We start from the raw sequence: 99,712 nt of genomic DNA, 5'->3' as shown, positions 1-99,712 counted from the left end.
CCTGCCGCGCGTTGCCGCGCAGCTGGACGTCGACCAGATCTCCGAGATCATCTCGGTAGAAAGCGCCGACACCTTCAAGCGTCCGATCTACGCCGGTAACGCCATCGCTACCGTGCAATCGAACGCCGCGGTGAAAGTCATCACCGTGCGCGCCACCGGTTTCGACGCCGTTGCCGCCGAAGGCGGTTCGGCCGCTGTCGAAGCGGTTGCTGCCGCTCACGATGCAGGCAAGTCGAGCTTCGTGGGTGAAGAGCTGGCCAAGTCCGACCGTCCTGAACTGACCGCCGCCAAGATCGTCGTTTCCGGCGGCCGCGGCATGCAGAACGGTGACAACTTCAAACACCTGTACGCCCTGGCCGACAAGCTGGGCGCTGCCGTCGGTGCTTCGCGCGCCGCGGTCGACGCGGGTTTTGTACCGAACGATATGCAGGTCGGTCAGACCGGCAAGATCGTTGCGCCACAGCTGTACATCGCCGTCGGTATCTCCGGCGCGATCCAGCACCTGGCCGGCATGAAAGACTCCAAGGTGATCGTTGCGATCAACAAGGACGAAGAAGCGCCGATCTTCCAGGTGGCCGATTACGGCCTGGTGGCGGACTTGTTCGAAGCCGTACCCGAGCTGGAGAAGCTGGTCTAATCCAGCGGCTTCACTTATAAAGAGCCCGGCCTTTTGGCCGGGCTTTTTTATTGTCTGGGATTTGAACGGGAGAATTTCGCCATGGATCTGCGCCGCCTGGGTGGCCTTTCAGTGCTGCTGGGACTGACGCTAATGCCGTTGCCGGCGATGGCCGCCGGTAAATGCGAGCGCCTGGTGGTGACTGGCAGTCCGGACGCGCCGCCGTATCTGTGGCGCGACCCGCAAGACCCCACGCACCTGATTGGCGCCAGCGCCGAACTGCTGCAGCACGTGGCGCAGGAGCTGGGGATCAAGGTCGAGCTGCTGTATGCCGGCAAACGCTCCGCCGCCCTCGACGAAGTGCGCAGCGGGCGCATGGACATGCTGGCCGACGCGCCGCTGACGGTAAATGAGCTGGAAACGCTGGACTACATCCATCCGCCGCTGCTGGAGAACGATTTCCTGGTCTGGACCCGCAAGGGCTCGACGTTGAGCTACAGCCAGCCGTCGGACCTGCATGGGCATACCGGCGCATTATCGGAGAGGGCGCGCCTGACGCCGTCCTTCGAGGCCTTTGCCAAGGCGCAATTGAGCCTGACCCGCATGCCGAACCTGACCCAGGCATTCCAGAAACTGTTGCTCGGGGAAGTGGAGTACGTGCTGGCCGGACGCTACGCCGGCATGGCCCTGGCCCAGTCGCTGGGCATGGCCAACGATCTGCTGGCCTTTGAGCAACCCGCCGACAAACCCGGCTTGTTCCTGGCCATCTCACACAACTCCGCCTGCAACGACCCATGGTTACGCGGACAGTTGGCGAAAAAGATGACAGAATTGCCCGCGTCCGGTCTGACGGAGGCCGTGCTGCAGCGCAATCTCGAGCGTTGGAAGGCACAGTTGCAGCAACCTGTCAGCACCCCCAAACAGTAGGGATTTCTTGTGAGTATTCGACCTCTTTTCGCTGCCCTGGCCGTCCTGGCTCTGGCGGGTTGCGCAGCCGATCCGGCGCCGAATGAACAAATGCGCCTGACCGAACAAACCCTGGCCCAGGCCAAGGCGGTGGGGGCCACCGCGGAAGAAATACCGGAAATGAAACTGGCTGAAGACAAATTCGCCCGGGCGCAACGCAACATGCAGGAGCAGTCCTTCAAGCACGCGCGCATGCGTGCCGAGCAGGCGGAGCTGGATGCACGCCTGGCCGAAGCACGGGTCCTGACGCAAAAAAGCCAGGAACAATTGAACCAGCTCCAGACCCGCATCACTCGTCTGCGCAAGCAACTGGGAGATGCCCAATGATTCGTATGACCCATGTATTGAGTGGCGTGCTGCTGGTCGCCTGCGCCGGCCTCTACGGCTGTGCCGGGCAACGCAGCGAAGCGGCGCTGGAACAGGCGGGCAATGACTTCCAGAAGGTCAAGGAAGACTCCAACGTGCTGCGCATCGCGCCCAAGGATGTGATCCGTGCCGGTGAGTCCCTGGCCCGCGCCGATCGCCTGTCCAGCTACTGGGGCAGCGGTTCGGATGTGGTGCACTACGCCTACCTCAGCCAGCGCTACAGCGAAATCGCCCGCGAGCACACCAACCAGGCCCTGAACCAGGAGCAGGCGGCCAAGCTCGAGCTGGAACGCCAGCGCCTGCAACTGGCCCTGCGCGAGGCCAAGCTGCTGAGCGTGCAGCAACAGGGCAAGTGGCTGGAAGACCAGATCATCAACCTGGCCACCACCCAGACCGACCGCGGCCTGGTGATGACCCTGGGCGACGTGCTGTTCGACACCGGCGAGGCCGAGCTGAAAAGCTCCGCCAACCGCACGGTGCTGAAGGTCGTGCAATTTCTCCAGCTCAACCCCAAGCGCGTGGTGCGGATCGAGGGCTACACGGACAATACCGGCGACAAGCAGAGCAATCTGAAATTGTCCCGCGACCGGGCGCAGGCCGTGGCCGATATCCTGGTGGACCTGGGGGTCGAAGAAAAGCGCGTCCAGGTTGAAGGTTACGGCGATGAATACCCGGTCGAGGCCAACGCCTCCGAGCGTGGACGGGCGCAGAACCGTCGGGTGGAAATTGTCTTCTCCGACGAGAAGGGCCAGCTAGGCGCCGCCCGCTAAGGCGCGGCTCGCCAAAGAAACCCGGCTTCCCTGTGGAGCCGGGTTTTTTTATGCCTGACGATTGGCACACAAAACAGTACAGTTTTTGCTGACACTGGCCTGTACGGTCGACTATTGTGGCAACTGTCCCAGTACACTTATGAACTGTTCCGGTATCGTCATCCACAAGAATAAAATGCCGGTGAAATCGAGTGCAGCGTCATGACCAATCTCTTGCTTTATCAACGTATCGCTCAGCAGCTGGCTGAAGATATTCGGCGCGGTGTGTACCAGCCCGGGGAACGCGTTCCTTCGGTGCGCAAGATGAGTTCGCAGCTCAACGTCAGCCATGCCACGGTGCTTCAGGCCTACGCCAATCTTGAGGACCAGGGCTTGATCCGCGCCCGTCCGCAGTCGGGTTACTACGTGCACCAGACCCCGGCGCTGACCGCGCCGACGCCGGATATCGCCCGGGTCGAACGCCCGGGCCTGGTGACGCGCAGCAGCATCATTCACCAGGTGCTGGTGGAGTCGCGTCGTGAAGGCGTGTTTCCGCTGGGGGCCGCGGTGCCGAGCGTCGATTACCTGCCGGTGCGGGCGCTGCACCAGCAACTGGCCAAGGTCACCCGTTTCCATAGCCCGCGCGCCTTCAGCTACATGTTCAGCCCGGGTTTCGAGCCGTTGCGCCGGCAGGTGGCGATTCGCATGCGCGACGCCGGCGTGGTGGTCGACCCGTCCGAAGTGGTGATCACCCACGGCTGCGTGGATGCCTTGCAGATGTCATTGCGCGTGCTGACCCGCCCGGGCGACCTGATCGCCGCGGAGTCGCCGACTTACTACGGCCTGCTGCAACTGGCCGACCTGCTGGGGCTCAAGGTCATCGAGATCCCCAGTGACCCCTCCACCGGCATGAGCCTGGAAGCGCTGCAACTGGCGGCCAACCAGTGGTCGATCAAGGCCCTGGTGTTGACCACGCGCTTGAGCAACCCGTTGGGCGGCACCATGCCGGAGGAGCGGCAGAAGCAACTGCTGCGCCTGGCCTCGGATTTCGACATCCAGATCGTCGAGGACGATATCTACGGCGAGCTGATGTTCGAGGTCGGTCGTACCAAGGCGCTGAAGGCCTATGACCGGCTGGACCGGGTGATCTATTGCTCGAGTTTTTCCAAGACCCTGTCGCCCGGCGTGCGCATCGGCTGGATGATTGCCGGCAAGTTCCAGCAGGAAATCCAGCGCTTGCAGACCTTCAGTACCCACTCGGCCTGCAGCGTCACGCAGATGGGGGTCGCAGCCTACCTGGAGAACGGCGGTTACGACCGGCATCTGCGTTTCATCCGCCAGGAATACCGCAAGAACCTCAGCGCCTTTCAGCTGGCGGTGCAGCAGTATTTTCCGGAGGGCACGCAGATTACCCGTCCCAATGGCGGTTTCATCCTCTGGGTCAGCCTGCCGGGGCGGGTCAATACCCAGGAGTTGCACGTGCGGGCATTGCAGCAGGGCATCAGCATCGCGCCGGGGTTGATCTTCAGTAATACCGAGCAGTTCAACCACTGCATTCGCCTCAACTGCGGCACGCCGTGGAATCGTGAGGCCGAGCGGGCATTGATGACCCTGGGCATGTTGGCCAGCCAGCTGTGCCAGGAGGCCGCGGGCGGTTTTTGAAGGATCGGTTGCCGCGCTTGTTTTCGCGCGGTCAACAAGCGAGCATATGGCTCTTCGCCGCCGATCCTGTTGTCTCCCTATGAAAGCGATTTTTCCTGTTGCCTGGGTATTGGTCAGTGTATTGAGTGTTTTCGGCACGACTAGCGTTCTGGCGGCTCCGGCCCAGGAAAAGGTCGCGGCAAGCGCCACCAGCCCATCGCAGAAAACCCCAGCCGCCAAGAAAGCCGCACCGGCAAAGAAGGCGGCAACGACCAGCAAGGCCAAGGCTAAGACCAAGGCCAATGGGCAGAAAAAGCGCGCGCCCATCGCTTCCAAATCCAAGCCAGCCAGTGAGATTGCGAGGACACCCTTGCCTTCGGCCAACGTGGACCTGAGCCTGCCGCCGGAAATGGTCAAGCAATTGCAGCCAATCGGCTCGGTCAACCAACCCAAGCGCACCCCGTTGCTGCCGCCGATGTTCGGCGAAAAACCCAAGGACGACAGTCCGTTCCAGCTCAACGGTCGGCTGCTGAGCAACGAAATGCAGTTGCAGTTGCGCAAGGACGAACGGCACGACGTCGAAGGCGCGGCGCTGGATTTCGAGTTCAAGCAGTAAACCCTTGCCCAGACTGTGACCCGCGGCCCTGACGCTTTGTCGGAGACTGGTCAGTCACGCGAGCCCGAGAGCAAAAACCCGCTTGCGGCCAATTTCAAACGGCTGTTTTAGCGGTTACTCTAGCCCGCGTCATTCCAATACTTTTGCCCGTCGCGAGGAGCTTGTCGTCATGAACTGCCGTGAAGGCTGTGGCGCCTGTTGCATTGCCCCTTCCATCAGTACCCCGATTCCCGGCATGCCCAATGGCAAACCGGCCGGAGAACGTTGCATCCACCTTTCTGTCGAACTGCTGTGCGGTTTGTTCGGCCAGCCCGAACGGCCCGCCGTCTGTGGTGCGTTCCAGGCCGATGTCGAAGTCTGCGGCGGCAGTCGGGAAGAGGCCATCCGCTTGTTGGGCTGGTGGGAGCAAATGACGGCGGCGTGAAATGTCGGAAGTGAACGGAACTTCAACAATAAGGAATAAGACAATGGGTTCGCTGCATCGAATTGCTGTGCTCTGTGGGTTGACCGTTCTGCTGTCGGCAACCGCCCACGCCGAAGATTGGCAAACGGCCAAGGACGAAGACGGCATCAAGGTCTCCTTGAGTGAAGTGGCCGGTTCCAAATACAAGGCTTACCGTGGCGTCGCCACCATGAAAACCAGCGTGGCCAAGCTGCGCGCCCTGCAGGACGATGTGGCGGGCGCCTGTGCCTGGGTTCATGAATGCAAGTCGCAGAAACTGCTCAAGCACGAAGGCAGTCAGAGCTGGACCTACACCCAGTTCAATACGCCGTGGCCGGTCACGCCACGCGATTCGGTATTGCGCGTTACCACCAGCGAAGGAGCCGACGGCAGCCTGACCCGCAAGCTCGAAGGCGTACCCACCTACATTCCCGACGAGAAAGGTTTCGTGCGTGTCGCCCAGGTCGAAGGCTTCTGGAAATTCGTGCCCAAGGGCGCGGACCAGGTCGAAGTGACTTACCAGGTGCACACCGAGCCTGGCGGAAGCGTGCCGTCCTGGCTGGCCAACAAGTTTGTCGTCGATGCGCCGTTCAACACCCTCAAGGCCTTGAAGGCCCGCGCCGAGAAGCCGTAAGCATCCGGTCGCTGCGAAAAAGGCTGCCCCAGGGCAGCCTTTTTCAATGGTGTCGGCGGGGCCCCTGGTTGAACGATTATCGGCTGTTGAGGGTCGACATCTTGTGAGTCCATTCATGGGCTTTATCAAGGAGGCACTGATGCAAAAGTGGCAAATCACTTTCGTCGACGATCATGGTGTCCAGTCAGTCGAGCAATTCGACTGTGAGCAGCAGCCCAGCATGGAGGACGCGGCACAATTGATTCGCGCAAAGCTTTTGCCGGTACCGGCCGAGCTTGACCTCAACGATCTGGAGGGGCGTATCGATGACCCTACCGTCAAGAGCCTGAAAGAGCAGAACAGTATTCAAATCCTCAGCATTACGCCGATTTAATCTTTAATACGCAAAGCCCCACCGAGCTTGAACCCAGACCTTGGCAGCGCCTGCGTCTTGGCGCTACTCTGCATTCAAGATCAGCGAACGAATCGCTAAGGTCTGGTCTTGTCAGCTACATGCTTGTTTCCTGGCGGCGATCCTCTCGCCGCAAGCCTTGCACCGTGCGGTGGCAGGCAGGGAAGTACGGAAAGTCTATCCATCGGTTTGAGGAGGACGTTTCATGAGCACAGCCTATCAAGAAGACATCAGCAGCAGCGTGCTGCGCCGCATGAAAGAAGGCGGTTTCGACTTTTCACAATTCCATCCCATCGAGTTCTACGCCATTTTCCCGGACGAGGAGCGGGCACGCAGGGCGGCAGGGCAGTTTCGCGGTGAATCCTTGAATGCCCAGGTCAGCGTGCGCGATGACGGCGCCTGGTACCTGGAGCTGAGCAAGGTGATGTACGCCACCTACGGCGGCATCGGCGACTTCGAGCAGGATTTTGAAGCGGTGGTCGCGCCCCTGGGCGGAATCATCGAGGGTTGGGGCGTGAAGCAGGAGGTTCGAGGGCGACTCGTTTAGTGCATATGAATAGCGTCGAGACTCAACATCGGCTGACCTTCGGGTCGGCCGATTTCGTTTCTGCCCCGGGCTCTGCGGAGCGCGACTTGCGCGCGATAGGGGGCGCGCTTGTTCGGCCAAACGGCGTCGGCCTGATCGCGGGCAAGCCTCGCTCCTACAAACAAAGCGGACAAAAAAAGGCCACCCGCTGAGGGTGGCCAAAAGGGAAGACCGGTAGGAGAGGAAACCGGTCGGGACATTCCGGACCCGGCTGCCAGTGGCGCCATGAAAGGGTGGGGCATCGACTGCGCGTCTTGGCGATGCGGCAGTCGTTTGCGCGGTTGCAGTGAATTCTGCGCAGTTTTGCCCTGGCGGTGAAATCAAGTCTGGCTATGCCGTCGATAGCCAATACATTACTCGACTGTAGGAGCGAGGCTTGCCCGCGATAGCGTCCGGGAGAACACCGCAAGACCAAGCCTATTGCGCCGCCTGCTTACGTCCCGCCATATGCTTCAGATACCCCACCAGCAACTCCAGCTCGGCGTCCGGCAAGACGTTGCTGGTGAAGGCCGGCATCTTCGCCTGTGGCCAGCGGCGCAGGCTCTGCGGGTCTCGGATATAGCGCTTGAGGAAGTCCGCGCCGAAGTATTCGGTGGGGCTGTAGGGGATATTCAGGTCCGGGCCGAACTGCGAGTCGCCGGCGCCGTTGAGGCGATGGCAGGCCAGGCAGTTTTTCTGGAACAAGGCAAAACCCTGGTTCACCGGGTCGCCGGCCGCGAGCCTGGGGTCCGGGCGCAGGGCTGGAAAACGTTCGGCGACCGGCGCCAGGCGCTTGATGCTCGCCACTTCGAACGGCCACTGTTCGGGGCTGATATGCCCGGCCTGCGGGTTGGTCCACACCAGGTAGAAAGGCCCCGCGCTGTGCTTGCCTTCAGCCAGCGGCGGCCAGGGCCGGGCCGGGTCCTCGATGGCCAGCCAGGCCTGGGCGCCGACCGTATTGAGCAGCGGCGCGGCAGGCAGCTCGGCGGCGAAGCCATCCAGCGCGACGGCCTGCAGATGGTCATCGGCCCGGATGCCGGTGAGCAAGGCGGAGATCGGCACCGCGCGGTAACTCATGTCGCGTTTGTAGGACACGTCATCCTTGACGGTGACGGTTTGCACCTGAGGATGCTTGAGCAGTTCCTCGGTCTGCCAGGTGCGGCTGCCGGCCCCCAGTTCCAGGGTCAGCTGTGCGGCATGCGCCGTGGTGGCAAGGAGCAGGGCGCTGCCGAGCAAGATGAGAGATTTCAATTGATCGCTGTTCCGTCGCTGAGGGGGAGAGCGCCATGGGCTGGCCCGCCTCCGGTTTCTGACAAGGCGCGACGACGCGCTGATTCAGCGTGGCCGCGACGTCAGAAAGAGTGGCACACAAGCGCCGGCCCCGGTAGCGAACCGGAGCACAAAGATGCGACTGCGTGACGGAATGGGCACGCCTCTAGCCGATCACTTTGGTGAGGTTCGGCAAAATCAGAAGCAAGGTGGTTGCGAACAGAATGAGCCCCGCTTGACGGACTTTCGAATGCTTGAGCATGGCTGAATGCCTTTTGTTGTTATTCCTGAACATCAAATGCATGCCTGCCTCTTCACCAGGATCAGGCGATGTGTCCTTTTTTCGGCGTGCACCGGCAAGACCCGGCTGCAACGATTCACTGCCTTACAATTTCTACATTAGGGGCCTTGTAACCCTTGGCTTAGATCCATTTCGTATCAGCTAATAGACTGATGCTTTAAAAATGACATGAGGCTTATTGCCATCTTCTTGCCCGGCCTTTGTCTAGACAGTTCCCTTGTGCGCCACGCGCAATCCATTAGCTCACTACCGTTCGTCTGAGCGTGACCGTCAAGGTCAGTGAGCGCATCGGTCATTGAATCCGGCGCCCTCGGAGCCAAGAGTGGGAGCCCTGTCATCATTCATTTGCACAGCGGTTCGAGGACGTCATGACCCAGGCTTTGATATTCGATGCATTACGCACCCCACGTGGCAAAGGCAAGGCCGACGGCGCCCTGCACAGCGTCAAGCCGGTGAACCTGCTGGCCGGGCTGCTCGATGCCCTGCAGCGGCGTACCGAACTCGACACCAGCCAGGTCGACGACATCGTGCTCGGCTGCGTGACGCCGATCGGCGACCAGGGCGCCGACATCGCCAAGACCGCGGCGTTGGTCGCCGACTGGGATGTCAGCGTGGCCGGGGTGCAGATCAACCGTTTTTGCGCTTCGGGCCTCGAGGCGGTGAACCTGGGCGCGATGAAAGTTCGCTCCGGTTTCGAAGACCTGGTGGTGGTCGGTGGCGTCGAGTCGATGTCGCGGGTACCCATGGGCAGCGACGGCGGCGCCTGGGTGCTCGACCCGCAAACCAATATGCACAGCCATTTCACCCCGCAAGGCATTGGCGCGGACCTGATTGCCACCCTCGAAGGCTTCAGCCGCCAGGATGTCGACACCTTTGCCCTGCAGTCCCAGCAAAAGGCCGCGCGGGCCAGGGCGGCGGGGGCGTTCGCCAAGTCGCTGGTGCCGGTGCAGGACCAGAACGGCATTGTCCTGCTGGACCACGATGAATTCATTCGCGCCGACTCCACCCTCGAAGGCCTGGGCAAGCTCAAGCCCAGCTTCGAAATGATCGGCCAAATGGGCTTCGACGCCACCGCGCTGCGGGTCTACAGCCATGTCGAGCGCATCCACCACGTGCACACCCCGGGCAACAGCTCAGGGATAGTCGACGGCGCGGCGCTGATGCTCATCGGCTCCGAAGCCAAGGGCCAGGCGTTGGGGCTCACGCCACGGGCGCGGATCGTCGCCACGGCGGTCACCAGCACCGATCCGACCATCATGCTCACCGGGCCGGCGCCGGCCACTCGCAAGGCGCTGGCCAAGGCCGGGCTGCGGGTCGAGGACATCGACCTGTTCGAGGTCAACGAGGCTTTCGCCTCGGTGGTGCTCAAATTCATCAAGGACATGGCCATCGACCCGGACAAGGTCAACGTCAATGGCGGCTCCATCGCCATGGGCCACCCGCTGGGCGCCACCGGCTGCGCGATCCTCGGCACCCTGCTCGACGAGCTGGAGGCACGGCGCCTGCGTTACGGCCTGGCGACCCTCTGCGTCGGCGGCGGCATGGGTATCGCCACCATCATCGAACGCCTCTGAGCCCCGACTTCAAGGAAACACTTTCATGACCGAAGCCATCCGTTACGAAAAGGGCCAGGACCAGATCGTCGTTCTGACCATCGACATGCCGGGCCAGAGCGCCAACACCATGAACGCGGTGTACCGCGAGGCCATGGCCGCCTGCGTGGCCCGCCTGCAAGCCGAGCGGGAGTCGATTGCCGGGGTGATCGTCACCTCGGCGAAAAAGACCTTCTTCGCCGGCGGCGACCTCAACGAACTGATCAAGGTCGGCAAAGCCGACGCCCAGACCTTCTATGACTGGGTGCTGACCCTCAAGGGCCAGCTACGGGCCCTGGAGACCCTGGGCAAACCCGTGGTGGCGGCGATCAACGGCGCGGCCCTGGGCGGTGGCTGGGAAATCTGCCTGGCCTGCCATCACCGGGTGGCGCTGGACGATCCGTCGCTGCAGGTCGGCCTGCCGGAAGTGACCCTCGGCCTGCTGCCGGGCGGTGGCGGGGTGGTGCGCATGGTGCGTTTGCTGGGCCTGGAAAAAGCCCTGCCATACCTGCTGGAAGGCAAGAAGGTGCGGCCGCAGCAGGCGCTGCAAGCCGGCCTGGTCGACCAACTGGCCAGCGACCGCCAGGACCTGCTGGCCAAGGCCCGGGCGTGGATTGTCGCCAACCCTGCGGTGACGCAGCGCTGGGACGTGGCCGGCTACCAGATCCCCGGTGGCACGCCGTCGCACCCGAAAGTCGCGCAGATGCTGGCTATCGCGCCGTCGATCCTGCGCAGCAAGACCCAGGGCTGCTTCCCGGCGCCGGAAAAGATCCTCTGCGCGGCAGTGGAGGGCGCCCAGGTCGATTTCGATACCGCGCAGCTTATCGAAGCGCGCTATTTCACCGAGCTGACCACCGGCCAGGTGGCGAAGAACATGATCGGCACCTTCTGGTTCCAGCTCAACGAGATCAAGGCCGGCGGCTCACGCCCGGAGGGCTTTACGCCCTATGTAACGCGCAAAGTCGGGGTGCTCGGGGCCGGGATGATGGGCGCCGGGATTGCCTATGTCAGCGCCGTGGCCGGCATCGAGGTGGTGCTCAAGGACGTCACCCTGGCGGCGGCCGAGAAGGGCAAGGCGCATTCGGCGGCGCTGCTGGACAAGAAGGTTGCCCGTGGCCAATTGAGCATCGAGCAGCGTGACGCCACGCTGGCGCGGATCCGCGCCACCGAGCAGGACGCCGACCTGGCCGGCTGCGACCTGATCATCGAGGCGGTGTTCGAGGATCGCGAGCTCAAGGCCCGGGTCTCGGCGGCGGCGCAGCAGGTGGTGGGGGCGCAGGCGGTGATCGCGTCCAACACCTCGACCCTGCCCATCAGCGGCCTGGCCCGGGCGGTGCCCGACCAGGGCAAGTTCATCGGCCTGCATTTCTTCAGCCCGGTGGAAAAAATGCCCCTGGTGGAAATCATCAGGGGCGAGCAGACCAGCGATGAAACCCTGGCACGCGGCTTCGACTTCGTCCTGCAGATCAAGAAGACCCCGATCGTGGTCAACGACAGCCGCGGCTTTTTCACTTCGCGGGTGTTCGGCACCTTTACCCACGAAGGCATCGCCATGCTGGGCGAGGGCGTCGCCGCGCCGATGATCGAGACCGAGGCGCGCAAGGCGGGCATGCCGATTGGCCCGCTGGCGATCTCCGATGAGGTTTCCCTGAACCTGATGAGCCATATCCGCCAACAGACCGCCAGGGATCTGCAGGCCGAGGGCAAGCCGCTGCCGGAGCATCCGGCCTTTGCCGTGATCGACCTGCTGCTCGATGAATACAAGCGCCCGGGCAAGGCCGCGGGCGGTGGTTTCTACGAATACCCGGTGGGGGCGCAGAAGCATTTGTGGCCGCAGCTCAAAACCCGTTTCGAGAAAGCCGATGGGCAGATCTCGCCGCAGGACGTGCGCGATCGCCTGTTGTTCGTGCAAGCCATCGAAACCGTGCGTTGCGTGGAGGAAGGCGTATTGCGCTCGACGGCCGATGCCAATATCGGCTCGATCTTCGGCATCGGTTTCGCAGCCTGGACCGGCGGGGCCTTGCAGTTCATCAACCAATACGGCCTGAAGGACTTCGTCGCCCGCGCCCAGTACCTGGCCGAGCAATATGGCGAGCGTTTTGCGCCACCGGCGCTGCTGTTGGAGAAGGCCGCCAAGGGCCAGTTGTTCTGAGGCTGAAGGGACTAAAGTGATGCATTGCGGGGCTTGCCTTGGTTGGGCGTTTCAAGGCAGGCTCTGGGGTGTTCATTATTCCCATCATCGTGTCAGGTATTTTTTATGTCGCTACGCATCTGCATTCTGGAAACCGACATCCTGCGTCCGGAATTGGTCGATCAATATCAGGGTTACGGGCAGATGTTTCAGCGCCTGTTTTCACAGCAGCCGATCGCTGCCGAATTTACCGTCTACAACGTGATGCAGGGGCATTACCCGAGCGACAACCTGAGCTTCGACGCCTACCTGGTCACTGGGAGCAAGGCCGATTCCTTCGGCACCGACCCCTGGATCCAGACCCTCAAGACCTACCTGCTGGACCGTTACCAGCGCGGCGACAAGTTGCTGGGCATCTGCTTTGGCCATCAATTGCTGGCGCTGTTGCTGGGCGGCAAGAGCGAGCGCGCGACCCAGGGCTGGGGCGTAGGCACGCACAATTACAAACTGGCGGCCAAGGCGCCGTGGATGAGCCCGGTAGTGGAGGAACTGACGTTGTTGATCAGCCACCAGGACCAGGTGACGGCCTTGCCGGAAAACGCCACGGTCATCGCCTCGAGCGATTTCTGCCCGTTCGCGGCCTATCACATCAACGACCAGGTGCTGTGCTTCCAGGGCCACCCGGAGTTCATCCACGACTACTCGCGGGCCTTGCTGGACCTGCGCCAGCAGCACCTGGGCGAGCAGGTCTATCAAAAGGGCATCGCCAGCCTGGACCGCGACCATCACGGCAGCACTGTTGCCGAGTGGATGATGCGTTTTGTGGCGCACAAGCCGCAGGCCGGCTCGGTTTGAATCTATAAGCGCATCACGAGCCGCTCGCTTCTACAAAGACTTCAAAACCCTTGTAGGCGAGCAGCTGCGTTGCGTGCTGGGAGGTTTTCAATCCTGGGGAGTAAGCCCTCGCAGTTCCGCTAAAACCTCCGAAGAACTGCGCATGATCTCCCTCAGAGCCTCCACCAGGGCGGAAGCGGCCGGGGATAATCCGACGCCGGAAAGTCGAGAGACGCCGATCTGCTCCAATACCAGCGATTCGAAAGCGGGCAGACGAACAATCTCATTGCGGTATGCCGGATCAAACGCCACCGACTGCGGCAAGATGCCAAGAAGATCCGTCTGCCTGAGTAACCAGAGAATATTGAACATGGACACCGTTTCGATGGTGGCATGGGGCGGATCGATATTTTCCCGATAAAAAATATTATCGAATTGCTTGCGCAAGGTTGTTTCCGCATGTGGGAGCAGCCACGCCTCGCGCGCGAGTTGTTCAAGCGTGACGTCCGTTTGCTGAGCAAGTGGGTGATCGCGTCTTGCAACAATAATGGCGTTTTCGCTGAATAGAGCCTCCTGAGCCACAACCGCGCTGGTACTGACGTCGGACAGCCTGCCAATCAGGAAATCAAGTTCGCCTGATATGAGCCGAGGGATGAGCTCGGCACTCACGCCATCAACAATTTTGATCCGGATATCAGGGCGCGATGACCTGAGCCGTGCGATCGCCGCGGGCACGAGGTAACTCGATCCGGTGAGCACACAACCTATCGCGACGCGCCCGGCGTAGCCTCTGCCCAGCGCGTCGATTGCGTGCGAAACATGGTCGATCTGGGCGAGGACCATCCGGCTGCGATCGACAAAGGCTTGCCCGAGCTCCGTAGGCGTCACGCCTCGACGGCCGCGGATAAAGAGCGGGGCACCCACCGCTTCCTCCAGATCCTGCAACAGCTTGGTAGCCGTGGGCTGCGAAAGATGAAGCGCGCGCGCCGCATGCAGGATGCTGCCGTACTCAACCAGTGCAATCGCTAAGCGGAAATGCCTTACCGTCGCCCATCGTTCAAGCCTGTCGAGTTTCATCTGGTATTCCATTTTCTGATATCACACTAAATATAATGTGAATTTACGGATAGCAAAACCCTCCCTAGAATGAATTCGGACCTGACTGTTCTGTCCTGGTTGAAACTTTGATGCGGCGTTGTATGGGTGATTCATATATATGATCGCAAGTACTGCTCGGCACTTTGCTTAACCAGGAAGTATTCAGGCTTTCAACTATGCGAGGAGTTTGCCAAGTGAGCGCCAAGAACCTGGAAGCTGTAAAAAAGTATTTTAAATATTGCGTGGATGGCAAAGATGCTGAACGAGTACATGAGTACTTCGATGCCGATGTCATTGTGCATAGGCCCGACTGCGACGCGCCCATTCGTGGCGTCAGCAACTTCAAGCGGGCCCTGCGTGAACATGTGCTGGAACGATATGAATCAATAACCACCACATTCAGCAAAGAGATTGTTACTGACGATGTGATCGTTGTTCATTTGACCCATCAGGCTCGAGGGTCGAATACATGGCACGGTTTTGATGTACAGGGTAAGGATGTAACCTGGACGGCATTAACTTATTTTCGTTTCAACGATTCGGGCAAGATCGTTGAAGAGATAGTAGAGCGAAACGAATTGTTCATGGCCAGGCAACTTGGAATTGTTGAATATATTTAAGAAATGCAGCAACCAATTCAAAATTGACGGCATGGTGTTTGCTCGCCCTGCAAAAAAGATAACCCGGTTCATCTTCGCCCGATGCTGGGCGTGAGCTGAGCCGGGCTGTTGCGCCCAGCTCCAGCTTGTCGCGCTACCGTCGCTGCTCAAGGCGACTCTTGATTCACAGCCACCCCGAGCGCTTGAAGCTCGCCCACAACCCCGTACAGCCCAGCGCCAGGAACGCCAGTACGCCGAAGTAGCCGTACTGCAGCTTCAGTTCGGGCATGTTGTCGAAGTTCATTCCGTAGATCCCGGCCACCGCCGTCGGGAACGCGAGGATCGCCGCCCAGGCGGCGAACTTGCGTTGCACCACGCTTTGCCGCGAGGCCTCCAGCAACACGCCGATCTCGATGGTCTGGCTGGCGATATCGCGCAAGGTCGCCAGGTCTTCCATCTGCCGGGTGACATGGATCTGCACGTCGCGAAAGTACGGGCGCATGTTCTTGTCGATAAACGGAAAGCTGAGCTTCTGCAGCTCTTCGCTGATCTCCACCATGGGCGCCACATGGCGCCGCAGGCGCAGCACATCGCGGCGCAGGTTGTGCAAGTGCTGGATGTCCCGCTCGCTGAGCGAGCTGCACAGCACGCTGTGCTCCAGCGCGTCGATCTCGGCATGGATCGCTTCGCCGACCGGCTGGTAGTTTTCGGTGACGAAATCCAGCAGCGCGTAGAGCACGAAATCTTCGCCGTGCTCCAGCAATAGCGGCCGTGCCTCGCAGCGCTGGCGCACGAAGGCATAGGATTTGGAGTGGCCTTTGCGGGCGGTAATGATGTAGCCCTTGCCGGCAAAGATGTGGGTCTCGATGAACTCCAGCTTGCCGGCGTCGCGCACCGGCGAATAGGTGACGATAAACAGCGCGTCACCGAAGGTTTCGAGTTTCGGCCGGCTGTGTGTCTCCAGGGCGTCCTCGATGGCCAGTTCGTGCAGGTTGAACTGGCGTTGCAGGTTGAACATCTCCTGGGCGTCGGGCTCTTCGAGGCCGATCCAGACGAAGTGCCCGGGTTTGGCCGCCCAGGCCGCACCTTCGTCCAGGGTGATGTCCGTGACTTTCTTACCCGCGCTGTAGACTGCGGCGGCAACAACTCTACCCATGGTTCCTGTTCGCTTCTTCTTATCGAAATGAGGATTAAGACTCAGCGCAGCTTAGCCTGTATGACTAATCAGAGTCAGCCGGGTGGGCGGAGTTCGTCGACCATGAAAAAGCCCGCACGCGGCGGGCTTTTTTCAGGCGGTCTGCAGTTGGCGGTCCATCGACTCGATGCATTCGCGCATCTGCTCGCGGCACTGTTCGATCAGCCTCGGCATGTCGTCCAGGCTCAGCCCGGCGGTGGGGATCGGCGGCAGCGAACGGATCAGGATCTTGCCGCTGTTCCAGCGGTTCAGGCGCATGTGGCGGATGTAGCTGCTGGCGCACACCGGGACGATCGGTACGCCGGCGGCGATGGCCATCTGGAACGCGCCTTTCTTGAAGGGCAGCAGGTCTTCGCCGAGGTTGCGGGTGCCTTCCGGGAAAACCCAGATCGAGGTGTCCTTGTGTTGCAGGGTGTGGGTGGTGGTCAGCATCGAGCGGCGCGCCTTGTGCGCGTTGCCGCGGTCGATCAGCACGTTGCCCGCCAGCCAGAACAACTGGCCGAACAGCGGTACCCATTTCAGGCTCTTCTTGCCGATGCACACCGTGCGATGGGGCACCACATTACCGAACACGAACAGATCGTAGTTGGACTGGTGATTGGCGATGATCACGCAGCTCTTGGGCTTGTCCATCAGCGGCCCGACTTCGGCCTTGACCCGCAGGCGCAGGATGCACATGGCCGGCAACGCATACAGGCGCGCGCACAGGCGGCTGTTATCCGGGTTGAACGGGCGGCACAGCCCCAGCAGCACGCCGAGAATCCCCGCTGCAATAAAATGCAGGCCCATCAATAACATACGAAACAGATACAGCATCTACGGGCCCACCGGGGACAAAAGGTGGCGCAGTGTACGGATGTGCACTGTTTTCGGCAATTATCTGTATAGAAGAGGGAGATGGCCGATGTTTAAGCGCATGTTTCCGACTCTTTGGTCAGTGGCGGGCTAGAGCGCCGCGCCAGCCTTTCTCGTGGAGCAGGCAAAAAAAGCCCGGCACAGGGGCCGGGCGGGGGGCAGTGCGCCGAAGTATCAGCCCAGGTGTTCCTGATCGAGGATGATCGCGTTGTCCAGGGCTTCGAGCAGCGCCTTGCGCACTTTCAGCTTGGTGTTCTTGTGGGCGGTCATATTGATCTTCTTCAATTGGCGCGCGGCGGCCAGGGCGGCGCCCTGCAACTCTTCGGCGCTCACCACCTTGTCGAGGAAGCCGGCGTCCACCGCGCCTTGCGGGTCGAACATCTCGCCATTGATTACCGAGCGGTGCAGCGCGGATTTGCGCAGGCGGTCACGGGCCAGCTCGATGCCGGCGTGGTGCATGGTCATGCCGATCTGCACTTCGTTCAGGCCAATGCTGAACGGGCCTTCGACACCAATGCGGTAATCCGCGGACAACAGCAGGAACGCACCCTTGGCCACCGCGTGCCCAGGGCAGGCGACGATGACGGGGAAGGGGTGCGACAGCAGGCGGCGGGCCAGGGTCGAACCCGAGGTCACCAGGCTCACGGCTTCCTTGGGGCCGGCGGTCATTACCTTGAGGTCGTAGCCGCCGGACAGAATGCCGGGCTGGCCGGTGATGATCACCACCGCGCGGTCGCTAACGGCCTGGTCCAGCGCAGCGTTGAAAGCGGCAATCACGTCCGGGGAAATGGCATTGACCTTGCCATTGCTCAAGGTCAGGGTCGCGATACCGTCTTCGAGGTGGTAAGAAATCAACTCACTCATGACGCAATTCCTTGTATTGAAGTGGGGCAGACGTTACCCACCGTCACAGGTCAGGTAAAGCGCTGTGACTGACTGGTGAGTCAGCCCTTTGCGGCACGACAAGCGTAGCCGGCCACCTGGCGCGCGCATCGGTCCTTGCATCGAGCCGCCAGCCAGGCCAGAGATTGGCCGGTTTGCCATGACGCTGGAGCCAGCGCGGCAGCGCAATCCGGAGAAATGTCTTAAGCGCATGAAAATTCTGAAAAAAACCTTTGCCATCGGAAAAGCTTTCGACTACATTAGCGCGCCTCGACAGACTGAATCGGTTTGACGAGACACGGTTGGGTGTCCGAGTGGCTTAAGGAGCACGCCTGGAAAGTGTGTATACAGGAAACTGTATCGAGGGTTCGAATCCCTCCTCAACCGCCATATCCTGCTGAAAAAGCCCCGTTCTTACGGGGCTTTTTCGTTTCTGGCTGTTTTATTCCCAAGCGCCTTCCCCTGCGGTTTCTTCACGGTTTGCCCGTTGCGCGAGCAGCCGCCCTGGCGTTGGCGAGCAGCCGGCCTTTGCCATCACCACTTTCCCCGCCTCGACGCGTCTTGCGCTGCCGCGCTGTGCGCGCGCAAAGGGCATCCCTTCGGCGGGCGCGGTAGGGGGCCGCCAGGGGGGCGGGCGGCTTACGCCCAAAGTGTTGCGCCCCGGCCCGGGCCGGTCGCGGGCCGAAATCATCGCGCCCCCCGAGCCGGCCCAAAGCAGTTGCCGTCTTGCTCCAAAGCAGCGTTCAAGGCTGTTGGTCGGCTTTTGATAATCGCCTCCGACATCTCGTCCCCCGTTTTCGGAGCGCGCCATGCACAACAACAATAAGAACCTGCCCCCTCGTTTCCTCGCATTGGCCATCGCCAGCCTTGCGAGCCTTGGCCTGAGCGGTGCCGCCAAGGCCGAGATCATGCTGTACGACAAGGACCAGACGACGTTTTCCACGGACGGCTACATCAATGCCTTTTACGTCAACAGCGATGTCGACCGTGCCGGCGACCAGTACGACCGCCGCCAGTCGCGAGTCAAGATGGGGTTTCTGCCCAACTACCTGGGTTTCAACATGGGCAAGCAGGTCGACGACCTCAAGCTCGGGGCCCGGGCCTCGTTCTGGGTGACCATCAACGACAGCGAGACCAACGGCACAGACACCGCCATCGACGTACGTCAGTTCTACGGCACGGTGGCCAACCCGGAGTGGGGCGAGGTGCTGATCGGCAAGGACTTCGGGCTGTTCGCGCGTTCCAACATTCTGCTCGACGAAATGCTTGCCGGTTATGGCCAGGTCAGCGACAGCCTGGGGCTGGTGGACGGTGGCGGAGTGTCCTTCGGCAACATCGGCAGCGGCTACCCGTATCCGTTCCCCACCTCGCAGATCACCTACCGCACGCCGGTGATGGACGGCCTGCGGGTCGCCGTGGGCATCATGGACCCGGTGGACACCAACGACAGCAGCCCGACCGGCAAGGCCTACCAGGAAAACCCGCGCACCGAGAGCGAAATAACCTACCAGTTCGACCTGGCCGGGGCCAAGGTCTACAGCTGGCTCAACGGCAGCTATCAGAGCTCGGACAACACCGACCCCACGGTCAAGACGGTCACTTCCAAAGGCCTCGGCTACGGCGTGCAGGCCAAGATGGGCGGGCTGTCGCTCACCGGCTCGGGCTTCCAGGCCAAGGGCATCAACCCGTTTTTCACCAACAACGCCGGCGAACCGACCCTGCGCAATGTCGACAGCGACGGCTACCTGCTGCAGGGCTCCTACAAGCTCGGCAAGAACCGCCTGGCGCTGTCCTATGGCAAGACCAAGGACGATGGCAACGGCGTGGTCGGCAGCGGCGCGGATTACCAGACCCGCGGCGTGGCGCTGTTCCATGACGTCAACGACAACCTCAAGCTGGTCGCCGAGTACAACCAGTTCTCTATCGACGGCCATGACACCAGCGAGCAGAACGAAGACACCGACACCTTCGCGGTGGGAGCGGTGCTGACCTGGTGACCCTTTGGCCCCCGCCCCGGCGTGCGCATCGCGTCGGGGCAGGGGCCCCTTGGCCGGGCTTGGCGGACGAACCGCCCCGGCCCATCTACGCCCATGGAACCGCCTACCCGCTACCCAAGTAGCATTCGTCCTGCGGGACGGCCTTCGTACACTCAGTGCTCAGACCACCCGCGCCGGAGGCGAAGATGCAGCAGGCCCAGAACGACGGCGTCGTCAGCGCGATGTCCCAGGCGACGGATGCCCGGCTGGCGGCCCAGGAACTGGCGCGGCAACTGCTGCATCCGCACCTGGGCTTCGTGCTGTTTTTCTGTTCCGCCGAATACGACCTGCGGGCGCTGGGCGAGGCCCTGGAGCAGGGCTTCGGCGGCATTCGCCTGGTGGGCTGTACCAGCGCCGGCGAAATCACCCCGCTGGGCTACGGGCGCAATTGCGTGACGGCGGTGGGTTTCGACCATCGGCACTTTTCCATCGCCACCGAACTGATCGACGAAATGGAGCGTTTCAGCCTGATCGACGCCCAGCAGATGGTCGAGCGCCTGGTCGGTGCCTGTCGCAGCAACAGCCTGGCGCCGATCAAGGGCAACAGCTTCGCCCTGACCCTGCTCGATGGCCTGTCCAGCCGGGAAGAAATGGTCCTCGCCGCCCTGGGCGCGGCGCTGGGCAACATCCCGCATTTCGGCGGTTCGGCCGGCGATGACAACTACCTGACCCACACCCACGTGTATTTCGGCGGCGAGTTCCACAGCGGCGCGGCGGTGGTGGTGCTGGTCAACACCTGGCTGGAATTCGAAGTGTTCACCACCCACCACATCCTGCCCCGCGAGGAAAAGCTGGTGGTGACCGGTGCCGACAGTGCCCAGCGCCGGGTTTTCGAACTCAATGCCGAGCCGGCCGCCGAGGAGTACGCCCGCCACATCGGCGTGCCGGTGGCCGAGCTCGATCACCGGGTCTTCGCCGCCCATCCGCTGGCGGTGCGCATCCACGATCAGTATTACGTGCGGGCGATCCAGCAAGTGCACCCGGACCTGAGCCTGAGTTTCTACTGCGCGGTGGAAAACGGCATCGTGCTCACCGCCATGACCCCCGGGCCCATGCTGCCCAACCTGCAGCACCTGTTCGACGGTTTGCAGGCGCGCCTCGGCCCGTTGCTGCTGACCATCGGTTGCGACTGCTTCCTGCGTCGCCTGGAGCTGGAAGACCGCGACGGCCTGGAGCAGGTCGGCGCCTTCTTGCGCGAGCAGCGGGTGATGGGTTTCAACACCTACGGAGAACAGTTCAATGGCATGCACATCAACCAGACCTTCACCGGGGTCGCCATTGCCCGCAACCGATCTCCACTCAGTCGCTGAGCTGCAGGCGCAGGTTGCCCGCCTGCAGCATGAAAACCACAAGCTGCAGCGGATCAATGGCGCGCTGATCGAGCGCATCGAGTCCGGGGTGACCCGTGGCAACGACCCGTATGCGGCGTTCCAGCATTCGGTGGTGCTGGCCGAACAAGTGCGCGAGCGCACCGACGCGCTGAACCAGGCCATGGCCGAGCTCAAGGCCGGCAATCACTTGCTCAGCGAGGCCCGGCTGCGGGCCGAAACCGCGCACCAGCACCTGATCGACGCCATTGAAAGCATTTCCGACGCGTTTGTGCTGTTCGACCAGAACCAGCGCATCGTGCTGTGCAACAGCCGGTTCAAGGCGTTCTGGGCCAACAGCCGGGTGCGGATCATCGCCGGCATGCGCCTGGCCGAGGTCAAGCGGCTGATGACCACCTCCGGCCTGTTCAACGAAGAGCCGCGCGGGCATGCCGACGAACATTTGCTCTATCGGCTGCACAACGGGCGCTGGCTGCAAGTCAGCGAACGCCAGACCCGCGAGGGCGGGCGGGTGATCCTGTTCACCGACATCACCGAGGTCAAGCTCAGCGAGACCGTGCGCCGCGAGCAGGCGGTGGCGCAGAAATCCCACCTGTTGCAGCGCGCGGTGGACAACCTGTCCCAAGGCGTGGCCATGGTCAATGCCGAGGGCATCCTGGAACTGTGGAACCGGCGTTTCCTCGAGCTCAGCGGCCTGGCGCCGGTGGCCGCCCACCGGCCGTTCGCCGAGGTGATCGGCGACAGCGAACTGAGCCTGCTGACCCCCGACAGCCGCGACGCCAACGGGCGGATCGTCCACGAATGCGAACAACGCCTGTGCGACGGGCGCGTGCTGGAAATCCGTACCCACCCGCTGCCCACCGGCGGTTTCGTCAACACCTTCACCGACATCACCGAGCGCTACCAGCACGCCGAGGCCCTGAGTGAAAGCGAACGCTGGATCCGCCTGATCACCGACCACGTACCGGCGCTGATCGCCTACCTGAATGCCGACCTGGTGTATGAATTCACCAACAAAGTCTATGAGCAGTGGTACTGCTGGCCCCGCGGCGTGATGCTCGGCCAGAGCCTGCGCGAGGCCCATAGCGAGCAGCATTACCAGCGCCTGGAAGCCTATGTGGAGCGGGCCCTGGCGGGAGAGAGCGTGACCTTCGAGTTTGCCGAGACCAACATCAACAATCAGGAGCGCTACATGCTGCGCTCCTACGTGCCGAACCGCCTGGCCAGTGGCGAAGTGGTGGGGATCTTCGTGCTGATCCGCGACATCACCGAGCGCCGCAAGACCGCCGAGGCGCTGCACCAGGCCTATCAAAACCTGGAGTTGCGGGTTCGTGAGCGCACCGCCGAGCTGACCAGCCTCAACCAGCAGTTGCTGCGCGAGATCGACGAGCGCAGCCGGGTCGAGTCGCGCCTGCGCGAGGCCAAGCTCGAGGCCGAGCAGGCCAACCTGTCGAAGACCAAGTTCCTGGCCGCCGTCAGCCATGACCTGCTGCAGCCCTTGAACGCCGCGCGGCTGTTCACCAGCGCGTTGCTGGAACGGCGCGAGCCGCAGGCCTGTACCCAGCTGGTACGCAATGTCAGCCATTCCCTGGAAGACGTGGAAAACCTGCTGGGCACCCTGGTGGATATTTCCAAGCTCGACGCCGGGGTGATCAAGGCCGATATCGCGCCGTTCGCCCTCAGCGAACTGCTCGACAACCTCGCCGCCGAATACGCCCAGGTGGCCCGCAGCGAAGGGCTCGAATTGCGCTTTATCGGCTGTTCGGCGCTGGTGCGCAGCGACATCCAGCTGCTGGCGCGGATCCTGCGCAACCTGCTCAGCAATGCCATTCGCTACACCCGCAGCGGCCGCGTGGTGCTGGGCTGCCGGCGCCAGCGCCAGCGCCTGTCGATCGAAGTCTGGGACAGCGGGATCGGGATCGCCGAAGAGCGCCTGGAAGAGATTTTCCAGGAGTTCAAGCGCGGCGATGTACAGCGCCCGAACCAGGATCGCGGCCTGGGCCTGGGCCTGGCGATCGTGGAGAAAATCGCCGGCATCCTCGGTCACCGCGTTCGCGTGCGCTCATGGCCGGGCAAGGGCTCGATGTTCGCCGTCGAAGTACCGCTGAGCGCCACCGCTCCCAAGGCCACGCCGAGCCTGGCGATGAGCGAGCCGATGCTCGAACGCCTGCGCGGGGCGCGGGTCTGGGTCCTGGATAACGACGCGGCGATTTGCGCCGGCATGCGCACGCTGCTTGAAGGCTGGGGCTGCCAGGTGGTGACCGCGTTGTCGGAACAAGACCTGGCGCGCCAGGTGGACAACTACCATGCCGAGGTCGACCTGCTGATCGCCGACTACCACCTGGACCACGATTGCAATGGCGTCGACGCCGTGGCCCGGATCAACGCCCGTCGTGGCTTGCCGATACCGGCGATGATGATCACCGCCAACTACAGCAATGAACTCAAGCAACAGATCCGCGAGCGGGGCCATACCCTGATGCACAAGCCGGTACGGCCGATGAAGCTCAAGACCGCGATGAGCCATCTGCTGGCCCGGTCTTGAGGCCGGCGTCTCGTCGCCGGCCATGACGTCTGCAGCGGTTGCCTTCAGCGACGCAGGTAGTCGCCGAAATCGATATCCCCGGCACTGAGGATCGCCTGCACCCGGTTGTGCACATTGAGTTTGCGCAAAATCGCCGAGACGTGGGCCTTGACCGTGGTTTCGGCGATATCGAGGGTGTAGGCGATCTGCTTGTTCGACTCGCCCTTGGTCATGCGCTCCAGCACCAGCAGCTGCTTGCGGGTCAGGGCCTGGAGCAGCTCGGGAGGAAAGCTCGGGGTGTCGTTCAGGCGCCGGCCGGTGCTGCTCTTCTGGGCGCGGATGATGTCGGGCGGCAGGTAGACGTTGCCGTTGAGGATCTGCTCGATCGCTTCGATCATCTGCGCGCGCGGCGAGGATTTGGTGATGAAACCCACCGCGCCGTAGGTGATGGCCTGCAGCACGATCTGTTTTTCCTGCTCGGCCGAGACGATCACCACCGGCGTGGTCGGCGCCTCGTTGCGCAGGGTGATCAGGCCATTGAGGCCGTGCATGCCGGGCATGTTCAGGTCGAGCAGGATCAGGTCGAGGTCGTCATGTTCCCGGGTCAGCGCCAGGGCACTGTCCAGGTCGGCAGTCTCCATGACTTCGCTGTCGGGGAAGCCATCGCCGATGACATTGCCGATGGCTTCGCGAAACAGTGGGTGATCGTCGGCAATCAGAATTTTATACATGGCCTTTTCACCTCGTTATTGTGGTTGGGGCGTGCACGCGTTCTCGGGCAAGGGTCAGGGAAAGGGCTCCGGTCGGGCCGGCTGCAGCGGCAGGTTGGCTTGCTCCCAGGCGTCCAGGCCATCGCGATACCAATACAGATTGTTATAGCCCAGGGTCGCCGCGCGTTTTACCGCGTTCCAGCTCAACCAGCAATCGGCGCGGCAGTAAAAGACCAGCGGTTGTTCCCGGTGCCCGGCACTGGCCTTTTCGAGGTTACGGGCGAAGTAATCCTGCCAGGCCGGGCTCAGCTCGCCGTCGCCGGTATTGGCCAGCCACAGGCTGCCGGGGACGTTGGCGTGGGGTGTGTCTTCGATGAAGCGGCCGTGCAGCCATTGCCGGCGATAGACGTCGATCAGCACCGGCCTGGGGTTCTGGTCCAGCAGCCGTTGCAGGGCGGCGGTATCGACGAGGCGGGCACCCTCGGCCTGGCTTGGCGTCGGGCTGCGATAGTGGCCGGTGCGATAGCCCTGGGCGGAAAACAGCGCGCCGTCGGCCAGGGCAATGCCCGGCAACAGGCTCAACGCAAGAACCGTCAAGAAAGGGCGCGGCAGCCAGGGCAGGGCACGGGGCATGGGTTTTATCCTTTTTGTTATAGGCCCATTACATGCCAGCGGCGGTGCTTTGTGAATGCGACGATAGACAGCAAAGCCAGTACTAAAGTAGTAGCCGGCCAGGGCTGGACGGGCGTCGCGGGAGGCGCTTCAGCGGGGTTTGCGCAGGGCCGCGTGCTGCGGGTTGAAGCTGAGGATCGCCAGCAGCGCGAACAGCAGCGTCAGCCCCAGGCACACCGCCAGCGCCAGCGGATTGAAGCGCTGGTACAGGGCAAAGCGCAGCAGTTCCACGGCATGGGTAAAAGGGTTCACCGCGCAGAGCCAATACAGCCACGGGCTGGCCTCGCGCATTTTCCACAGCGGGTACAGCGCCGAAGACAGGAAGAACAGCGGGAAAATCACGAAATTCATCACCCCGGCAAAGTTCTCCAGCTGGCGGATCGCATTCGACAGCAGCAGCCCCAGGGCACTGAGCATCAGGGCCACCAGCAGCAACGCCGGCAGCGCCAGCAGCAGGCCGGTCGGCGGCGGTTGCACGTCGTACAGCCAGGCGACCGCGAGAAACACATAGACCTGCAACAGCGATATCAGCGCAGTGGCCAGCAGCTTGCTGGCGAGCAGGAACGCGCGCGGCAACGGGCTGGTCAGCAGCACGCGCATGCTGCCCATTTCCCGGTCGTAGACCATCGACAGCGAACTCTGCATGCCGTTGAACAGCAGGATCATGCAGGCCAGGCCCGGGACGATGTACACCTCATAGGGAATGTAGGTGTCGTAAGGCTCGATGATCGCGATGCCCAGGGCCGCGCGAAACCCCGCGGCAAACACCAGCAGCCACAGCAGCGGGCGCACCAGGGCGCTGAGAAAACGGCTGCGCTGCAGCACGAAGCGCAGGCATTCGCGCAGCAGGATGCCATGGAAACATTGCCAGTAGGCGTTCATTGGGCGTTGGCTCCCGTGGTCGTGGCGTTACCCGCGCCAGGGCCGGGCGCGGTGGTCAGGCGGGCGAAGGCGGTGTCGAGGTCGCCGCCGTGCTCCAGGCTCAAGGCGTGCGCCGCGCCGCTGGCCACCAGCCGCCCCCGATGCAGGATCAGCAGGTCATCGCTGGGCTGCACTTCATCCAGCAGGTGGGTGGTCCAGAGCACGCTGAGCTGCTGTTCGCGGCACAGCTGGCGAAGGTGCCGGTTGAGGGCCAGGCGGCTGGCCGGGTCGAGGCCGGCGCTGGCTTCGTCGAGCAGCAACAGGCGCGGCCGATGCAGCAGCGCACGGGCGATTTCCACTCGCCGGCGGTGCCCGACATTCAGCTCGCGGACCCGTTCGCGCCGCCGTTCGCTCAGGCCCTGGCGGGCCAGTTCGGCATCGATCCGCTCTGCGCTTTCGCGTCGCGACAGGCCATGCAGGGCGGCGTGGTAGCGCAGGTTCTGCTCGACGCTCAGGTCCAGGTCCAGGGTGCTTTGCTGGAACACCACGCCGAGCTGGCGCAAGGCCGGGCGCGCGGCGTTGCGCAGCGAGCAGCCGCAGACGCGGATGTCGCCGTGCTGCAGGTCGTAAAGCCGGGTGAGCAGGGCGATCAGCGTCGACTTGCCCGCGCCGTTGGGCCCCAGCAATGCCGCGAAGCGCCCGGGCGCCAGGCTGAAACCGACTTGCCGGAGCGCCTCGCGCTGGCCATAGGCGAAGCTCAGGTCACTGACATCGAGGGCGTTCATGGCGTCACCACCACGCCCCAGGGGTAACGTCCGACCTTCACCGACTTGAGCACCTTGAGGCTGTTCACATCGATCACCGAGACGTCGCCGCTGACCCCGTTGGTGGCCAGCAACCGGCTCTGGTCCGGGGTAAACGCCAGCTGCCAGACCCGTCGTCCCACCAGCAGGTAGTCGAGAATCTCGTAGGTCTTCGCATCGACCACCGCCACATGGTTGGCCGGGCCCAGGGCGACGAACGCGTAGCGGCCGTCGGCGCTGAGCTTGATGCCCACCGGCTGGACCTTGTCCGGGTGCACGCCCTTGATCTGGAAGCCAAGGGTCTTGAGCACCTGGCGCGAGGCCGTGTCGAGAATGGTCAGCGTGCCGCCGATTTCCGCCGAGGCCCAGAGCCGCGAGCCATCCCGGCTGAACTCGACGAACCGCGGGCGCTGGTCCACCGGCGTACTCTCGGCCAGGGTCTGGGTGCGGGTGTCGATCCAGTGCAGCATGTTGGTGGTTTCGCTGGTGTTGACCGCCCATTTGCCATCGGGGCTGACCGCCATGCCTTCGGGCTCGACGCCGACGTTGATCTGCCCCAGGACCTTGGCGGTCTCGGTGTCGATCACCGTGACCAGCGCATCGTCCTCGTTGGACACATACAGCCAGCGGTTGTTGGGGTGCAGGGCGAACTGCTCGGGGTCCTTGCCCGAGGGCAGCTCCTTGACGATGTTGCGCGTGGCCACGTCCATCACCTGGACCCGGTCCGAATCGCTGGCGCAGATGTACAGCAGCTTGTTGTCGTGGGACAGCAGCAAGCCGCGCGGGCGCTGGCCCACCGCCAGGGTCTCGGTGACTTCCAGGGTCTGCATGTCGATCAGGCTGAGGCTGTTGTCCTTCTCGTTGGAAACCCAGGCGGTGGCGGCCAGGGCGTGCCCGCCGGCCAGCAGCAGCGCGCCGCACAGCAGGCGGGGAAGAAACGTGGGCCGGCAAAACAAAATGCGGCGCATGGCGGATTCCTTGTTGTTGTGGTTATCGGTCAGGGGTAGCCGCAGCTCACTTCGGGCTTGTCGTAGCCCAGGCTGTCCATTTCGTTGAAAGGGTGCAGGAAACCTTCCTGGGGCGAAGTACTGACCAGGGCCCGGGGCTGGACCAGCGGGATCGGCTGGCGCAGTTCGCCGTTCCAGGGGCGGTAGCTGAGTTTGCGGCCCTTGAAGCCGTCCAGCGGCAGGCGGTCGCTGAGCAGCAGTTGCTGGAGGGCGCGCGGTTCGACCTGGCGCAGTTTGCCCACCGCGCTGGCGATGCTGCGCACGGCCATCCAGGCGGCGAAGTCGCGGTCGTTCATCCAGCGCCCGGCCAGGGCCTCGAAGCGTTTTTGCAGCTGCGCCGCGCCGAAGGTTTCCACCGTCTTGTGCCAGCCGGTGGGGGTCAGGCCCTGGGTCCCGGCCACGGGCCGCGGGTACCAGGTCTGGTAGGGCAGGTATTCGCCGAAGTCGCCGCGCTCGTCGGCCACCAGCACCACGTCGTATTCGGCGGTCTGGGTGAACAGCGGCATGTCGGCCTGGGCGCTGCGGCGCTGGTCGTTATCGAAGCTCCAGGTCTTTTCGGCGACGATCTGCAGGCCGAAGCGCTTCGCCGCTCGGCGCAGGGCCGCGGCGTAGGCCCGGTCGTCCTCGGTCTGGCCGACCACCAGCAGGGCCCGCGGCCATTTGCGCAGCACCAGGAACTGCCCCAGGGCATCGGCCAGCATGGCGCGGCCGGGCAGGCTGTGCAGCACGTTGCCCAGGCACTGGCTGCTGCGCAGGCTGTCGTCGGGGCTGCCGGCGTTGAACAGCAGGCTGTCGGGCAGGGCCGCGGACAGCTGGCGCAGGCTGGCGGCCGGGGCGTTCACCACGAACAGCCGCAGGCCCTGTTGATGCTGGGCCCTGGCGGCTTGCAGCAAGGCTTCGGGGCTGTCGACGCTGGCGCTGTCGAGGCGAAAATCCTGCTTGAGAAAACGCCCGCTGCTGTTGCTGTCGGCAATCGCCAGCTCGGCGCCCCGCAGCCCGGCGTCGGCCGGCTCGGCAATGATGTTGGACAGCAGCGGGCCGGGATCGGGACGATAGCCCAGGTAGCCGATGCGCACCGCCAGCGGTTCGTCCCCGGCATGGCCCCGGGCGGCGGGCAACAGGGCGGCAGCCAGGGCCAGCAGGCAGGTCAGGGCGAGGGGGGCAGGCTGGCGCATAAGGCACTCCACGGCAGATGGCGCCAGCATAGGAAGCCTGCCGGGGTGGGGAAATATGCAGAAAGTAGCGCCCGGCCAGTACCAAGGTAGTAATTCAACACGCCCGTCGCGCTTTTAGCATGGGGCGCAGCGGCCCTGAACCTGGAGAAACCCGCCCATGCGCATCATCAAAGTGCTGCTCCTGCCCTTGCTGCTGATCCTCAGCCTGATTGGCGTCGACCGCCTGCATGGCCCGCGTCCGGCGCCGAGCCTGATGGTGCCGCTGGGGCCGGTGCGCTAGGCATGTCGGCGCTGTGGCGGATCAACCTCTGGGTCACGGGTTTCTTTGTCGTGGTGACGTTGGCCTGCGCCGGGTTGCTGCTGCACCAGGCGGTGGTCGATGTCGAGCGCGAATTGCAGGCCGCCGAGGCGCTGGTGCAATACCTCGGTGAAACCGCCGTGCGCGACCCGGCCAGCCTGCAACCGCGGCTGACCCGCAGCCTGCGCCATGTGCGGGTGCATGGGCTGGCGCCGGGCGAAGCGGCGCGGCTGCCGGAGGCGGCGGGGGTGCAGGCCTGGCTCGGTCGCCAGCTGTTCAGCGATCGCCGTCACAGCGCCCGGGTACTGGAGCTGAGCGACGGGCGCCGGGTGCTGATCGCCGTCGACGCCCGGGACGAAATCGACGAAGTCTGGGATTCCCTGCAGCAACTGCTGGGCCTGTGCGGCCTGGCCTTGTTCCTGAGCCTGTTGACGATCCGCTGGGCCGTGCGGCGCGCCATGGGCTTGCTGGACGAACTGCTGCGCGCCTTGCGCCAGGTCAGCGGCGGACAGTTGACGACGCGCCTGCGCGAAGCCGGCTTGCCGGAGGCGCGCCAACTGGCGGAGCACTTCAACCGCATGACCGCCACCCTGGAGCAGACCCGCGCCGACAATGCCCAGCTGACCCGGGCCCTGCTGGCGGTGCAGGAGCAGGAGCGCACCTGCCTGGCGCAGACCCTGCACGACGACCTCGGGCAGTACCTGGCGGGCATCCGTGCCCAGGTCTGCCTGCTGCGCATGGTGGCCGACCAGCCGACCGTGGTGGAGCAGACGGCGCAGGCCCTGGAGCTCAATTGCGAACGCCTGCAGCAGGGGTTCCGCGCCCTGGTGCACGACTTGTATCCGGTGGTGCTGCAGCACTTGCCGCTGGCCGAAGCCTTCGGCCTGCTGGTGAGCCAATGGCAGGACAGCCAGGGTATCGACTGCCGGCTGCGGGTCGGCGAGCACTTGCCGGAGTTGCCCGGGGCGAGCCGGACCCAGCTGTATCGGCTGTTGCAGGAAGCGCTGACCAATGTCGCCCGGCATGCCGGCGCCAGCCAGGTGCGGGTGCGCCTGCAACGCAGCGCCCGCGGCGTGCGCCTGCTGATTCGCGACAACGGCCGCGGCGCGCGTCAGCCCCAGCGCCCGGGCGTCGGCCTGCATTCGATGGCCGAGCGCGCCCGCAGCCTGGGCGGCGACTTGCGCATCCTCAGCAGGCCCGGCGCCGGTTGGGCGTTGGCGTTGAACATTCCCATGGAGCCGTGATGAATATCTTGTTGGTCGATGACCATGCCGTGGTCCGCCAGGGTTATGCCAGCTTGCTGCGGGCAGTGCTGCCGGCGATGCAGGTACGCGAAGCCGCCACGGGCGAAGAGGCGCTGATACGGGTCCAGGAAGCGCTGCCGAACCTGGTGATCATGGATTTCGGCCTGCCGGGCATCAGCGGCCTGGAAACCACCCGTCGCTTGCGCCAGCGCTTGCCGCAGCTGCGGGTGCTGTTTTTCAGCATGCACGATGAACTGCCATTGGTGCGCCAGGCGCTGGAGGCGGGGGCCTCGGGCTACCTGACCAAGAACTCGGCGCCGCAGGTGTTGATCGAGGCGGTGCACCGAGTGCTGGCCGGGCATGCCTACATCGAACAGCCCCTGGCCACCCAGCTGGCCTGCACCCCGCAGCAGGACGCCAGCGACCCGCGCTTGCAGAGCATGACCCAGCGTGAACTGGAGATCTTCGTGATGCTCGCCAAAGGCACCCCGGCGCGGCTGATTGCCGAGCAGTTGTGCATCAGCGCCAAGACCGTGTCCAACCACCTGACCTTGCTCAAGAGCAAGCTGCAAGTCAGCTCCCACGCCGAACTGGTCCACCTGGGCATCGACATGGGCGTGGTGCGAATAGCCGGATAAATGTCGTGGTGCCTTGTATCGCCGCTGCCGCGGGGATGGCGTTGCGTTACAGGGCGGTGTTGCGTTTGGGTTGGAGGTTGCGCCTGTAACAACGGACTTGGAACGTGGCGCGCGGCCCGCTTTGTGTAGCCGCTGCCGCAGGCTGCGATCGGGCGCGAAGCGCCCGCCAGGCCGGGCGGCGCGGTGGGTCAGGGAAATCGAGGGTGCAGGCTTGGCGTCTCCTGCGGAGCCGATCGCAGCCTGCGGCAGCGGCTACAGGGTTGGTGTTGCGTTACAGGGCGGTGTTGCGTTTGGGCTGGAGGTTGCGCCCGCAACAACGGATTGGAACGTGGAGCGCGGCGCGCTTTGTGTAGCAGCTGCCGCAGGCTGCGATCGGGCGCGAAGCGCACGCCAGGCCGGGTGGTGCGGTGTGTCAGGGAGGTTGAGGGTGCAGGTTTGGCGTCTCCTGCGGAGCCGATCGCAGCCTGCGGCAGCGGCTACAGGGTTGGCGTTGCGTTACAGGGCGGTGTTGCGTTTGGGCTGGAAGTTGTACCCGCAACAACGGATTGGAACGTGGAGCGCGGCGCGCTTTGTGTAGCCGCTGCCGCAGGCTGCGATCGGGCGCGAAGCGCACGCAGGGCCAGGCGGTGCGGTGTGTCAGGGAAATTGAGGGTGCAGGTTTGGCGTCTCCTGCGCAGCCGATCGCAGCCTGCGGCAGCGGCTACAGGGGCGCGTTCGGGTTGTGTTTATCGATCCCACGTCTTGGGGCAGCCGGTGCATCCCTCCATATTGGCGCCTTGAAAATTCCCGTAATGCTGGCGCGACCCACGCAGGTCGGCGCGTTCCAGGTTGCTTTCGCCGAACTTGGCTTCCTGCAGGTTGGCGTCGGCCAGGGTGGCGTCTTGCAGGTCGGCCTTGCTCAACCAGGCCATCTCCAGGTCCGCCGCTTGCAGGTTGGCGTTATGCAACCTGGCCCCGGACAGCCGGGCGAATTGCAGGTAGGCCGCGCCGAGGTCGGCATGGTCGAACTGCGCGCCCTGGGCGAACAGGCCCCAGCCTTGAATGGCCAGCAACCTGGCATGTCGCAGGTCGGCCAGGCGCAGGTTGCTCTGTTGCAGGCTGGCGCGGGTCAGGTTGGCGCCTTGCAGGCGGGCTTTTTCCAGGTTGGCCAGGTCCAGGCGGGCATGGCGCAGGTCGGCATCCCGCAGGTCGGCGCCGGCCAGGTTCATCTTGCGCAGGTCCTGGTTGGCCAATTGGGCGCCCCGCAGGTTGGCCCCCGGGCATTGGCTGGATTCGGCGATCACGCAGCCGTTGACGGTCAAGGCATGGTCATTGCCATCGTCGTTGGTTTCGAGGGCGAACGCGCAGGGAAGGAGCAACAGCAGGGCAAGGGGCAACTGGTTCATGGTCAAAGGCTCTCGGCCGGAGGCGGGCGGTTGCGGGGGAGGGCGCCGGCGCGCCCTCCCCACGGACGATCAGCGTTGTGCGGTCGGGTTGTCCCAGCTGGGAATCTTGAACACCCAGAACGAGCCGCCCTGGGTCACCGGCTTGGTCAGTTCGGCCATGTCGCCTCCCCACAGCGGCACCGCGCCGCCGTAGCCGACGGTCACGCCGATGTACTGCTCGCCGTCCTGCTCCCAGGTGATGGGCGGCGAGACGATGCCGCTGCCGGTCTGGAATTTCCACAGCTCCTTGCCGGTCTTGGCGTCGAAGGCCTTGAAGAAGCCGTCGCCGGTGCCGGTGAACACCAGGTTGCCCTTGGTCGCCAGCACCCCGGCCCACAGCGGCAGCGGTTCCTTGTGCTCCCAGACCAGTTTGCCGGTGGTCGGGTCCATGGCCCGCAGGGTGCCGACGTGGTCGTCGTACATGCGCTTGATGCGAAAGCCCATGCCCAGGTAGGCCGAGCCTTTCTTGTAGTTCACTTCCTCGGTCCAGTACTCCTCTTTCCACTGGTTGCCGGGGATGTAGAACAGGCCGGTGTCCTGGCTGTAGGCCATGGGGTTCCAGTTCTTGCCGCCGAGGAACGGCGGCGAGACCTCCACCGGCTTGCCCTTGGTTTCCCCCGGCAGCGGCTTGGCCGGCCGCTGGCCTTGGTTCTCCACCGGCCGCCCGGTCTTCAGGTCGATATGGCTGGCCCAGGTGATGTTGTCGACGAAGGGGAAGGCGTTCTGCAATTTGCCGTTGTTGCGGTCCACCACATAGAAGAAACCGTTGCGGTCGGCGTGCCCGGTGGCCTTGACCACTTTGCCGTCCTTGGCCTTGTAGTCGAACAGCACCAGCTCGTTGTTGCCGGAGAAGTCCCAGGCGTCGTTCGGCGTGTGCTGGTAGAACCATTTCACTTCGCCGGTGCTCGGGTCGACGCCGACCTGGCCCGAGGTGTAGAGGCTGTCGTAGTCGCGGGGGGTGCCGTCCTTGGCGGTCCGCGCCCAGGTATTCCACGGGCCCGGGTTGCCGGCGCCGACGATGATGGTGTTGGTCTCCGGGTCGAAGCTGGCGCTCTGCCAGGGCGCGCCGCCACCGTGGCTCCAGGCTTCGACCTTGCCGGTCGCGGTGGTCTTGTCGTCGGGCCAGGAGGGCGCCTTGACGTCGCCGGTCGGGGTGCTGTCCTTGCCGTTCAGGCGGCCCATGTGGCCTTCGACGAAGGGCCGCATCCATACCTCTTCGCCGGTGTCCGGATCGCGGGCGAACAACTGGCCGACCACGCCGAATTCATCGCCGGAGCTGCCGTGGATCAGCAGCACCTTGCCGCTGGTCTTGTCCTTGATCAGCACCGGGGCGCCGGTCATGGTGTAGCCGCTGGCGTGGTCGCCGAACTTCTTGTTCCACACCACCTTGCCGGTGTTCTTGTCCAGGGCGATGACCCGCGCGTCGAGGGTGCCGAAGTAGATTTTGTCGCCATAGATCGCCGCGCCACGGTTGACCACGTCGCAGCACGGGCGAATGTTGTCCGGCAGGCGGTGGTTGTAGGTCCACAGGCGCTTGCCGGTCTTGGCGTCGAGGGCGAACACCCGCGAGTAGGAACCGGTGACATAGACCACGCCGTCGCTGACGATGGCCTGGGACTCCTGGCCGCGCTGCTTCTCGTCGCCGAACGAGTAGGACCAGGCCGGCGTCAGCTTGAACACGTTCCGGTCGTTGACCTGGGCCAGGGGGCTCCAGCGCTGGGCATTGGTGCCCAGGCCGTATTGCAGCACGTCCCGGGTGGTCAGGTGGTCGTTGGCGATGTCTTCCCAGGTGACGCGCTGGCCGGCGGCCGTCGGGCTGCTGGCGGCGCTGGCCGTGGCGCTCAGGGACAGGCTGGCGGCCAGCAGCAGCGCCTGTAGGGCAAGGCTCAGGGGGCAAGGGGCGGGTAGCGATCTTATTGTCATGGTTGCAGTTCCCAGTGGAGGTTTTGGCCTGCACAGGGTGTGACGGGGCGGCGGTTCGGGATACGGAAAAAGTCCCGCCCTGGCCGGGAAAAATTCCCGTGCGGCACCTGATTTAGTCCCTCGCCACAAGCCCTACTACCAAGGGAGTAGGGGCCGGCCACCAAAGCAGCATACGGCTGCCCGCGGGCTGTTCCTAAGATGGCGGCACGGCCTCTGCGGTTGAGGCCTGCGTGCAATCTTGAGGGCATAACAATGACAACCAAACGCAACGCCTTGCTCGCCACGGGACTGCTGGCCGGCGCCTTGCTGGCCGGTACTGCATGGGCCCATGGCAATGTGGTTCCCCAGGCGGTGGAAACCCAGGGCCTGACTCCGATCAAGGACGCCGGCGTGACACTCGACAGCGACGGCTGGGCGGCGGTCAACCCGTATCGCACCTCGGCCGAGCGCGACAAGGCGCTGGCCATCGGTGCCTCGGCCTATAACCAGAACTGCGCCGCCTGCCATGGCCTGGAAGCCAAGTCCGGCGGGATCGCCCCGGACTTGCGCATGCTCGATGCCGGCGAGGCCGGGGATGAATGGTTCGTCGAGCGGGTGCGCCACGGCGCGGTCCGCGATGGCCGGGTGTACATGCCGAAAATGGCCGACTTCCTGAGCCAGGAAGCCCTGTGGGCGGTCCGCACCTACCTGGACAGCGTGCACGTCGAGGAGTGATCGCCATGCGCCTGTTCGCCGTGCTGGTGAGTGGCCTGCTGCTGTGCTGCGCGGCGGCACAGGCGCAGGTGCGCAACTTCGACGCGATGATCGCCGCCGGTGAGTTGAAGGTGGCGGTGTATCAGGATTTCGCGCCCTACAGCTTCGAGGAGCGGGGCCAGCCGCGGGGCGTCGACGTCGAGCTGGCGCAAGCCCTGGCCGCGGCCCTGGGGGTACGCCTGCAACTGATCTGGGCACCGCCCGGGGAGAAGCTCGACGACGACCTGCGCGACTACATCTGGCGCGGCAGCCCGCTGCGCCACCAGCAGTTGGCCGACTTGATGATGCGGGTGCCCTACGACCATGCCTACGCGCAACGGCGCAACGAGCTGGGGGAGCTGGAAAACGCCCAGGTGGTGATGTTCGGCCCCTATCAGGAGGAGCGCTGGCAGGTGGCCTATGACCGCCGTCGCCTGCAGTCGGTGGCCAGCGTCGCGGTGTTCCAGGAGCACCCGATCGGCGTCGAGGTGGACAGCGTGCCTTCGTTCTACCTGACCTCGGTGTTCAACGGCATGCTCAGCGCCAAGACTCGCCACTACCCCAACGTGGCCCGGGCGTTCGGCGCGCTGCAGGCGGGGCAGGTGGACGCGGTCATGGCCATGCGCGGCGAAGTCGACTGGCAGTTGCACCAGGCCGGCGACCCGCAACTGGCACTGGCGGAAAACGCCTACCCGAACCTGGGCAAGCAGGCCTGGGAAATCGGCATGGCGGTGCATGAAAGCAATCGCCAACTGGCCTATGCGGTGGAAGAGGCGCTGGAGGTGCTGATCCGCGACGGACGGCTCAAGGCCCTCTACGCCCGCTACGGCCTGCGCTACGAAGTGCCGGAGATGTATCAATAGGAGCCGCGATGAATTGGCGAGCGATGTGCCTGCTGGCCGGCTGGCTGGCGTACTGCCTGCAAGGAACGGCCCAGGCCGCGCCACCCGCGCCGGGCCAGGACCCGGTGCCTTCGGTGATGTGGGCCTTCTATCACAAGCAGTTGCTGGATAATGCGCCCTTCGTCTTCGACGACCGGGTCAGGCTGCTGGCGCCGCCCTTTGCCGAGGACGCCCGCCAGGTGCCCCTGGAAATCGACGCCCGGGCCTTTGCCGGCGAGGCGGTGCGGATCATCGCCTGGGCCGAACTCAACCCCTTGCCGCGCATCGTCGATTTCGAGCCTGGCGAGCGGGTGTTGCCCTGGCTGTCGATCCGCATCCGCATCGAGCAGGCCACGCCGCTGCGCGCCGCGGTGCTGACCCGCGACGGCCTGTGGCATGTCGGCTCGGCCCTGATCGATGCCGCGGGCGGCGGTTGTACCGCGCCCAGCGTGGTGCGCACCCGGCCCGGCTGGGAAGAGCACATCGGTGAGGTGCTGGGCGGGCGCTATCCGCGCGGCGATGCCAGTCGCCTGCGGCTGCAGGTCTCCCACCCGATGGACAACGGCCTGGTCAGCGGCATCCCCGAATTCTTTCTCAACCACGCCGAATTGCAGGGGCCGGACGGTCAGCGCCTGGCCCGCCTCGAACTGTTCCCGGCGGTCAGCGAAGACCCCAGCCTGGGCTTCGATATCCGGGGCCCAGGGCAGACCCGGCTGCTGCTGCGCGACAACAGCGGCAACCAGTTCGAGGCGACGCTTCCCTGACCCCGTGGCCTGATTTCATTCCCCGACCCGAGGCCCACGCCATGCGTTGGATCCTGCTGTTGTTGCTGTGCCTGGGCTTGCCGGCCCGGGCCGACCTGGACTATCAACTCACGCCGCGGCAGATCGCCGAGGACACCTGGCTGCTGGAAGGCAGCACCGACAATTTTGCCAGGGGCAATGGCGGCAATATCGTCAACAGTGCCTTCATCGTCACCGACAGCGGCGTGGTGGTGATCGACAGCGGCCCCTCGAAGCGCTACGGCGAGGCCTTGCGCCAGGCGATTGCCGCCACCACCGGACAGCCGGTGGTCGAGCTGCTGCTGACCCATCACCATCCCGACCATGTGTTGGGCAACCAGGCGTTCGGCGATGTGCCCATCGGCGCCCTGGCCGCTACCGGCGAGTTGCTGCGCGAGCAGGGCGAGGCCATGGCCGAGAACCTCTACCGCCTGGTCGGCGACTGGATGCGCGGCACCGAGGTGGTGTTGCCCAACCGGGTGCTGGAACCGGGCATGCTCGAGGTGGGCGGGCACCGCTTGCGCCTGCTCGGGCTGAGCGGCCACACCGGCGCCGACCTGGCGATTTTCGATGAAACCACCGGCGTGCTGTTCGCCGGCGACCTGGTGTTCCACGACCGTGCCCTGACCACCCCCAACAGCCCGGGGCTGGAGGTCTGGCTCAAGGACCTGGACACCTTGCAAGCCTTGCCCTGGAAACAGGTCGTGCCCGGGCATGGCCCGGTGGCCAGCGATGACCGGCCCTTTGCGCAGATGCGCGATTACCTGGGCTGGCTCGACGGCCTGATGCGCGACGGCGCCGCCCGTGGCGACGACATGGCCGAGATGATCCGCCGCCCGATCCCCGAGCGTTTCGCCGGCATCAGCCTGACCCGCTACGAGCTGATCCGCAGCGTCAGCCATCTGTACCCGCGCTACGAACGCAAGCAAATGACGCGTATCGACCAGCGCTAGGCGCCGGCTGCTCGGCCGGGTGGGGCGAGTAGGCCGAGGCGCTGCCGGCCCTGTACCAAGGAACTAGAAAACTCCGCACTGCGGGCAATTGTTGGCAGACAGACCGCGCCCAAGAATTCCGGCTACACCGGGAAATTTTCCCGGACACAACAAAAAACCAGAGGTAGCCGTCATGACCCAACCCCCACGTCGTTCCTTCTTCGCCGTGAGCCTGTTGCTCAGCGCCATGCTGCTGTCCGGCGCGGCGCTGGCCGCCGTCACCGATGAAGAAATCCTCCAGGACCCGAAGAACCCGCAGCAGATCGTCACCAACGGCCTCGGTGTCCAGGGCCAGCGCTACAGCCCGCTGGACCTGCTCAATGTCGATAACGTCAAGGAACTGCGGCCGGTCTGGGCCTTCTCCTTCGGCGGCGAGAAGCAGCGCGGCCAGCAGGCCCAGCCGCTGGTCAAGGACGGGGTGATGTACATGACCGGCTCCTACTCGCGGGTGTTCGCGGTGGATGCGCGCACCGGCAAGAAGCTCTGGCAGTACGACGCGCGCCTGCCGGACGACATCCGCCCCTGCTGCGACGTGATCAACCGCGGCGTGGCGCTGTACGGCGACCTGGTGTTCTTCGGCACCCTGGACGCCAAGCTGGTGGCCTTGAACAAGGACACCGGCAAGGTGGTGTGGAGCAAGAAAGTCGCCGACCACAAGGAAGGCTACTCGATCAGCGCCGCGCCGCTGATCGTCAACGGCAAGCTGATCACCGGCGTCGCCGGCGGCGAGTTCGGCGTGGTCGGCAAGATCCAGGCCTACAACCCGGAAAACGGCGAGCTGCTGTGGATGCGCCCCACCGTGGAAGGCCACATGGGTTATGTCTACAAGGACGGCAAGGCGGTCGAGAACGGTATTTCCGGCGGCGAGGCCGGCAAGACCTGGCCGGGCGACCTGTGGAAGACCGGCGGCGCGGCGCCGTGGCTGGGCGGCTACTACGACCCGGAAACCAACCTGCTGCTGTTCGGCACCGGCAACCCGGCGCCGTGGAACTCGCACCTGCGCCCTGGCGACAACCTGTACTCGTCGTCGCGCCTGGCCCTGAACCCGGACGACGGCACCATCAAGTGGCACTTCCAGAGCACCCCTCATGACGGCTGGGACTACGACGGCGTCAACGAGCTGATTTCCTTCAACTACAAGGAAGGCGGCAAGGACATCAAGGCGGCCGCCACCGCCGACCGCAACGGCTTCTTCTATGTGCTGGACCGCACCAGCGGCAAGTTCATCCGCGGCTTTCCGTTTGTCGACAAGATCACCTGGGCCAGCGGCCTGGATAAGAACGGCCGGCCGATCTACAACGAGGCCAGCCGTCCGGGGGCGCCGGGCAGCGAGGCCAAGGGCAGCTCGGTGTTTGTCGCACCGGCTTTCCTCGGCGCCAAGAACTGGATGCCCATGGCCTACAACAAGGACACCGGGCTGTTCTACGTACCGTCCAACGAATGGGGCATGGACATCTGGAACGAAGGCATCTCCTACAAGAAGGGCGCGGCGTTCCTCGGTGCCGGCTTCACCATCAAGCCGCTCAACGAGGACTACATCGGCGTGCTGCGGGCCATCGACCCGGTCAGCGGCAAGGAAGTCTGGCGCCACAAGAACTTCGCGCCGCTGTGGGGCGGGGTGCTGACCACCAAGGGCAACCTGGTGTTCACCGGCACGCCGGAAGGTTTCCTCCAGGCCTTCAACGCCAAGACGGGGGAAAAGGTCTGGGAGTTCCAGACCGGCTCCGGCGTGCTCGGCTCGCCAGTCACCTGGGAGATGGACGGCGAGCAGTACATCTCGGTGGTCTCCGGCTGGGGCGGCGCGGTACCGCTGTGGGGCGGCGAAGTGGCCAAGCGGGTCAAGGACTTCAACCAGGGCGGCATGCTCTGGACCTTCAAGTTACCCAAGGAATTGGTGGCCAGGCGCTGAACGGCAGCGACCGGCAAATTACGACCAAATGACGAGAGCCCCCCTGCCAACGATGCATTCGTCCGGCACGCGGGGCTCTCTACCATCGGTCCATCGCCTGTCGCCGGACAGGCATCGACCAGCAGAGGCTCAGCATGATCTACGCACAACCCGGAACCCCAGGCGCCGTCGTGTCCTTCAAGCCACGCTACGGCAATTTCATCGGCGGCCAATTCGTGCCGCCGGTGGCCGGCCAGTACTTCACCAATACCTCACCGGTAAACGGCCAGCCGATCGCCGAATTCCCCCGTTCCACGGCCGAGGATGTCGACCAGGCGCTGGACGCCGCCCATGCCGCCGCCGACGCGTGGGGCAAGACCTCGGTGCAGGAGCGCGCCCTGGTGCTGCTGAAAATCGCCGACCGCATCGAGCAGAACCTGGAAATCCTCGCGGTCACCGAAACCTGGGACAACGGCAAGGCAGTGCGCGAGACCCTGAACGCCGACGTGCCGTTGGCGGCGGATCATTTCCGCTATTTCGCCGGCTGCATCCGCGCCCAGGAAGGCGGCGCGGCGGAGATCAACGAACTGACCACCGCCTACCATTTCCACGAACCGCTGGGCGTGGTCGGGCAGATCATCCCGTGGAACTTCCCGCTGTTGATGGCCGCCTGGAAACTCGCCCCGGCCCTGGCCGCCGGCAACTGCATCGTGCTCAAGCCGGCCGAGCAGACGCCGTTGTCGATCACGGTCTTCGCCGAGCTGATCGCCGACCTGCTGCCGGCGGGCGTGTTGAACATCGTCCAGGGGTTCGGCCGTGAGGCCGGCGAGGCCCTGGCCACCAGCAAGCGCATCGCCAAGATCGCCTTCACCGGCTCGACCCCGGTGGGCTCGCACATCATGAAATGCGCCGCCGAGAACATCATCCCGTCCACCGTGGAACTGGGCGGCAAGTCGCCGAACATCTTCTTCGAAGACATCATGGAGGCTGAGCCGGGGTTTATCGAAAAGGCCGCCGAGGGCCTGGTGCTGGCGTTCTTCAACCAGGGCGAAGTCTGCACCTGCCCGTCCCGGGCGCTGGTGCAGGAGTCGATCTACGAGCCGTTCATGGCCGAGGTCATGAAGAAGATCGCCAGGATCAAGCGCGGCAACCCGCTGGACAGCGAGACCATGGTCGGCGCCCAGGCGTCCGAGCAGCAGTTCGACAAGATTCTCTCGTACCTGAAGATCGCCCAGGAGGAGGGCGCGCAGCTGCTCGCCGGTGGCGCCGCCGAACGCCTCGACGGCGAGCTGTCCAGCGGCTACTACATCCAGCCGACGCTGCTCAGGGGCCACAACAAGATGCGCGTGTTCCAGGAAGAGATCTTCGGCCCGGTGGTGGGCGTGACCACCTTCAAGGACGAAGCCGAGGCCCTGGCGATTGCCAACGACAGCGAGTTCGGCCTCGGTGCCGGCCTGTGGACCCGCGACATCAACCGCGCCTACCGCATGGGCCGGGCGATCAAGGCCGGTCGCGTATGGACCAACTGCTACCACCTGTACCCCGCCCACGCGGCGTTCGGCGGTTACAAGAAGTCCGGCGTCGGCCGTGAAACCCACAAGATGATGCTCGACCACTACCAGCAGACCAAGAACCTGCTGGTGAGCTACGACATCAACCCGCTGGGCTTCTTCTAAGGGCAGTACAGGCGCGGTGGTTGGGTGCCGCCGCGCCTGGGCAAGACGCACGCGGGGAGGGCTCAGGGGTGGGCACCTCCCCGCGTGCGTTGCGCCGTCCCCGACCCCCGCAGGCCCCCCTACCAACGCACCCCCCGGGGTCGTCCCAAAGTAGCATTCGGCCCCGCCGTCCCGCGTGCATTAATGCCTCTACCGGAATCGTCCGGCATAAGAAGAGGATTGACCCATGTGGACTAAACCCGCGTTTACCGATCTGCGCATTGGCTTTGAAGTGACGATGTATTTCGCCAACCGTTGATGCCTCGTCCGGCCATCGCCCCGGTGGCCGGGCCTCCTCTGGAATGACTGGCCATGCACATTCGCATTCTCGGTTCCGCCGCCGGCGGTGGTTTTCCGCAATGGAACTGCAACTGTCGCCAATGCGCCGGGATGCGCGACGGCAGCCTGAGGGCGCAGCGGCGCACCCAGTCGTCGATCGCCGTGAGCGACGACGGCGTGGACTGGGTCCTGTGCAACGCCTCGCCGGACATCCGCGCCCAGCTCGAGAGCTTCGCGCCCCTGCAACCGGCCCGCCGCCTGCGTGACACGGCGATTGCCGCGGTGGTCTTGCTCGATAGCCAGATCGACCACTGCACGGGCCTGCTCAGCCTGCGCGAAGGGTGCCCGCATCAGGTCTGGTGCACGCAGCGGGTGCACCAGGACCTGAGCAGCGGGTTTCCGCTGTTTCCCATGCTCAGCCACTGGAACGGCGGCTTGCAGTGGCAGCCCGTGGCGCTCGACAGCGCGCCGTTCGGCATCGGCGCCTGCGCGCGCCTGCAATGGCGGGCGATCCCGCTGCGCAGTAATGCACCGCCGTATTCGCCCAACCGCGGCCAGCCGCAGCCGGGCGACACCATCGGCCTGTTCATCGAGGATCGGCGCAGCGGCGCCAGCCTGTTCTACGCCCCCGGCCTGGGCCAAGTCGATGCCCAGCTGCTGGGCTGGATGCAGCGCGCCGACTGCCTGCTGCTCGACGGCACGCTGTGGCGCGATGACGAAATGCGCCGCTGCGAAGTCGGCCACAGCCTGGGCAGCGAGATGGGCCACCTGCCGCAAAGCGGCCCCGGCGGCCTGCTGGAAGTGCTCGAAGGCTTGCCCCGGCAGCGCAAGATTCTCATCCATATCAACAACACCAACCCGATCCTCGACGAAGACTCGGCCGAGCGCGCCGAGCTTGACCGGCGAGGCGTCGAAGTCGCCTTCGATGGCATGGACATCTTCCTTTAGCCGCCCCATGCCGCCTGGGCGACGCTCAGGCCAGGAGCCACAACACGGAGCCCGTGATGACCGATCCCGCCATGTCCCCCGCCGAGTTCGAGCAGGCCTTGCGCGCCAAGGGCGCCTATTACCACATCCATCACCCGTTCCATCAGGCGATGTATGCCGGGCGCGCCAGCCGCGAACAGATCCAGGGCTGGGTCGCCAACCGCTTCTATTACCAGATCAATATCCCGCTCAAGGACGCGGCGATCCTGGCCAACTGCCCGGATCGCGAAGTGCGTCGGCAATGGCTGCAACGCGTGCTCGATCACGACGGCACGCCCGGCAGCGACGGCGGGATTGAAGCCTGGCTGCGCCTTGGCGAAGCGGTCGGGCTGAGCCGCGAGTGCATCCTGTCCCAGGAAATGGTCTTGCCCGGGGTGCGGTTCGCAGTGGATGCCTACGTCAACTTTGCCCGTCGCGCCTGTTGGCAGGAGGCCGCCAGCAGCTCTTTGACCGAACTCTTCGCGCCGCAGATCCACCAGTCGCGGCTGGACAGCTGGCCGCAGCATTACCCGTGGATCGACCCCGCCGGCTACGAGTATTTCCGCACCCGCCTGGGCCAGGCGCGACGCGACGTCGAGCAGGGCTTGCGCATTACCCTGGAACACTACGTCACGCGGGCGGGGCAGCAGCGGATGCTGGAGATCCTGCAGTTCAAGCTCGACGTGCTGTGGAGCATGCTCGATGCCATGAGCATGGCCTATGAACTGCAGCGCCCGCCGTACCACAGCGTGACGGACGCTGCGGCCTGGCATCGGGGGATTACCCTGTGAGCGGCCTCGAGCGCCAACAGGCGCCGGCCTTGCGCCGCGGCTTTCGCCTGCAATGGGAGCCGCGCCAGGAGTGCCACGTGCTGCTTTACCCGGAAGGCATGATCAAGCTCAACGGCAGCGCCGCGCAGATCCTCGGCCTGGTGGACGGCCAGCGCAGCGTCGCGGCGATCATCGAACAGCTGGCGACGCGCTTTCCCGGGGTCCCGGGGATCGACGAGGACGTGCTGGCGTTCCTGGAGGTGGCCCATGCCCGATTCTGGATCGAATGAGCGCCCGGGGCCGCCGCTGTGGCTACTGGCGGAACTGACCTACCGCTGTCCGTTGCAGTGCCCGTATTGCTCCAACCCCCTGGACTTCGCCCGGCACGGCGCCGAACTCAGCACCGCCGAGTGGATCCGCGTATTCCACCAGGCGCGGGAAATGGGCGCCGCGCAACTGGGGTTTTCCGGCGGCGAGCCGCTGGTCCGCCAGGATTTGGCCGAGCTGATCAAGGCCGCGCGCGACATGGGTTACTACACCAACCTCATCACCTCGGGCATCGGCCTGACGGAGCGCAAGGTGCGCCAGTTCAAGGAGGCCGGGCTGGACCATATCCAGATCAGCTTCCAGGCCGCCGACGAGGACGTAAACAACAGGCTCGCCGGCTCGACCAAGGCGTTCGCCCAGAAGCTGGCAATGGCCCGGGCGGTGAAGGCGCAGGGGTATCCGATGGTGCTGAACTTCGTGACCCACCGGCACAACATCGACCGCATCAACGCCATCATCGAGCTGTGCCTGGAGCTGGAGGCGGACTTCGTCGAACTGGCCACCTGCCAGTTCTACGGCTGGGCCGAGCTCAACCGCGCCGGCCTGTTGCCGACCCGCGAACAGTTGCAGCGCGCCGAACGCATCACCAACGAGTATCGCCAGCGGCTGGAGGCCCAGGGGCATCCGTGCAAGCTGATCTTCGTCACTCCGGACTATTACGAAGAACGCCCCAAGACCTGCATGAACGGTTGGGCCAACCTGTTCCTCGATATCACCCCGGACGGCACGGCCTTGCCGTGCCACAGCGCCCGCCAGCTGCCGGTGGCGTTCCCCAACGTGCGCGAGCACAGCATCGAGCACATCTGGAACGATTCCTTCGGTTTCAACCGCTTTCGCGGCGATGCATGGATGAGCGAGCCGTGCCGCTCCTGCCCGGAAAAACACCAGGACCTGGGCGGCTGCCGCTGCCAGGCGTTCATGCTGACCGGCGATGCCAGCAATGCCGACCCGGTGTGCAGCAAGTCGCCGCACCATGCGACCATTCTCGCGGCGCGCCAGCAGGCCGAGGCGCCGGGGCCGGAGATGGCGCAGCTGACCCTGCGCAACGAGAAGGCGTCGCGCCTGATTTTCCGCGGCTGAACCGTGGCTACCCTTTGGTCTGATTGCATTCGCGGCGGGATGCTTTAGGCTGGCGATTACCTCCCCAAAACAATAAAAAACAGGCTTTCCAATGAGCCAGAATCTCAGCCAGCTGCGTAAATTCGTTTCGCCTGAAATCATCTTTGGTGCCGGCAGCCGGCACAACGTCGGCAATTACGCCAAGACCTTCGGCGCGCGCAAGGTGCTGGTGGTCAGCGACCCCGGGGTGATCGCCGCCGGCTGGGTCGCCGATGTCGAGGCCAGCCTGCAGGCCCAGGGTATCGATTACTGCCTGTACAGCGGCGTCTCGCCCAACCCACGGGTGGAGGAGGTGATGCTCGGCGCCGAAATCTACCGCGCCAACCATTGCGACGTGATCGTCGCCGTCGGCGGCGGCAGCCCGATGGATTGCGGCAAGGGCATCGGCATCGTCGTCGCTCACGGGCGCAGCATCCTCGAATTCGAAGGCGTGGACACGATCCGCGTGCCAAGCCCGCCGCTGATCCTGATTCCCACCACCGCCGGCACCTCGGCCGACGTCTCGCAGTTCGTGATCATTTCCAACCAGCAGGAGCGGATGAAGTTTTCCATCGTCAGCAAGGCGGTGGTGCCGGACGTGTCGTTGATCGACCCGGAAACCACCCTGAGCATGGATCCGTTCCTGGCCGCCTGCACCGGCATCGACGCGCTGGTGCATGCCATCGAGGCCTTCGTCTCCACCGGCCATGGCCCGCTGACCGACCCGCATGCGCTGGAGGCCATGCGGCTGATCAACGGCAACCTGGTGCAGATGATCGCCAACCCGAGCGACATCGCCCTGCGCGAGAAGATCATGCTCGGCAGCATGCAGGCCGGGCTGGCGTTCTCCAACGCGATCCTCGGCGCGGTCCACGCCATGTCCCACAGCCTCGGCGGTTTCCTCGACCTGCCCCACGGGTTATGCAACGCGGTGCTGGTCGAGCACGTGGTGGCCTTCAACTACAGCTCGGCGCCGGAGCGTTTCAAGGTGATCGCCGAGGTCTTCGGCATCGACTGCCGGGGCCTCAACCATCGGCAGATCTGCGGGCGCCTGGTGGAACACCTGATCGCTCTGAAACACGCCATCGGCTTCCACGAAACCCTGGGCCTGCACGGCGTCAGCATGGCCGACATTCCGTTCCTGTCGCAGCATGCGATGGACGACCCGTGCATCCTCACCAACCCTCGTGAGTCGAGCCAGCGTGACGTCGAGGTTGTCTATGGCGAAGCCCTCTGACGAACAGCAACGAGCGCTGACCGGGCTGCTGGGGCTCGGTAACCACTCGGCTCGCAAGAGCCATTACCCGGAGCTGGCGGCGCGTCTCGACGAGCTGGAAGCCGAACGCAATCGCTACAAATGGCTGTTCGAGCACGCCGTGCACGGGATTTTCCAGGCCAGCCTGCAACACGGCATGCGCGCCGCCAACCCGGCGCTGGCGCATATGCTGGGTTACCAGACCCCGCAGGACGTGCTGTTTTCCCTGGACGACCTGGCAAGCCAGCTGTTCGTCGGCGGCGCGCAGGAACTGCAGGACATCGGCGACGCGTTGCAGGGCCAGCGCAGCCTGCTCGGCTACGAAACCCAATTGCGGCGCAAGGACGGCAGCCATATCGATGTGCTGATGAACCTGCTGCTCAAGCCCGACCAGGACGGCGTGGTGGAAGGCTTCGTCGCCGACATCACCGACCGCAAGCTGGCCCAGCAGCGCTTGCAGGCGCTCAACGATGAGCTGGAATTGCGGGTCGCGGCGCGCACCGACGAACTGCTCGAAGCCAACCGTAACCTGCAACAGCAGATCACCCAGCGCGAGCAGATCGAGCAGGCCCTGCGCGATGCCCGGGATGCGGCGCAGGCGGCCAACCGCAGCAAGGACAAATACCTGGCCGCCGCCAGCCACGACTTGCTGCAACCGCTGAACGCGGCGCGCCTGTTGATCGCCACCTTGCGCGAGCGCCAGTTGCCCAGCGTCGAGCAGGTGCTGGTCGAGCGCACTCACCAGGCGCTGGAAGGCGCCGAAGACCTGCTCACCGACCTGTTGGACATTTCCCGGCTCGACCAGGCGGCGGTCAAGCCGGACATCGCCCTGTACCGCCTCGATGAGCTGCTTGGCCCGCTGGTCTCGGAGTTCCGCTCGGTGGCCGAGGCGGCCGGCCTGGACCTGCGGGTGCACATGGGCGATTTCGCGATCCGCACCGACCTGCGGCTGATGTCGCGCATCCTGCGCAACTTCCTCAGCAATGCCTGCCGCTATACCGAGCAGGGCAGCATCCTGCTGGGCTGCCGACGCCGCGGGCAGGTGCTGCGCCTGGAGGTCTGGGACACCGGCCGGGGCATTCCCGCCGACCGCCTGGATTCGATCTTCCTCGAATTCAACCAGCTGGACGTCGGGCGGGCCTCCGAGCGCAAGGGGGTAGGCCTGGGGCTGGCCATCGTCGAACGCATTGCGCGAATTCTCGACTACAGTGTCGAGGTCCGTTCGGTGCCGGGACGCGGTTCGATGTTCAGCATCGAGGTGCCGCTGGGCGAAGAAATGCCGTTGCCCATTCATCAGGTCGCGTCGCAGCCGACCACCGGCAACCCGCTGCCGGGCCGCCGCTTGCTGGTGCTGGACAACGAAGTCAGCATCCTCCAGAGCATGGGCGCGCTGCTGGAGCAGTGGGGCTGCGAAGTGCTCACCGCGACCGACGAAGCCGGTGCGCTGCTGGCATTGCAGGGGCGGGCACCGGAACTGATCCTGGCGGACTTCCACCTGGATCATGGGGTCGTGGGGTGCGAGGTGGTCCGCCACTTGCGCGAGTATTTCCAGCAGGCCATCCCGGCGGTGATCATCACCGCCGATCGCAGCGACCACTGCCGGCGGGCCTTGCAGAAGCTCGGCGCGCCGCTGCTGAACAAGCCGGTCAAGCCCGGCAAGCTGCGGGCGGTGTTGAGCCAGTTGCTCGGCTAGGCACCTGCCGATCGGCCTTCAGGTCGAGCACGTGACAAGCGTGGTCACTGCGGGCCATTCGTCGGGCTTTTCCTTAATGAACCAAAAGTCTTTAAATGACCGTCTAGTCTGAAAAGCCGTGACGGTCGATATTTTCCAGGCAATCAGTCGTTTGCCGATATCGTCCGGTTGTTGGAGGGAGCAAGGAGATGACTGATCCTTATATCGAGGATAACGGGGACGAATTCCCAATCAACAATCTGGTGCGCTGCGGTCAAGCAGCGTTTGAAAGTGAATCACCGACCAAGGCGTCGGCGGGCAAGACCAGACGCAGTACGTTGCCCAGGGTGACCCAGACAAAGTTCTTCCCGAAAGTGGCGCCGGTAGTAAGACGCTAATTCCATACAGAAACCCCGCCTTGGTGCGGGGTTTTTCGATCTGAACTTCAGAATTATCCATCTGGTGTTGAGATAACTCCCATATTACTGATTTTCCTACAACGATAAGGTCCATTCCCTCACATTTGATGTGGGAAGCGGCATGCTGCCGGCATGTTGTTTTTGACCCGTTATAAGGAAGTAAACCAGTGAACAAGGTTTTCAAACTCGTTGCCCTCTCGACCCTCATCGCTGCGGCCAGCGGTTGCACCAGCTACAACATCAGCCAGCCTGCGGCGCCCATCGACAGCCAGGTCAAGGCCGACCTCAAGGCTGACGTTGCGGTAGGCGAGGCGATTTCGGGCCAGTCTTCGGTGAACGTTCTGTTCGGCGTATTCAAGTTCGGTGGCGACAGCCAGTTCGCTGATGGTGTGACTTACGGTGGCGGCACCGGCGGTGGCCTGGGCATGCTGGATCCGGTCAGCGCAGTGAAGTCCGCGGCCGCCTACAAGGCCGTCACCGCTTCCGGTGCCGACCTGATCGTCGCGCCGCGTTATGAAGTCAGCGAAGAAAACTACTTCGTCTTCAAGAAGGTATCGGTCACTGTCAAAGGCAACAAAGGCAACATCCGTAGCATCAAGTAAACCTGTCGCCTGAACAGGTCATCTGCGTGACCCTCGTGTCGATCCAGCGCCCTGTTTCCGGCAGTGGCGCTGGGTCTTCACGAACGAGCATGCAAGGTCGGACAAGGGGAAAACATACCATTCATCCCTTTGTCGACGACGGAAGTGTTTTTCACACTTTCTTCACAAACGACTGCGTAGGCTCGACTCATCCGTTAAAGCAACTCCTATCAGCCCGTCCCCCAGCGGGCTTTTTTTTGCCTGGAAGAAAACTCTTTGCACAAAAGCGGTCCAACACTGGGACTAAAAGGATTGCAGCGTTTAGCTGTCGCCACTCAGCTTTGGTCAGACACCGCTTTAGAATGACTCTCCAGCATCTTTTTCGAGGTTTACATCATGCGTTTAACACTGCCTGCTCTGGTTTTGGGGCTTCTGGCCGCTCAAGGTGCAATGGCCGCCAATGATGGCACTGCTGCGGTCGGCGGCGGTTTGGGTGGCGCGCTGGGCAATGTGGTGGGACAGCAGATTGGCGGCAGCACCGGTGCTGCGGTGGGCGCGGGCCTTGGCGGCGCTGCCGGCAGTGCCGTTGGCGCCAAGAAAGGCAGCCGTACCGAGGCGGCCATTGGTGGCGGCCTGGGTTCGGCCGGCGGCTCGGTGATCGGCAACAAACTGGGCGGCAGCACCGGCTCGACCATCGGCGCGGGCCTCGGCGGTGCCGCGGGTGGCGCCTTGGGCAACAGCATGGGTGACGATGGCCACTCCGGTAAGAAGCACAAGAAACACAAGCACGATTGATTGTGCGGCATCACCAAGAGCCCGGCCCCGTGCCGGGCTTTTTTATGGGAACGAAAATCGCTCCAGCCCCTCGAATTCAATGATGGGCACTGTGTCGACGAGGTTTGCCATGATCCCAGAAACGCCAGGCAATGAAGAACCGGACGACTCGGGCGTACCCCAGCTCAACGATCCGGGCAATGAAGACCCGGGTTCGCTGATGGATGAAGCCCTGGTGCCGCTGATTGAAGACGATGAGGCAGAGGAATCGGAGAAGCCCGACTCCTGAGAACGGCCTCCAACACGCCGACGCGGTCGGTGTGAGGTGCATATGAAGCGTGATCCGAAACCAATCGACAAGGATGAAACGCCCGAATATCCGCTGCCTTCGCCGACGGATGCGCTGAGCCCCGAACAGATCCTCCCGGACGTCAACGCCGAGCAGCGATCGGCTCGATCCCGGCCGGCGCGCAAGGCGGGCAAGGACAAGCGCCCTGGCGCCCCGGGAGGTTCGTCGTGAGCCGCGCGAAACTGCTGAGCCTGGTGCTGGTCGCCCTGGTCTCGAGCTTGTGTTTCACCAGCCTGGCAGAGTCCGCTGACGGACGCGCGCCGGCCAATCCTTCCGCGAAACCGTTCGAGGGCGGCTCCGGTAACGGTGTCATGCTCCGGCCAGGGGCCCTGGGCGGCAATGGTGTCGGCGTCACCGGCAGCCGCTCGCGGGTCGATACGCCGCGCGCCTCTTCCAGCCAGGGCGGCATGGGCACCACCGGGGTCAATGGATCCATCATGGGCGGCGGCGGTGCCGGCGGTGGAACCGGCAGCGCGGGGGGCGGTACAGGCGGTCCCGGAGGCGGCAGCGGACGCGCGGGGCGCTGACAGGCGTTGTGCATTCACCCCAGCGACAATCGAGCCCGGCTTGTCCGGGCTTTTCTCTGCCTGCAGGTTGCCCCGAGGTTGCTCGCCGTCATCCGCCGCGGCTATGCTGCTGAACCCTTTAATCGGGCAAAAACTGGCCGTACCTGAGCCGCTCCCCGGGATGATTTTTGTTAACGGATCAGATGCGATGAATGCACAGTTGAACGATGTGGGCCCGATCAAGGCCGTGATTTTCGATATGGACGGCTTGTTGCTGGACACCGAAGGCATCTACACCGAGGTGACGCAAATCATCGCCGATCGTTACGGCCGCACCTTCGATTGGAGCGTCAAGCAGAACATCATCGGCCGTGGCGCCGCGGACCTGGCCCGCTACGTGGTCGAGGCCCTGGACTTGCCGATCACGCCGGAGGAGTTCCTGGTGATTCGCGAGCCGCTGATGCGCGAGCGTTTTCCCCGCGCGCTGGCCATGCCCGGGGCGCAGGAGCTGGTGCAGCACCTGAAGGCCAATAAGGTGCCGATTGCCGTGGGCACCAGTTCTTCGCGTCAGTCTTTTGCGCAGAAAACCACCCTGCACGGCGACTGGTTCGCGCTGTTCGACACCATCGTCACCGCCGACGACCCGGAAGTGGGCGCGGCCAAGCCCGCCCCGGATATCTTCCTCACCGCCGCGCGGCGCCTGGGTGTCGCGCCCGCGGATTGCCTGGTGTTCGAGGATTCGCCTTTCGGTGTGACCGCGGCGAAGGCGGCGGGGATGACCGCAATCGCCATTCCCGACGCAGCGATGGCGGACGCCAAGTACGCCCATGCCGATGCCATCCTGCGTTCGCTGAAGGGCTTCCAGCCAGCGGCCTGCGGTTTGCCGCAGCTGGCGTGGAGCTGAACGCTAGCCGCTAGCGCGCTTCCCGGCAGGTAGACGCCGGCCCGCAATACGCCCGGGCTCAGCGCCCGAACCGCCCCGGCCAGCCAATGATGGTTTTCGGCCGTGGCGTGGCGTAGGTGCGCACCTTGGAGGTGGACAGCCCCAGGCGCACCAGGGATTCGGCGATAGTCACCGCCGCCGTCACGCCGTCTACCACCGGGACGCCGGTGCGCTGGCGGATCTGTTCGTCCAGGCCGGCCATGCCGCCGCAACCCAGGCAGATCACCTCGGCCTTGTCTTCGCTGACCGCCAGCTCGGCCTGGCGCACGATGGCTTCCACGGCGCGCGCCGGGTCCTCTTCCAGCTCCAGCACCGCCAACCCGCTGGCCCGCACCGAGGCGCAGCGGTCGTAGAGGCCGGAAAGTTTCAGGCGGTCTTCGATCAGCGGCACGGTGCGATCCAGGGTCGTCACCACCGAGTAGGCGTGGCCGAGGAACATCGCGGTGCTGGCGCCGGCGTCGGTGATGTCCACCACCGGCACGTTGAGCAGCTCCTGCAGGCCTTCGCGGCCGTGTTCGCCATAACCGGCCTGGATCACCGCGTCATAGGGCTGGTCGTAGGACAGCACGCGGTCCATGACGGCGATGGCGGCCAGGTAGCTCTCGAAGTTGCCTTCGATGGAGTCGGCGCCGAAATAGGGGGTCAGGCCGATGATTTCAGTACCGGGCGCGGCTACGGCCTGGGCCTGGCGGGCGATGGCCTGGGTGATGGAGTCGGTGGTGTTGACGTTGACCACGAGAATTCGCATGGGCTGTCCTTATCGTTGAGGTATTCGGGGCCCGCGCAGGCGGGCCGTTCAAGGTTAGTGGCCGATGTTATCGACGGCGATGGATTCGCCGCTGACATCCGCATAGTAGGGCTGGCGTTTGGCGATGATCAGGTACAGCAGGCCGGCCAGGCTGGCGCCGATCAGCCAGGAAAACGGCGATATGCTGGCGAACCCCGGCACCAGGGCCAGGACGATGGCGATCAGCGCCGCCGGAATGAACGCCGCCACCGCCCGCAGGTTGACCCCGCGGCTGTAGAAATACGTCCCCTGCGGGTGTTCGCTGTACAGCTCCGGCACGTTGATCCGGCCTTTGCGCAGCAACCAGTAGTCGACCATGATCACGCCGTACAGCGGCCCCAGCAGGGCACCGAGCCCGGAAAGGAAGTACACGATCACCAGCGGGCTGTTGTAGAGGTTCCACGGCAGGATCAGCACCGCGAGGGTCGCGCTGATCAGCCCGGCGCGGCGGAAGGTCAGGTATTTGGGCGCCAGGTTGCTGAGCACGAAGGCCGGGGCGACGAAGTTGGCCATGATGTTCACCGCCACGGTGACGATCAGAAAGGCCAGGCAGCCGAGCACCAGGAAGAAGGTATTGGGAATCGAGGCGATGATTTCGGTCGGGCTTTCGATGATCTTGCCGTTGATCTGGAACTGCGCGCCGCAGAGCAATACGGTGATGCCCGCAAAGACCAGGATGTTCACCGGCAGCCCCCAGAAATTGCCGACCTTGATGGTGCGGCGGCAGGGCGAGGAGCGGGCGAAGTCGCAGAAGTTGAGGATCAGCGTGCCGTAGATCGCCAGCCACAGCGCACCGCCGGCAAAGATCTGGCGCCACATTTCGCCGCCGCTCAGGGGCTCGCGGATCGACCAGGCGATGCTGGCGTCGGCCTGGACGAACATCCAGGCGGCGAGGGCGGCAACGGTGACCAGGATCACCGGCCCGGCAAAGGCTTCGTAGCGGCGGACCATTTCCATGCCGTAGGCGAGGATGGCCAGCTGGACCGCCCAGATCGCCACGAAACACACCCAGCCCAGGCTCGACAGGCCGAGGATCGAGTTGTGGTCGTAATCGGCAAAACCGGGGTGGATGGCCGTGAGCAACACGCGAAACACCACCGAGGCCAGGTACGTCTGGATGCCGAACCAGGCGATGGCGATCACCGCGCGGATCAGCGCCGGAATCTGCGCGCCATGGATGCCGAAGCTGATCCGGCTGATTACCGGAAAGGGCACGCCGGTCTTCTGGCCCATGTAGCCGGACAGGTTCATGAAGAAGTACACCAGCGCCGCGCCGATCCCCAGCGACAGGAGGATCTGCCAGCCGCCCAGGCCCAGGGCGTACAGGCCGATGGCGAAGGAGTAGTTGGCGATGTTGTGCACGTCATTGGTCCATAGCGCAAAGATGCTGTAGCCGCCCCAGCGCCGGCCTTCGACCTTGGTCGGCGCCAGGTCGCGGTTGTGCAGGCGGGGGCTGAGGTCGACCGGCGAAGCGTTGTCGTGGGCAATGCTCGGGGCGAGGTGGTCGCGAGTGGGGGAGGAGGGCAAATCCAGTGCGATGTTATTGGAAGGACTTGTACGCATTCCGGCAGGCTCCTGATCGCGGGTCCGCGCTGACTGTGCTTGAGCGCAAGGCTCGGCAGTCTTCGGCGCGGTCCGGGAATCACTGGGTTCTGGGCATCGGCAGACGGATTCGGGAACCCGGTTTGCGGATGCGAAGTGTATGTATTTTTTATTTAAGTTGTATACAAGATGCGAGTCGACTTAAGCCACTTCCGTGCCAGATCCCAATCTAAGTCAGCGCTCGATAATTTCGGTTTGTTCTTAAGAATTACTAACTGATTGAAACTACGAAACTATAAATTGACCGATTGAACAGGTATTTATTTTTCGGGGCGGCAAGGCAGGAGGGCGCTGCCTGGCGAGGCAGTGCGCGAGGTGTAACCTTTTGGGGCATCGAGATGGAAATTGCACACAAAAATGGCACTTGCAGTGACACTTGTGTGTACAGAATTATCGCAGCCGTAGGAGCGAAGCTTGCTCGCGAAGTGGTGTGTCAGATGCACCGTCTCGCGAGCAAGCTTCGCTCCTACAGAAGAAAGAGGAGTTGGGGCTTTAGCCCTTGCTGATGATATTGCCGGCGTGCAGGCCGCATTCCTTCTGCGTGGCTTCTTCCCACCACCAGCGGCCTTCGCGCTCGTGCTGGTTCGGCAGGACCGGGCGGGTGCAGGGTTCGCAGCCGATGCTGATGAAGCCGCGCTCATGCAGGCTGTTGTACGGCAGCTCGAGCATGCGGATGTAACCCCAGATCTCTTCGCTGGTCATTTGCGCCAGCGGGTTGAACTTGTACAGGGTGCGTTCCGGGGTGGAGAAGGCGCTGTCGATCTCCAGCACCGCCACCTGGCTGCGAGTGCCCGGGCTCTGGTCGCGGCGCTGGCCGGTGGCCCAGGCGCGGACGGTAGACAACTTGCGGCGCAGCGGTTCGATCTTGCGGATCCCGCAGCACTCGCCGTGGCCATCCTTATAGAAGCTGAACAGGCCTTTTTCCTTGACGAAGGGTTCGAGCTTGGCGTGGTCCGGCGAAACCACTTCGATGTCGATCTTGTAGTGCTCGCGAACCTGCTCGATAAAACGGTAGGTTTCCGGGTGCAGGCGCCCGGTGTCGAGGCTGAAGACCTTGACGTTCTTGTTCAGCTTCCAGGCCATGTCCACCAGCACCACATCCTCGGCGCCACTGAAAGAGATCCACAGGTCATCCCCGAACTCGGCGAAGGCCAGCTTGAGAATGTCCTGGGCGGATTTTTGGGCATAGGTCGCGGCGAGTTCAGCGACGTCGAACGATGGGCTCATCAAGGCGGTTTCCTACAGGTCGGTGGCGCTGAGCGCTCTAGATGCAGGCGATGGTAACAAAATCCGCCCTTGGCTGGCGCGCTCCTTGCGTTGCGTGGGGCGGGGCGAATCGCTAGAGTTCGGCAGTCCTTTGCTCGCTCGAATAACCAATACAAATGGGAGTGTCTTGTGGAAATTGCCTGTCTCGACCTGGAAGGTGTGCTGGTTCCGGAAATCTGGATCGCCTTTGCCGAAAAAACCGGGATTGAATCCCTCAGGGCGACCACCCGGGATATTCCCGATTACGACGTGCTGATGAAGCAGCGCCTGCGGATTCTCGACGAGCACGGCCTGAAGCTGGCGGATATTCAAGAAGTGATCGCCACCCTCAAGCCGCTGGACGGCGCCAGCGAGTTCGTCGACTGGCTGCGCGAGCGTTTCCAGGTGGTGATTCTGTCCGACACCTTCTATGAGTTTTCCCAGCCGCTGATGCGCCAGCTGGGCTTCCCGACGCTGCTGTGCCACCGCCTGCTCACCGACGACAGCGGCCGGGTAACGGGTTACCAGCTGCGCCAGAAAGACCCCAAGCGCCAATCGGTGCTGGCCTTCAAGAGCCTGTATTACCGGGTGATCGCGGCGGGGGATTCGTACAACGACACCAGCATGCTCGGCGAGGCCGATGCTGGCATTCTGTTTCATGCGCCGGACAACGTGATTCGCGAGTTCCCGCAGTTCCCGGCGGTGCACAGCTTCGCCGAGCTGAAGCAGGAGTTCCTCAAGGCGTCGAATCGCGAATTGAGCTTGTAACGCTGTACCTGTAGCCGCTGCCGAAGGCTGCGATCGGCCGGTACGGCCGCGGCGTCTTCCCCAACGCTGAAGGGCCTGCGGCCCTATCGCAGCCTTCGGCAGCGGCTACAGGGGCATGATCAGAGGCCCTGCAAGGTCTCCAGCAGAACCTTCACCTTGGTGATGGATTCCTGATATTCGGCTTGCCAGTCCGAATCCGCGACAATTCCGCCACCGCCCCAGCAGCAGACCTGCCCGTCCTTGACCAGCAGGCTGCGGATGGCAATGGAGCTGTCCATCTCGCCACGCACGTCCAGGTACAACAGCGAACCGCAATACAGTCCGCGTCGGGTCGGCTCCAGCTCGTCGATGATCTGCATCGCGCGGATCTTCGGCGCGCCGGTGATCGAGCCGCCGGGGAAACTGCCGGCGATCAGGTCCAGGGCATCCTTGTGCTCCGCCAGCTCGCCGGTGACGCTGCTCACCAGATGATGCACGTTCGGGTAGCTTTCCAGGCTGAACAACTCCGGCACCCGCACCGAACCGATGCGGCAGGTGCGGCCCAGGTCGTTGCGCAGCAAGTCGACGATCATCAGGTTTTCCGCGCGATCCTTGGGGCTGGCTAGCAGTTCGGCGGCGTTCGCCGCATCTTCGATGGCGTCCTGGCCGCGTGGGCGGGTGCCCTTGATCGGCCGGGTTTCCACCTGGCGCTCGCTGACCCGGACGAAGCGCTCCGGTGACAGGCTGAGCACCGCGCCGCCTTCGGGCAGGCTCTGGAACCCGGAAAAAGGCGTCGGGCAGGCCGCGCGCAACGCGCAATAGGCCACCCATGGATCGCCAGCGCAAGGGGCGCGAAAGCGCTGGGCGAAGTTGACCTGGTAGCAGTCGCCGGCCTGGATATACGCCTGGATACGCTCGAACGCCTGTCGATACTGCGCGGCGCTGAGGTCGGGAAGCATCGGCCCGCTGAGCTTGAAGCTGTCATTGGCGCTGGCCGGCGCCTGGCCGAAGAGGGCGATCAGGCGCTGGCGTTCGTCGGCGGCGAGCGCGGGGTGGAACACCAGTTGGCTGGTTTGCTGCTGATGGTCGCTGATCAGTGCCCAGTCGTAGAGGCCAAAGCGCGCATCGGGCAGTTGCAGATCGTCTAGGGCCTGGCTGGGCAGGCGTTCCAGATGGCGGCCGAAGTCGTAGCTCAGGTAGCCGATCAGCCCGCCGGCAAAAGGCAGCTGGTAAGGCGCGGGAATCGCCGCCTGGCCCAACTGTTCCAGGTTGAGGCGCAGGCGTTGCAGGAAGGCTTCGCCGCTTTCGTCGCCGAGGACGGCCAGTTGGGCGCGTGGCCAGGCGCTGAGCAGGTCGTAGCGGCCGCGTTCGGCGCTGGGCCGGCCGCTGTCGAGCAGGACGGCGCCCGGGGCATGACGGATCGCCGCGAAATACTCGGCGGGGTTGGTGCAATAAGGCAACGGGTGTACGGAGCAGGTCAGCATGCGGGGCGGATCAGCCATCGGAGGAGCGCGGCTGGCGATTGTAGTCCCCCCGAGGATTTGCTCCTAGTGGGGATGTCGGGGATAGGCGCTTTTACAGCTTGACGGTCTTGGCGGCCTTGCCTGCGGCCTGCCATATCCCTGTAGCCGCTGCCGCAGGCTGCGATAAGACCGAAGGTCTTCCAGCGCTCATAAGGACGCCACGGCCGTGCCGGCCGATCGCAGCCTGCGGCAGCGGCTACAGGTCAATGCCGATGGATCAGCCTTCCACCGCCGGGATATGGCCGAACAGGTCCTGGGCAAACTGCACGCGCTGCTCGACGGTTTCGCTGATGCCGCGGGCTTTCAGTTCTTCCAGGTGCGCTTCGATGGCGTGGGTGCGCTGGGTGAGGCCGCAGTCGTTGGCGATCTGGATGTTCAGGCCGGGGCGGGCGTTGAGCTCGAGGATCAACGGGCCCTTTTCCTGGTCCAGCACCATGTCCACCCCGATATAGCCCAGACCGCACAGCTCGTAGCATCCGGCCGCCAGCTTCATGAAGCCGTCCCAGTAGGGCAGTTGCACGCCGTCCACCGCGTTGGTGGTGTCCGGGTGCTTGGTGATGATGTTGTTCAGCCAGGTGCCGCGCAAGGTCAGGCCGGTGGCCAGGTCGACGCCGACGCCGATGGCGCCCTGGTGCAGGTTGGCCTTGCCGCCGGACTGGCGGGTCGGCAAACGCAGCATGGCCATCACCGGGTAGCCCATGAGCACGATGATACGGATGTCCGGCACGCCTTCGTAGCTGATGCTCTTGAAGATCTGGTCCGGGGTCACCCGGTATTCGATCAGCGCCCGGTCACGGTGGCCGCCCAGGGAATAGAGGCCGGTGAGGATGCTGGAAATCTGGTGCTCGATTTCCTCGTGGCTGATGATCTTGCCCGACACCGTGCGGTAGCGCCCTTCGAAGCGGTCGGCGATCACCAGGATGCCGTCGCCGCCGGCGCCTTGCGCCGGCTTGATCACGAAGTCGTTGCGGCCGCCGATGATCTCGTCGAGCTTGTCGATTTCCTTCTCGGTGGAGATCACGCCGTACAGTTCCGGCACGTGGATGCCGGCCTTGATCGCGCGTTCCTTGGTGAGGATCTTGTCGTCGACGATCGGGTACAGGCTGCGCTTGTTGTACTTGAGCACGTAGTCTGCGTTACGCCGATTGATCCCCATGATGCCCCGGGCTTCCAGGGCCTTCCAGGTCTTCCACAGGCCGAACATTAGGAGTCAGCCTTGACGAAGGCTTTGAAACGGATCAGCTCGGTCAGGCGGTAGCCGCGGTAGCGACCCATCGCCAGCATGAAGCCCACCAGGATCAGCAGCATCGCCGGGAAAGTGAAGACGAAGTAGATCAGCTCCGGCACGCTCATGATCAGGTGCGCCAGGGAGGCGGCGAACAGCGTGCCGATGGCGACTTTCATCGCATGGCCGGCGCCGCGTTCTTCCCAGGTGATCGACAGGCGTTCGATGGTCATGGTCAGGATCACCATCGGGAACAGGGCGACCGACAGGCCGCGTTCCAGGCCGAGCTTGTGGCTGAACAGGCTGATGGCGGCGATCAGCACCACGACGAAGGTCAACACCACCGAGAGCCTCGGCAGCATCTGCAGCTTCAGGTGCTCAAGGTAGGACCTGAGCGACAGCCCGAGCGCGGTGATCACGGTGAACAGCACGATACCGAAGCCCAGCTGGGTTTCGCGGAAGGCCAGGGCGATCAGCACCGGGGTGAAGGTACCCAGGGTCTGCAGGCCGATCAGGTTGCGCAGCACCAGGATCACCAGCACGCCGATCGGGATCATCACCATGATCATGAAGGTCTGCTGGGTCTGCAGCGGCAGGCCGTACAGCGAGTATTCGAGGAAGTTGGCGTCGGTGTTCTCGTCGGTCAGCTTGGCCAGGCGAATGGCGTTCATTTCGCTGTTGTTCAGGCTGAAGGTGACGGTGGCTTTCTTGCCGCCATCGACGGTGATCAGGTTGTCGTCGCCGATCCACCACAGCAGGCGATCGCTGGGCAGGCCTTGCTCACCGGTTTCCGGGTTGAAGTACAGCCAGTCGGTACCGTTGAAGCTGCGCAGCCACAGTTCCGGGGTTTGCGGCTGGTCGGCCACCAGGCGAATGGTGTGGACCTTGTCCATCGGCACGTGGGCGATGGACAGCAGCAGGTCGACGATCTTGGCCTTGTGCGCCGGCGACGGATCGCCCGCCAGGAGCATCTTGGCGTTGTCGTCGTTGGTGTTGTTGACTCGCTTGATGGCTTCGCTGATGAAGGTCTCGACGTCGGCCGAGTGCTGGCGGATCGGCGCGAGCAGGGCTTCGGCGGCGATCTTTTCCGGGCCTTCGACGGCAATGCTGTCGCGGAAGGTCGGGCCCTTGATCTTGGCTTTTTCCGCGGTGTAGCGCTTGGTCAGCACCAGGCGGTAGTAGAGGGTCTGGTTGCCCTTGGCGCGGCGGGCCGACCAGGTGACCTTGCGGTTGCCATCGACGCGGTTCACCGCGACCCCGTAGTTATTGGAGATAAAGCTCTCGTTCAGGCTGACATAGTCGCGGCTCAGCGGCGGCACGAACATCTGGATCTTGATCGGATCCTTGGCGTTGGCGACGAATTCGACCTTGGCGTCGATGTTCCACAGGTCGTCGGTGGCGTCTTCGGTCACCGGGATGCCGAGCACGAAAATCTGATAGGCCGTGACCGAGATGCCCAACACCACCAGGATGGCGATCAGGATTTTCAGATGGAGGGTAAGAGAGCGCATTGGAATTACTCTGCGGTATGAGCGTCGATGGCGCAGGCAGGTTTGCCAGCAGCGTATTTAAGACTGGGGTCGACCAGTGCATCGAAGCGCTTGAGCGCTTCGGAGCCGATCAGGAGCGGGTATTGGAATGCGCTGCGGTCGGTCAAGTTCACTTCTATGCTGCGCAGGGCTCCGCCCATGCAGATATCCAGCTCGATGACCGGGCGTGCGGTGTATTTCTTGTTGTCCTCTTCGGGGTCGTAATCGCCGGCGCGGCGCTTGATCTTGCTGACGCGGGCCAGCGGACGTTCGATGGGGTGGGAATGGGCGGCGTCGATGGCCAGGTAAAAACGTACCCAGGACTCGCCATTGCGCTTGAAGCGCTTGATATCGCGGGCGCTGAGGGAGGCGGTCTTGGCGCCGGTATCGAGCTTGGCGGCGACTTCCAGGTCGATCCCGGACAACCTGGCGTATTCGTTCAGGCCGTAGACGGTCTTGCCGGCGGCGGCACTCAGCCCCGGTAGGCCGAGCAGGCAGAGCAGTATGGAGAAGGCCTTGAGTCTCATAGATCCTGGTGCGTTGCGTGGGTTCTTCAGTTCAAGGCGACTGGCATTGCTGCGCAAGCTCCCTCGTGTGCTGCCTTATTTATGACAGGCAAATGCGGGCGGCATTCTAGCATGCTGGTTTTATGGCGCCAGCGGCGGGGCGGGCTTTTGTGCCGGTTTGGTGCAAAGGGGTTATTAGACGATTGTCGACAATATCTATTTTTCCTTTGACTGAAGGCTTGGTATTGGCTAGTTTTTGTCGCATTGATTTTTAAGGTGTCGACAATATGCTGGATCAGCTCGATCCCCCGGCCGTAACGCAGGACGATTCGGAAACCTTGTCCGAAAACGTCTTCCGGCGCATCCAGGCGGCCATCGTCAAGGGCGAGATCGCCCCGGGCAGCAAGATTTCCGAGCCGGAGCTGGCGCGCACCTACGGCATCAGCCGCGGCCCGCTGCGCGAGGCGATCCACCGCCTGGAAGGCCAGCGCCTGCTGGTGCGGGTGCCTCACGTCGGGGCGCGGGTGGTGTCCCTGAGCCACGCCGAGCTGATCGAACTCTATGAAATCCGCGAGTCCCTGGAAGGCATGGCCTGTCGCCTGGCCGCCGAGCGCATGACGGCCGAGGAAATCGACGAGCTGCGCCGGGTCCTCGATACCCACGAGCGCGATGCGGCTTTCCAGGCCGGGGTCGGCTATTACCAGCAGGAAGGTGATTTCGACTTCCACTACCGGATCATCCAGGGCGCGGGCAACCGGACCCTCACGCAGATGCTCTGCGGCGAGCTGTATCAACTGGTGCGCATGTACCGCATCCAGTTTTCCGCCACGCCCAACCGCCCACACCAGGCGTTCGCCGAGCACCACCGGATTCTCGATGCCATTGCCGATCGCGACGGCGAATTGGCCGAGTTGTTGATGCGCCGCCATATCGGCGCTTCCAAACGCAACATCGCCCGTCATTACCAGAACGGCACCCAGCAGACAGCCACTCCACGAGGTGAGTCATGAGTTCCAATAACAAGAGCACTCCAGGCCAGCGCTTTCGCGATGCGGTCGCCAGCGAACGACCGTTGCAGGTGGTCGGCGCCATCAATGCCAACCATGCGCTGCTGGCCAAGCGCGCCGGGTTCAAGGCGATCTACCTTTCCGGTGGCGGGGTGGCGGCAGGCTCCCTCGGCGTGCCGGACCTGGGCATTACCGGGCTGGATGACGTGCTGACCGACGTGCGGCGCATTACCGATGTCTGCGACTTGCCGCTCCTGGTGGATGTGGACACCGGTTTCGGTTCGTCGGCGTTCAACGTGGCGCGCACCGTCAAGTCGATGATCAAGTTCGGCGCGGCGGCGATTCACATCGAGGACCAGGTCGGCGCCAAGCGCTGCGGCCACCGTCCGAACAAGGAGATCGTCTCCCAGCAGGAAATGGTCGACCGCATCAAGGCCGCGGTGGATGCGCGTACCGACGACAGCTTCGTGATCATGGCGCGTACCGACGCCCTGGCGGTGGAGGGGCTGGAGTCGGCCCTGGACCGCGCCGCCGCCTGCATCGAAGCCGGCGCCGACATGGTGTTCCCGGAAGCCATCACGGAGCTTGAGATGTACAAGATCTTCGCCAGCCGGGTCAAAGCGCCGATCCTGGCCAACATCACCGAGTTCGGCGCCACGCCGCTGTACACCACCGAACAACTGAAATCCGTGGATGTTTCCCTGGTGCTCTACCCGCTGTCGGCGTTCCGCGCCATGAACAAGGCGGCGGAAAACGTCTACACCGCGATCCGTCGCGACGGTACCCAGCAGAACGTGATCGACACCATGCAGACCCGCATGGAGCTGTACGACCGCATCGACTACCACACCTTCGAGCAGAAGCTCGATGCGCTGTTCGCGCAGAAGAAGGGTTGATGCCGAGCACGGCTCGACTACTGATGCAAAACCTGTAGCCGCTGCCGAAGGCTGCGATCGGCCGGCACGGCCGCGGCGCTCCTTTCGATGCAGGAGGACCTTCGGTCCTGTCGCAGCCTGCGGCAGTGGCTACATAAAGCAGTATTGGTTTTGACGATTTGCCGATTCCCTAACAAATTCAAGATTGGAGAGAGCAATGGCCGAAGCAAAAGTATTGAGTGGCGCTGGCCTGCGTGGCCAGGTGGCCGGACAGACTGCCTTGTCGACCGTGGGCCAGGCCGGTGCCGGGCTGACCTACCGGGGTTACGACGTCCGCGAATTGGCGGCTGACGCGCAGTTCGAGGAAGTGGCCTACCTGCTGCTGTACGGCGAGCTGCCGACCCAGGCGCAACTGGACGCCTACACCCACAAGCTGAGCAAGCTGCGCGACCTGCCGCAGGCGCTCAAGGAAGTGCTGGAACGCATTCCGGCCGACGCCCATCCGATGGATGTGATGCGCACCGGCTGCTCGTTCCTCGGCAATATCGAGCCGGAACAGGACTTCTCCGAGCAGCGCGACAAAACCGACCGTCTGCTGGCCGCGTTCCCGGCGATCATGTGCTACTGGTATCGCTTCAGCCACGACGGTAAGCGCATCGATTGCGTGACCGACGAACCGTGCATCGGTAGCCACTTCCTGCACCTGTTGCATGGCAAGAAGCCGAGCGCGCTGCACCTGAAGGTCATGAACGTATCGCTGATCCTCTACGCCGAGCATGAGTTCAATGCCTCGACCTTTACCGCTCGCGTCTGTGCCTCGACCCTGTCGGACCTGTATTCCTGCGTGACCGCGGCCATCGGTTCGCTGCGCGGCCCGCTGCACGGCGGCGCCAACGAGGCGGCGATGGAGATGATCGAGCGCTTTGCTTCGCCGGAAGAGGCAATCAAGGGCACCCTGGCCATGCTCGAGCGCAAGGACAAGATCATGGGCTTCGGCCATGCGATCTATAAAGACAACGACCCGCGTAACGAGGTGATCAAGGGCTGGTCGAAAAAGCTTGCTGAAGAAGTAGGCGACAAGGTGCTGTTCCCGGTTTCCGAAGCCATCGACAAGACCATGTGGGAGCAGAAGAAACTGTTCCCCAACGCCGATTTCTACCATGCCTCGGCGTACCACTTCATGGGCATCCCGACCAAGCTGTTCACCCCGATCTTCGTCTGCTCGCGCCTGACCGGCTGGGCGGCCCACGTGTTCGAGCAGCGCGCCAACAACCGCATCATTCGTCCAAGCGCCGAATACGTCGGCGTCGAGCAGCGCAAGTTCGTGCCAATCGAACGTCGCTGAATGGTGGCTGCTTGAACGCCCTGGCTAAACCCGGAGCCCTGTAGGAGCGAGGCTTGCCCGCGAAGACGGACTGACATTCACCATCGATGTCGACCGTTACAGCGCTATCGCGAGCAAGCTTCGCTCCTACAGAGGGCGGTGCAGTGCCAGTGTCAGCCCCACCTTTTGCAATCACCGTGATCGAGTCCTGACGATGAACATTCAATTTCGTAAACCGTTACCCGGTACTCAGCTGGATTATTACGACGTCCGTGAGGCGGTCGATGCCATCCAGGCGGGCGCCTACGACACCCTGCCGTACACCTCGCGCGTGCTCGCGGAAAACCTGGTACGGCGCTGCGATCCGGCGACCCTGACCGATTCCCTGAAGCAACTGATCGAGCGCAAGCGCGACCTCGACTTTCCATGGTTTCCGGCCCGCGTGGTGTGCCACGACATTCTCGGCCAGACCGCCCTGGTGGACCTGGCCGGCCTGCGCGACGCCATCGCCGACCAGGGCGGCGACCCTGCCCAGGTCAACCCGGTGGTGCCGACCCAATTGATCGTCGACCACTCGCTGGCGGTGGAGTGCGGCGGCTTCGATCCGGATGCCTTCGCCAAGAACCGCGCCGTGGAAGACCGGCGCAACGAAGACCGTTTCCACTTCATCAACTGGACCAAGAAGGCCTTTAAGAACGTCGACGTGATCCCGCCGGGCAACGGCATCATGCACCAGATCAACCTGGAGAAAATGTCCCCGGTGATCCAGGTGCGCCCGGATGAAAACGGCAAGCGCGTGGCGTTCCCCGACACCTGCGTCGGCACCGACAGCCACACCCCGCACGTGGATGCCCTGGGCGTGATCGCCATCGGCGTCGGCGGCCTGGAAGCCGAAAGCGTGATGCTCGGCCGCGCGTCCTGGATGCGCCTGCCGGAAATCGTCGGCGTCGAGCTGACCGGCAAGCTGCAACCGGGCATCACCGCCACCGACATGGTGCTGGCGCTGACCGAGTTCCTGCGCAAGCAGAAGGTGGTGGGCGCCTACCTCGAGTTCTTCGGCGAAGGCGCCGCGGCGCTGACCCTGGGCGACCGCGCGACCATCTCCAACATGGCCCCGGAATATGGCGCCACCGCGGCGATGTTCTACATCGACCAGCAAACCATCGACTACCTCAAGCTCACCGGTCGTGAAGACCAGCAAGTGCAACTGGTCGAGACTTACGCCAAGCAGGTCGGCCTGTGGGCCGACAGCTTGAAGAGCGCGCAGTACGAGCGTGGCTTGCAGTTCGACCTTTCTTCGGTAGTGCGCAACATGGCGGGGCCGAGCAACCCGCACGCCCGGGTGGCGACCAGCGACCTGGCGGCCAAGGGCATCGCCGGCCAATGGGAAGAAGTACCGGGGCAGATGCCCGATGGCGCGGTGATCATCGCGGCCATCACCAGCTGCACCAACACCAGCAACCCGCGCAACGTGATCGCCGCCGGCTTGCTGGCGCGCAATGCCAACAAGCTCGGCCTGACCCGCAAACCCTGGGTCAAGTCGTCGCTGGCACCGGGCTCCAAGACCGTGGCCATGTACCTGGACGAAGCGGGCCTGACCGACGAACTCGAACAACTGGGTTTCGGCGTCGTGGCCTTCGCCTGCACCACCTGCAACGGCATGTCCGGTGCGCTGGACCCGGTGATCCAGAAAGAGATCATCGACCGTGACCTGTATGCCACGGCGGTGCTTTCGGGCAACCGCAACTTCGACGGGCGCATCCACCCTTACGCCAAGCAGGCGTTCCTCGCATCGCCGCCGCTGGTGGTGGCCTATGCGATTGCCGGGACCATCCGCTTCGACATCGAGAAGGACGTGCTGGGCCTGGACGCCAACGGCAAGGAAATCCGCCTCAAGGACATCTGGCCAAGCGACGAGGAGATCGACGCGGTGGTCAAGGCGTCGGTGAAGCCCGAGCAGTTCCGCAAGGTGTACATCCCGATGTTCGCCGTGCACGAAGACACTGGGCCCAAGGTCGAGCCGCTGTACGACTGGCGCGAAATGAGCACCTACATTCGTCGTCCGCCGTATTGGGAAGGCGCCCTGGCCGGGGCCCGCAGCCTCACCGGCATGCGCCCGCTGGCGGTGCTGCCGGACAACATCACCACCGATCACCTGTCGCCGTCCAATGCCATCATGCTCGACAGCGCGGCGGGCGAGTACCTGGCGAAAATGGGTCTGCCGGAAGAGGACTTCAACTCTTACGCGACCCACCGCGGCGATCACTTGACCGCGCAGCGCGCGACCTTCGCCAACCCGAAACTGTTCAATGAAATGGTCCAGGAAGGCGGCAAGGTCAAGCAGGGTTCGCTGGCGCGGATCGAGCCGGAAGGCCAGGTCACGCGGATGTGGGAAGCCATCGAAACCTACATGCAGCGCAAGCAGCCGCTGATCATTATCGCTGGCGCCGACTACGGCCAGGGTTCGTCCCGCGACTGGGCGGCCAAGGGCGTGCGCCTGGCGGGGGTGGAGGCCATCGCCGCCGAAGGCTTCGAGCGCATCCACCGCACCAACCTGGTGGGCATGGGCGTGTTGCCGCTGGAGTTCAAGCCTGGCACCGACCGCAAGACCCTGGGCATCGACGGCACCGAAACCTTCGACGTGGTGGGCGAGCGCAAGCCGCGTGCCACGCTGACCCTGGTGATCCAGCGCAAGAATGGCGAACGGGTCGAGGTACCGGTGACCTGCCGGCTCGACACCGCCGAAGAGGTGTCGATCTACGAAGCGGGTGGCGTGTTGCAGCGGTTTGCCCAGGACTTCCTCGAATCGGCTGTCGCCAGTTAAGTGACGTACCGGGGGCGGGCCGCAAGGCGCCGCCCCCGGTCTTTATCAGGATCGGAAATTCATGGCATTCGTAGCGCAAATCAAGATTCCCGCCACCTACATGCGTGGCGGTACCAGCAAGGGCGTGTTCTTCAGCCTGCAAGACCTGCCCGAGGCGGCGCAGTTGCCGGGAGCGGCCCGCGATGCCTTGCTGTTGCGGGTGATCGGCAGCCCGGACCCGTACGACAAGCAGATCGACGGCATGGGCGGCGCCACGTCCAGCACCAGCAAGACGGTGATCCTGTCGAAAAGCATCAAGCCCGATCACGATGTGGATTACCTGTTTGGCCAGGTATCGATCGACAAACCCTTCGTCGACTGGAGCGGCAACTGCGGCAACCTGTCGGCTGCGGTCGGTTCCTTCGCCATCAGCAGCGGCCTGGTGGAGGCCGCGCGCCTTCCGCAGAACGGCGTGGCCGTGGTGCGCATCTGGCAGGCCAACATCGGCAAGACCATCATCGCCCATGTGCCGATGACCAACGGTGCGGTGCAGGAAACCGGCGATTTCGAGCTGGATGGCGTGACCTTTCCAGCAGCCGAAGTGCAGCTGGAGTTCATGGACCCGGCGGCCGAGGAAGAGGGCGGCGGCGGTTCGATGTTCCCCACCGGCAACCTGGTGGACGACCTGGAAGTGCCGGGTGTCGGGACTTTCAAGGCCACCCTGATCAATGCCGGGATCCCGACCATCTTCATCAATGCCCGTGACATCGGCTACACCGGCACCGAGCTGCAGGCCGATATCAATGGCGACCCCAAGGCGCTGGCGATGTTCGAGACCATTCGCGCCCACGGCGCGCTGCGCATGGGGCTGATCCAGGATCTGGATGAAGCCGCCAAGCGCCAGCACACGCCCAAGGTCGCCTTTGTCGCACCGCCCGCGGATTACCAGGCTTCCAGCGGCAAGACGGTGAAGGCCGGCGATGTCGATCTGCTGGTGCGCGCGCTGTCCATGGGCAAGCTGCACCACGCGATGATGGGTACCGCCGCGGTGGCCATCGGCACGGCGGCGGCGATCCCCGGGACCCTGGTCAACCTGGCGGCCGGTGGCGGCGAGCGCAGCGCGGTACGTTTCGGCCACCCGTCGGGAACCTTGCGCGTCGGCGCCGAAGCCGTGCAGGACAACGGCGAATGGAGCGTGACCAAGGCCATCATGAGTCGTAGCGCGCGGGTCTTGATGGAAGGCTGGGTGCGTGTGCCCGGCGACGCTTTCTAAGGACGAACCGTTAACCGCAGGAGTCGCCGCTGGCGCTCCTGCGGGCGGATAAAATAAACAGATATAACCCGATCAGCCTGACCTTGAGGATGCAACCAAACCCTTGATGGAGTGAACTGCCCATGAGCGCCAACGTTGATCTGAACGAACGCCCCGATTACGACCAGGTCCTGCAGGACATCGCCGACTACGTCCTCGATTATCGGATCGAGTCCCAGGCCGCCCTGGACACAGCGCGCAACTGCCTGATGGACACCCTTGGTTGCGGCCTGCTGGCCCTGCGTTTTCCCGAGTGCACCAAGCACCTGGGGCCTATCGTGGAGGGCACGATGGTGCCGTTCGGCGCACGGGTGCCGGGCACGTCCTATCGGCTCGACCCGGTCAAGGCGGCCTGGGATATCGGCTGCATCGTCCGTTGGCTGGATTACAACGACACCTGGCTCGCCGCCGAGTGGGGCCATCCTTCCGACAACCTCGGCGCCATCCTCGCGGTGGCTGACCATCTTTCGCAAAAACGCTTGGCCAATGGCGAGGCACCGCTGACCATGCGCGCGGTACTCGAAGCCATGATCATGGCCCATGAGATCCAGGGGGTAATGGCCCTGGAGAATTCCTTCAACCGGGTCGGCCTCGACCATGTCCTGCTGGTGAAAGTCGCCTCGACCGCGGTCAGCGCCAGGCTGATGGGCGCCAGCCGCGAACAGATGCTGTCGGCGCTGTCCCATGCCTTTGTCGATGGCCAGGCGCTGCGCACCTACCGGCATGCGCCGAACGCCGGTTCGCGCAAATCCTGGGCGGCGGGGGATGCCACCAGCCGTGGCGTGCGCCTGGCGGATATCGCCTTGCGCGGCGAGATGGGCATCCCGGGAGTGCTGAGCGCGCCGCAGTGGGGTTTCTACGATGTATTGTTCAGCCACACCAACAAGGACCTGGCGCTCAAGCCCGAAGAGCAGCGGCGCTTTAGCCTGTCGCAGAAATACGGCAGCTATGTGATGGAAAACGTGCTGTTCAAGATCAGCTTCCCGGCCGAGTTCCATGCGCAGACCGCCTGTGAAGCGGCAGTGACCCTGCACCCGCTGGTGCGCAATCGCCTGCATGAGATCGATAAAATCGTCATCACCACCCACGAATCGGCGATCCGCATCATCTCCAAGGTCGGCCCGCTGGCCAATGCCGCCGACCGCGACCATTGTCTGCAATACATGACCGCCGTGCCGCTGGTGTTCGGCAACCTGGTGGCCGAGCACTATGAAGATGGCTTCCATGCCGCCCACCCGATCATCGATCAGTTGCGCGCGAAGATGCAGATAGTCGAGGAGCCGCGCTACAGCCGCGAATACCTGGAGGCCGACAAGCGCTCCATCGCCAACGCGCTAGAGGTGTTTTTCAAGGACGGCTCGAGCACCGGGCAGGTGGCGGTGGAGTATCCGATCGGCCATCGCCGGCGCCGCGCCGAAGGCATTGCGCTGCTGGAAGACAAGTTCAAGGCCAACCTGGCCACTCGTTTCACCGCCCAGCGTTCGGTGCAGATCTTTGCCCTGTGCAAGGACCAGGCACGGTTGGAAGCCACGCCGGTGCATCGGTTCGTCGACCTGCTGGTGAGCTGAGGGGAGGGCGGACCGCGGCTTGGTCCGTGAGCAGGCTGCTGCCGGGGATGCTGCATCCCCCAGGTAGCGAGCCTGCTTGCGATAGCGGTGGGGCGCTCGAAAATCTACTTGAAGCGTCGTTCGACGCCTTTTTCCACGAGGATCTTCGCCGAAATTTCTTCCACCGAGAAATGCGTGGAATTGATGTGCGGAATGTTCTCGCGGCGGAACAGGTTTTCCACTTCGCGCACTTCGAACTCGCACTGGGCGTAGCTCGAATAGCGGCTGTTGGGCTTGCGCTCGTTGCGGATGGCGGTGAGCCGGTCGGGGTCGATGGTCAGGCCGAACAGCTTGTGATGATGGGCGCGCAGGGCCGTCGGCAACTGCAGGCGCTCCATGTCGTCTTCGGTCAGCGGGTAGTTGGCGGCGCGGATCCCGAATTGCATGGCCATGTACAGGCAGGTCGGGGTTTTGCCGCAGCGCGACACGCCGACCAGGATCAGGTCGGCCTTGTCGTAGTAATGGGTGCGGGCGCCGTCGTCGTTGTCGAGGGCAAAGTTCACCGCCTCGATCCGTTCCATATAGTTGGAGTTGCCGCCGATGGAATGAGACTTGCCGACCGAATACGACGAGTGTTCGCTCAACTCCAGTTCCAGGGGCGCGAGGAAGGTCGAGAAGATGTCGATCATGAAACCATTGGACGTTGCGAGGATCTCACGAATGTCCTGATTGACGATGGTGTCGAAGATGATCGGGCGAAATCCGTCCTTTTCGGCGGCGATGTTGATTTGTTGTACCATGGCCCGCGCTTTATCTACGCTGTCGATATACGGTCGCGTGATTTTGCTGAAGGTAATGTTTTCGAACTGCGCCAGGAGGCTCTGGCCGAGGGTTTCAGCGGTAATGCCGGTACCGTCGGAGATAAAGAAAGCAGATCGTTTCATTTGCACCTTGGGCCTTAAGCTAGTGACGAATCTTGGATATGATAGGCGCGATTTGCCGGCCTCCAATGGCCGGCATTCTCACTTATTTTCCAGGTCCAGGCCATACAGCCGGCAAGCGCTCCCCGAGCAGCCGGCTTCTGAGCTTTTCCAACACAGTTAGTGGAGAGATCACCTTGGTAGAGTACGTAGTTTCCCTCGATAAGCTCGGCGTCCATGATGTAGAGCATGTGGGGGGCAAGAACGCATCCCTGGGCGAGATGATCAGTAACCTCGCAGGTGCCGGGGTATCGGTACCTGGAGGCTTTGCCACGACGGCTCAGGCCTATCGTGATTTTCTCGAGTTGAGCGGTCTGAACGACCAGATCCACGCCGCGCTCGACGCCCTGGACGTCGATGACGTGAATGCCCTGGCCAAGACCGGCGCCCAGATCCGCCAATGGATCATGGAAGCCGAGTTCCCGGAGCAACTGAATAGCGAAATCCGTACCGCGTTCGCCAAGCTGTCCGCGGGCAACCCTGACATGGCCGTGGCTGTGCGCTCCTCGGCCACCGCCGAAGACCTGCCGGACGCTTCCTTCGCCGGCCAGCAGGAAACCTTCCTCAATATCCGTGGCGTCGAGAACGTCATTCGCGCGGCCAAGGAAGTCTTCGCTTCGCTGTTCAACGACCGCGCCATTTCCTATCGCGTGCACCAGGGCTTCGACCACAAGCTGGTCGCCCTGTCTGCCGGCGTGCAGCGCATGGTGCGTTCGGAAACCGGCACCGCCGGCGTGATGTTCACCCTCGACACCGAGTCGGGCTTTCGTGACGTGGTATTCATCACCGGCGCCTACGGCCTGGGTGAAACTGTCGTCCAGGGTGCGGTGAACCCGGACGAGTTCTACGTCCACAAGGGCACCCTGCAAGCCGGTCGCCCAGCCATCCTGCGCCGCAACCTGGGCAGCAAGGCGATCAAGATGATCTACGGCGACGAAGCCAAGGCCGGTCGCTCGGTCAAGACCGTCGACGTCGACAAGGCCGATCGCGCGCGCTTCTGCCTGACCGATGCCGAAGTCAGCGAACTGGCCAAGCAGGCGATGATCATCGAGAAGCACTACAAGTGCCCGATGGACATCGAATGGGCCAAGGACGGTGACGACGGCAAGCTGTACATCGTCCAGGCCCGTCCGGAAACCGTGAAGAGCCGCACCCAGGCCAACGTCATGGAACGTTACCTGCTGAAGGAAACCGGCACCGTGCTGGTGGAAGGTCGCGCCATCGGCCAGCGCATCGGCGCCGGCAAGGTGCGGATCATCAAGGACGTGTCGGAGATGGACAAGGTCCAGGCCGGCGACGTACTGGTATCGGACATGACCGACCCGGACTGGGAACCGGTAATGAAGCGCGCCAGCGCCATCGTCACCAACCGTGGCGGGCGTACCTGCCACGCCGCGATCATCGCGCGCGAGCTGGGTATCCCGGCCGTTGTCGGTTGCGGCAATGCCACTGAACTGTTGAAAGACGGCCAGGGCGTGACCGTGTCCTGCGCCGAAGGCGACACCGGTTTCATCTTTGAAGGCGAACTGGGCTTCGACGTGAAGAAAAACTCCGTCGATGCCATGCCGGAATTGCCGTTCAAGATCATGATGAACGTCGGCAACCCGGACCGCGCCTTCGATTTCGCTCAACTGCCGAACGCCGGCGTCGGCTTGGCTCGCCTGGAATTCATCATCAACCGCATGATCGGCGTGCACCCCAAGGCGCTGCTGAACTACGCCGGCCTGCCGCATGACATCAAGGAAAGCGTCGACAAGCGCATTGCCGGTTACCACGAGCCGGTCGGCTTCTATGTCGACAAGCTGGTTGAAGGCATCAGCACCCTGGCCGCGGCGTTCTGGCCGAAAAAGGTCATCGTGCGCCTGTCGGACTTCAAGTCCAACGAATACGCCAACCTGATCGGCGGCAAGCTCTACGAGCCGGAAGAAGAAAACCCGATGCTGGGCTTCCGCGGCGCTTCGCGTTACATCAGCGAATCCTTCCGCGACTGCTTCGAGCTCGAATGCCGCGCCCTCAAGCGCGTGCGCAACGACATGGGCCTGACCAACGTCGAGATCATGGTGCCGTTCGTCCGTACCCTGGGTGAAGCCAGCCAAGTGGTCGACCTGCTGGCCGAAAACGGCCTCAAGCGCGGTGAAAACGGCTTGCGCGTGATCATGATGTGCGAGCTGCCTTCCAACGCGATCCTGGCCGAAGAGTTCCTCGAGTTCTTCGACGGTTTCTCCATCGGCTCCAACGACCTGACCCAGCTGACCCTGGGCCTGGACCGCGATTCGGGCATCATCGCGCACTTGTTCGACGAGCGTAATCCGGCGGTCAAGAAGCTGCTGGCCAACGCCATCGCCGCTTGCAACAAGGCCGGCAAATACATCGGTATTTGCGGCCAGGGCCCGTCCGACCACCCGGACCTGGCCAAGTGGCTGATGGAGCAGGGCATCGAAAGCGTTTCGCTGAACCCGGATTCCGTACTGGAAACCTGGTTCTTCCTGGCCGAAGGCCAGGGCGAGGTCTGATCGATGAATGAAGCGTCGGCCAGTTTTCGCGCGGGCCGGCGCTTTAAGATTCAAGTAGGGCGGGCTCCATCTGGATGCCGCCCTTTTTTGTGCAAGAGCATTATGCAAAGCAGCAGCAATCTATTTCCCGTCGCCTTGATCAGTGCTGAACGTCGAGGCGATTTGAGTGAAGACGTCTACCGCCTGAAGCCCGGCAACAGTCCGGATGCCACGGTGGAGCTGGCCGTTACCCGTCTGGGCATGGCGGACGAGCCTGAGTCCCGTGGCGTTCCGGTAATCCTGCTGCACGGCAGCTTTTCCAATCGGCGCTTCTGGTATTCGCCCAAGGGCATCGGCCTGGGCGCGTATCTGGCGCGCATGGGCTTCGATGTATGGATCCCCGAAATGCGCGGCCACGGGCTGTCGCGACGCAATGCCGAGTATCGCAAGAATCGCGTGGCGGACTACGCGCAATACGATTTGCCAGCCATCGGCGCTTTTGTGCGCGAGCAAAGCGGCCAGGTTCCGCACTGGATCGGTCATTCCCTGGGGGGTATTACCCTGGCGGCGGCCTTGGGCGGCCAGTACTTGGATGAGCTGGTAGTGGCGTCGGCGGCCCTGTTCGGCTGCCAGGTCAGCCGCACGTATTGGCCGTTGAAAATCCCGGCGGTGGAGTGGAGCGGTCGTTTCATCCTCAAGCGTTTTTCCCAGTTGTCCGGCTCGCGGCTCAAGCGTGGTCCCGAGGACGAGCCCATTGGCCTGGCCCTGGAAGGCATGCGCTGGTATGGGCTGTTCGGGCGTTTTGGCGATGGACAGAAGGATTGGTGGGCCGGTTTGTCGGACGTTTCGGTGCCAGTGTTGGCGGTGAGCGCGGCCGGGGATCATCAGGATCCGACCTGGGCCTGCCGCAAACTGTTTGACCAGTTGAGTTCCGAGCATAAACAGTTTGTCTGCCTGGGACGCGAGCAAGGCTTCAGTGGCAATTTCGGCCACGTCGAGATGCTTGTGAGCAAAGCGGCGCAGGCTGAAGTCTGGCCTTTGGTGGCACGCTGGTTGAAGGATCAGCAGACGCCGCTACTGACAGCGGAAGCCGAGTTGGCAGCCGCGAGTTGACTGCGGAGGCTCTGACAAGAGCATTTCGTTCCGCTTCGCTTGCGGCTAAGATATGACGAATTGAGCGGTTCTGGTCATATTCAGTCGTCAGGCTGGCATTCTGTTCGTGTCGCTGAGCCTGCTGAAATTGGCGTATGGTGGTGGTTTGAGTAGTGATCGATGAAGCGTTAAACATTCGCTGCCTGCACTCGTATCACTCAGCATGAACCCTGCGAATTCCGACACCGCGACGTGTTTCTTCCATACAGGAGTTTCTCGATGAATCATTACCTTACTCCCGACCTGTGCGATGCCTATCCGGAACTGGTACAGGTGGTTGAACCGATGTTCAGTAATTTCGGTGGCCGTGACTCTTTCGGCGGCGAAATCGTGACCATCAAGTGCTTCGAAGACAACTCGCTGGTCAAGGAACAAGTCGAGCTCAAGGGCCACGGCAAGGTGCTGGTGGTCGACGGTGGCGGCTCCCTGCGCCGTGCGCTGCTGGGCGACATGCTGGCCGAGAAGGCGGCGAAGAACGGTTGGGAAGGGCTGGTGATCTACGGCTGCATCCGTGATGTCGATGTCATCGCGCAAACCGACCTGGGCGTTCAGGCGCTGGCCAGCCACCCGATGAAAACCGACAAGCGCGGCATTGGCGATCTCAACGTGGCGGTGACTTTTGCCGGGGTGACATTCCGTCCGGGCGAATATGTCTATGCCGACAACAATGGCGTAATCGTTTCGCCAAGCCCGCTGAAAATGCCCGAATAAGCAGTCGACCAAGCAAGGGATGAGGATGTTCGAGGAAGACAACGCGCAATGGGGGCTGGTACATGCCCTGGTGCTGGACGGTAAAGGTGGTGCGCGTGCGATTGCCCGAACTGAACTGGACGACCTGCAGTTGCAGCCCCATGAGAGCCTCTGGCTGCATTGGGATCGCAGTCATCCGCAAACCCAGACCTGGTTGCGCAAATCCAGCGCCCTGAGTGAATTCAGCTGCGACCTCCTGCTCGAAGAAAACACCCGGCCGCGCCTGTTGGCGCTGCCGGATTCCGAGTTCCTGCTGTTTTTGCGCGGTATAAACCTCAATCCCGGCGCCGAGCCGGAAGATATGGTTTCGGTACGCATCTTCGGTTCGGCCCAGCGCGTGATTTCCCTGCGCCTGCGGCCATTGCGCGCTACCGATGAGCTGTTGGTGCAACTGGGCGAAGGCAAGGGGCCGAAAACGGCTTCTGAACTCATCCTTTATATGGCCGAATACCTGACCCACAAAGTGCAGGACCTGGTCAGCGACCTGTCGGAAGTGGTCGATGCCGAGGAAGAAAAGCTGGATGCCGACGAACGGTATACACCCGAGCACAGCAACATCCTGCAGATTCGTCGGCGGGCTGCCGGGCTCAAACGCTTCCTCGCTCCGCAGCGGGACATCTTTGGCCAACTCAGTCGTATCAAGCTGCCTTGGTTCGCCGATGACGATGGCGATTACTGGAACGAATTGAACAACAGCCTGACCCGTTACCTGGAAGAACTCGAATTGACCCGAGAGCGCGTGGGGCTTGTGCTGGAGGCCGAAGACCGACGCTTGAGCGTGCGCATGAACCGCATCATGTTTCGCTTCGGCATCATCACCGGAATCTTTTTGCCGATGAGTTTTCTGGCCGGCTTGCTGGGGATCAACGTGGGAGGAATCCCGCTTTCCGACAGCCCCTACGGTTTCCTGGTGGCCTGCCTGCTGATGGCGCTGGTGGCGCTCGGGCAGTGGTGGTTGTTCCGACGTTTGCGCTGGGTCTGATCATGAACTATGTGACCCAAGGAATTTTGATCGCGTCTTTCACAGACATATCGAGAGGTGCGTATGCACGATCCGTTTGAACAGTCGTTGCGTGACATGCTCAAGGCCACACCGTCCACCCGGGACGACGATGCGTGCCTGGGCCGCGTGCTGAAAACCGCCAACCGGCAGGTGGGGGCGGGCGATCTGTTCAGCCTGCTCGGCCGCTGGTTGCCGGCGCTGATGATTGCTCTGAATAACGGATCGGCCCATATCTCGCCGGTTTCCCGTCTTAAACCTACTGCTCGCACTGCTGATAAGGCTGATTGAATATGGAACTTGATCTCTGGACTCAGAGCCTCGTCACTGCGATGACTGCGTTGTGGACCAAAGTAGCGAACTTCATTCCCAACCTCTTCGGCGCGCTGGTCGTGCTGCTGTTGGGCTTCGTGGTTGCCAAGCTGCTCGATACCCTGCTTTCGAAACTGCTCGCCAAGCTGGGCCTGGATCGCCTGATGGGCGGTACCGGTTTGACCAAGCTGTTGTCCCGTGCGGGTTTGCAAGTGCCGATTTCTACCCTGATCGGTAAAATCGTGTATTGGTTCGTATTATTGATTTTTCTGGTTTCTGCTGCAGAATCCCTTGGCCTGGAGCGGGTTTCGGCTACGCTCGACATGCTGGCGCTGTATTTACCGAAGGTTTTCGGGGCCGCGCTGGTGCTGTTAGTAGGGGTATTGCTGGCGCAACTGGCCAATGGGCTGGTGCGTGGCGCCGCTGAAGGGGTTGGCCTGGATTACGCCAGTGGCCTGGGACGAATTGCCCAGGGATTGGTGATCATCATCAGTATTTCCGTTGCGATCAGTCAGTTGGAGGTCAAAACCGACCTGCTCAACCATGTGATCGTGATTGTTTTGATTACCGTTGGTCTGGCTGTTGCCTTGGCCATGGGGTTGGGAAGTCGGGATATTGCCGGCCAGATTCTTGCGGGAATCTATGTGCGTGAGTTGTATCAGGTTGGGCAACAAGTGCGAATTGGCGAGGTCGAAGGGCAGATCGAAGAGATCGGCACGGTTAAGACTACACTGCTGACCGATGAGGGCGAGTTGGTTTCTCTCTCCAATCGGATCTTGCTGGAGCAGCATGTAAGTAGCCGCTAACCTGGCAAACCCTGCTAATGTATGCCGCCGCAAAATGCCCTTGTCTGGGCTGCGGTGGACATTGACCTGACTGTCGGCCCGACTCGTTTTGAATAAAGCCCAACCGCTATCCACGCGCTATGACCCCCGTGAGCTCTCTGACGAGGAGTTGGTTGCGCGCTCGCACACGGAGCTGTTTCACGTAACGCGTGCGTATGAAGAGTTGATGCGACGCTATCAGCGAACCCTCTTCAACGTTTGTGCACGTTATTTAGGGAACGATCGTGATGCTGACGATGTCTGTCAGGAGGTGATGTTGAAGGTGCTGTATGGCCTGAAGAACTTTGAAGGGAAGTCGAAGTTCAAGACATGGCTTTATAGCATCACGTACAACGAATGCATCACGCAGTACAGAAAGGAACGACGGAAGCGTCGATTGATGGATGCGTTAAGTCTTGATCCCCTCGAGGAAGCGTCTGAAGAAAAGGCGCCGAAACCTGAGGAAAAGGGCGGACTTGACCGCTGGTTGGTGCATGTAAACCCGATCGATCGGGAAATTCTGGTGCTACGATTCGTCGCAGAACTGGAGTTTCAGGAGATCGCAGATATCATGCACATGGGTTTGAGTGCTACGAAAATGCGGTACAAGCGTGCGCTTGATAAATTGCGTGAGAAATTTGCAGGCATTGCTGAAACTTAGTTCGGCGCAAATATCTCTTACGTCTAGGTAAGTTCTGATAGACTTACCGCCGAGTTGTCCCCCGGTATGTGGGACTGCTTTACAATCACCAGATGGGGATTTAACGGATGAAACTGAAAAACACCTTGGGCATTGCCATTGGTTCTATTGTTGCCGTGACTTCGTTCGGCGTTCTGGCGCAAGGCCAAGGCGCGGTCGAGGGTGAACTGTTTTACAAAAAACAGTACAACGACAGCGTTAAGCACATCGAAGACGGTTACAACCCAGGCGCTCGCATCGGCTACTTCCTGACCGATGACCTGTCGTTGGACCTGAACTACGACCAAACCCACCACACCCGTTCCAACGACGGTACTGGCAACCAGAAGATCAAGGGTGACACCGGCAGCCTGCTGGCTACCTACCACTTCGGTCAAGCTGGCGTGGACTCCCTGCGTCCATACGTTTCCGGTGGTTTCGGTCACCAGAGCCGTACCAACGTCCTGGCTGACGGCCACAGCGGTCGCGATCGTTCGACCCTGGCTATCATCGGTACCGGTGTTAAGTACTACTTCACCGACAACCTGTTCGCTCGTGCCGGCGTTGAAGCCGACTACGCAATGGACAACGGCAAGTGGGACTACTCCGCTCTGGTTGGTCTGGGTGTGAACTTCGGCGGCAACGCTGGCAAGGTTGCTCCAGCTCCTGCTCCAGTTCCAGAGCCAACTCCAGAACCAGAAGCTCCGGTTGCTGAAGTTGTTCGTGTTGAGCTGGACGTGAAGTTCGACTTCGACAAGTCGGTCGTTAAGCCTAACAGCTACGCTGACATCAAGAACCTCGCTGACTTCATGAAGCAGTACCCACAAACCACCACCGTTGTTGAAGGTCACACTGACTCCGTCGGTCCTGACGCTTACAACCAGAAACTGTCTGAGCGTCGTGCAAACGCCGTTAAGCAAGTTCTGACCAGCCAGTACGGTGTTGAGTCGAGCCGCGTTCAATCCGTTGGTTACGGTGAGTCCCGCCCAGTTGCTGACAACGCAACTGACGCTGGCCGCGCTGTAAACCGTCGCGTAGAAGCGCAGGTTGAAGCACAAGCTCAACAAGCTCAGTAATCTGTAGCTTGCAGCTTTGAGAAACCCGGCCTAGGCCGGGTTTTTCTTTGTCCGCGATTTGATGAAAAGCACCTGGAATCAGGCCGACAAGGCTGCCGCCAGGGCCGCTTCGGAAAGGACCGGCAGCTGCGCGCCTGCAGCAGCCACCTCGCCGACGACCAGGATGGCCGGGCTTTTCAGCTGGAAGGCCTGCGCATCGTCCTGCATCGCGTGCAGTTCGCTCCGGCACAGGCGTTGTTCGGGCAGGGATGCGTTTTCAATCATGGCCACCGGCGTATGCGGCGCCAGGCCGCCCGCGATCAGTTGTTCGCGTATCTCGCCGAGTTTGGCCACCCCCATATAAATCACCAAGGTCGTACCGCTTTGCGCCAGGGCCTGCCAGTTGAGGCTACTGTCGTCCTGGGTGTGGGCAGTCAATAGGGTGACGCCACGGGCGACACCGCGCAGGGTCAGCGGGATGCCGCATTGGGTCGCCCCCGCCAGGCCGGCGGTGATGCCGTTCACCAGTTCCACTTCGATTCCCCGTTCCTGCAGCCACTGCGCCTCTTCGCCGCCACGGCCGAAGATACACGGATCGCCGCCCTTGAGGCGTACCACGCACTTGCCATGTCGGGCATAGCGCAGCATTAGCCGATGAATGAATGCCTGGGGGGTCGAGCGGCAGCCGCCGCGCTTGCCCACCGCAACGACCCGCGCCCCGGGGCAATGCACCAGCACCGCCGGGTTCACCAGATCATCGATCAGCACTACATCGGCGCTGCCCAGGGCCCGCACGGCCTTGAGGGTCAGCAGTTCAGGATCGCCAGGGCCCGCACCCACCAGCCAGACTTTTGCGCTCATGTTTGTTTCCTCACAGGGGGATTGCGACTGGCTGTGCCGTACTGGCCAGCAGACGTTTGATTTCGGGGACGCAGGAACCGCATTGAGTGCCGCAGCCCAGTTCCTGTTTCAGGCCGTCGAGGTCCAGGCCGCGGGAGATCCCGGCGCAGACCGTGTTCTGGCTGACGTTCTTGCAGTTGCACAGGATCTTGCCGCTGGAGGCGATCAGCCCGGCCGCCCCCGGCGGTGCGCTCATCGGCGCCAGCAGCCAGCGGCGCAGCTGTGCGTCGGCCTTGCCTTCCAGCCACAGGTTCTGCAGCCAATGCCGGGCCAGGGTTTCACCGGCCAGGCGAATGGCGGTGATCCGCCCCTGTTCGATGCGCACCCGCTTGCCGATGGAGCGTCGCGGGTCGTCATAGGCCAATACCGGCCCCTCGTTGAGCCCCAGCAATTGGTCGATGTCCTTGAGCAGTTGCGGTGCCGGCGCCTCGGCGTTGGCCACGCGCAGCAACAGGGCCGGGCGCTCGCGGCCAGCCAGGCTCAGGCTGACGTAGGCAAAGCTCTCGCAGAGCGGGCGCAGGGCTTCGAAATGCCGCTGCACGTCGCCTTCGATCAGGGCGAACAATTGCCACGGCAGCTGGACCGGCTCCAGGCGTACGCCGCTGTGCTTGAGTTCCGGTTGCTTGGACAACGGGTCGAATGCCGGCTGGGTCACGGCATTGACGCCGCCCTTGAGAAAGCGATCGCCCCAATGCATCGGCAGGAAAGCCTGGCCCGGGCGCACGCTGTCGTCGTCCGCCACCGCCACGATCACGCTGCCGCGACGGCTTTTCAGCGACACCAGGTCACCCGCTTGCAGGTTCTGCCGGCGCAGTTCGTCCGGGTGCAGGCTGAGGACGGCTTCGCTGACATGGCCGAACAGCTGGGCCGCGGTGCCGGTGCGGCTCATGCCGTGCCACTGGTCGCGCAGGCGGCCGGTAATCAGGGTCAGTGGGAAACGTGCGTCCCGCTGTTCCTTGGCCGCGCGATACGGGTCGCTGATGAAGTGCGCCCGCCCACTGGCGGTCGGGAAGCGGCCGTCGCCGTACAGCCGCGCCGTCCCTTGTTCGGCGCCAGCGGGGAAGGGCCATTGCTGCGGGCCGATCCGGTCGAGCAGCGCGTGGCTGATGCCGGAAAGGTCCAGGTCCCGGCCGCGGGTCAGCAGCTTGTATTCATCGAACACCTGGGCCGGCGTGTGAAGGGCGAACAGGCTCGGTCGTTGCGGGCGCAGGCGGCGTTCCAGGCGCCGGGCGAAGTCCAGGGTGATGGCCCAGTCCGCGCGCGCTTCGCCCGGCGCGGCCACGGCGCGGCGCACGTGGGAGATACGCCGTTCCGAGTTGGTCACGCTGCCTTCTTTTTCGCCCCAGCTGGCGGCGGGCAGCAGCAGGTCGGCAAAGGCTGCGGTCTCGGTGGTGCGAAAGGCTTCCTGCAGGACCACGAACGGGCAGGTCAGCAGGGCTTCGCGCACTGCGTTCTGGTCGGGCAACGATTGCGCCGGGTTGGTGCAGGCGATCCACAGCGCCTTGATCTTGCCGTCGCGCAGTTGTTCGAACAGCTCGATCGCGGTCAGGCCGGGGCTGGCTGGCAGTTGCTCGACGCCCCAGTAGGCCGCGACTTCGGCCCGATGTTCGGGGTTGGCGGCGTCCCGGTGCCCCGGCAACAGGTTCGAGAGGCTGCCGGTTTCCCGTCCGCCCATGGCATTCGGCTGGCCGGTGAGGGAAAAGGGGCCGGCTCCGGGGCGGCCGATCTGCCCGGTGGCCAGGTGCAGGTTGATCAGCGCGCTGTTTTTCGCGCTGCCGGCACTGGACTGGTTCAGCCCCATGCACCACAGCGACAGGAAGCTCGGCGAGGTGCCGACCCATTCGGCGCACTGGCGCAATTGCTCGACGCTGATGCCGCACAGCTGCGCGACCATGTGCGGGGTGTAGTCATGGACCAGGTTCTTCAGCTCGGCCAGGCCTTCGGTGTGCGCGTCGATGAAGTCGCGATCGATCCAGTCCTGCCACAGCAGCAAGTGCAGGATGCCGTGGAACAGCGCGACATCGGTGCCAGGCAGGATCGCCAGGTGCAGGTCGGCCAGGTCGCAGGTGTCGGTGCGCCGCGGGTCGATGACGATCACTTTCATTTGCGGCCGCAGGCGCTTGGCCTGCTCCAGGCGGCGGAACAGCACCGGATGGGCGTAGGCCATGTTGCTGCCGACGATCATCACGCAGTCGCTCAGCTCGATATCTTCGTAGCTGCAGGGCGGCGCATCGGCGCCCAGGCTGCGTTTGTAGCCGACCACCGCCGAGGACATGCACAGCCGCGAATTGCTATCGATGTTGTTGGTGCCCACCAGGGCCCGGGCCAGCTTGTTGAAGGCGTAGTAATCCTCGGTAAGCAATTGCCCGGAGATATAGAACGCCACGCTGTCCGGGCCGTGCTCGGCGATGGTGTCGGCAAACACATTGGCCGCGTGTTCCAGCGCGGTGTCCCAGTCGGTGCGGCTGCGCGCCAGGGCCTTGCCCAGGCGCAACTCCGGGTACAGGGCGCGGGCAGCGAGGTCGCCGGTCAGGTGCAGGGTGGAGCCCTTGCTGCACAATTTTCCGTGGTTGGCCGGGTGGCTCGGGTCGCCACTGACGCCGAGGATGCGTTCGCCGTCGTGCTCGATCAGCACGCCACAGCCAACGCCGCAATAACAGCAGGTCGAGGCGGTCGTCTGGCGGTTCATCATCCGGCATCCCGCAAGGCCAGCAGCACGCGGCCGTTTTCCACCCGTGCCAGGTGGTGATGGGCGCACCCGACATCCGGCGCCTGCGCCTCGCCGGATTCCAGGTCGATCTGCCAGTTGTGCAGCGGGCAGGCGACCTTCTTGCCATAGATCAGCCCCTGGGACAGCGGCCCGCCTTTGTGCGGGCAGCGGTCGTCGAGGGCGAAGACTTCGTCGTCGCCGGTGCGAAAGATCGCGATATCGCCCTTGGGGCCGTTGACGATGCGCGAGCCCAGGGCGTTGATCTCGTCCAGGGCGCAGATATCCAGCCAGTTCATGGCAGCACCTCCAGAGGCTTGACGCGGATCGGCTCGAACTCTTTTTTCAGCAGCGGCTGTTCCAGGCGCTCCTTCCACGGGTCCTGTTCGAAGGACAGGGAGAATTGCAGGCGCTCGTTGAGGGCCTTGCGTCGCTGCGGGTCTTCGATGATGGCCTGCTTGATGTGCGCCATGCCGACCCGTTGCAGGTAGTGCACGGTGCGCTCCAGGTAGAAGGCTTCTTCGCGGTACAGCTGCAGGAAGGCACCGTTGTATTCGCGTACCTCGTCAGCGGTTTTCAGCTTGACGAAGAACTCCGCGACCTCGGTCTTGATCCCGCCGTTGCCGCCGATGTACATCTCCCAGCCCGAATCGACGCCGATGATGCCGACATCCTTGATCCCGGCCTCGGCGCAGTTGCGCGGGCAGCCGGAGACCGCGAGCTTGACCTTGTGCGGCGACCACATGTTGAACAGGTCATGCTCCAGCTCGATGCCCAGTTGCGTGGAGTTCTGCGTGCCGAAGCGGCAGAACTCGCTGCCGACGCAGGTTTTCACGGTGCGGATGGACTTGCCGTAGGCATGGCCGGAGGGCATGTCCAGGTCCTTCCAGACCCCGGGCAAATCCTGCTTCTTGATGCCCAATAGGTCGATGCGCTGGCCACCGGTGACCTTGACCATCGGCACCTGGTACTTGTCCGCCACGTCGGCGATGCGCCGCAGTTCGGATGGAGTGGTGACGCCACCCCACATCCGCGGCACCACCGAATAGGTGCCGTCTTTTTGGATATTGGCGTGGGCCCGTTCGTTGATCAGCCGCGATTGCGGATCGTCCCTGGCTTCGCCCGGCCAGGTGGAAATCAGGTAGTAATTCAGCGCCGGGCGGCAGGTGGCGCAGCCGTTGGGCGTGCGCCAGTTCAGGTAGCTCATGGTGCCGGCGATGGTCAGCAGGTGCTGCTCGCGGATCGCTCGGCGGATCTGCCCGTGGTTGAGGTCGCTGCAGCCGCAGATGGCTTTCTCGCTTTTTGGCTTGACGTCGGCCGCGCCGCCCACGGTGTTGATCAGGATCTGCTCCACCAGGCCGGCGCAGGAACCGCAGGAGCTGGCGGCCTTGGTGTGCTTCTTGACCTCGTCGACGCTGAACAGGCCGTGCTCCTGGATCGCCTTGACAATGGTGCCCTTGCACACGCCGTTGCAGCCGCAGACTTCGGCGCTGTCGGCCATGCTCATGGCCTTGTCCTGGCCTTGGTGGCCGACATCGCCCAAAGCGTTCTCGCCGAACATCAGGTGGTCGCGGATCTCGCCGATGGCGTGGTTCTCGCGGATCTGCCGGAAGTACCAGCCGCCGTCGGCGGTGTCGCCGTACAGGCAGGCGCCGACCAGGACGTCGTCCTTGATCACCAGCTTCTTGTACACGCCGCCGATGGGGTCGGAGAGGGTGATGGTCTCGGTGCCTTCGCCGCCCATGAAGTCACCGGCGGAAAACAGGTCGATACCAGTGACTTTCAACTTGGTCGAAGTCACCGAACCCTGGTAGCGGGCGAAGCCCAGTTGCGCCAGGTGGTTGGCGCAGACCTTGGCCTGTTCGAACAACGGCGCCACCAGGCCGTAGGCGATACCGCGGTGGCTGGCGCATTCACCGATGGCGTAGATGCGTGGGTCGTAGGTTTGCAGGGTGTCGTTGACCAGGATCCCGCGGTTGCAGGGCAGGCCGGCTTTCTCCGCGAGTTCGGTATTGGGGCGGATGCCGGCGGCCATCACCACCAGGTCGGCGGGGATGATGTCGCCATTTTTGAACTGCACCGAGCCGACCCGGCCATTGCCCGCGTCGTGCAGGGCCTGGGTCTGCTCGCTCAGGCGGAATTTCAGGCCACGGTTTTCCAGGGCGGTCTGCAGCAGTTGGCCGCTGGTCTTGTCCAGCTGGCGCTCCAGCAGCCATTCGCCGATGTGCACCACAGTCACGTCCATACCGCGCAGCATCAGGCCATTGGCGGCTTCCAGGCCGAGCAGGCCGCCGCCGATGACCACTGCGTGTTTGTGGGTCTTGGCGGTGTCGATCATCGCCTGGGTGTCGGCGATATCGCGGTAGCCGATCACGCCCTGCAGGTCGTTGCCGGGAATCGGCAGGATGAACGGCGTCGAGCCGGTGGCGATCAGCAGGCGGTCGTACTCGGCTTCGCTGCCGTCTTCGGCGATCACCCGGCGCTTGGCCCGGTCGATCTGCACCACCTTGCGGTTGAGCAGCAACTTGATGTCGTTGTCCAGATACCAGCCCAGGTCGTTGAGCACGATTTCTTCGAAGGTCTGTTCGCCGGCCAGTACCGGGGAGAGCAGGATGCGGTTGTAGTTGGTGTGGGGTTCCGCGCCGAAGACCGTGATGTCGTACAGCTCGTTGCTCAGCTTGAGCAGTTCTTCCAGGGTGCGAACCCCGGCCATGCCATTGCCGATCATCACCAGCTTGAGTTTGTTCATTTCGCTCTCCGCGGAGGCAGGCCGTCGGTCATGCCGGGCCTGGCTCGATAAACGTTGCGCAAACAAAAAAGGCGTCCCGCCAGTTGCCTGGCAGGACGCCTTTGTCCGGTCCCGTTCTCTCGGGAAAGACCCATCCTTCGTCGTTGAAGGCCAGGTCGTATGTGCTGTTGGGAGAGTTAATGCAGCGGTTGTGCCAAGTTCCACCGATAGCGGTTTCAGTGGGTCTGGAAACCTGCCTCGGGCCGGTAAGGTGGATTTTCTGCACCGATTCAAAGCGCCTTGCCCACTTCTGGCGCACGCTACGCAATCCCTGTAGCCGCTGCCGCAGGCTGCGATCGACGGCGTAGCCGGCGTAAGGCGGGTATCCCCAACCTGCGGGTAAGCCGCGTCGTCAGGTTCTGCGGCCCCTGCGGTGCCGATCGCAGCCTGCGGCAGCGGCTACAACAGTGGGTCAATGGTGCAGGAACAGGTACAGCAACAGCAGGTTGAGCAACAGCGAGACCAGCGCCAGGGTGCGCCAGACCTTCAATGGCTCGCGCTCCAGCAGTGGCCGCGGGCGCACGCTGAGGCTGCGGCGTTCGCCCTGTTCCAGCACCAGCAACCACTCTTCGGCGGTTTCATAGCGTTGCGCCGGGTCGGCCTGTACCGCGCGTTCCAGGCTCTGTTCGAGCCAGTCCGGCAGGTCCGGCCGATAGCGGCTGGCGCCGACCGGCGTAGTGAAGCGCGGGCGCTGGAAGGCTTCGATTTCGCCGTAGGGGAAATGCCCGGTCAGCAGTTGGTAGAGCGTCACGCCCACCGCGTACAGGTCCTGCCCCGGTGTCGGCGCCACGCCATTGAAGGCCTCCGGAGCGATGTAGCTCGGGGTGCCGGGCAGCAGGTGCGCCTGGTCCTCGGACAAACCGGGGCAATAGGCCAGGCCGAAATCCAGCAGGCGCAGCTCGCCGTCGTCCCCGAGCAGCAGGTTTTCCGGCTTGATGTCGCGGTGCAGGATCTGCCGGCGGTGCAGCAGGCCCACGGCCCGCAGCAGGCGTTCGGCGAGGTCCAGCCACTGCGCCAGCGGCAGCGGGCCATTTTGCTCCAGATAAGCGGCCAGGGTTCGCCCCGGGTATTCGCGCATTACGTAATACAGATGCTGGCGGGCGGTCGCGGCATGCACTTCGGGAAAGTGCCGGCCGGCCACCCGGCGCAGGAACCATTCTTCCGACAGCAGCGATTGCCCGGCCTGGTGATCGTCGTGCAGATGACCGGGCAGGGTTTTCAGCAGCCAGGGTTGTTGTTGCCCATCGAGCACGCGGTACAGCAGCGATTGCTGGCTGTGCCCGAGCACCTCGACGACCTGCCAGCCTTCGAAGTGCTGGCCCGGTTTGAGAGGCGGCGGCAGTGGCCATTGCTGCAGGTGGATCAAGGCATCGCCAATGGAGCGCTCGCCCAGGGCTTCGACCCGCACCAGCAGGGCGCTGGCGTTGTCCTGGCTGCCGGCCAGGTGCGCGGCGCTGACCAGGGTCTGCACCGCGCTGTCCAGATCGGGCTGGTCGCGTAGGATCGCGGCAATAGCGGTATCGCCCAAGGTCGCCCAGACACCGTCGCTGAGCATCAGGAAGCTTTCGTTTTCCCGCAGCTCGCCGTCGAGGAAGTCCACCACCAGGTGCTGGTCCAGGCCCAGGGCGCGCTTGAGCACATGCTGCATGCCGGGTTGGTCCCAGACGTGGTCGTCGCTGATGCGTTGCAACTGATCGGCATGCCAGCGATAGACCCGGCAATCGCCGACATGGGCCAGGGTAAAGCGTCGGCCGCGCAACACCAGGGCGCTGACCGTGGTCAGCAGCGGCTGGCCGCCACCGTTGGCCTGCAGCCAGCGATTTTGCGCCAGCAGCAGGCGCTCCAGGGCCTGGGCCACGGCCCAGGTTTCCGGGGTGGCGTAGTAATCCAGCGCCAGGGCCTGCAAGGTCGAGCGCGCGGCCAGGCCGCCGTCGGCGCATTGGCTGACACCGTCGGCGATGGCGAACAGCAGGCCCTTGCTGGCGGCCAGGCTCGGCGCGGGGGTGACCAGGCGCAGGGCATCCTGGTTTTCCGCGCGCGGGCCGATGGCGCTGGCCTGGGCGTGGCTCAGTTGCAGGCTCATGGACGCCTCAGACCCGTGCGGCGGTGACGGCGGCGGAGCCCCAGGTGGTTCTCCAGCGACGCTTCACCCCGTGCAGGCCGAACCAGGCCAGCACGCCCAGGCTGGCGAACAGCCACAGGGCCAGCTGATAGCTGCCGGTGCTTTGCTTGATCGCACCCATGCCCGCGGCCAGGGCGAATCCGCCAATGCCCCCGGCCATGCCGATCAAGCCGGTCATCACCCCGATCTCGCGGCGAAAGCGTTGCGGTACCAGCTGGAAGACCGCGCCGTTGCCGGCACCCAGGCCGAGCATGGTGCACACGAACAGGGCCAGGGCCGCGTAGGAACTTGGCAGGTTGAAGCCGACCGCGGCGATGCACACCGCCGCGACGCTGTACATCACCAGCAAGGTGCGAATGCCGCCAAAACGGTCGGCCAGCGCGCCACCCAGCGGGCGCATCAGGCTGCCGCCGAACACGCAGGCGGCGGTGTAATAGCCGGCGGTGACCGGGCTCAGGCCGTATTGGTCGTTGAAGTAGCCGGGCAGGGCGCTGGCCAGGCCGATGAAGCCGCCGAAGGTCACGCTGTAGAAGAACATGAACCACCAGCTGTCACGGTCGCCCAGGGCCTTGAGGTAGTCGGCCATGGATTTGGCCTTGGGCCGTTCCGGGGCGTTCTTGGCCAGCCAGGCGAACAGCACCAGGGTCAGGATCAGCGGGATCAAGGCGAAACCGAACACGTTGCTCCAGCCGAAGGCGCCAGCGAGTAAGGGCGCGAACAGGGCCGCGAATACCGTGCCGGAGTTGCCGGCCCCGGCGATGCCCATCGCCTTGCCCTGGTGCTGTGGCGGATACCACTGCGAAGCCAGTGGCAGGGCCACGGCGAACGAGGCGCCGGCCATGCCCAGGAACAGCCCCAGCAGCAGCGCCTGTTCATAGCTGTGGATGCCCAGCTTCCAGGCGCAGAACAGCGCGCCGATGACGATCACCTGGCCGATCAGCCCGGCGGTCTTGGGCGACAGGCGATCGGCCAGCAGGCCCATGGCAAAGCGCAGCACGGCACCGGCCAGGATTGGCGTGGCCACCATCAGCCCGCGCTGCTGGGTGGTCAGTTGCAAGTCGGCGGCAATCTGCACGGCCAGCGGGCCGAGCAGATACCAGACCATGAAGCTCAGGTCGAAGTAGAGGAAGGCCGCGAACAATGTCGGGGTGTGGCCGGATTTCCAGAAGCTTGAATTCATCGCGCACCTCAGCTGTTAAGAGTCTCGAAAGGAGTCATGAGCTTTTGCGTGGGGCGCCATTACGGCCGCTCCACCGGCCCCGGGCTGTGGGGCCAAAACGAAAAAACGCCGCAACCCGCGTCGCCTGGGGCGAAAGGGGTGTGCGACGTCTTTGTCGTAGGTGGGGCAACCGCCGTTGGTTACCTGTGCCGATTACATAGCCAGATTTGTGCCAAGAGTTGCAGTCCTGGTGTTCCGGATCGCGGGCAAGCCTCGCTCCTACGTGTAGGAGCGAGGCTTGCCCGCGATGGGGCCCGCACCGGCACCGCAAGCTTTCAGCCCAGCAACTCGCTCATGGCGATGATCTGTTCCGCCACCTGGATCAGCTTCTGCTGGCGGCTCATGGCCTGGCGGCGCATCAGGGTGTAGGCCTGTTCTTCGTTGCAGTCTTTCATCTTCATCAGCAAACCCTTGGCCAGCTCGATGCGCTTGCGCTCGGCCAGTTGCTGGTCGCGGGCCTGCAGCTGCGCGCGCAAGGCCTGGTCGCTCTCGAAGCGGGCCATGGCCACATCGAGAATCGGTTGCAGGCGCTGGGCCTGGATGCCTTCGACAATGTAGGCGCTGACCCCGGACTTGATGGCGTGGCGCATCACATCCGGGTCGTGCTCGTCGGTGAACATTACGATCGGCCGTGGCTGGTCGCGGCTGACCAGCACCACTTGTTCCATCACATCGCGACTTGGTGACTCGGTATCGATCAGAATCACGTCCGGACGCACCGTTTCGACGCGCGTCGGCAGGTCGATGGTCAGGCCCGACTCGTCGATTACCTCGAAGCCGGCTTCGATCAGGGCCGCCTTGAGCCGACCGACCTTCTTGGCGGTGTCGTTGATCAGCAGGATACGCAACATGGTCTCGGGCTCCTGTCAGCGGCTGGCGAGAAGAGGGGAGTTGTCGCTCATGGCGTGCAGCTGGAAGCTGCGGGCGTAGGCGGCCGGGTCCGAACCGTCCCACCGCTTGCCGTCGATCAGCTGGCTGCTGCGCATGTCCTGGCCCGTGGATGCGACGCCAACGGCGGTGGCGGCTTCACGATAGAGCTCGAGTTGCTGCACCTGGCGCGCGATGCCCAGGTAGTCCGGGTCTTCGCGCAGCAGGCCCCAGCGGCGGAACTGGGTCATGAACCACATGCCGTCCGACAGATACGGCAGGTTGACCGCGCCTTCATTATGAAAGCGTAGCGCGTGCGGGTCCTGCCAGCGGTTGCCGAGGCCGTCGGCATACTCGCCGAGCAGGCGCGGCTCGATGCAGCCCAGCGGCGCATCGAGGTACTCGCTGGCGCTCAGCAGTTGCGCGGTGCTCTGGCGGTTTTCGCGGCTCTGTTCGATGAAGCGGCTGGCCTCGAGGATCGCCATGACCAGGGCGCGCGCGGTGTTCGGGTATTGCTCGACAAAGGCGCGGGTGCAGCCGAGGACTTTTTCCGGATGGTCCGGCCAGATCGCCTGGCTGGTGGCCAGGGTGAAGCCCAGGTTCTGGTTCACCGCGCTGGCGCTCCAGGGTTCGCCCACGCAAAAACCGTCGATGCGCCCGGCCTGCAAGTGCGCGACCATTTGTGGCGGCGGCACCACCACGCTGTCGACGTCCAGCAACGGATGGATGCCCTGCGCCGCCAGCCAGTAATACAGCCACATGGCGTGGGTGCCGGTGGGAAAGGTCTGGGCGAAGGTCAGCCTTGCCCGGCTTTGGTGCACGTGTCGGTCGAGCGCTTCAGGACTGGTCACGTTCAGCGCCTGCAGCTCCCGCGAGAGGTTGATGCTCTGGCCGTTCTGGTTCAGGCCCATCAGCACCGCCATGTCGCTGGCGTTGACCCCGCCGATGCCCAGGTGCACGGCGTAGATCAGGCCATACAGGCTGTGGGCGGCATCCAGCTCGCCGCTCACCAGTTTGTCCCGCAGGTTGGCCCAGGAGGCCTGGCGCTTGAGGTTCAGGGTCAGGCCGTAAGGCTGGGCGAAGCCCTGGGTGGCGGCGACCACCACCGAGGCGCAGTCGCTCAAGGCCATGAAACCCAGGTTGATCGCGGTCTTTTCCGGGGCATCGCTGCCGTTGACCCAGGCCAGCGGGCTGACGGGGAGTTCATTCATGGGGTGGCGCCCTCCATAAAACGCGGCGATAAAAAACTTCCATAAAAAAGCGTCGCACCCGCACGCCGGGCAGGGCCGGCGGGGTAACGACGCCTTTGTCTTTGGACCCACGCCGCCATTGGCCTGGGTGCTGATGCAGGTTGCGGTGCAAGGCATATGCCATTCACCGCTGATTTCGCCGCGTGCCTCGCCTGCGGGGCTCATGCCCGGCTATAATCGCCGCCTCATTTCGCCGCCACCGAGTCAAGCCCGCCCATGTATACCCTGGCCCGCCAGCTGTTGTTCAAACTCTCCCCGGAAACCTCCCACGATCTGTCCCTGGACCTGATCGGCGCGGGCGGGCGTTTGGGCCTCAATGGCTTGCTGTGCAAGGCGCCGGCGCAGATGCCGGTGAACGTCATGGGCCTGGATTTCCCCAACCCGGTGGGCCTCGCGGCCGGCCTGGACAAGAACGGCGCGGCCATCGACGGCTTCGCCCAGCTGGGCTTCGGGTTCGTCGAGATCGGCACCATCACCCCGCGTCCGCAGCCGGGCAACCCCAAGCCGCGGATCTTCCGCCTGCCGGAAGCCGAGGCGATCATCAACCGCATGGGTTTCAACAACCTGGGCGTCGATCACCTGCTGGCGCGGGTGGCGGCGGCCAAGTACAAGGGCGTGTTGGGGATCAACATCGGCAAGAACTTCGACACCCCGGTCGAACGCGCGGTGGATGACTACCTGATCTGCCTGGACAAGGTGTATGCCCACGCCAGCTATGTGACGGTCAACGTCAGTTCGCCCAACACCCCGGGCCTGCGCAGCCTGCAATTCGGCGAGTCGCTCAAGCAGCTGCTCGGCGCCCTCAGCCAGCGTCAGCAGGAACTGGCGGTGCAGCACGGCAAGCGGGTGCCGTTGGCGATCAAGATCGCCCCGGACATGACCGACGAAGAAACCGCCGAAGTGGCGCAAGCGCTGATCGAGACCGGGATGGACGCGGTCATCGCCACCAACACCACCTTAAGCCGTGTCGGCGTGGAAGGGCTGGAGCATGGCGACGAGGCGGGCGGCCTGTCCGGCGCGCCAGTGCGCGACAAGAGCACCCACACCGTGAAAGTACTCGCGGGCGAGCTGGGCGGACGTTTGCCGATCATCGCGGTGGGCGGCATCACCGAAGGCAAGCACGCGGCGGAAAAGATCGCTGCCGGTGCCAGCCTGGTGCAATTGTATTCGGGCTTCATCTACAAGGGGCCGGCGCTGATTCGCGAGTCGGTGGACGCGATCGCGGCGTTGCGCTAAGCGCGCTGCTTTCGGCGCGGCCATTAAAAAGGGCTCCTCGAAGGAGCCCCTGGGCCGCAGCCCGCCGTCCGGATGGGACGAGCGTGGTTAAGTCGTTACGTATTCAGGTTTTAGTGTCGGAGTGTGTGCCCTGTTTTAGCCGACGGCGTGAAGTTCGTTGAGTCTGTGGATTCCCGCAGTGCCGGTCATACCGTCCCAGTTGTCGCCGCGTCCTTCGCGCCAGCCATTGATCCAGGCTTGGCGTACTGACGGTAGAGTAAAGGGGCAAAGCTCACGGGACTTGCCATGAACGCCATACTGATATCCGCGCAAAAATGCTCTTTCCAACGGATCACGCTTAAGTCTTCTCATAGGGTGTTTCCCTCACTTGTTGACTGTCTTATGTCCCGTCGGCCTCGTTTGAGGCCGGGCAGAATGCTTCTGCCGTTGGTGCTCGCTGCCGGCGTCGCGAGCGTGGTGTTGGCGTCATTGCGGCGCCAACCTGAGTTGATTTCTAACCAATGCGCCACAGCGAGGGAATGATCGTTTTGTCATAAGGACGTAACGATAATGATGCTAAGGCCATAAGAACGGCCTGTTTCACATCGGGTAATCGGGCAAACCTCGCTATGATCAGCCTCTTACTGGATGATGGGCTTAATGCTTTAGTGAGAATGTCACTCCGTTGCACTCAGGTATTATTCGATGAAAGGTCAAGTCATGACCTTTTGTTACGCTGACTTTTTTATCTGCCCCGGCATCTAAGCTCTTTTGACCCCAGCGGTCACCGCTAGCAGCGAGCTGAACGGCAGGGGCGGGACGGCACAGATTCGTGCCACGCGAGCGCTCTTCAAGAAAAGCGCTTGATTGAAAACCGGGCGGACGATGCGTTGTCCGTTCACTTATTGCTAAAGGCCCTGAACTCCCATGTCGGATCGCTACGAACTCTTCCTCACCTGTCCCAAAGGCCTTGAAGGCCTGCTCATCGAGGAAGCCGCCGGGCTTGGCCTTGAAGAAGCGCGCGAACACACCTCGGCCGTGCGCGGCATGGCCGACATGGAGACCGCCTACCGCCTGTGCCTCTGGTCGCGACTGGCCAACCGAGTGCTGCTGGTACTCAAGCGCTTCCCCATGAAAAATGCCGAAGACCTCTACCACGGCGTGCACGACGTCGACTGGCAGGACCATATGCTGGCGGACGGCACCCTGGCGGTGGAGTTCAGCGGCCACGGCTCGGGCATCGACAACACTCACTTCGGCGCCTTGAAGGTCAAGGACGCCATCGTCGACAGGCTGCGCACGCCAAGCGGCGAGCGCCCATCGATCGACAAGCTCAACCCGGACCTGCGCATTCACCTGCGCCTGGATCGCGGCGAAGCCATTCTCTCCCTCGACCTGTCCGGCCACAGCCTGCACCAGCGCGGCTATCGCCTGCAGCAGGGCGCGGCGCCGCTGAAGGAAAACCTCGCGGCGGCGATCCTGATTCGTTCCGGCTGGCCGCGTATCGCCGCCAATGGCGGCGCCCTGGCCGACCCGATGTGCGGCGTGGGGACCTTCTTGGTGGAAGCAGCGATGATCGCCGCCGATATCGCCCCCAACCTCAAGCGCGAACAGTGGGGCTTCACCGCCTGGCTTGGCCATGTGCCGGCCCTGTGGCGCAAGCTGCACGAGGAAGCCCTGGCGCGGGCCCAGGCCGGCCTGGCCAAGCCGCCGTTGTGGATTCGCGGTTACGAAGCCGACCCACGGCTGATCCAGCCAGGGCGCAACAACGTCGAGCGCGCCGGCCTCAGCGAGTGGATCAAGATCTACCAGGGCGAAGTGGCGACTTTCGAGCCGCGCCCGGACCAGAACCAGAAAGGCCTGGTCATCAGCAACCCGCCCTACGGCGAGCGCCTGGGTGACGAGGCCAGCCTGCTGTACCTCTACCAGAACCTCGGCGAACGCCTGCGCCAGGCCTGCCTGGGCTGGGAAGCCGCGGTGTTCACCGGCGCGCCGGACCTGGGCAAGCGCATGGGTATTCGCAGCCACAAGCAGTATTCGTTCTGGAACGGCGCCCTGCCGTGCAAGCTGTTGCTGATCAAGGTGCAGCCGGACCAGTTCGTTACCGGCGAGCGGCGTACCCCGGAACAGCGGCAGATCGAACGCGAACAGGCCGAGGCCGACAAGGCGCCGCTGGTCCCGCAGGAGCGCCAGTACAACAAGAACGGCAACCCGATCAAGCCGGCGCCAGCGCCAGCCCCCGTGGTCGAGCAGGCGCGCCTGAGCGAAGGCGGGCAAATGTTCGCCAACCGCCTACAGAAGAACCTCAAGGCGCTGGGCAAGTGGGCCAAGCGCGAAGGCGTCGAGTGCTATCGCGTCTATGACGCCGACATGCCGGAGTATTCCCTGGCCATCGACCTGTACCACGACTGGGTGCACGTGCAGGAATACGCCGCGCCGAAATCCATCGATCCGGAAAAGGCCCAGGCTCGCTTGTTCGATGCCCTGGCGGCGATTCCGCAGGCGCTGAACGTCGACAAGAGCCGGGTGGTGATCAAGCGCCGCGAACGCCAGAGCGGCACCAAGCAGTACGAGCGCCAGAGCGCCCAGGGCAAGTTCACCGAGGTCAGCGAAGGCGGCGTGAAGCTGCTGGTCAACCTCACCGATTATCTCGACACCGGGCTGTTCCTGGACCACCGGCCGATGCGCCTGCGGATCCAGAAAGAGGCCGCCGGCAAGCGTTTCCTCAACCTGTTCTGCTACACCGCCACCGCCAGTGTGCACGCGGCCAAGGGCGGGGCGCGCAGCACCACCAGCGTCGACTTGTCGAAAACCTACCTGGACTGGGCGCGGCGCAATCTGTCGCTCAACGGTTTCTCCGACAAGAACCGCCTGGAGCAGGGCGATGTCATGGCCTGGCTGGAGACCTGCCGCGATGAGTTCGACCTGATCTTCATCGACCCGCCGACCTTCTCCAACTCCAAGCGCATGGAAGGGGTTTTCGACGTGCAGCGCGACCACGTGCAGCTGCTCGACCTGGCCATGGCCCGTCTGGCCAGCGGTGGCGTGCTGTATTTCTCCAACAACTTCCGCAAGTTCCAGCTCGAGGAAAACCTGGCGGCGCGCTACTGCGTCGAGGAAATCACCGCCAAGACCATCGACCCGGATTTTGCCCGTAACGGCAAGATCCACCGAGCCTGGAAAATCACCGCCCGCTGACAGTTGATTGGATCCACAGAGCCTTGATTTTCAAGGCTCTTTGCTCTAGCCAAATTAGTGGCTAATAGCTATAACTCAATGCATGCCCATGTGACGCTCACGTTCGCTGGCGTTATGAGTTTTGCTTATGTCGTTGCACTCGGTACGCCCGAAAATCTTGGGCTTCATCAGCGAAGACGTGTCGGCCTGGCTGGTCGCGTTCCTGGTATTGCTGTTTGGATGTGTGTTGACCGGGCTGCTGGCCTGGTCGACCCTCAATCTGTATCAGCAACAGCTGCGGCAACGCTTCCAACTGCTGGCCAGCGAACGTTACAGCCGCATTGAAGAGCGCTTCGAGGATCAGGAGCAGCGCCTGGATGGCCTCAAGCGCTTTTTCATCAATTCCGGCGCGGTCTCGCGCCAGGACTTCGACGGCTACACCAAACCCCTCTTGCATCGCACCCAGGCCTACGCCTGGGCGCCGCGCGTCAGCGGTGCCGAGCGTGGGGTGTTCGAGCGCATGGCGCAGGAACAGGGGGCGTCGGATTATTTCATCGCCGACCTGAATGCCGACGGCAAGCTGCAGCGCGCTGCCCAGCGCGAGGAGTATGTGCCGGTGCTCTACAGCCAGACCCAAAGCCCGCTGGGTTCGCCCCTGGGTTTTGATCTGCTGGCCCAGCCGACGCGTCGCGAGACCCTCGAGCGGGCGCGGTTGCGCGCTGGCGCGGCGGTTTCGCAGCCGGTACGTTTAGTCGGCGTGGAGCCTTCCTACGCGCGCGGCATCATCCTGGCGACTCCCGTCAGCCTGCGTGCCGACTCGGCCATGTCGCCCCCCGAACCTTACGGTTATGTGATCGCGGTGATCAGCATGCGCCAGCTGGTGGTCGATGGCCTGCCCGAGCAGAGTCACGACAACTTGTTTGTGCAGATCATCGACCTGTCGACCGCCGGGCCGCACGGCCTGCTCTATGAGTCGAGCAACGGCCCTGGGGCCAGCCCGCTGGCGGTAAGCCGGGTGCTGAGCCTGGCCGATCATGATTACCAGGTGAACATCCGCCCCAGCGCGGTGTTCCTCCAGGCCAACCATTCTTCGGTGTTCAGCCAGGTGGTCCTGGGCACGTTGCTGAGCCTGCTGCTCAGTGCCTTGCTGTATGTCCTGGTCAGCCAGCGGCAGCGGGCGCTGCGGCTGGTGGAGCAGCGCACCGAGGAACTGCGGGTCAGGGAGCAGGAGTTGCGCGGCACCCATGGGCAGCTGCGCAGCGTGCTTAATGCGGCGACCCAGGTGGCGATCATCGCCACGGACCTGCGGGGGGTGATCAGCACCTTCAATGCCGGCGCCGAACATATGCTTGGCTACAAAAGCCTGGAAGTGGTGGGGCACCTGACTCTGGAGAGCCTGCACTTGCCCGCGGAGTTGACTGTGCGCGCACAAGTGCTGAGCCAGCGTTACGGCCGGCAGATCCCCATGTGCCAGGCGATGCTGGTGGACGGTTCCGAAGAGCGGGGCGAGGAGACCCGCGAGTGGACCCTGGTACGCCGCGATGGCAGTTATCTGCTGGTGAACATGCTGGCTACCCCGGTCATGGACGATCACGGGCTATGGGTCGGCCACTTAGCCATCTGCATCGACATCACCGAACGCAAGCGGGTCCACGAGGCGCTGGCGGCCCGTGATCATCTGCTGAAGAAACTCAGCGCCCATGTGCCGGGGGCGATCTATCAGTTCCAGATGGATGCCGAAGGCCATTCCAGCTTCACCTACGTCAGTGACGGCATCCGCGACATCTATGAGATCGATCCGCTGCAGTTGCAGCTGGATGCCAACCCGGTGTTCGAGCGCATTCACCCGGACGATGTGGCCCGCGTGCGCAGCTCTATCTGGACCTCGGCAAAAAAACTCAGCCCCTGGCGCGAAGAATATCGGGTGCGGTTGCCGCAGCGCGGCCTGCGCTGGATACGCGGCGAAGCGACCCCGGAAAAGCTCGCGGGCGGCGGGGTGCTGTGGCATGGCTATCTGTCGGATATCTCCGATCTCAAGCGGGTGGAGGAGGAATTGCGCGCGCTCTCGGTCACCGACTCGCTGACCGGTATCCACAACCGACGTTATTTCCAGGAGCGGCTGCAGACCGAAATGGCGCGGCTCGAGCGCGGGGCGGGCAACCTGGCGGTGATCATGCTGGATGTCGATCACTTCAAGCGGATCAACGACCAGCATGGGCATGCCATCGGCGATCGGGTGCTGCGCGCTGTGTGTGAGCGCATCAGCCATCGCCTGCGGCGCACCGATGTGTTTTGCCGGCTGGGCGGCGAAGAGTTCATGGTGTTGTGCCCGGATACCGACGGCCAGCAGGCCTATGTGCTGGCCGAGGAGCTGTGGCGCGCGCTGCGCAGCTCGCCGATCGAGGGCGTGGGCGTGGTCACTGCCAGTTTTGGCATTGCCAGCTGGCGGGAGCACGAAGGCGCCGACGGGCTGTTGCTACGGGCGGATTCCGGGGTTTATGCGGCCAAGCAGGCGGGGCGCGACCGGATCGAGGTCGAAATGGAGTAGGCGGGGAGCGGCAGCGGGGCGGCGCGAGGTTGCCCTCGCGCCGCCAGCGAAAGGCGGCTTACTGGGCCGACGCGGTAGTCGCCAGTTTCGGCTGGCGGTACAGATCCAGCAGCACCTGATCGAGCACCGAGGACGCGCCCCAAGGCTTCGGATCGTTGAGAATCGCCACCACCGCCCAGGTGTTGCCGTTGCTGTCGCGGCTATAGCCGGCGATGGCGCGCACGGTGTTCAGGGTCCCGGTCTTCACGTGGGCTTCACCGGTCATGGCGGTGCGCTTCAGGCGCTTGCGCATGGTGCCGTCCATGCCGGCGATCGGCATCGAACTGATGAACTCCGCCGAGTACGGGCTTTTCCAGGCCGCTTGCAGCATGGACGCCAGTTCGCGGGCGCTGACTCGTTCGGCACGGGACAGGCCCGAACCGTTCTCCATCACCAGGTGCGGCGCGGTGATGCCTTTTTTCGCCAGCCACTGACGTACCACCCGCTGCGCGGCCTTGGCATCGTCGCCGTCGGCCGCGGTGCGGTATTGCGCGCCGAGGCTGAGGAACAGCTGCTGGGCCATGGTGTTGTTACTGTATTTGTTGATGTCGCGAATGATCTCCGCCAGGTCCGGCGAGAAGGCCCGGGCCAGCACTTTGGCGCTCGATGGCACGATGGCCAGGCGGTCCTTGCCCTGGATGCTGCCGCCCAGCTCCTTCCAGATGGCCCGTACCGCGCCGGCGGTATAGGTCGCATGATCGAGCAGCGACAGGTAGGTCTGCGAGCTGCAGCCGTCGCCCAGCTGGCCGTTGACGGTCACGGTGACGCTGCCGTCTGCCTGCGGGACCGGGTTGTAGCGCACGTTGCCGGTGCACTGTTTGCCGCCGACGGCCTTGACCTGATTGTCGATGCGGATGCTGGCAATTGGCGGCTCGACGGAAATCAGCACCTTGCCCGAGTCGTTGCGCGCGACGAAGCGCAGGGCCTTGAGGTTGACCAGCAGGGCGTCAGGCTTGACCAGGAACGGTTTGTTCTCGTCATTGCCATCGTCGTTGAACTGCGGCAGTTGCGGTTGCACGAAGAAATTGCGGTCCAGCACCAGATCGCCGGTCACTTGCTGCACGCCGTTGGCCCGCAGGTCGCGCATCAGCAACCAGAGTTTCTCCATGTTCAGCTTGGGGTCGCCACCGCCCTTGAGGTACAGGTTGCCATTGAGGATGCCGCCGCTCAGGGTGCCGTCGGTGTAGAACTCGGTTTTCCACTGGTGGGTCGGGCCAAGCATTTCCAGGGCCGCGTAGGTGGTGACCAGTTTCATGGTGGAGGCCGGGTTGACCGACACGTCGGCGTTGTAAACGGTAGCCGTGCCCGGGCCGTTGAGCGGAATCATCACCAGCGACAAGGCGTTGTCTTGCAGCTTGCTGGTCTTGAGGGCCTGCTGGACCTTGGGCGAAAGGGTGGTGTTGACGGGGGCGGCAGAAGCGGAAATGGCCAGGGGCAGAAGAAAACTGGCCAGCAGCAATGGACGTAAAGATTTGATCATGTGAAGTAAAACCCTACAGCCGAGGGGGAGAAAAAGACGAGGGCATGAAGATAAATTCCCTCAGTGGTCACGAAAGTGTCGGCATTATGCCCCAAGGTATAGCGGCTTGTGCCGTGCCGCGGCGGGCTTATCCGCTATTTTTTTCCCAATGGCAGGCCAAGGCCCTCATAGAGTCAGGCAATCGGTTGCTTAAGCTGTTAAAGTGCCGCCCGTTATTACTTATGAGGATTGTTCCATGGCCACTAACCGTTCCCGCCGTCTGCGCAAAAAACTGTGCGTAGATGAATTTCAGGAGCTGGGTTTTGAGCTGAACCTGGATTTCAAAGAAGATCTGGCCGAAGAGGCTATTGACGCTTTCCTCGACGCGTTCCTCAAAGAAGCGATGGAAGCCAACGGCCTCGGCTATGTAGGTGGCGATGACTTCGGTCTGGTTTGCCTGAGCAAGCGCGGTTCGGTCAGCGAAGAGCAACGTGCCAAGGTCGAAGCCTGGCTCAAGGCCCGCACCGAGCTGACCAACGTTGAAGTCAGCCCGCTGCTGGACGTCTGGTACCCGGAAAACTCGATCAATCCGGTAGCCTGATGCAGTGAGTCGGCGGCCCGTCCGGGCCGCCGGCTCATGGCTGTCGCTGTACAGCCTTTTCTCTGTTTATTTCCCCGCACAACTTTTATATGCCTCGGGCCTGTTTCCCGGGATTTCCCGTGGGCGGGTTGTAGCCGCTGCCGTAGGCTGCGATAAGCCCGAAGGGCTTCAGCAATCTTGAGACCTTGCACGCCCTTCGGTCGCGATCGCAGCCTGCGGCAGCGGCTACA

The 99,712-nt window shown here is 63.5% G+C and carries 90 protein-coding genes and 1 tRNA gene; 60 read left to right on the top strand and 31 right to left on the bottom strand.

The genetic code is table 11. The features are described from left to right. The 10 genes from BLV20_RS16380 to BLV20_RS16335 form a co-directional block, all read left to right on the top strand. On the top strand, positions 1 to 637 hold a 637-nt coding region (locus BLV20_RS16380; RefSeq protein WP_092303166.1), incomplete at its 5' end, for an electron transfer flavoprotein subunit alpha/FixB family protein. A gap of 81 nt (positions 638 to 718) precedes the next feature. Beyond that, positions 719 to 1,543: a substrate-binding periplasmic protein gene (locus tag BLV20_RS16375; protein WP_092303164.1), complete on the top strand. Its 825-nt coding sequence runs from the start codon at positions 719 to 721 to the stop codon at positions 1,541 to 1,543. Positions 1,544 to 1,552: 9 nt separating this feature from the next. Next, the gene (locus BLV20_RS16370; RefSeq protein ID WP_092303162.1) at positions 1,553 to 1,909 is read left to right on the top strand and encodes a DUF4398 domain-containing protein; all 357 of its coding nucleotides are present in this window, start codon (positions 1,553 to 1,555) and stop codon (positions 1,907 to 1,909) included. Further along, complete coding sequence (locus BLV20_RS16365; protein ID WP_092303160.1) at positions 1,906 to 2,718, top strand: OmpA family protein; 813 nt, start codon at positions 1,906 to 1,908, stop codon at positions 2,716 to 2,718. The genes BLV20_RS16370 and BLV20_RS16365 overlap by 4 nt, the downstream gene beginning before the upstream one ends. Positions 2,719 to 2,919: 201 nt before the next feature. Next, positions 2,920 to 4,359: an aminotransferase-like domain-containing protein gene (locus BLV20_RS16360; protein ID WP_092303158.1), complete on the top strand. Its 1,440-nt coding sequence runs from the start codon at positions 2,920 to 2,922 to the stop codon at positions 4,357 to 4,359. Between the two features lie 79 nt (positions 4,360 to 4,438). Beyond that, a complete protein-coding gene (locus tag BLV20_RS16355; protein WP_092303156.1) occupies positions 4,439 to 4,954 on the top strand; it encodes a translation initiation factor 2 in 516 nt (171 codons plus the stop codon). Positions 4,955 to 5,123: 169 nt separating this feature from the next. Continuing rightward, positions 5,124 to 5,378 carry a YkgJ family cysteine cluster protein gene (locus tag BLV20_RS16350; RefSeq protein WP_080710501.1) on the top strand — a complete coding sequence of 85 codons (255 nt, stop codon included), beginning with the start codon at positions 5,124 to 5,126 and terminating at the stop codon, positions 5,376 to 5,378. 43 nt (positions 5,379 to 5,421) lie between these two features. Next, entirely contained in the window at positions 5,422 to 6,030 is a 609-nt protein-coding gene (locus BLV20_RS16345) for an START domain-containing protein (RefSeq protein ID WP_092303154.1), read from the top strand. 115 nt (positions 6,031 to 6,145) lie between these two features. Continuing rightward, positions 6,146 to 6,403 (top strand): hypothetical protein, encoded by a 258-nt coding sequence (locus BLV20_RS16340; RefSeq protein ID WP_092303152.1) that lies wholly within the window; start codon positions 6,146 to 6,148, stop codon positions 6,401 to 6,403. 223 nt (positions 6,404 to 6,626) lie between these two features. Then, positions 6,627 to 6,968: a ribonuclease E inhibitor RraB gene (locus tag BLV20_RS16335; protein ID WP_053278087.1), complete on the top strand. Its 342-nt coding sequence runs from the start codon at positions 6,627 to 6,629 to the stop codon at positions 6,966 to 6,968. A gap of 456 nt (positions 6,969 to 7,424) precedes the next feature. Here the strand turns inward: BLV20_RS16335 and BLV20_RS16325 are convergent, their stop codons facing one another. Further along, entirely contained in the window at positions 7,425 to 8,237 is an 813-nt protein-coding gene (locus BLV20_RS16325; RefSeq protein WP_092303149.1) for a c-type cytochrome, read from the bottom strand. Between the two features lie 687 nt (positions 8,238 to 8,924). On the opposite strand from BLV20_RS16325, the gene BLV20_RS16320 reads away from it, so the two are divergent. The 3 genes from BLV20_RS16320 to BLV20_RS16310 all read left to right on the top strand — a co-directional run bounded on the left by BLV20_RS16320 (position 8,925) and on the right by BLV20_RS16310 (position 13,134). Next, positions 8,925 to 10,130 carry an acetyl-CoA C-acetyltransferase gene (locus tag BLV20_RS16320; RefSeq protein ID WP_092303147.1) on the top strand — a complete coding sequence of 402 codons (1,206 nt, stop codon included), beginning with the start codon at positions 8,925 to 8,927 and terminating at the stop codon, positions 10,128 to 10,130. 25 nt (positions 10,131 to 10,155) lie between these two features. Further along, complete coding sequence (locus BLV20_RS16315; RefSeq protein ID WP_092303145.1) at positions 10,156 to 12,300, top strand: 3-hydroxyacyl-CoA dehydrogenase NAD-binding domain-containing protein; 2,145 nt, start codon at positions 10,156 to 10,158, stop codon at positions 12,298 to 12,300. A gap of 105 nt (positions 12,301 to 12,405) precedes the next feature. Next, the gene (locus tag BLV20_RS16310) at positions 12,406 to 13,134 is read left to right on the top strand and encodes an amidotransferase (protein ID WP_092303143.1); all 729 of its coding nucleotides are present in this window, start codon (positions 12,406 to 12,408) and stop codon (positions 13,132 to 13,134) included. A gap of 87 nt (positions 13,135 to 13,221) precedes the next feature. Here the strand turns inward: BLV20_RS16310 and BLV20_RS16305 are convergent, their stop codons facing one another. Beyond that, a complete protein-coding gene (locus BLV20_RS16305) occupies positions 13,222 to 14,190 on the bottom strand; it encodes a LysR substrate-binding domain-containing protein (RefSeq protein ID WP_175540210.1) in 969 nt (322 codons plus the stop codon). Positions 14,191 to 14,405: 215 nt separating this feature from the next. Between BLV20_RS16305 and BLV20_RS16300 the strand changes: the two genes are divergently transcribed. Next, positions 14,406 to 14,831, top strand: coding sequence for an ester cyclase (locus tag BLV20_RS16300; protein ID WP_092303139.1), 426 nt, complete (start codon positions 14,406 to 14,408; stop codon positions 14,829 to 14,831). Between the two features lie 163 nt (positions 14,832 to 14,994). Here the strand turns inward: BLV20_RS16300 and BLV20_RS16295 are convergent, their stop codons facing one another. The 3 genes from BLV20_RS16295 to BLV20_RS16285 all read right to left on the bottom strand — a co-directional run bounded on the left by BLV20_RS16295 (position 14,995) and on the right by BLV20_RS16285 (position 17,724). Beyond that, positions 14,995 to 15,966, bottom strand: a complete 972-nt coding sequence (locus BLV20_RS16295) for a magnesium and cobalt transport protein CorA (protein ID WP_092303137.1) — start codon at positions 15,964 to 15,966, stop codon at positions 14,995 to 14,997. A 132-nt stretch (positions 15,967 to 16,098) separates the two neighbouring features. Further along, on the bottom strand, positions 16,099 to 16,821 hold the full coding sequence (locus BLV20_RS16290; protein ID WP_092303135.1) for a 1-acylglycerol-3-phosphate O-acyltransferase: 723 nt from the start codon (positions 16,819 to 16,821) through the stop codon (positions 16,099 to 16,101). Positions 16,822 to 17,034: 213 nt separating this feature from the next. Continuing rightward, positions 17,035 to 17,724, bottom strand: coding sequence for a crotonase/enoyl-CoA hydratase family protein (locus BLV20_RS16285; RefSeq protein ID WP_092303133.1), 690 nt, complete (start codon positions 17,722 to 17,724; stop codon positions 17,035 to 17,037). 318 nt (positions 17,725 to 18,042) lie between these two features. On the opposite strand from BLV20_RS16285, the gene BLV20_RS16280 reads away from it, so the two are divergent. The 4 genes from BLV20_RS16280 to nahK all read left to right on the top strand — a co-directional run bounded on the left by BLV20_RS16280 (position 18,043) and on the right by nahK (position 23,651). Next, a tRNA-Ser gene (locus tag BLV20_RS16280) sits at positions 18,043 to 18,132 on the top strand. 419 nt (positions 18,133 to 18,551) lie between these two features. Continuing rightward, entirely contained in the window at positions 18,552 to 19,739 is a 1,188-nt protein-coding gene (locus BLV20_RS16275; protein WP_092303131.1) for a porin, read from the top strand. Positions 19,740 to 19,924: 185 nt separating this feature from the next. After that, positions 19,925 to 21,088: a nitric oxide-sensing protein NosP gene (gene nosP, locus BLV20_RS16270; RefSeq protein WP_092303129.1), complete on the top strand. Its 1,164-nt coding sequence runs from the start codon at positions 19,925 to 19,927 to the stop codon at positions 21,086 to 21,088. Further along, positions 21,018 to 23,651, top strand: coding sequence for a hybrid sensor histidine kinase/response regulator NahK/ErcS' (gene nahK / locus BLV20_RS16265; RefSeq protein WP_092303127.1), 2,634 nt, complete (start codon positions 21,018 to 21,020; stop codon positions 23,649 to 23,651). Before nosP ends, nahK begins: the two co-directional genes overlap by 71 nt. A 44-nt stretch (positions 23,652 to 23,695) precedes the next feature. On the opposite strand, the gene BLV20_RS16260 is transcribed toward nahK, so the two are convergent. The 6 genes from BLV20_RS16260 to BLV20_RS16235 all read right to left on the bottom strand — a co-directional run bounded on the left by BLV20_RS16260 (position 23,696) and on the right by BLV20_RS16235 (position 28,858). Further along, positions 23,696 to 24,361 carry a response regulator transcription factor gene (locus tag BLV20_RS16260; RefSeq protein ID WP_092303125.1) on the bottom strand — a complete coding sequence of 222 codons (666 nt, stop codon included), beginning with the start codon at positions 24,359 to 24,361 and terminating at the stop codon, positions 23,696 to 23,698. Positions 24,362 to 24,415: 54 nt separating this feature from the next. Next, on the bottom strand, positions 24,416 to 24,973 hold the full coding sequence (locus BLV20_RS16255) for a PQQ-dependent catabolism-associated CXXCW motif protein (RefSeq protein ID WP_092303123.1): 558 nt from the start codon (positions 24,971 to 24,973) through the stop codon (positions 24,416 to 24,418). 129 nt (positions 24,974 to 25,102) lie between these two features. Then, the gene (locus tag BLV20_RS16250; protein ID WP_092303121.1) at positions 25,103 to 25,894 is read right to left on the bottom strand and encodes an ABC transporter permease; all 792 of its coding nucleotides are present in this window, start codon (positions 25,892 to 25,894) and stop codon (positions 25,103 to 25,105) included. Next, positions 25,891 to 26,658: an ATP-binding cassette domain-containing protein gene (locus BLV20_RS16245; protein WP_092303119.1), complete on the bottom strand. Its 768-nt coding sequence runs from the start codon at positions 26,656 to 26,658 to the stop codon at positions 25,891 to 25,893. Before BLV20_RS16245 ends, BLV20_RS16250 begins: the two co-directional genes overlap by 4 nt. After that, positions 26,655 to 27,644: a YVTN family beta-propeller repeat protein gene (locus BLV20_RS16240; protein ID WP_092303117.1), complete on the bottom strand. Its 990-nt coding sequence runs from the start codon at positions 27,642 to 27,644 to the stop codon at positions 26,655 to 26,657. The genes BLV20_RS16245 and BLV20_RS16240 overlap by 4 nt, the downstream gene beginning before the upstream one ends. A gap of 29 nt (positions 27,645 to 27,673) precedes the next feature. Beyond that, positions 27,674 to 28,858: an ABC transporter substrate-binding protein gene (locus tag BLV20_RS16235; RefSeq protein ID WP_092303115.1), complete on the bottom strand. Its 1,185-nt coding sequence runs from the start codon at positions 28,856 to 28,858 to the stop codon at positions 27,674 to 27,676. Positions 28,859 to 29,015: 157 nt separating this feature from the next. Between BLV20_RS16235 and BLV20_RS31760 the strand changes: the two genes are divergently transcribed. From BLV20_RS31760 to BLV20_RS16225, 3 genes are read left to right on the top strand one after another with little or no spacing between them, the layout of a single operon-like run. Then, entirely contained in the window at positions 29,016 to 29,138 is a 123-nt protein-coding gene (locus BLV20_RS31760) for a hypothetical protein (protein ID WP_256577808.1), read from the top strand. A 2-nt stretch (positions 29,139 to 29,140) separates the two neighbouring features. Beyond that, a complete protein-coding gene (locus BLV20_RS16230; RefSeq protein WP_092303113.1) occupies positions 29,141 to 30,400 on the top strand; it encodes a sensor histidine kinase in 1,260 nt (419 codons plus the stop codon). Continuing rightward, positions 30,400 to 31,038 carry a response regulator gene (locus tag BLV20_RS16225; protein WP_092303111.1) on the top strand — a complete coding sequence of 213 codons (639 nt, stop codon included), beginning with the start codon at positions 30,400 to 30,402 and terminating at the stop codon, positions 31,036 to 31,038. The genes BLV20_RS16230 and BLV20_RS16225 overlap by 1 nt, the downstream gene beginning before the upstream one ends. 725 nt (positions 31,039 to 31,763) lie before the next feature. On the opposite strand, the gene BLV20_RS16210 is transcribed toward BLV20_RS16225, so the two are convergent. Both BLV20_RS16210 and exaA read right to left on the bottom strand, forming a co-directional pair. Then, a complete protein-coding gene (locus tag BLV20_RS16210; protein ID WP_092303105.1) occupies positions 31,764 to 32,423 on the bottom strand; it encodes a pentapeptide repeat-containing protein in 660 nt (219 codons plus the stop codon). A 69-nt stretch (positions 32,424 to 32,492) separates the two neighbouring features. Continuing rightward, positions 32,493 to 34,385: a quinoprotein ethanol dehydrogenase gene (exaA, locus tag BLV20_RS16205; protein WP_092303103.1), complete on the bottom strand. Its 1,893-nt coding sequence runs from the start codon at positions 34,383 to 34,385 to the stop codon at positions 32,493 to 32,495. Positions 34,386 to 34,637: 252 nt separating this feature from the next. On the opposite strand from exaA, the gene pedF reads away from it, so the two are divergent. The 20 genes from pedF to BLV20_RS16110 all read left to right on the top strand — a co-directional run bounded on the left by pedF (position 34,638) and on the right by BLV20_RS16110 (position 51,275). Further along, on the top strand, positions 34,638 to 35,099 hold the full coding sequence (gene pedF, locus BLV20_RS16200) for a cytochrome c-550 PedF (RefSeq protein ID WP_092303101.1): 462 nt from the start codon (positions 34,638 to 34,640) through the stop codon (positions 35,097 to 35,099). 5 nt (positions 35,100 to 35,104) lie between these two features. Next, complete coding sequence (locus BLV20_RS16195; protein ID WP_092303099.1) at positions 35,105 to 35,980, top strand: substrate-binding periplasmic protein; 876 nt, start codon at positions 35,105 to 35,107, stop codon at positions 35,978 to 35,980. An 8-nt stretch (positions 35,981 to 35,988) separates the two neighbouring features. Further along, positions 35,989 to 36,762 carry a quinoprotein dehydrogenase-associated SoxYZ-like carrier gene (locus BLV20_RS16190; RefSeq protein ID WP_092303097.1) on the top strand — a complete coding sequence of 258 codons (774 nt, stop codon included), beginning with the start codon at positions 35,989 to 35,991 and terminating at the stop codon, positions 36,760 to 36,762. A 41-nt stretch (positions 36,763 to 36,803) separates the two neighbouring features. Next, on the top strand, positions 36,804 to 37,733 hold the full coding sequence (locus BLV20_RS16185) for a quinoprotein relay system zinc metallohydrolase 1 (protein WP_092303095.1): 930 nt from the start codon (positions 36,804 to 36,806) through the stop codon (positions 37,731 to 37,733). Positions 37,734 to 37,905: 172 nt separating this feature from the next. Continuing rightward, the gene (gene pedH / locus BLV20_RS16180) at positions 37,906 to 39,681 is read left to right on the top strand and encodes a PQQ-dependent alcohol dehydrogenase PedH (protein WP_092303093.1); all 1,776 of its coding nucleotides are present in this window, start codon (positions 37,906 to 37,908) and stop codon (positions 39,679 to 39,681) included. A 134-nt stretch (positions 39,682 to 39,815) separates the two neighbouring features. Beyond that, positions 39,816 to 41,336 carry an acetaldehyde dehydrogenase ExaC gene (locus tag BLV20_RS16175; protein WP_092303091.1) on the top strand — a complete coding sequence of 507 codons (1,521 nt, stop codon included), beginning with the start codon at positions 39,816 to 39,818 and terminating at the stop codon, positions 41,334 to 41,336. 226 nt (positions 41,337 to 41,562) lie between these two features. Continuing rightward, positions 41,563 to 41,634 carry a pyrroloquinoline quinone precursor peptide PqqA gene (pqqA, locus tag BLV20_RS16170; protein WP_003253598.1) on the top strand — a complete coding sequence of 24 codons (72 nt, stop codon included), beginning with the start codon at positions 41,563 to 41,565 and terminating at the stop codon, positions 41,632 to 41,634. Between the two features lie 53 nt (positions 41,635 to 41,687). Then, positions 41,688 to 42,602: a pyrroloquinoline quinone biosynthesis protein PqqB gene (pqqB, locus tag BLV20_RS16165; protein WP_092303089.1), complete on the top strand. Its 915-nt coding sequence runs from the start codon at positions 41,688 to 41,690 to the stop codon at positions 42,600 to 42,602. Between the two features lie 56 nt (positions 42,603 to 42,658). After that, positions 42,659 to 43,411 carry a pyrroloquinoline-quinone synthase PqqC gene (gene pqqC, locus BLV20_RS16160; protein WP_092303086.1) on the top strand — a complete coding sequence of 251 codons (753 nt, stop codon included), beginning with the start codon at positions 42,659 to 42,661 and terminating at the stop codon, positions 43,409 to 43,411. Then, the gene (gene pqqD, locus BLV20_RS16155; protein WP_092303084.1) at positions 43,408 to 43,680 is read left to right on the top strand and encodes a pyrroloquinoline quinone biosynthesis peptide chaperone PqqD; all 273 of its coding nucleotides are present in this window, start codon (positions 43,408 to 43,410) and stop codon (positions 43,678 to 43,680) included. Before pqqC ends, pqqD begins: the two co-directional genes overlap by 4 nt. Beyond that, entirely contained in the window at positions 43,658 to 44,797 is a 1,140-nt protein-coding gene (gene pqqE / locus BLV20_RS16150; RefSeq protein ID WP_092303082.1) for a pyrroloquinoline quinone biosynthesis protein PqqE, read from the top strand. Before pqqD ends, pqqE begins: the two co-directional genes overlap by 23 nt. A 91-nt stretch (positions 44,798 to 44,888) precedes the next feature. Further along, positions 44,889 to 46,052 (top strand): alcohol dehydrogenase-like regulatory protein ErcA, encoded by a 1,164-nt coding sequence (ercA, locus tag BLV20_RS16145; protein WP_092303080.1) that lies wholly within the window; start codon positions 44,889 to 44,891, stop codon positions 46,050 to 46,052. Further along, a complete protein-coding gene (locus tag BLV20_RS16140) occupies positions 46,036 to 47,763 on the top strand; it encodes a PAS domain-containing hybrid sensor histidine kinase/response regulator (RefSeq protein WP_092303078.1) in 1,728 nt (575 codons plus the stop codon). Before ercA ends, BLV20_RS16140 begins: the two co-directional genes overlap by 17 nt. Positions 47,764 to 47,951: 188 nt before the next feature. After that, on the top strand, positions 47,952 to 48,140 hold the full coding sequence (locus BLV20_RS16135; RefSeq protein ID WP_092303076.1) for a hypothetical protein: 189 nt from the start codon (positions 47,952 to 47,954) through the stop codon (positions 48,138 to 48,140). Positions 48,141 to 48,328: 188 nt separating this feature from the next. Next, the gene (locus BLV20_RS16130) at positions 48,329 to 48,763 is read left to right on the top strand and encodes a hypothetical protein (RefSeq protein ID WP_092303074.1); all 435 of its coding nucleotides are present in this window, start codon (positions 48,329 to 48,331) and stop codon (positions 48,761 to 48,763) included. Between the two features lie 375 nt (positions 48,764 to 49,138). Then, positions 49,139 to 49,537, top strand: coding sequence for a hypothetical protein (locus BLV20_RS16125; RefSeq protein ID WP_092303073.1), 399 nt, complete (start codon positions 49,139 to 49,141; stop codon positions 49,535 to 49,537). A gap of 109 nt (positions 49,538 to 49,646) precedes the next feature. Further along, complete coding sequence (locus BLV20_RS31385) at positions 49,647 to 49,805, top strand: hypothetical protein (RefSeq protein WP_175540209.1); 159 nt, start codon at positions 49,647 to 49,649, stop codon at positions 49,803 to 49,805. 42 nt (positions 49,806 to 49,847) lie between these two features. Further along, entirely contained in the window at positions 49,848 to 50,036 is a 189-nt protein-coding gene (locus tag BLV20_RS16120) for a hypothetical protein (RefSeq protein ID WP_092303071.1), read from the top strand. Continuing rightward, a complete protein-coding gene (locus BLV20_RS16115) occupies positions 50,033 to 50,392 on the top strand; it encodes a hypothetical protein (protein ID WP_092303069.1) in 360 nt (119 codons plus the stop codon). Before BLV20_RS16120 ends, BLV20_RS16115 begins: the two co-directional genes overlap by 4 nt. Before the next feature lie 187 nt (positions 50,393 to 50,579). Continuing rightward, positions 50,580 to 51,275 carry an HAD-IA family hydrolase gene (locus tag BLV20_RS16110; protein ID WP_092303067.1) on the top strand — a complete coding sequence of 232 codons (696 nt, stop codon included), beginning with the start codon at positions 50,580 to 50,582 and terminating at the stop codon, positions 51,273 to 51,275. 58 nt (positions 51,276 to 51,333) lie between these two features. Here the strand turns inward: BLV20_RS16110 and BLV20_RS16105 are convergent, their stop codons facing one another. The 3 genes from BLV20_RS16105 to BLV20_RS16095 all read right to left on the bottom strand — a co-directional run bounded on the left by BLV20_RS16105 (position 51,334) and on the right by BLV20_RS16095 (position 54,930). Next, a complete protein-coding gene (locus tag BLV20_RS16105) occupies positions 51,334 to 52,062 on the bottom strand; it encodes an aspartate/glutamate racemase family protein (protein WP_025804295.1) in 729 nt (242 codons plus the stop codon). A 54-nt stretch (positions 52,063 to 52,116) separates the two neighbouring features. Beyond that, complete coding sequence (locus BLV20_RS16100) at positions 52,117 to 53,664, bottom strand: NCS1 family nucleobase:cation symporter-1 (protein ID WP_092303065.1); 1,548 nt, start codon at positions 53,662 to 53,664, stop codon at positions 52,117 to 52,119. Positions 53,665 to 54,195: 531 nt separating this feature from the next. Next, entirely contained in the window at positions 54,196 to 54,930 is a 735-nt protein-coding gene (locus tag BLV20_RS16095) for a phosphoadenylyl-sulfate reductase (protein ID WP_092303063.1), read from the bottom strand. Between the two features lie 168 nt (positions 54,931 to 55,098). Here BLV20_RS16095 and thrH point away from each other — a divergent pair, with 168 nt between their 5' ends. Further along, positions 55,099 to 55,716, top strand: coding sequence for a bifunctional phosphoserine phosphatase/homoserine phosphotransferase ThrH (gene thrH / locus BLV20_RS16090; protein WP_092303061.1), 618 nt, complete (start codon positions 55,099 to 55,101; stop codon positions 55,714 to 55,716). A 119-nt stretch (positions 55,717 to 55,835) separates the two neighbouring features. On the opposite strand, the gene pabB is transcribed toward thrH, so the two are convergent. The 4 genes from pabB to BLV20_RS16070 form a co-directional block, all read right to left on the bottom strand. Next, entirely contained in the window at positions 55,836 to 57,179 is a 1,344-nt protein-coding gene (pabB, locus tag BLV20_RS16085; RefSeq protein ID WP_092303059.1) for an aminodeoxychorismate synthase component I, read from the bottom strand. A 256-nt stretch (positions 57,180 to 57,435) separates the two neighbouring features. Then, complete coding sequence (locus tag BLV20_RS16080) at positions 57,436 to 58,422, bottom strand: alpha-L-glutamate ligase-like protein (RefSeq protein ID WP_092303057.1); 987 nt, start codon at positions 58,420 to 58,422, stop codon at positions 57,436 to 57,438. Continuing rightward, positions 58,422 to 59,954, bottom strand: a complete 1,533-nt coding sequence (locus BLV20_RS16075; protein ID WP_092303055.1) for an osmotic stress tolerance membrane protein RloB — start codon at positions 59,952 to 59,954, stop codon at positions 58,422 to 58,424. The genes BLV20_RS16080 and BLV20_RS16075 overlap by 1 nt, the downstream gene beginning before the upstream one ends. Positions 59,955 to 59,959: 5 nt before the next feature. Beyond that, positions 59,960 to 60,499, bottom strand: coding sequence for a retropepsin-like aspartic peptidase RloA (locus tag BLV20_RS16070; protein WP_092303053.1), 540 nt, complete (start codon positions 60,497 to 60,499; stop codon positions 59,960 to 59,962). Positions 60,500 to 60,765: 266 nt separating this feature from the next. Between BLV20_RS16070 and BLV20_RS16065 the strand changes: the two genes are divergently transcribed. The 6 genes from BLV20_RS16065 to prpD all read left to right on the top strand — a co-directional run bounded on the left by BLV20_RS16065 (position 60,766) and on the right by prpD (position 69,367). After that, positions 60,766 to 61,488 (top strand): GntR family transcriptional regulator, encoded by a 723-nt coding sequence (locus BLV20_RS16065; protein WP_092303051.1) that lies wholly within the window; start codon positions 60,766 to 60,768, stop codon positions 61,486 to 61,488. Beyond that, positions 61,485 to 62,381, top strand: coding sequence for a methylisocitrate lyase (gene prpB, locus BLV20_RS16060; RefSeq protein ID WP_009042912.1), 897 nt, complete (start codon positions 61,485 to 61,487; stop codon positions 62,379 to 62,381). Before BLV20_RS16065 ends, prpB begins: the two co-directional genes overlap by 4 nt. 196 nt (positions 62,382 to 62,577) lie before the next feature. Continuing rightward, positions 62,578 to 63,705, top strand: a complete 1,128-nt coding sequence (prpC, locus tag BLV20_RS16055; RefSeq protein ID WP_092303049.1) for a bifunctional 2-methylcitrate synthase/citrate synthase — start codon at positions 62,578 to 62,580, stop codon at positions 63,703 to 63,705. A 193-nt stretch (positions 63,706 to 63,898) separates the two neighbouring features. After that, positions 63,899 to 66,508, top strand: a complete 2,610-nt coding sequence (gene acnD, locus BLV20_RS16050; RefSeq protein WP_092303047.1) for a Fe/S-dependent 2-methylisocitrate dehydratase AcnD — start codon at positions 63,899 to 63,901, stop codon at positions 66,506 to 66,508. A 61-nt stretch (positions 66,509 to 66,569) separates the two neighbouring features. Continuing rightward, positions 66,570 to 67,760, top strand: a complete 1,191-nt coding sequence (prpF, locus tag BLV20_RS16045; RefSeq protein ID WP_092303045.1) for a 2-methylaconitate cis-trans isomerase PrpF — start codon at positions 66,570 to 66,572, stop codon at positions 67,758 to 67,760. A 122-nt stretch (positions 67,761 to 67,882) separates the two neighbouring features. Further along, positions 67,883 to 69,367: a 2-methylcitrate dehydratase gene (prpD, locus tag BLV20_RS16040; RefSeq protein ID WP_092303043.1), complete on the top strand. Its 1,485-nt coding sequence runs from the start codon at positions 67,883 to 67,885 to the stop codon at positions 69,365 to 69,367. Between the two features lie 104 nt (positions 69,368 to 69,471). Here prpD and BLV20_RS16035 read toward each other — a convergent pair whose 3' ends face one another. Continuing rightward, complete coding sequence (locus BLV20_RS16035) at positions 69,472 to 70,290, bottom strand: posphoenolpyruvate synthetase regulatory kinase/phosphorylase PpsR (protein WP_092303041.1); 819 nt, start codon at positions 70,288 to 70,290, stop codon at positions 69,472 to 69,474. A 173-nt stretch (positions 70,291 to 70,463) separates the two neighbouring features. Between BLV20_RS16035 and ppsA the strand changes: the two genes are divergently transcribed. The 8 genes from ppsA to BLV20_RS15995 all read left to right on the top strand — a co-directional run bounded on the left by ppsA (position 70,464) and on the right by BLV20_RS15995 (position 78,611). Beyond that, positions 70,464 to 72,839, top strand: coding sequence for a phosphoenolpyruvate synthase (ppsA, locus tag BLV20_RS16030; protein WP_092303039.1), 2,376 nt, complete (start codon positions 70,464 to 70,466; stop codon positions 72,837 to 72,839). Between the two features lie 102 nt (positions 72,840 to 72,941). After that, a complete protein-coding gene (locus BLV20_RS16025) occupies positions 72,942 to 73,931 on the top strand; it encodes an alpha/beta fold hydrolase (RefSeq protein ID WP_092303037.1) in 990 nt (329 codons plus the stop codon). Positions 73,932 to 74,189: 258 nt separating this feature from the next. Continuing rightward, positions 74,190 to 74,681, top strand: a complete 492-nt coding sequence (gene rraA / locus BLV20_RS16020; protein WP_075118774.1) for a ribonuclease E activity regulator RraA — start codon at positions 74,190 to 74,192, stop codon at positions 74,679 to 74,681. Between the two features lie 25 nt (positions 74,682 to 74,706). Beyond that, positions 74,707 to 75,702 carry a zinc transporter ZntB gene (locus tag BLV20_RS16015; RefSeq protein ID WP_092303035.1) on the top strand — a complete coding sequence of 332 codons (996 nt, stop codon included), beginning with the start codon at positions 74,707 to 74,709 and terminating at the stop codon, positions 75,700 to 75,702. Between the two features lie 63 nt (positions 75,703 to 75,765). Then, positions 75,766 to 76,011 (top strand): CrfX protein, encoded by a 246-nt coding sequence (locus BLV20_RS16010; protein WP_092303033.1) that lies wholly within the window; start codon positions 75,766 to 75,768, stop codon positions 76,009 to 76,011. A 2-nt stretch (positions 76,012 to 76,013) separates the two neighbouring features. Next, on the top strand, positions 76,014 to 76,838 hold the full coding sequence (locus BLV20_RS16005; protein ID WP_092303032.1) for a mechanosensitive ion channel family protein: 825 nt from the start codon (positions 76,014 to 76,016) through the stop codon (positions 76,836 to 76,838). An 88-nt stretch (positions 76,839 to 76,926) separates the two neighbouring features. Then, positions 76,927 to 77,517, top strand: a complete 591-nt coding sequence (gene sigX / locus BLV20_RS16000; protein WP_092303030.1) for an RNA polymerase sigma factor SigX — start codon at positions 76,927 to 76,929, stop codon at positions 77,515 to 77,517. 107 nt (positions 77,518 to 77,624) lie between these two features. Beyond that, the gene (locus BLV20_RS15995; protein WP_092303028.1) at positions 77,625 to 78,611 is read left to right on the top strand and encodes an OmpA family protein; all 987 of its coding nucleotides are present in this window, start codon (positions 77,625 to 77,627) and stop codon (positions 78,609 to 78,611) included. 78 nt (positions 78,612 to 78,689) lie between these two features. On the opposite strand, the gene cobA is transcribed toward BLV20_RS15995, so the two are convergent. The 8 genes from cobA to BLV20_RS15950 form a co-directional block, all read right to left on the bottom strand. Next, entirely contained in the window at positions 78,690 to 79,451 is a 762-nt protein-coding gene (cobA, locus tag BLV20_RS15990) for a uroporphyrinogen-III C-methyltransferase (RefSeq protein ID WP_092303026.1), read from the bottom strand. Positions 79,452 to 79,461: 10 nt separating this feature from the next. Next, a complete protein-coding gene (locus tag BLV20_RS15985; protein WP_092303024.1) occupies positions 79,462 to 82,179 on the bottom strand; it encodes a nitrate reductase in 2,718 nt (905 codons plus the stop codon). Further along, entirely contained in the window at positions 82,179 to 82,496 is a 318-nt protein-coding gene (gene nirD / locus BLV20_RS15980) for a nitrite reductase small subunit NirD (protein WP_092303022.1), read from the bottom strand. The genes BLV20_RS15985 and nirD overlap by 1 nt, the downstream gene beginning before the upstream one ends. Beyond that, entirely contained in the window at positions 82,493 to 84,946 is a 2,454-nt protein-coding gene (gene nirB / locus BLV20_RS15975) for a nitrite reductase large subunit NirB (RefSeq protein WP_092303020.1), read from the bottom strand. Before nirB ends, nirD begins: the two co-directional genes overlap by 4 nt. A gap of 451 nt (positions 84,947 to 85,397) precedes the next feature. After that, the gene (locus BLV20_RS15970) at positions 85,398 to 87,068 is read right to left on the bottom strand and encodes a bifunctional protein-serine/threonine kinase/phosphatase (RefSeq protein ID WP_092303018.1); all 1,671 of its coding nucleotides are present in this window, start codon (positions 87,066 to 87,068) and stop codon (positions 85,398 to 85,400) included. 7 nt (positions 87,069 to 87,075) lie between these two features. Continuing rightward, positions 87,076 to 88,287 (bottom strand): nitrate/nitrite transporter, encoded by a 1,212-nt coding sequence (locus BLV20_RS15965; RefSeq protein WP_092303017.1) that lies wholly within the window; start codon positions 88,285 to 88,287, stop codon positions 87,076 to 87,078. Positions 88,288 to 88,601: 314 nt separating this feature from the next. After that, positions 88,602 to 89,177, bottom strand: coding sequence for an ANTAR domain-containing response regulator (locus BLV20_RS15955; RefSeq protein ID WP_092303013.1), 576 nt, complete (start codon positions 89,175 to 89,177; stop codon positions 88,602 to 88,604). Positions 89,178 to 89,192: 15 nt separating this feature from the next. Further along, positions 89,193 to 90,404 carry a CmpA/NrtA family ABC transporter substrate-binding protein gene (locus BLV20_RS15950; protein WP_092303011.1) on the bottom strand — a complete coding sequence of 404 codons (1,212 nt, stop codon included), beginning with the start codon at positions 90,402 to 90,404 and terminating at the stop codon, positions 89,193 to 89,195. A gap of 255 nt (positions 90,405 to 90,659) precedes the next feature. Between BLV20_RS15950 and BLV20_RS15945 the strand changes: the two genes are divergently transcribed. Then, entirely contained in the window at positions 90,660 to 91,679 is a 1,020-nt protein-coding gene (locus BLV20_RS15945; protein WP_092303009.1) for a quinone-dependent dihydroorotate dehydrogenase, read from the top strand. 135 nt (positions 91,680 to 91,814) lie between these two features. On the opposite strand, the gene rmf is transcribed toward BLV20_RS15945, so the two are convergent. Beyond that, positions 91,815 to 92,030 (bottom strand): ribosome modulation factor, encoded by a 216-nt coding sequence (gene rmf, locus BLV20_RS15940; protein ID WP_002553055.1) that lies wholly within the window; start codon positions 92,028 to 92,030, stop codon positions 91,815 to 91,817. 555 nt (positions 92,031 to 92,585) lie between these two features. On the opposite strand from rmf, the gene rlmKL reads away from it, so the two are divergent. Both rlmKL and BLV20_RS15930 read left to right on the top strand, forming a co-directional pair. Next, positions 92,586 to 94,856 carry a bifunctional 23S rRNA (guanine(2069)-N(7))-methyltransferase RlmK/23S rRNA (guanine(2445)-N(2))-methyltransferase RlmL gene (gene rlmKL, locus BLV20_RS15935; RefSeq protein WP_092303007.1) on the top strand — a complete coding sequence of 757 codons (2,271 nt, stop codon included), beginning with the start codon at positions 92,586 to 92,588 and terminating at the stop codon, positions 94,854 to 94,856. Positions 94,857 to 94,983: 127 nt separating this feature from the next. Next, entirely contained in the window at positions 94,984 to 97,383 is a 2,400-nt protein-coding gene (locus BLV20_RS15930; RefSeq protein ID WP_092303005.1) for a sensor domain-containing diguanylate cyclase, read from the top strand. A gap of 58 nt (positions 97,384 to 97,441) precedes the next feature. Here BLV20_RS15930 and dacB read toward each other — a convergent pair whose 3' ends face one another. Further along, the gene (gene dacB, locus BLV20_RS15925) at positions 97,442 to 98,902 is read right to left on the bottom strand and encodes a D-alanyl-D-alanine carboxypeptidase/D-alanyl-D-alanine endopeptidase (RefSeq protein ID WP_092303003.1); all 1,461 of its coding nucleotides are present in this window, start codon (positions 98,900 to 98,902) and stop codon (positions 97,442 to 97,444) included. Positions 98,903 to 99,137: 235 nt separating this feature from the next. Here dacB and BLV20_RS15920 point away from each other — a divergent pair, with 235 nt between their 5' ends. After that, the gene (locus BLV20_RS15920) at positions 99,138 to 99,482 is read left to right on the top strand and encodes a YggL family protein (protein WP_092303001.1); all 345 of its coding nucleotides are present in this window, start codon (positions 99,138 to 99,140) and stop codon (positions 99,480 to 99,482) included. The last annotated feature ends 230 nt before the right edge of the window (positions 99,483 to 99,712 follow it).

Source organism: Pseudomonas sp. NFIX28, from assembly GCF_900107395.1.
GTDB lineage: Bacteria > Pseudomonadota > Gammaproteobacteria > Pseudomonadales > Pseudomonadaceae > Aquipseudomonas.
Note: the sequence above shows the minus strand (reverse complement) of the source record. Positions and strands in the feature narration are given on the sequence as shown.

Excerpts from the sequence above, each read along its gene's own strand:
- BLV20_RS16250 (WP_092303121.1), bottom strand. The coding sequence starts at position 25,894 with ATGAACGCCTACTGGCAATGTTTCCATGGCATCCTGCTGCGCGAATGC.
- BLV20_RS16245 (WP_092303119.1), bottom strand. The coding sequence starts at position 26,658 with ATGAACGCCCTCGATGTCAGTGACCTGAGCTTCGCCTATGGCCAGCGC.
- BLV20_RS16065 (WP_092303051.1), top strand. The coding sequence starts at position 60,766 with ATGCTGGATCAGCTCGATCCCCCGGCCGTAACGCAGGACGATTCGGAA.
- BLV20_RS15930 (WP_092303005.1), top strand. The coding sequence starts at position 94,984 with ATGTCGTTGCACTCGGTACGCCCGAAAATCTTGGGCTTCATCAGCGAA.
- nahK (WP_092303127.1), top strand. The coding sequence starts at position 21,018 with ATGGCATGCACATCAACCAGACCTTCACCGGGGTCGCCATTGCCCGCA.
- BLV20_RS16255 (WP_092303123.1), bottom strand. The coding sequence starts at position 24,973 with ATGCCCCGTGCCCTGCCCTGGCTGCCGCGCCCTTTCTTGACGGTTCTT.
- BLV20_RS16360 (WP_092303158.1), top strand. The coding sequence starts at position 2,920 with ATGACCAATCTCTTGCTTTATCAACGTATCGCTCAGCAGCTGGCTGAA.
- nirD (WP_092303022.1), bottom strand. The coding sequence starts at position 82,496 with ATGAACTGGCTGGATATCTGCGCCCTGGACGAGATCAACGCCCTGGGC.
- rraA (WP_075118774.1), top strand. The coding sequence starts at position 74,190 with ATGAATCATTACCTTACTCCCGACCTGTGCGATGCCTATCCGGAACTG.
- BLV20_RS16010 (WP_092303033.1), top strand. The coding sequence starts at position 75,766 with ATGCACGATCCGTTTGAACAGTCGTTGCGTGACATGCTCAAGGCCACA.
- BLV20_RS16315 (WP_092303145.1), top strand. The coding sequence starts at position 10,156 with ATGACCGAAGCCATCCGTTACGAAAAGGGCCAGGACCAGATCGTCGTT.
- prpD (WP_092303043.1), top strand. The coding sequence starts at position 67,883 with ATGAGCGCCAACGTTGATCTGAACGAACGCCCCGATTACGACCAGGTC.
- pqqB (WP_092303089.1), top strand. The coding sequence starts at position 41,688 with ATGCACATTCGCATTCTCGGTTCCGCCGCCGGCGGTGGTTTTCCGCAA.
- rlmKL (WP_092303007.1), top strand. The coding sequence starts at position 92,586 with ATGTCGGATCGCTACGAACTCTTCCTCACCTGTCCCAAAGGCCTTGAA.
- BLV20_RS15950 (WP_092303011.1), bottom strand. The coding sequence starts at position 90,404 with ATGAATGAACTCCCCGTCAGCCCGCTGGCCTGGGTCAACGGCAGCGAT.
- BLV20_RS31385 (WP_175540209.1), top strand. The coding sequence starts at position 49,647 with ATGATCCCAGAAACGCCAGGCAATGAAGAACCGGACGACTCGGGCGTA.
- BLV20_RS16345 (WP_092303154.1), top strand. The coding sequence starts at position 5,422 with ATGGGTTCGCTGCATCGAATTGCTGTGCTCTGTGGGTTGACCGTTCTG.
- prpC (WP_092303049.1), top strand. The coding sequence starts at position 62,578 with ATGGCCGAAGCAAAAGTATTGAGTGGCGCTGGCCTGCGTGGCCAGGTG.
- BLV20_RS15970 (WP_092303018.1), bottom strand. The coding sequence starts at position 87,068 with ATGAGCCTGCAACTGAGCCACGCCCAGGCCAGCGCCATCGGCCCGCGC.
- pedF (WP_092303101.1), top strand. The coding sequence starts at position 34,638 with ATGACAACCAAACGCAACGCCTTGCTCGCCACGGGACTGCTGGCCGGC.
- BLV20_RS16340 (WP_092303152.1), top strand. The coding sequence starts at position 6,146 with ATGGGCTTTATCAAGGAGGCACTGATGCAAAAGTGGCAAATCACTTTC.
- exaA (WP_092303103.1), bottom strand. The coding sequence starts at position 34,385 with ATGACAATAAGATCGCTACCCGCCCCTTGCCCCCTGAGCCTTGCCCTA.
- BLV20_RS16100 (WP_092303065.1), bottom strand. The coding sequence starts at position 53,664 with ATGCGTACAAGTCCTTCCAATAACATCGCACTGGATTTGCCCTCCTCC.
- BLV20_RS16135 (WP_092303076.1), top strand. The coding sequence starts at position 47,952 with ATGACTGATCCTTATATCGAGGATAACGGGGACGAATTCCCAATCAAC.
- BLV20_RS16210 (WP_092303105.1), bottom strand. The coding sequence starts at position 32,423 with ATGAACCAGTTGCCCCTTGCCCTGCTGTTGCTCCTTCCCTGCGCGTTC.
- BLV20_RS16350 (WP_080710501.1), top strand. The coding sequence starts at position 5,124 with ATGAACTGCCGTGAAGGCTGTGGCGCCTGTTGCATTGCCCCTTCCATC.
- BLV20_RS16125 (WP_092303073.1), top strand. The coding sequence starts at position 49,139 with ATGCGTTTAACACTGCCTGCTCTGGTTTTGGGGCTTCTGGCCGCTCAA.
- BLV20_RS16025 (WP_092303037.1), top strand. The coding sequence starts at position 72,942 with ATGCAAAGCAGCAGCAATCTATTTCCCGTCGCCTTGATCAGTGCTGAA.
- BLV20_RS16375 (WP_092303164.1), top strand. The coding sequence starts at position 719 with ATGGATCTGCGCCGCCTGGGTGGCCTTTCAGTGCTGCTGGGACTGACG.
- BLV20_RS16120 (WP_092303071.1), top strand. The coding sequence starts at position 49,848 with ATGAAGCGTGATCCGAAACCAATCGACAAGGATGAAACGCCCGAATAT.
- BLV20_RS16290 (WP_092303135.1), bottom strand. The coding sequence starts at position 16,821 with ATGCTGTATCTGTTTCGTATGTTATTGATGGGCCTGCATTTTATTGCA.
- BLV20_RS16320 (WP_092303147.1), top strand. The coding sequence starts at position 8,925 with ATGACCCAGGCTTTGATATTCGATGCATTACGCACCCCACGTGGCAAA.
- ercA (WP_092303080.1), top strand. The coding sequence starts at position 44,889 with ATGAGCCAGAATCTCAGCCAGCTGCGTAAATTCGTTTCGCCTGAAATC.
- BLV20_RS16070 (WP_092303053.1), bottom strand. The coding sequence starts at position 60,499 with ATGAGACTCAAGGCCTTCTCCATACTGCTCTGCCTGCTCGGCCTACCG.
- BLV20_RS16285 (WP_092303133.1), bottom strand. The coding sequence starts at position 17,724 with ATGAGTGAGTTGATTTCTTACCACCTCGAAGACGGTATCGCGACCCTG.
- BLV20_RS16185 (WP_092303095.1), top strand. The coding sequence starts at position 36,804 with ATGCGTTGGATCCTGCTGTTGTTGCTGTGCCTGGGCTTGCCGGCCCGG.
- BLV20_RS16225 (WP_092303111.1), top strand. The coding sequence starts at position 30,400 with ATGAATATCTTGTTGGTCGATGACCATGCCGTGGTCCGCCAGGGTTAT.
- BLV20_RS15945 (WP_092303009.1), top strand. The coding sequence starts at position 90,660 with ATGTATACCCTGGCCCGCCAGCTGTTGTTCAAACTCTCCCCGGAAACC.
- BLV20_RS15965 (WP_092303017.1), bottom strand. The coding sequence starts at position 88,287 with ATGAATTCAAGCTTCTGGAAATCCGGCCACACCCCGACATTGTTCGCG.
- BLV20_RS16080 (WP_092303057.1), bottom strand. The coding sequence starts at position 58,422 with ATGTTCGGCCTGTGGAAGACCTGGAAGGCCCTGGAAGCCCGGGGCATC.
- BLV20_RS16365 (WP_092303160.1), top strand. The coding sequence starts at position 1,906 with ATGATTCGTATGACCCATGTATTGAGTGGCGTGCTGCTGGTCGCCTGC.
- BLV20_RS16035 (WP_092303041.1), bottom strand. The coding sequence starts at position 70,290 with ATGAAACGATCTGCTTTCTTTATCTCCGACGGTACCGGCATTACCGCT.
- nosP (WP_092303129.1), top strand. The coding sequence starts at position 19,925 with ATGCAGCAGGCCCAGAACGACGGCGTCGTCAGCGCGATGTCCCAGGCG.
- BLV20_RS16295 (WP_092303137.1), bottom strand. The coding sequence starts at position 15,966 with ATGGGTAGAGTTGTTGCCGCCGCAGTCTACAGCGCGGGTAAGAAAGTC.
- BLV20_RS16175 (WP_092303091.1), top strand. The coding sequence starts at position 39,816 with ATGATCTACGCACAACCCGGAACCCCAGGCGCCGTCGTGTCCTTCAAG.
- BLV20_RS16275 (WP_092303131.1), top strand. The coding sequence starts at position 18,552 with ATGCACAACAACAATAAGAACCTGCCCCCTCGTTTCCTCGCATTGGCC.
- BLV20_RS16140 (WP_092303078.1), top strand. The coding sequence starts at position 46,036 with ATGGCGAAGCCCTCTGACGAACAGCAACGAGCGCTGACCGGGCTGCTG.
- BLV20_RS16015 (WP_092303035.1), top strand. The coding sequence starts at position 74,707 with ATGTTCGAGGAAGACAACGCGCAATGGGGGCTGGTACATGCCCTGGTG.
- BLV20_RS16190 (WP_092303097.1), top strand. The coding sequence starts at position 35,989 with ATGAATTGGCGAGCGATGTGCCTGCTGGCCGGCTGGCTGGCGTACTGC.
- BLV20_RS16305 (WP_175540210.1), bottom strand. The coding sequence starts at position 14,190 with ATGAAACTCGACAGGCTTGAACGATGGGCGACGGTAAGGCATTTCCGC.
- BLV20_RS15985 (WP_092303024.1), bottom strand. The coding sequence starts at position 82,179 with ATGAACCGCCAGACGACCGCCTCGACCTGCTGTTATTGCGGCGTTGGC.
- nirB (WP_092303020.1), bottom strand. The coding sequence starts at position 84,946 with ATGAACAAACTCAAGCTGGTGATGATCGGCAATGGCATGGCCGGGGTT.
- BLV20_RS16075 (WP_092303055.1), bottom strand. The coding sequence starts at position 59,954 with ATGCGCTCTCTTACCCTCCATCTGAAAATCCTGATCGCCATCCTGGTG.
- BLV20_RS16240 (WP_092303117.1), bottom strand. The coding sequence starts at position 27,644 with ATGCGCCGCATTTTGTTTTGCCGGCCCACGTTTCTTCCCCGCCTGCTG.
- BLV20_RS15920 (WP_092303001.1), top strand. The coding sequence starts at position 99,138 with ATGGCCACTAACCGTTCCCGCCGTCTGCGCAAAAAACTGTGCGTAGAT.
- BLV20_RS16335 (WP_053278087.1), top strand. The coding sequence starts at position 6,627 with ATGAGCACAGCCTATCAAGAAGACATCAGCAGCAGCGTGCTGCGCCGC.
- BLV20_RS16260 (WP_092303125.1), bottom strand. The coding sequence starts at position 24,361 with ATGTATAAAATTCTGATTGCCGACGATCACCCACTGTTTCGCGAAGCC.
- prpB (WP_009042912.1), top strand. The coding sequence starts at position 61,485 with ATGAGTTCCAATAACAAGAGCACTCCAGGCCAGCGCTTTCGCGATGCG.
- BLV20_RS16230 (WP_092303113.1), top strand. The coding sequence starts at position 29,141 with ATGTCGGCGCTGTGGCGGATCAACCTCTGGGTCACGGGTTTCTTTGTC.
- BLV20_RS31760 (WP_256577808.1), top strand. The coding sequence starts at position 29,016 with ATGCGCATCATCAAAGTGCTGCTCCTGCCCTTGCTGCTGATCCTCAGC.
- acnD (WP_092303047.1), top strand. The coding sequence starts at position 63,899 with ATGAACATTCAATTTCGTAAACCGTTACCCGGTACTCAGCTGGATTAT.
- BLV20_RS16310 (WP_092303143.1), top strand. The coding sequence starts at position 12,406 with ATGTCGCTACGCATCTGCATTCTGGAAACCGACATCCTGCGTCCGGAA.
- rmf (WP_002553055.1), bottom strand. The coding sequence starts at position 92,030 with ATGAGAAGACTTAAGCGTGATCCGTTGGAAAGAGCATTTTTGCGCGGA.
- BLV20_RS16105 (WP_025804295.1), bottom strand. The coding sequence starts at position 52,062 with ATGCGAATTCTCGTGGTCAACGTCAACACCACCGACTCCATCACCCAG.
- BLV20_RS16195 (WP_092303099.1), top strand. The coding sequence starts at position 35,105 with ATGCGCCTGTTCGCCGTGCTGGTGAGTGGCCTGCTGCTGTGCTGCGCG.
- pabB (WP_092303059.1), bottom strand. The coding sequence starts at position 57,179 with ATGCTGACCTGCTCCGTACACCCGTTGCCTTATTGCACCAACCCCGCC.
- BLV20_RS15995 (WP_092303028.1), top strand. The coding sequence starts at position 77,625 with ATGAAACTGAAAAACACCTTGGGCATTGCCATTGGTTCTATTGTTGCC.
- BLV20_RS15955 (WP_092303013.1), bottom strand. The coding sequence starts at position 89,177 with ATGTTGCGTATCCTGCTGATCAACGACACCGCCAAGAAGGTCGGTCGG.
- BLV20_RS16005 (WP_092303032.1), top strand. The coding sequence starts at position 76,014 with ATGGAACTTGATCTCTGGACTCAGAGCCTCGTCACTGCGATGACTGCG.
- BLV20_RS16095 (WP_092303063.1), bottom strand. The coding sequence starts at position 54,930 with ATGAGCCCATCGTTCGACGTCGCTGAACTCGCCGCGACCTATGCCCAA.
- BLV20_RS16355 (WP_092303156.1), top strand. The coding sequence starts at position 4,439 with ATGAAAGCGATTTTTCCTGTTGCCTGGGTATTGGTCAGTGTATTGAGT.
- pedH (WP_092303093.1), top strand. The coding sequence starts at position 37,906 with ATGACCCAACCCCCACGTCGTTCCTTCTTCGCCGTGAGCCTGTTGCTC.
- prpF (WP_092303045.1), top strand. The coding sequence starts at position 66,570 with ATGGCATTCGTAGCGCAAATCAAGATTCCCGCCACCTACATGCGTGGC.
- BLV20_RS16110 (WP_092303067.1), top strand. The coding sequence starts at position 50,580 with ATGAATGCACAGTTGAACGATGTGGGCCCGATCAAGGCCGTGATTTTC.
- cobA (WP_092303026.1), bottom strand. The coding sequence starts at position 79,451 with ATGAGCGCAAAAGTCTGGCTGGTGGGTGCGGGCCCTGGCGATCCTGAA.
- BLV20_RS16235 (WP_092303115.1), bottom strand. The coding sequence starts at position 28,858 with ATGCGCCAGCCTGCCCCCCTCGCCCTGACCTGCCTGCTGGCCCTGGCT.
- dacB (WP_092303003.1), bottom strand. The coding sequence starts at position 98,902 with ATGATCAAATCTTTACGTCCATTGCTGCTGGCCAGTTTTCTTCTGCCC.
- pqqC (WP_092303086.1), top strand. The coding sequence starts at position 42,659 with ATGACCGATCCCGCCATGTCCCCCGCCGAGTTCGAGCAGGCCTTGCGC.
- pqqE (WP_092303082.1), top strand. The coding sequence starts at position 43,658 with ATGCCCGATTCTGGATCGAATGAGCGCCCGGGGCCGCCGCTGTGGCTA.